At 54.0% G+C, this 115,343-nt stretch carries 102 protein-coding genes, 7 tRNA genes and 3 pseudogenes; 41 read left to right on the top strand and 71 right to left on the bottom strand.

Features of this window, described 5'->3' with window-relative positions; translation table 11 throughout:
- Positions 1–333: 333 nt before the first annotated feature.
- The 3 genes from fepC to fepD are packed head-to-tail and all read right to left on the bottom strand — an operon-like array spanning position 334 to position 3,121.
- Complete coding sequence (gene fepC, locus QVF11_RS22000) at positions 334–1,128, bottom strand: iron-enterobactin ABC transporter ATP-binding protein (RefSeq protein ID WP_112214585.1); 795 nt, start codon at positions 1,126–1,128, stop codon at positions 334–336.
- Positions 1,125–2,117 (bottom strand): iron-enterobactin ABC transporter permease, encoded by a 993-nt coding sequence (gene fepG, locus QVF11_RS22005; protein WP_287859219.1) that lies wholly within the window; start codon positions 2,115–2,117, stop codon positions 1,125–1,127. Before fepG ends, fepC begins: the two co-directional genes overlap by 4 nt.
- Positions 2,114–3,121, bottom strand: a complete 1,008-nt coding sequence (fepD, locus tag QVF11_RS22010; RefSeq protein ID WP_112214584.1) for a Fe(3+)-siderophore ABC transporter permease — start codon at positions 3,119–3,121, stop codon at positions 2,114–2,116. Before fepD ends, fepG begins: the two co-directional genes overlap by 4 nt.
- A gap of 112 nt (positions 3,122–3,233) precedes the next feature.
- Between fepD and entS the strand changes: the two genes are divergently transcribed.
- A complete protein-coding gene (gene entS / locus QVF11_RS22015) occupies positions 3,234–4,475 on the top strand; it encodes an enterobactin transporter EntS (protein WP_112214583.1) in 1,242 nt (413 codons plus the stop codon).
- A 188-nt stretch (positions 4,476–4,663) separates the two neighbouring features.
- Here the strand turns inward: entS and QVF11_RS22020 are convergent.
- Both QVF11_RS22020 and fepB read right to left on the bottom strand, forming a co-directional pair.
- Positions 4,664–4,792: pseudogene (locus QVF11_RS22020) on the bottom strand (hypothetical protein); the annotation flags it as partial.
- 181 nt (positions 4,793–4,973) lie between these two features.
- Positions 4,974–5,933: a Fe2+-enterobactin ABC transporter substrate-binding protein gene (gene fepB, locus QVF11_RS22025; protein WP_112214582.1), complete on the bottom strand. Its 960-nt coding sequence runs from the start codon at positions 5,931–5,933 to the stop codon at positions 4,974–4,976.
- A 377-nt stretch (positions 5,934–6,310) separates the two neighbouring features.
- Here fepB and entC point away from each other — a divergent pair, with 377 nt between their 5' ends.
- The 7 genes from entC (at position 6,311) to QVF11_RS22060 (ending at position 13,850) form a co-directional block, all read left to right on the top strand.
- Positions 6,311–7,486, top strand: a complete 1,176-nt coding sequence (entC, locus tag QVF11_RS22030; RefSeq protein WP_112214581.1) for an isochorismate synthase EntC — start codon at positions 6,311–6,313, stop codon at positions 7,484–7,486.
- A 9-nt stretch (positions 7,487–7,495) separates the two neighbouring features.
- Complete coding sequence (entE, locus tag QVF11_RS22035) at positions 7,496–9,103, top strand: (2,3-dihydroxybenzoyl)adenylate synthase EntE (protein WP_287859414.1); 1,608 nt, start codon at positions 7,496–7,498, stop codon at positions 9,101–9,103.
- A 13-nt stretch (positions 9,104–9,116) separates the two neighbouring features.
- The gene (gene entB / locus QVF11_RS22040; protein WP_112214579.1) at positions 9,117–9,968 is read left to right on the top strand and encodes an enterobactin biosynthesis bifunctional isochorismatase/aryl carrier protein EntB; all 852 of its coding nucleotides are present in this window, start codon (positions 9,117–9,119) and stop codon (positions 9,966–9,968) included.
- Entirely contained in the window at positions 9,968–10,723 is a 756-nt protein-coding gene (entA, locus tag QVF11_RS22045) for a 2,3-dihydro-2,3-dihydroxybenzoate dehydrogenase EntA (protein ID WP_112214578.1), read from the top strand. The genes entB and entA overlap by 1 nt, the downstream gene beginning before the upstream one ends.
- Positions 10,724–11,137, top strand: coding sequence for a proofreading thioesterase EntH (entH, locus tag QVF11_RS22050; protein WP_112214577.1), 414 nt, complete (start codon positions 10,724–10,726; stop codon positions 11,135–11,137).
- A 354-nt stretch (positions 11,138–11,491) separates the two neighbouring features.
- Positions 11,492–13,597, top strand: coding sequence for a pyruvate/proton symporter CstA (gene cstA, locus QVF11_RS22055; RefSeq protein WP_142512252.1), 2,106 nt, complete (start codon positions 11,492–11,494; stop codon positions 13,595–13,597).
- A 55-nt stretch (positions 13,598–13,652) separates the two neighbouring features.
- On the top strand, positions 13,653–13,850 hold the full coding sequence (locus QVF11_RS22060) for a YbdD/YjiX family protein (protein WP_004130340.1): 198 nt from the start codon (positions 13,653–13,655) through the stop codon (positions 13,848–13,850).
- A 33-nt stretch (positions 13,851–13,883) separates the two neighbouring features.
- Here the strand turns inward: QVF11_RS22060 and QVF11_RS22065 are convergent, their stop codons facing one another.
- The gene (locus tag QVF11_RS22065) at positions 13,884–15,221 is read right to left on the bottom strand and encodes an MFS transporter (protein WP_112214575.1); all 1,338 of its coding nucleotides are present in this window, start codon (positions 15,219–15,221) and stop codon (positions 13,884–13,886) included.
- 354 nt (positions 15,222–15,575) lie between these two features.
- On the opposite strand from QVF11_RS22065, the gene QVF11_RS22070 reads away from it, so the two are divergent.
- From QVF11_RS22070 to QVF11_RS22085, 4 genes are read left to right on the top strand one after another with little or no spacing between them, the layout of a single operon-like run.
- The gene (locus QVF11_RS22070; RefSeq protein WP_287859223.1) at positions 15,576–16,655 is read left to right on the top strand and encodes an ADP-ribosylglycohydrolase family protein; all 1,080 of its coding nucleotides are present in this window, start codon (positions 15,576–15,578) and stop codon (positions 16,653–16,655) included.
- Between the two features lie 6 nt (positions 16,656–16,661).
- Complete coding sequence (locus tag QVF11_RS22075; RefSeq protein ID WP_287859225.1) at positions 16,662–17,684, top strand: SIS domain-containing protein; 1,023 nt, start codon at positions 16,662–16,664, stop codon at positions 17,682–17,684.
- On the top strand, positions 17,681–18,607 hold the full coding sequence (locus tag QVF11_RS22080) for a carbohydrate kinase family protein (protein ID WP_235891883.1): 927 nt from the start codon (positions 17,681–17,683) through the stop codon (positions 18,605–18,607). The genes QVF11_RS22075 and QVF11_RS22080 overlap by 4 nt, the downstream gene beginning before the upstream one ends.
- 3 nt (positions 18,608–18,610) lie before the next feature.
- Entirely contained in the window at positions 18,611–19,744 is a 1,134-nt protein-coding gene (locus tag QVF11_RS22085) for an esterase-like activity of phytase family protein (RefSeq protein WP_287859229.1), read from the top strand.
- Positions 19,745–19,794: 50 nt separating this feature from the next.
- Here QVF11_RS22085 and QVF11_RS22090 read toward each other — a convergent pair whose 3' ends face one another.
- Entirely contained in the window at positions 19,795–20,559 is a 765-nt protein-coding gene (locus QVF11_RS22090) for a GntR family transcriptional regulator (RefSeq protein ID WP_142512058.1), read from the bottom strand.
- Between the two features lie 302 nt (positions 20,560–20,861).
- On the opposite strand from QVF11_RS22090, the gene QVF11_RS22095 reads away from it, so the two are divergent.
- From QVF11_RS22095 to QVF11_RS22110, 4 genes are read left to right on the top strand one after another with little or no spacing between them, the layout of a single operon-like run.
- Positions 20,862–21,029 carry a XapX domain-containing protein gene (locus QVF11_RS22095; protein ID WP_023302183.1) on the top strand — a complete coding sequence of 56 codons (168 nt, stop codon included), beginning with the start codon at positions 20,862–20,864 and terminating at the stop codon, positions 21,027–21,029.
- A gap of 25 nt (positions 21,030–21,054) precedes the next feature.
- The gene (gene add / locus QVF11_RS22100; RefSeq protein WP_287859232.1) at positions 21,055–22,182 is read left to right on the top strand and encodes an adenosine deaminase; all 1,128 of its coding nucleotides are present in this window, start codon (positions 21,055–21,057) and stop codon (positions 22,180–22,182) included.
- An 18-nt stretch (positions 22,183–22,200) separates the two neighbouring features.
- Positions 22,201–22,926, top strand: a complete 726-nt coding sequence (locus tag QVF11_RS22105; RefSeq protein ID WP_227015954.1) for an oligogalacturonate-specific porin KdgM family protein — start codon at positions 22,201–22,203, stop codon at positions 22,924–22,926.
- 34 nt (positions 22,927–22,960) lie between these two features.
- On the top strand, positions 22,961–23,836 hold the full coding sequence (locus tag QVF11_RS22110; RefSeq protein WP_287859235.1) for a DUF2608 domain-containing protein: 876 nt from the start codon (positions 22,961–22,963) through the stop codon (positions 23,834–23,836).
- A gap of 65 nt (positions 23,837–23,901) precedes the next feature.
- On the opposite strand, the gene QVF11_RS22115 is transcribed toward QVF11_RS22110, so the two are convergent.
- The 3 genes from QVF11_RS22115 to QVF11_RS22125 form a co-directional block, all read right to left on the bottom strand.
- Positions 23,902–24,306 carry a helix-turn-helix domain-containing protein gene (locus QVF11_RS22115; RefSeq protein WP_112214569.1) on the bottom strand — a complete coding sequence of 135 codons (405 nt, stop codon included), beginning with the start codon at positions 24,304–24,306 and terminating at the stop codon, positions 23,902–23,904.
- The gene (locus QVF11_RS22120; protein WP_112214568.1) at positions 24,287–24,580 is read right to left on the bottom strand and encodes a type II toxin-antitoxin system RelE family toxin; all 294 of its coding nucleotides are present in this window, start codon (positions 24,578–24,580) and stop codon (positions 24,287–24,289) included. Before QVF11_RS22120 ends, QVF11_RS22115 begins: the two co-directional genes overlap by 20 nt.
- A gap of 186 nt (positions 24,581–24,766) precedes the next feature.
- Positions 24,767–25,855, bottom strand: a complete 1,089-nt coding sequence (locus QVF11_RS22125; protein ID WP_287859237.1) for an oxidoreductase — start codon at positions 25,853–25,855, stop codon at positions 24,767–24,769.
- A 160-nt stretch (positions 25,856–26,015) separates the two neighbouring features.
- Here QVF11_RS22125 and QVF11_RS22130 point away from each other — a divergent pair, with 160 nt between their 5' ends.
- From QVF11_RS22130 to QVF11_RS22145, 4 genes are all read left to right on the top strand, one after another.
- Positions 26,016–27,518: a sugar ABC transporter ATP-binding protein gene (locus QVF11_RS22130; RefSeq protein WP_287859239.1), complete on the top strand. Its 1,503-nt coding sequence runs from the start codon at positions 26,016–26,018 to the stop codon at positions 27,516–27,518.
- Entirely contained in the window at positions 27,515–28,513 is a 999-nt protein-coding gene (locus QVF11_RS22135) for an ABC transporter permease (RefSeq protein WP_287859242.1), read from the top strand. The genes QVF11_RS22130 and QVF11_RS22135 overlap by 4 nt, the downstream gene beginning before the upstream one ends.
- Before the next feature lie 20 nt (positions 28,514–28,533).
- Complete coding sequence (locus QVF11_RS22140; protein WP_112214564.1) at positions 28,534–29,598, top strand: sugar ABC transporter substrate-binding protein; 1,065 nt, start codon at positions 28,534–28,536, stop codon at positions 29,596–29,598.
- Positions 29,599–29,679: 81 nt separating this feature from the next.
- Positions 29,680–30,921, top strand: coding sequence for an LVIVD repeat-containing protein (locus QVF11_RS22145; RefSeq protein WP_112214563.1), 1,242 nt, complete (start codon positions 29,680–29,682; stop codon positions 30,919–30,921).
- Positions 30,922–31,059: 138 nt separating this feature from the next.
- Here QVF11_RS22145 and mtnK read toward each other — a convergent pair whose 3' ends face one another.
- Positions 31,060–32,259 (bottom strand): S-methyl-5-thioribose kinase, encoded by a 1,200-nt coding sequence (gene mtnK, locus QVF11_RS22150; protein ID WP_142512052.1) that lies wholly within the window; start codon positions 32,257–32,259, stop codon positions 31,060–31,062.
- Between the two features lie 102 nt (positions 32,260–32,361).
- Between mtnK and mtnA the strand changes: the two genes are divergently transcribed.
- Positions 32,362–33,390 carry an S-methyl-5-thioribose-1-phosphate isomerase gene (mtnA, locus tag QVF11_RS22155; protein ID WP_287859245.1) on the top strand — a complete coding sequence of 343 codons (1,029 nt, stop codon included), beginning with the start codon at positions 32,362–32,364 and terminating at the stop codon, positions 33,388–33,390.
- Positions 33,391–33,527: 137 nt separating this feature from the next.
- Here the strand turns inward: mtnA and QVF11_RS22160 are convergent, their stop codons facing one another.
- The 4 genes from QVF11_RS22160 to QVF11_RS22175 all read right to left on the bottom strand — a co-directional run bounded on the left by QVF11_RS22160 (position 33,528) and on the right by QVF11_RS22175 (position 38,334).
- The gene (locus tag QVF11_RS22160) at positions 33,528–34,796 is read right to left on the bottom strand and encodes a histidine-type phosphatase (protein ID WP_287859247.1); all 1,269 of its coding nucleotides are present in this window, start codon (positions 34,794–34,796) and stop codon (positions 33,528–33,530) included.
- 25 nt (positions 34,797–34,821) lie between these two features.
- Positions 34,822–36,180 (bottom strand): MFS transporter, encoded by a 1,359-nt coding sequence (locus QVF11_RS22165; protein WP_287859249.1) that lies wholly within the window; start codon positions 36,178–36,180, stop codon positions 34,822–34,824.
- Positions 36,181–36,412: 232 nt separating this feature from the next.
- On the bottom strand, positions 36,413–37,222 hold the full coding sequence (locus QVF11_RS22170; protein WP_287859251.1) for an inositol monophosphatase family protein: 810 nt from the start codon (positions 37,220–37,222) through the stop codon (positions 36,413–36,415).
- 122 nt (positions 37,223–37,344) lie between these two features.
- Positions 37,345–38,334, bottom strand: coding sequence for a LacI family DNA-binding transcriptional regulator (locus QVF11_RS22175; RefSeq protein ID WP_142514790.1), 990 nt, complete (start codon positions 38,332–38,334; stop codon positions 37,345–37,347).
- A 360-nt stretch (positions 38,335–38,694) separates the two neighbouring features.
- On the opposite strand from QVF11_RS22175, the gene QVF11_RS22180 reads away from it, so the two are divergent.
- From QVF11_RS22180 to QVF11_RS22205, 6 genes are read left to right on the top strand one after another with little or no spacing between them, the layout of a single operon-like run.
- Positions 38,695–40,029, top strand: a complete 1,335-nt coding sequence (locus tag QVF11_RS22180) for an extracellular solute-binding protein (RefSeq protein ID WP_167492805.1) — start codon at positions 38,695–38,697, stop codon at positions 40,027–40,029.
- 5 nt (positions 40,030–40,034) lie between these two features.
- Positions 40,035–40,952 carry a carbohydrate ABC transporter permease gene (locus tag QVF11_RS22185; protein ID WP_142514788.1) on the top strand — a complete coding sequence of 306 codons (918 nt, stop codon included), beginning with the start codon at positions 40,035–40,037 and terminating at the stop codon, positions 40,950–40,952.
- Complete coding sequence (locus QVF11_RS22190) at positions 40,952–41,800, top strand: carbohydrate ABC transporter permease (protein WP_142514787.1); 849 nt, start codon at positions 40,952–40,954, stop codon at positions 41,798–41,800. The genes QVF11_RS22185 and QVF11_RS22190 overlap by 1 nt, the downstream gene beginning before the upstream one ends.
- Before the next feature lie 19 nt (positions 41,801–41,819).
- Complete coding sequence (locus QVF11_RS22195; protein ID WP_142512045.1) at positions 41,820–42,899, top strand: ABC transporter ATP-binding protein; 1,080 nt, start codon at positions 41,820–41,822, stop codon at positions 42,897–42,899.
- Entirely contained in the window at positions 42,899–44,434 is a 1,536-nt protein-coding gene (locus QVF11_RS22200; RefSeq protein WP_287859256.1) for a sulfatase, read from the top strand. The genes QVF11_RS22195 and QVF11_RS22200 overlap by 1 nt, the downstream gene beginning before the upstream one ends.
- Before the next feature lie 55 nt (positions 44,435–44,489).
- Positions 44,490–45,944 carry a sulfatase family protein gene (locus tag QVF11_RS22205; protein WP_287859258.1) on the top strand — a complete coding sequence of 485 codons (1,455 nt, stop codon included), beginning with the start codon at positions 44,490–44,492 and terminating at the stop codon, positions 45,942–45,944.
- A 33-nt stretch (positions 45,945–45,977) separates the two neighbouring features.
- Here QVF11_RS22205 and codA read toward each other — a convergent pair whose 3' ends face one another.
- From codA to codB, 3 genes are read right to left on the bottom strand one after another with little or no spacing between them, the layout of a single operon-like run.
- A complete protein-coding gene (gene codA / locus QVF11_RS22210) occupies positions 45,978–47,216 on the bottom strand; it encodes a cytosine deaminase (RefSeq protein ID WP_287859260.1) in 1,239 nt (412 codons plus the stop codon).
- A complete protein-coding gene (locus QVF11_RS22215; protein WP_142514784.1) occupies positions 47,213–48,448 on the bottom strand; it encodes a PucR family transcriptional regulator in 1,236 nt (411 codons plus the stop codon). The genes codA and QVF11_RS22215 overlap by 4 nt, the downstream gene beginning before the upstream one ends.
- Before the next feature lie 2 nt (positions 48,449–48,450).
- Complete coding sequence (codB, locus tag QVF11_RS22220; protein ID WP_142514783.1) at positions 48,451–49,713, bottom strand: cytosine permease; 1,263 nt, start codon at positions 49,711–49,713, stop codon at positions 48,451–48,453.
- A gap of 643 nt (positions 49,714–50,356) precedes the next feature.
- Between codB and QVF11_RS22225 the strand changes: the two genes are divergently transcribed.
- From QVF11_RS22225 to QVF11_RS22235, 3 genes are read left to right on the top strand one after another with little or no spacing between them, the layout of a single operon-like run.
- The gene (locus tag QVF11_RS22225) at positions 50,357–50,968 is read left to right on the top strand and encodes a methylthioribulose 1-phosphate dehydratase (protein ID WP_004859435.1); all 612 of its coding nucleotides are present in this window, start codon (positions 50,357–50,359) and stop codon (positions 50,966–50,968) included.
- A 25-nt stretch (positions 50,969–50,993) separates the two neighbouring features.
- Positions 50,994–52,490 (top strand): FGGY-family carbohydrate kinase, encoded by a 1,497-nt coding sequence (locus QVF11_RS22230; protein WP_287859265.1) that lies wholly within the window; start codon positions 50,994–50,996, stop codon positions 52,488–52,490.
- On the top strand, positions 52,487–53,515 hold the full coding sequence (locus QVF11_RS22235) for a 2-hydroxyacid dehydrogenase (protein WP_142512038.1): 1,029 nt from the start codon (positions 52,487–52,489) through the stop codon (positions 53,513–53,515). The genes QVF11_RS22230 and QVF11_RS22235 overlap by 4 nt, the downstream gene beginning before the upstream one ends.
- Before the next feature lie 40 nt (positions 53,516–53,555).
- Here the strand turns inward: QVF11_RS22235 and QVF11_RS22240 are convergent, their stop codons facing one another.
- The 5 genes and pseudogenes from QVF11_RS22240 to QVF11_RS22260 all read right to left on the bottom strand — a co-directional run bounded on the left by QVF11_RS22240 (position 53,556) and on the right by QVF11_RS22260 (position 59,024).
- On the bottom strand, positions 53,556–54,497 hold the full coding sequence (locus tag QVF11_RS22240) for a carbohydrate kinase family protein (protein ID WP_287859268.1): 942 nt from the start codon (positions 54,495–54,497) through the stop codon (positions 53,556–53,558).
- 11 nt (positions 54,498–54,508) lie between these two features.
- Complete coding sequence (locus tag QVF11_RS22245) at positions 54,509–55,510, bottom strand: ABC transporter permease (protein WP_112214543.1); 1,002 nt, start codon at positions 55,508–55,510, stop codon at positions 54,509–54,511.
- Positions 55,510–56,496 carry an ABC transporter permease gene (locus QVF11_RS22250; RefSeq protein WP_287859271.1) on the bottom strand — a complete coding sequence of 329 codons (987 nt, stop codon included), beginning with the start codon at positions 56,494–56,496 and terminating at the stop codon, positions 55,510–55,512. The genes QVF11_RS22245 and QVF11_RS22250 overlap by 1 nt, the downstream gene beginning before the upstream one ends.
- Positions 56,493–57,999, bottom strand: a pseudogene (locus tag QVF11_RS22255) (sugar ABC transporter ATP-binding protein). Before QVF11_RS22255 ends, QVF11_RS22250 begins: the two are co-directional and overlap by 4 nt.
- 44 nt (positions 58,000–58,043) lie before the next feature.
- Positions 58,044–59,024, bottom strand: a complete 981-nt coding sequence (locus QVF11_RS22260; protein ID WP_110273311.1) for a sugar ABC transporter substrate-binding protein — start codon at positions 59,022–59,024, stop codon at positions 58,044–58,046.
- Positions 59,025–59,437: 413 nt separating this feature from the next.
- On the opposite strand from QVF11_RS22260, the gene QVF11_RS22265 reads away from it, so the two are divergent.
- A complete protein-coding gene (locus QVF11_RS22265; RefSeq protein WP_287859273.1) occupies positions 59,438–61,747 on the top strand; it encodes a molybdopterin-dependent oxidoreductase in 2,310 nt (769 codons plus the stop codon).
- 108 nt (positions 61,748–61,855) lie between these two features.
- Here the strand turns inward: QVF11_RS22265 and QVF11_RS22270 are convergent, their stop codons facing one another.
- Together QVF11_RS22270 and mtnC are read right to left on the bottom strand one after the other, a co-directional pair.
- Entirely contained in the window at positions 61,856–62,398 is a 543-nt protein-coding gene (locus QVF11_RS22270) for a 1,2-dihydroxy-3-keto-5-methylthiopentene dioxygenase (RefSeq protein ID WP_139538640.1), read from the bottom strand.
- Complete coding sequence (mtnC, locus tag QVF11_RS22275; RefSeq protein ID WP_287859276.1) at positions 62,395–63,084, bottom strand: acireductone synthase; 690 nt, start codon at positions 63,082–63,084, stop codon at positions 62,395–62,397. Before mtnC ends, QVF11_RS22270 begins: the two co-directional genes overlap by 4 nt.
- A 188-nt stretch (positions 63,085–63,272) precedes the next feature.
- Here mtnC and QVF11_RS22280 point away from each other — a divergent pair, with 188 nt between their 5' ends.
- Positions 63,273–64,418 carry a pyridoxal phosphate-dependent aminotransferase gene (locus tag QVF11_RS22280; protein ID WP_287859418.1) on the top strand — a complete coding sequence of 382 codons (1,146 nt, stop codon included), beginning with the start codon at positions 63,273–63,275 and terminating at the stop codon, positions 64,416–64,418.
- Here the strand turns inward: QVF11_RS22280 and QVF11_RS22285 are convergent, their stop codons facing one another.
- The 4 genes from QVF11_RS22285 to dsbG form a co-directional block, all read right to left on the bottom strand.
- Positions 64,419–65,048 carry an IbrB-like domain-containing protein gene (locus tag QVF11_RS22285; RefSeq protein WP_287859278.1) on the bottom strand — a complete coding sequence of 210 codons (630 nt, stop codon included), beginning with the start codon at positions 65,046–65,048 and terminating at the stop codon, positions 64,419–64,421. It lies immediately after the preceding gene.
- Positions 65,033–66,256, bottom strand: a complete 1,224-nt coding sequence (locus QVF11_RS22290; RefSeq protein ID WP_112214590.1) for a phosphoadenosine phosphosulfate reductase — start codon at positions 66,254–66,256, stop codon at positions 65,033–65,035. Before QVF11_RS22290 ends, QVF11_RS22285 begins: the two co-directional genes overlap by 16 nt.
- A gap of 103 nt (positions 66,257–66,359) precedes the next feature.
- Positions 66,360–67,271 (bottom strand): DNA-binding transcriptional repressor CitR, encoded by a 912-nt coding sequence (gene citR, locus QVF11_RS22295; protein ID WP_287859281.1) that lies wholly within the window; start codon positions 67,269–67,271, stop codon positions 66,360–66,362.
- Positions 67,272–67,473: 202 nt separating this feature from the next.
- Positions 67,474–68,220, bottom strand: coding sequence for a thiol:disulfide interchange protein DsbG (gene dsbG / locus QVF11_RS22300; RefSeq protein WP_287859283.1), 747 nt, complete (start codon positions 68,218–68,220; stop codon positions 67,474–67,476).
- Between the two features lie 406 nt (positions 68,221–68,626).
- Between dsbG and ahpC the strand changes: the two genes are divergently transcribed.
- Together ahpC and ahpF are read left to right on the top strand one after the other, a co-directional pair.
- Positions 68,627–69,190 (top strand): alkyl hydroperoxide reductase subunit C, encoded by a 564-nt coding sequence (gene ahpC / locus QVF11_RS22305; RefSeq protein ID WP_052284784.1) that lies wholly within the window; start codon positions 68,627–68,629, stop codon positions 69,188–69,190.
- 241 nt (positions 69,191–69,431) lie between these two features.
- Positions 69,432–70,997 (top strand): alkyl hydroperoxide reductase subunit F, encoded by a 1,566-nt coding sequence (gene ahpF / locus QVF11_RS22310; RefSeq protein WP_287859288.1) that lies wholly within the window; start codon positions 69,432–69,434, stop codon positions 70,995–70,997.
- A gap of 81 nt (positions 70,998–71,078) precedes the next feature.
- On the opposite strand, the gene uspG is transcribed toward ahpF, so the two are convergent.
- From uspG to dcuC, 4 genes are all read right to left on the bottom strand, one after another.
- Positions 71,079–71,507, bottom strand: a complete 429-nt coding sequence (gene uspG / locus QVF11_RS22315) for a universal stress protein UspG (RefSeq protein ID WP_112214531.1) — start codon at positions 71,505–71,507, stop codon at positions 71,079–71,081.
- A gap of 198 nt (positions 71,508–71,705) precedes the next feature.
- Positions 71,706–72,116, bottom strand: coding sequence for a nucleoside diphosphate kinase regulator (gene rnk, locus QVF11_RS22320; RefSeq protein ID WP_110273321.1), 411 nt, complete (start codon positions 72,114–72,116; stop codon positions 71,706–71,708).
- Positions 72,117–72,301: 185 nt separating this feature from the next.
- Positions 72,302–73,099 (bottom strand): ribonuclease I, encoded by a 798-nt coding sequence (gene rna, locus QVF11_RS22325; protein ID WP_287859290.1) that lies wholly within the window; start codon positions 73,097–73,099, stop codon positions 72,302–72,304.
- 92 nt (positions 73,100–73,191) lie between these two features.
- The gene (gene dcuC / locus QVF11_RS22330; RefSeq protein ID WP_287859292.1) at positions 73,192–74,565 is read right to left on the bottom strand and encodes an anaerobic C4-dicarboxylate transporter DcuC; all 1,374 of its coding nucleotides are present in this window, start codon (positions 74,563–74,565) and stop codon (positions 73,192–73,194) included.
- A gap of 289 nt (positions 74,566–74,854) precedes the next feature.
- Here dcuC and pagP point away from each other — a divergent pair, with 289 nt between their 5' ends.
- Together pagP and cspE are read left to right on the top strand one after the other, a co-directional pair.
- Positions 74,855–75,430, top strand: coding sequence for a lipid IV(A) palmitoyltransferase PagP (pagP, locus tag QVF11_RS22335; RefSeq protein ID WP_167492804.1), 576 nt, complete (start codon positions 74,855–74,857; stop codon positions 75,428–75,430).
- Between the two features lie 199 nt (positions 75,431–75,629).
- Positions 75,630–75,839 (top strand): transcription antiterminator/RNA stability regulator CspE, encoded by a 210-nt coding sequence (gene cspE, locus QVF11_RS22340; protein WP_004100146.1) that lies wholly within the window; start codon positions 75,630–75,632, stop codon positions 75,837–75,839.
- 57 nt (positions 75,840–75,896) lie between these two features.
- Here the strand turns inward: cspE and crcB are convergent, their stop codons facing one another.
- Positions 75,897–76,280, bottom strand: coding sequence for a fluoride efflux transporter CrcB (gene crcB, locus QVF11_RS22345; RefSeq protein WP_182236949.1), 384 nt, complete (start codon positions 76,278–76,280; stop codon positions 75,897–75,899).
- A 90-nt stretch (positions 76,281–76,370) separates the two neighbouring features.
- On the opposite strand from crcB, the gene QVF11_RS22350 reads away from it, so the two are divergent.
- The gene (locus tag QVF11_RS22350) at positions 76,371–77,159 is read left to right on the top strand and encodes a deaminated glutathione amidase (RefSeq protein ID WP_287859296.1); all 789 of its coding nucleotides are present in this window, start codon (positions 76,371–76,373) and stop codon (positions 77,157–77,159) included.
- Between the two features lie 127 nt (positions 77,160–77,286).
- Positions 77,287–77,493, top strand: coding sequence for a twin-arginine translocase subunit TatE (gene tatE / locus QVF11_RS22355; RefSeq protein ID WP_110273326.1), 207 nt, complete (start codon positions 77,287–77,289; stop codon positions 77,491–77,493).
- 243 nt (positions 77,494–77,736) lie between these two features.
- Here tatE and lipA read toward each other — a convergent pair whose 3' ends face one another.
- The 15 genes from lipA to leuS form a co-directional block, all read right to left on the bottom strand.
- On the bottom strand, positions 77,737–78,702 hold the full coding sequence (gene lipA, locus QVF11_RS22360; protein WP_142512026.1) for a lipoyl synthase: 966 nt from the start codon (positions 78,700–78,702) through the stop codon (positions 77,737–77,739).
- Positions 78,703–78,889: 187 nt separating this feature from the next.
- On the bottom strand, positions 78,890–79,843 hold the full coding sequence (locus tag QVF11_RS22365; RefSeq protein WP_287859299.1) for a YbeF family transcriptional regulator: 954 nt from the start codon (positions 79,841–79,843) through the stop codon (positions 78,890–78,892).
- Positions 79,844–79,981: 138 nt separating this feature from the next.
- Positions 79,982–80,626 carry a lipoyl(octanoyl) transferase LipB gene (lipB, locus tag QVF11_RS22370; RefSeq protein WP_287859301.1) on the bottom strand — a complete coding sequence of 215 codons (645 nt, stop codon included), beginning with the start codon at positions 80,624–80,626 and terminating at the stop codon, positions 79,982–79,984.
- Positions 80,627–80,725: 99 nt separating this feature from the next.
- Entirely contained in the window at positions 80,726–80,989 is a 264-nt protein-coding gene (gene ybeD, locus QVF11_RS22375; protein ID WP_095281214.1) for a DUF493 family protein YbeD, read from the bottom strand.
- Between the two features lie 106 nt (positions 80,990–81,095).
- The gene (gene dacA / locus QVF11_RS22380) at positions 81,096–82,295 is read right to left on the bottom strand and encodes a D-alanyl-D-alanine carboxypeptidase DacA (RefSeq protein ID WP_110273330.1); all 1,200 of its coding nucleotides are present in this window, start codon (positions 82,293–82,295) and stop codon (positions 81,096–81,098) included.
- Positions 82,296–82,438: 143 nt separating this feature from the next.
- Complete coding sequence (rlpA, locus tag QVF11_RS22385) at positions 82,439–83,536, bottom strand: endolytic peptidoglycan transglycosylase RlpA (RefSeq protein WP_287859307.1); 1,098 nt, start codon at positions 83,534–83,536, stop codon at positions 82,439–82,441.
- 10 nt (positions 83,537–83,546) lie between these two features.
- Positions 83,547–84,659: a peptidoglycan glycosyltransferase MrdB gene (mrdB, locus tag QVF11_RS22390; RefSeq protein ID WP_110273332.1), complete on the bottom strand. Its 1,113-nt coding sequence runs from the start codon at positions 84,657–84,659 to the stop codon at positions 83,547–83,549.
- The gene (gene mrdA / locus QVF11_RS22395; RefSeq protein WP_110273333.1) at positions 84,659–86,560 is read right to left on the bottom strand and encodes a peptidoglycan DD-transpeptidase MrdA; all 1,902 of its coding nucleotides are present in this window, start codon (positions 86,558–86,560) and stop codon (positions 84,659–84,661) included. The genes mrdB and mrdA overlap by 1 nt, the downstream gene beginning before the upstream one ends.
- A 27-nt stretch (positions 86,561–86,587) precedes the next feature.
- The gene (gene rlmH / locus QVF11_RS22400; protein ID WP_004100160.1) at positions 86,588–87,055 is read right to left on the bottom strand and encodes a 23S rRNA (pseudouridine(1915)-N(3))-methyltransferase RlmH; all 468 of its coding nucleotides are present in this window, start codon (positions 87,053–87,055) and stop codon (positions 86,588–86,590) included.
- 3 nt (positions 87,056–87,058) lie between these two features.
- Positions 87,059–87,376, bottom strand: a complete 318-nt coding sequence (rsfS, locus tag QVF11_RS22405) for a ribosome silencing factor (RefSeq protein ID WP_004100162.1) — start codon at positions 87,374–87,376, stop codon at positions 87,059–87,061.
- Between the two features lie 223 nt (positions 87,377–87,599).
- Positions 87,600–88,229, bottom strand: a complete 630-nt coding sequence (locus QVF11_RS22410) for an adenosylcobalamin/alpha-ribazole phosphatase (RefSeq protein WP_287859311.1) — start codon at positions 88,227–88,229, stop codon at positions 87,600–87,602.
- A gap of 74 nt (positions 88,230–88,303) precedes the next feature.
- Complete coding sequence (gene nadD, locus QVF11_RS22415) at positions 88,304–88,954, bottom strand: nicotinate-nucleotide adenylyltransferase (protein ID WP_167492803.1); 651 nt, start codon at positions 88,952–88,954, stop codon at positions 88,304–88,306.
- A complete protein-coding gene (gene holA, locus QVF11_RS22420) occupies positions 88,947–89,978 on the bottom strand; it encodes a DNA polymerase III subunit delta (protein ID WP_112214521.1) in 1,032 nt (343 codons plus the stop codon). Before holA ends, nadD begins: the two co-directional genes overlap by 8 nt.
- On the bottom strand, positions 89,978–90,568 hold the full coding sequence (lptE, locus tag QVF11_RS22425; RefSeq protein WP_110273337.1) for an LPS assembly lipoprotein LptE: 591 nt from the start codon (positions 90,566–90,568) through the stop codon (positions 89,978–89,980). The genes holA and lptE overlap by 1 nt, the downstream gene beginning before the upstream one ends.
- 14 nt (positions 90,569–90,582) lie before the next feature.
- Positions 90,583–93,165, bottom strand: coding sequence for a leucine--tRNA ligase (leuS, locus tag QVF11_RS22430; RefSeq protein WP_287859314.1), 2,583 nt, complete (start codon positions 93,163–93,165; stop codon positions 90,583–90,585).
- A 226-nt stretch (positions 93,166–93,391) separates the two neighbouring features.
- Between leuS and QVF11_RS22435 the strand changes: the two genes are divergently transcribed.
- Positions 93,392–93,874 (top strand): zinc ribbon-containing protein, encoded by a 483-nt coding sequence (locus QVF11_RS22435; RefSeq protein ID WP_014228404.1) that lies wholly within the window; start codon positions 93,392–93,394, stop codon positions 93,872–93,874.
- A gap of 70 nt (positions 93,875–93,944) precedes the next feature.
- On the opposite strand, the pseudogene QVF11_RS28735 reads toward QVF11_RS22435, so the two are convergent.
- From QVF11_RS28735 to QVF11_RS22465, 5 genes and pseudogenes are all read right to left on the bottom strand, one after another.
- A pseudogene (locus tag QVF11_RS28735) lies at positions 93,945–95,150 on the bottom strand (two-partner secretion domain-containing protein); the annotation flags it as partial.
- Positions 95,151–95,626: 476 nt separating this feature from the next.
- Positions 95,627–96,352, bottom strand: a complete 726-nt coding sequence (locus QVF11_RS22450; protein WP_110273342.1) for an amino acid ABC transporter ATP-binding protein — start codon at positions 96,350–96,352, stop codon at positions 95,627–95,629.
- The gene (gene gltK, locus QVF11_RS22455) at positions 96,352–97,026 is read right to left on the bottom strand and encodes a glutamate/aspartate ABC transporter permease GltK (protein WP_112214518.1); all 675 of its coding nucleotides are present in this window, start codon (positions 97,024–97,026) and stop codon (positions 96,352–96,354) included. The genes QVF11_RS22450 and gltK overlap by 1 nt, the downstream gene beginning before the upstream one ends.
- Entirely contained in the window at positions 97,026–97,766 is a 741-nt protein-coding gene (locus QVF11_RS22460; protein ID WP_110273344.1) for an amino acid ABC transporter permease, read from the bottom strand. Before QVF11_RS22460 ends, gltK begins: the two co-directional genes overlap by 1 nt.
- A 163-nt stretch (positions 97,767–97,929) precedes the next feature.
- A complete protein-coding gene (locus QVF11_RS22465; protein WP_110273345.1) occupies positions 97,930–98,841 on the bottom strand; it encodes an amino acid ABC transporter substrate-binding protein in 912 nt (303 codons plus the stop codon).
- 419 nt (positions 98,842–99,260) lie between these two features.
- Here QVF11_RS22465 and QVF11_RS22470 point away from each other — a divergent pair, with 419 nt between their 5' ends.
- Positions 99,261–101,198, top strand: a complete 1,938-nt coding sequence (locus QVF11_RS22470) for a rhomboid family intramembrane serine protease (RefSeq protein ID WP_287859322.1) — start codon at positions 99,261–99,263, stop codon at positions 101,196–101,198.
- A 39-nt stretch (positions 101,199–101,237) separates the two neighbouring features.
- On the opposite strand, the gene lnt is transcribed toward QVF11_RS22470, so the two are convergent.
- The 5 genes from lnt to miaB form a co-directional block, all read right to left on the bottom strand.
- Positions 101,238–102,776 carry an apolipoprotein N-acyltransferase gene (lnt, locus tag QVF11_RS22475; RefSeq protein WP_287859324.1) on the bottom strand — a complete coding sequence of 513 codons (1,539 nt, stop codon included), beginning with the start codon at positions 102,774–102,776 and terminating at the stop codon, positions 101,238–101,240.
- A 22-nt stretch (positions 102,777–102,798) separates the two neighbouring features.
- The gene (gene corC / locus QVF11_RS22480) at positions 102,799–103,677 is read right to left on the bottom strand and encodes a CNNM family magnesium/cobalt transport protein CorC (protein WP_112214514.1); all 879 of its coding nucleotides are present in this window, start codon (positions 103,675–103,677) and stop codon (positions 102,799–102,801) included.
- Positions 103,678–103,775: 98 nt separating this feature from the next.
- The gene (gene ybeY / locus QVF11_RS22485) at positions 103,776–104,243 is read right to left on the bottom strand and encodes an rRNA maturation RNase YbeY (RefSeq protein WP_112214513.1); all 468 of its coding nucleotides are present in this window, start codon (positions 104,241–104,243) and stop codon (positions 103,776–103,778) included.
- Positions 104,240–105,286 carry a PhoH family protein gene (locus QVF11_RS22490; RefSeq protein WP_185930753.1) on the bottom strand — a complete coding sequence of 349 codons (1,047 nt, stop codon included), beginning with the start codon at positions 105,284–105,286 and terminating at the stop codon, positions 104,240–104,242. Before QVF11_RS22490 ends, ybeY begins: the two co-directional genes overlap by 4 nt.
- Positions 105,287–105,441: 155 nt before the next feature.
- Entirely contained in the window at positions 105,442–106,866 is a 1,425-nt protein-coding gene (gene miaB, locus QVF11_RS22495; protein WP_287859327.1) for a tRNA (N6-isopentenyl adenosine(37)-C2)-methylthiotransferase MiaB, read from the bottom strand.
- A gap of 208 nt (positions 106,867–107,074) precedes the next feature.
- On the opposite strand from miaB, the gene ubiF reads away from it, so the two are divergent.
- Positions 107,075–108,250: a 3-demethoxyubiquinol 3-hydroxylase gene (ubiF, locus tag QVF11_RS22500; RefSeq protein ID WP_287859329.1), complete on the top strand. Its 1,176-nt coding sequence runs from the start codon at positions 107,075–107,077 to the stop codon at positions 108,248–108,250.
- A 103-nt stretch (positions 108,251–108,353) separates the two neighbouring features.
- Here ubiF and QVF11_RS22505 read toward each other — a convergent pair.
- The 12 genes from QVF11_RS22505 to nagB all read right to left on the bottom strand — a co-directional run bounded on the left by QVF11_RS22505 (position 108,354) and on the right by nagB (position 115,277).
- A tRNA-Gln gene (locus QVF11_RS22505) sits at positions 108,354–108,428 on the bottom strand.
- Positions 108,429–108,463: 35 nt separating this feature from the next.
- Positions 108,464–108,538, bottom strand: a tRNA-Gln gene (locus tag QVF11_RS22510).
- A 44-nt stretch (positions 108,539–108,582) separates the two neighbouring features.
- Positions 108,583–108,659, bottom strand: a tRNA-Met gene (locus QVF11_RS22515).
- Positions 108,660–108,681: 22 nt separating this feature from the next.
- Positions 108,682–108,756: transfer RNA gene (locus tag QVF11_RS22520), tRNA-Gln, on the bottom strand.
- A gap of 36 nt (positions 108,757–108,792) precedes the next feature.
- Positions 108,793–108,867: transfer RNA gene (locus tag QVF11_RS22525), tRNA-Gln, on the bottom strand.
- Positions 108,868–108,902: 35 nt separating this feature from the next.
- Positions 108,903–108,987 (bottom strand) — tRNA-Leu (locus tag QVF11_RS22530).
- Positions 108,988–108,993: 6 nt separating this feature from the next.
- Positions 108,994–109,070, bottom strand: a tRNA-Met gene (locus QVF11_RS22535).
- Positions 109,071–109,300: 230 nt separating this feature from the next.
- Positions 109,301–110,962, bottom strand: a complete 1,662-nt coding sequence (asnB, locus tag QVF11_RS22540) for an asparagine synthase B (RefSeq protein ID WP_287859331.1) — start codon at positions 110,960–110,962, stop codon at positions 109,301–109,303.
- A gap of 278 nt (positions 110,963–111,240) precedes the next feature.
- Entirely contained in the window at positions 111,241–111,993 is a 753-nt protein-coding gene (locus QVF11_RS22545) for an HAD-IIA family hydrolase (RefSeq protein ID WP_110273356.1), read from the bottom strand.
- 45 nt (positions 111,994–112,038) lie between these two features.
- A complete protein-coding gene (gene nagC, locus QVF11_RS22550) occupies positions 112,039–113,259 on the bottom strand; it encodes a DNA-binding transcriptional regulator NagC (protein ID WP_110273357.1) in 1,221 nt (406 codons plus the stop codon).
- Positions 113,260–113,267: 8 nt separating this feature from the next.
- Entirely contained in the window at positions 113,268–114,416 is a 1,149-nt protein-coding gene (nagA, locus tag QVF11_RS22555) for an N-acetylglucosamine-6-phosphate deacetylase (RefSeq protein WP_112214507.1), read from the bottom strand.
- A gap of 60 nt (positions 114,417–114,476) precedes the next feature.
- Positions 114,477–115,277 (bottom strand): glucosamine-6-phosphate deaminase, encoded by an 801-nt coding sequence (gene nagB / locus QVF11_RS22560; protein ID WP_110273359.1) that lies wholly within the window; start codon positions 115,275–115,277, stop codon positions 114,477–114,479.
- Between the last annotated feature and the right edge of the window lie 66 nt (positions 115,278–115,343).

Below are 115,343 nucleotides of genomic sequence, written 5' to 3' on the forward strand. Positions count from 1 at the left end.
AAGCGCCACCGGGGAAGCAAACCGCAGAGGATTTCAGACCTGGCACATTTCCCGGGGGTGACGCTAGACGCACCTGTCCGGGCTACCCGACCTGCAGACGGCTGTGAACCCGTAGCCCGGTCAGCGAAGCGCCACCGGGGAAGCAAACCGCAGAGGATTTCAGACCTGGCACATTTCCCGGAGGCGGCGCTTGACGCGCCTGTCCGGGCTACCCGACCCGCAGACGGCTGTGAACCCGTAGCCCGGTCAGCGAAGCGCCACCGGGGAAGCAAGCCGCAGAGGATTTCAGACCTGGCATATTTCCCGGCTAAGCACAGCGCGAGCCGGGAATATCTACTTTCGACCGAGCGGTACCACCAGCGGCGTATGCGCCACCGGATCTTCAATGATCGTACAGCGCAGGCCGTAAATCCTCTCGATAAGCTCCGCGCTGACAATCTCTTTCGGCGCGCCCTCGGCGACGATTTTGCCATCGCGCAGGGCAATCAAATGGGTGGCATAGCGGCAGGCCTGGTTCAGGTCATGCAGCACCGCCGCCAGCGTATATCCCTTCTCCCGATTCAGCTCGCTCAGCAGCTCCAGCAGATCGATCTGATGGCTGATATCGAGCCAGGTGGTCGGTTCATCCAACAGCATAATTGCCGTTTCCTGCGCCAGCACCATGGCGATCCACGCCCGCTGACGCTGGCCGCCGGAGAGCGTATCGACGCTTTGCAGCGCCAGGTCGGTGATCCCGGTGGCTTTCATCGCCTTGCTGACCGCCTCTTCATCCTCTTTGCGCCAACGAGTAAACATCGGTTGGTGCGGATAGCGCCCGCGAGCCACCAGCTCCTGAACGGTGATATCGCCAGGCGTAGTGGCATTCTGCGCCAGCAGGCCGATCCGTTTAGCCACCTCTTTGCTGGCATAATGCTGGATCTGCTCGCCGTCGAGCCAGACGTGGCCGCTGGTGGGCGTCATCAGGCGACTCAGGGTGCGCAGCAGCGTCGATTTACCACAGCCGTTAGGGCCAATAATGGCGGTAAAGTGGCCGTCGGGAATAGTCACGTTCAGCGATTCGGCGATGGTCTTTTTGCCGTACGCCAGGGTCAACTGGTCGCCGCGCAAACGGGAGGTTACAGCGGTCATTTTTTGCGGGACTCCTGAATTAATAACCCAATGAGGTAGATGCCGCCGAGGCTGACGGTCATCACACCCACTGGTAACTGATAAGGCATAAACAGGCGCTGAGCACAGTAGTCAGAGAGTGCCAGCACCAGCGCGCCGCACAACGCGGACTGAGTCAGGCCCCAGCGAGCGGTACCACTAAGGCGGCGCGCGATATGCGGGGCCACCAGGGCGATAAACGAAATCGGCCCGGCAAGCGCGGTAGCGGCGGCGGTGAGCACCACCCCGACCAGCATCATCAGCAGGCGCGAACGCTCAACCCGCACGCCCAGCGCGCAGGCGGTATCGTCGCCCATCTCCAGTAGCCGCATGCGTCGCGCCAGCAGCGCGGCAAAAACCAGCATCAGCAGAATCAGCGGCGCAGAGGGCCAGGTTTTGCCCCAGGTCAGGCCGTTAAGGGAACCGGCGTACCATAATCCGGCAGAGAGTGCGGTTTCCAGCGAGGCGCGCAGCAGTAGCCAGGTGTTAAACGCCACCAGCATGGCGCGGATGCCGATGCCGATAATAATCAGGCGAAAGGTCTCAATGCCGTTGCGCCAGGCCAGCAGCCAGACCACCAGCGCGGTGAGGATACCGCCAGCCATTGCCGCCATGGCGATAGCCGCCAGGTTCTGGCCGAACATCACCATCGCCACCAGCACGCCGCTCCAGGCGCCGGTGTTAAAGCCCATGACGTCCGGGCTGCCCAGCGGGTTGCGGGTGAGAGACTGGAAAATCGCCCCGCTGACGCCGAGCGCGGCGCCGATCAGCAGCGCCATCAGCACGCGCGGCAGACGCCATTCGGTCACCACCATGGTGACGTTGCGCGGCGCATCGCCAATCAGCGCGGAGATAACTTGCTCAACGCTTAACGGTACCAGACCGGTGCCGAGCCCCCACAGGGAGACCAGCACGCTGGCGATCACCAGAAGCAGGCAGCTAAAAATAAGGCGGCGAGAAGGGGCAATCACATCCCACCTCCGCGCGGCTGTCGGCGCACCAGCCAGATCAGAACCGGCGCGCCGATAAAGGCGCTGACCACCGATACACGAAGCTCGCCGGGAACCAGCAGGCGGCCAAGCACATCGGCAAACAAGAGCAGGGCTGGGGTGGCCAGTAGGGTGACCGGCAGCGACCAGCGATGATCGGCTCCCACCAGCCAGCGGGCCATATGCGGCATCATCAGGCCGATAAAGGCAATTGGCCCAACCACCGCCGTGGCGCTACCGCACAGGACGGTAATCGCCAGCAGACCAATCAGTTGAGTGCGTGCGACCCGGCTGCCTAGGGCGGTTGCCGTATCGTTGCCGAGGCTCAGGCTATTTAATGCCCGGCTGAGCAGCAGCGTGACCAGCCCGGCGATAATGACCGGAATCAGGACGATTTTCAGGGTTTGCAGCGTGCGCACGTCCAGTGAACCCGCTTGCCAGAAGCGCAGCTGATCGTAGACGTCGGGGTTAAGCAAGGCAATACCGCTGGAGAGTCCTTCGAGTACCGCCGCCAGGGCGACTCCCGCGAGCGTCAGGCGGACCGGGCTAAGCTGACCGCCGCCCTGGCTGCCGGTAAAGGCCACCAGCAGTGATGCGCCGAACGCGCCGCAAAAGGCCATCAGCAACTGCTCCTGCGGTGATGAAATGCCAAATAGCGCCGCGCCCAGCACGATGGCGAAACTAGCCCCGGAGTTAACGCCGAGGATCCCCGGATCGGCAAGCGGATTACGGGTGAGCGTTTGCATCAGTGCCCCGGCCAGACCCAGCGCGGCACCCGCCAACAGTCCAGCGAGGGTTCGCGGCAGTCGGGCATCAAGGACAATGGTGCAATCGGCGCTCTGGCAGGTGCCGGTGAAGGCATCGACAACGACGCTAAACGGCAGGGGTTTGGCACCAATCAGCAGGCTGAGCGCAATAGCAATGATTAAAACGATTAAAAGACCCGGTACGGCAAAGGCGCGCACCGCAGTCGTGGAAGACGACATGGCTTACATCCCTGACATGATAATGATAGTAATTATCGTTATCGATTCTATCCAGTTATGTTAGCATGTGCACCCATAAAAATGGTATGGAAAATAATAACAAGGCGCTGTCATGAACCGACAATCCTGGCTGCTGAATCTCAGCTTGCTGAAAACTCATCCGGCCTTTCGCGCCGTCTTTATCGCCCGCTTTATCTCAATTCTGTCGCTTGGCCTGCTGGGCGTGGCGATCCCGGTACAAATCCAGATGATGACCCACTCGACCTGGCAGGTTGGGCTGTCGGTGACCTTAACCGGCGGTTCGATGTTTGTCGGTCTGATGATCGGCGGCGTGCTGGCCGACCGCTATGAGCGCAAACGCCTGATTCTGCTGGCGCGCGGTACCTGCGGGATTGGCTTCGTCGGCCTGTGCCTGAATGCCATGCTGCCGGAGCCGTCGCTAATTGCTATCTATCTGCTGGGAATCTGGGACGGCCTGTTTGCCTCCATTGGCGTGACTGCGCTGCTGGCGGCGACTCCGGCGCTGGTCGGGCGGGAAAACCTGATGCAGGCGGGGGCGATCACCATGCTGACGGTGCGCCTGGGCTCGGTGATTTCTCCGATGATCGGTGGCCTGCTGCTGGCCACCGGTGGGGTCGCCTGGAACTACGGTCTGGCGGCGGCTGGGACCTTTATTACCACTCTGACGCTGCTGCGTTTACCGCAGTTAGCGCCGCCTCCGCAGCCGCGTGAACATCCGCTTAAATCGTTGAAGGCGGGAGTGACGTTTCTCTTTAATAGCCCGCTTATCGGCGGCATTGCGTTGCTCGGCGGTTTGCTGACGATGGCCAGCGCGGTGCGCGTACTCTATCCGGCGTTGGCCGGAAGCTGGCAGATGTCGGCATCGCAAATTGGTCTGCTGTATGCCGCGATCCCTCTGGGCGCAGCGCTGGGGGCGCTGACCAGTGGACAGCTGGCGCAAACGGCGAAACCCGGCGTGCTGATGCTGGTAACTACCGTCGGCTCGTTTGTAGCGATTGCGCTGTTCAGCCTGATGCCCATGTGGGAGCTGGGGGCGCTGTGCCTGGCGCTGTTTGGCTGGCTGAGCGCAATTAGCTCGCTGCTGCAATATACGCTGATTCAGACGCAAACCCCGGAAAACATGCTCGGGCGCATCAACGGCTTGTGGACCGCGCAAAACGTGACCGGCGATGCGATAGGCGCGGCGCTGCTCGGCGGCTTGGGCGCGATCCTGACGCCGGTGGCTTCGGCGAGCGCCAGCGGCTGGGCGCTGGTGATTGTTGGTGTGGTGCTGGTAGGACTGTTGCGCGAACTGCGCCGTTTTCAGCGACCGGAAGTGGTCAGCGAAAGTTAAATACGCTGGGTTTTCCCCGGAGGCGGCGCGTTGCGCCTGTCCGGGCTGCCTGACCGGCAGACGGCGGTGAACCCGTAGCCGGTCAGCGCAGCGCCACCGGGAAAAATAACGGAGAGGCGAGAATAGCGATAATAAAAAGCCCCGAATGGCTCCGGGGCTTTTTATCAATCGTCGGTGAGGGTTAACGCTTAGTATGCGCCGAGGTCGGTCCAGACCGCGCCCTGACCGCAGTTCGTGTCCGGCTGGTCGCCCGTAGACCACCATTTCACCTGGTAGTTATGGCCTTTCCAGCTCACGGTTTCGAAAGAGCCCCAGCTGTAGCTCAGGTCGTCTTGTATCTTCATTGGACGATTTTTCGCTGGAAAAACGAACGTGGGAGCATCAGTTCAATAGCCGCTTTTGGCGCATGGTTTACTGACGGTTCTGTCTATTCGTTGTCTTGGTCCTAACAACACAAAAAACGATGATATTTCGGCGGCATGCGCCGGGACGATGATGTTAACCAAAGAGCGTTGATAACCGTTGCAGCACCAGCAGGGCGCTGTAGTAATCAAGGCGGAAGGTTTCGGTCCCCAGCGGATAAACGCGTTTGCCTTCAACCGCAGGCAGATGCGACAGCAGAGGGTTGGCGTAAATGGCATCGGCGTCTTTTTGATCTCCGGCGAACAGGAACAGGCTCTTGCCGTTAAGCCCGGCGGCTAAATTCTCCCCACCCAACTGCACAATATCATGGCGTTTTCCCTGGCTCTGGCTGGCGTGTAGCCCGGCGGGCAGGTCGGCGAGGGTAAAGCCCAGCTGTTCGAGCATCTGTCCCTGTGCGGATTCTTTGGTCCAGATATTGGCGCTATGAGCCGCTGCGGTGTAGACCAGCGCGGTGACCGGCTGCGGCGGCAGCTTCATTTTTTCTTTTAGCGCCGCCAGCTGTTTATCGAATTCAGCAATTCGTTCCGCCGCCTGTTTTTCATGGCCGGTGATATTGCCTAACTGGGTCAGCAGCGCCTGCCAGCTTTTATCATCGTAGTTAATGATGAGCGTCGGGGCGATGGTTGAAAGCTGATCGTAGAGCGTCATCGCCGAATCGCCGCCGGTGGCGCTAATCAGTATCAGGTCCGGCATTTGGGCAGCGACGGCCTCAGCGCTCGGTTCGCCAATATAAAGTCGCGCCAGCTTGCGCGCTTTCGCTACATCACTCCACTGGCGCAAAAACCCCTGGCCATCGGCGACACGGTTATTCGGCGTGGTGGCCCCGCTGGCGACCACCGGCGCGTCAATCGCCAGCAGCGAGCCGGTCAGCGTTACGCTGGTGGAGACAATGCGCAGCGGCTGGCTTTCCAGCGTATGCGTTCCGCGGCTGTCGGTAATCTGTCGCGGCCAGTCTGCCGCCAGCGCTGAGCTAATTCCTAAAAGCGCCAGACCGCTGGCGAGGAGAGTACGGCGGCAAAAAGTGGAGAAATTCACGTATTCGCATCCTGATTAAGTTGTGATAAATGCTTCTCATTTTCAGCTTTGCGCCGCATGGATGCAAGTCTATACCCTAATAATTCGAGTTGCAGGACAAAGCACTTGTGCTTTGAACAGCGCTTGCGCTGGCCCCGCAGGGGCGAGGCCGTAGGCCGAGTAACGCGGCAAGTGAACGAATCCCGATGAGCTTACTGTAGTAAGTGATTCGGGTGAGCGAACGCAGCCAACACACCTGCAACTTGAAGTATGACGGGTATAAGTAGCACAACATGCTACCTGTACGGTTGACATGTAGAGCAATACCTTTTAGGTTAGCCAACCAAAATATAAATGATAATTATTCGTAATATCTTTATCGTTTTTTGGAGGATGATATGGAAACGTCTTTGGCTGAGGATGTTCGGGAGAAAAAAATGACCCTGCCGCCGGAAAGCTTCTTCTTTATGTCGCCGTACCGCAGTTTCAGAACATCTGGCTGCTTTAGTCGTTTTTCGCACCCTGCCGCCGATGGCGATAATCTGGACGGGGAATTCCAGCGCAAAATGGCGGCCGCGTTTAAAGCCGCTCGGGCTGCCGGGATCGCGAAGCCGGTGATGGTTGGCGCTATCCCGTTCGACACCAATGAGCCGTCCGAGCTGTTTATCCCCGAGCGCTGGGAAGCGTTTTCCCGCACTGAAAAACAGCACTCCGCGCGTTATGCATCAAACCAAACGCCGATGGATGTTGTTCAGCGCCAGGAGATCCCCGAGCAGGATACCTTTATGGCGATGGTTGAGCGCGCTGCGGCTCTGACCGCAACGCCGGAAGTGGACAAAGTTGTCCTGTCGCGCCTGATTGATATCACCACTCGCGAACGGGTTGATAGCGGTGCGCTGCTTGAACGGCTGATCGCCCAGAACCCGGCCAGCTTTAATTTCCACGTGCCGTTATCAGACGGCGGCGTGCTGTTGGGCGCCAGCCCGGAACTGCTGCTGCGTAAAGAAGGGGCGCATTTTAGCTCGGTGCCGCTGGCCGGCTCGGCCCGCCGTCAGCCAGATGATGTGCTGGATCGCGAAGCGGGGCATAAGCTGCTGGCGTCGGCAAAAGACCGCCATGAGCACGACCTGGTCACCCAGGCGATGAAAGCCGTATTAACGCCGCGCAGCAGCGAGCTTTCCCTGCCGGACTCCCCGCAACTGATTACGACGCCGACCCTGTGGCATCTGGCAACGCAGATCCAGGGCACCGCGCTGGCAACAGAAAATGCCATGTCGCTGGCCTGTCTGCTGCATCCGACCCCGGCGCTGAGCGGCTTCCCGCATCAGGTGGCGAAACGCCTGATTAACGAACTGGAGCCATTTGACCGCCAGCTGTTCGGCGGCATTGTCGGCTGGTGTGATGACGAAGGCAACGGCGAGTGGGTGGTGACAATCCGCTGCGCGCGCTTGCATCAGCGCACCCTGCGGCTATTTGCCGGCGCAGGTATCGTTCCGGCCTCTTCGCCGCTGGGCGAGTGGCGCGAAACCGGCGTCAAACTGACTACCATGCTGAACGTATTCGGCTTGCAATAAGGGACTATGATGATCGAGTTTAACCGCTGGCCGGAAGATTTCGCGGCCCGCTATCGGCAAAAAGGTTACTGGCAGGATCTGCCGCTCACCAATCTGATTACCCGCCATGCGGAAAATGATGCCGCCGCTATTATCGATGGCGACAAAATCTATAGCTACCGTGAATTCAACCGCCGGGTGGATAACCTCGGTTCTTCGCTGCAACGTCAGGGCCTGAAGCGCGGCGAAACGGCGCTGGTACAGCTAGGTAACGTTGCCGAGTTTTACATTACGCTGTTTGCGCTACTGCGTATCGGCGTTGCGCCGGTCAACGCGCTTTTCAGCCATCAGCGCAGCGAGCTGAACGCCTACGCCACGCAGATTGAACCCGCTTTGTTGATTGCCGATCGTGAACACGCGCTGTTTGCTGATGATGCTTTTCTTAACGCTTTTATTGAGCAGCATCCGTCGGTACGCGTGGCGCTGCTGCTGAACGATAACGGCGAGCAGAGCCTGACGGCGGCCATCGAACAGCCGGCCGATAATTTCGTGGCGAATCCGACGCCTGCCGATGAAGTGGCGTTTTTCCAGCTTTCCGGCGGCAGCACCGGCACGCCGAAGCTGATCCCGCGCACGCATAACGATTATGACTACAGCATTCGCCGCAGCAATGAGCTGTGCGGCGTGAGCGCCGAAACGCGCTATCTGAACGCGCTTCCCGCTGCTCACAATTACGCGATGAGTTCGCCGGGTTCATTAGGCGTGTTCCTCGCCGGTGGCGTAGTGGTGCTGGCGCATGATCCGAGCGCGACGCTGTGCTTCCCGCTGATCGAAAAACATCAGATTAACCTGACCTCGCTGGTGCCGCCTGCGGTGAGCCTGTGGCTACAGGAGATCCATGATTCCGGCAGCAATACCCAATTGCAATCGTTGCGGTTGTTGCAGGTTGGCGGAGCGCGCCTGTCCGCGACGCTGGCCGCCCGTATTCCGGCGGAAATTGGTTGCCAGCTTCAGCAGGTCTTCGGCATGGCTGAAGGGTTGGTGAACTACACCCGCCTCAACGACAGCCCGGAGCGCATTATCAACACCCAGGGCTGCCCGATGTGCCCGGATGATGAAGTGTGGGTGGCCGATGCCGATGGCAATCCGCTGCCGCGCGGTGAAGTGGGGCGTCTGATGACCCGTGGTCCCTATACCTTCCGCGGCTACTACAAAAGCCCGCAGCACAATGCCGAAGCGTTTGATGCCGACGGTTTCTACTGCTCGGGCGATCTGATTTCGATCGACGAGGACGGTTACATCACCGTGCAGGGTCGGGAAAAAGATCAGATCAACCGCGGCGGTGAAAAGATCGCGGCGGAAGAGATCGAAAACCTGCTGCTGCGCCATCCTGCGGTGATCCACGTTGCGCTGGTCAGCATGGAAGACAGCCTGCTGGGCGAAAAAAGCTGTGCATATCTGGTGGTCAAAGAGCCTCTGCGCGCGGTGGCGGTTCGCCGCTTCCTGCGTGAACAAGGGGTCGCAGAATTTAAACTTCCGGACCGCGTGGAGTGCGTTGACGCGCTGCCGCTGACGCCGGTGGGCAAAGTCGATAAAAAACAATTACGTCAGTGGCTGGCTGAACGCAAGCTGGGCTGAAGGAGAAGACAGAATGGCAATTCCTAAATTACAGGCTTACGCGCTGCCGGAAGCCAGCGATATCCCGGCGAACAAAGTGAGCTGGGCATTTGAGCCGTCCCGTGCCGCGCTGTTAATCCACGATATGCAGGAATATTTCCTCAATTTCTGGGGCGAAAACAGCGCGATGATGGAGAAGGTCGTGGCCAACATTGCTGCCCTGCGCGATTTCTGCAAACAGAATAATATCCCGGTGTTTTACACCGCACAGCCGAAAGAGCAGAGCGATGAAGACCGCGCGCTGCTGAACGATATGTGGGGTCCGGGCCTTACCCGCTCTCCGGAACAGCAGCAGGTGATCGCCGCGCTGGCGCCGGACGACAACGACACCGTGCTGGTGAAGTGGCGCTACAGCGCGTTCCATCGTTCGCCGCTGGAAGAGATGCTGAAAGAAGCCGGTCGCGATCAGCTGATCATTACCGGTGTTTACGCTCATATCGGCTGTATGACGACGGCGACCGATGCGTTTATGCGCGATATAAAGCCGTTCTTCGTCGCCGATGCGCTGGCTGATTTTAGTCGTGAAGAGCACCTGATGGCGCTGAAATACGTCGCGGGTCGCTCCGGTCGGGTGGTGATGACCGAAGAGCTGCTGCCGCTACCGGCGTCGAAAGCCGCGCTGCGCGCGCTGGTGTTGCCGCTGCTGGATGAATCCGACGAGCCAATGGATGATGAAAATCTGATCGACTACGGTCTGGATTCGGTGCGCATGATGGCGCTCGCCGCCCGCTGGCGTAAAGTGCACGGCGATATCGATTTCGTTGTACTGGCGAAAAATCCGACTATTGATGCCTGGTGGACGCTGCTTTCCCGCGAGGTGAAATAATGTCTGGATTAGATTTTCACGGCCAGACCGTGTGGGTAACCGGCGCGGGCAAAGGTATCGGTTATGCGACCGCGCTGGCGTTTGTTGAAGCCGGGGCGATGGTAACCGGTTTTGATCTGGCGTTTGACGGCGAAAACTACCCCTTTGCTACCGAGACGCTGAACGTTGCCGACGCGCAGCAGGTGGCGCAGGTCTGCGGCCGCCTGCTGGATAACATCGAGCGACTGGATGTGCTGGTCAACGCTGCCGGAATTTTGCGCATGGGGGCGACCGATACGCTGAGTCTGGAAGACTGGCAGCAGACCTTTGCCGTCAACGTCGGCGGGGCGTTTAACCTGTTTCAGCAGACGATGGCGCAGTTCCGCCGCCAGAAGGGCGGAGCGATTGTCACCGTGGCTTCCGACGCCGCACATACCCCGCGTATCGGCATGAGCGCTTACGGCGCTTCGAAAGCGGCGCTGAAGAGCCTGGCATTGACCGTCGGTCTGGAGCTAGCGGGCAGCGGCGTGCGCTGTAATCTGGTCTCTCCTGGCTCGACCGATACCGATATGCAGCGGACGCTGTGGGTCAGCGACGATGCTGAACAGCAGCGTATTCGCGGCTTTGGCGAGCAGTTTAAGCTGGGCATTCCGCTAGGGAAAATTGCCCGCCCGCAGGAAATTGCCAACACGATTCTGTTCCTCGCTTCCGCCCACGCCAGCCATATCACGCTACAGGATATCGTGGTGGACGGCGGCTCGACGCTGGGGGCATAAATGGCCTGGAAACGTCAGCTGACGCTGGATGAGCTTAATGCGACCAGCGCGAATACGATGGTGGCGCATCTGGGTATCGTCTATACCCGAATTGAGGAGGGCGTGCTGGAGGCCGAAATGCCGGTCGACGGCCGTACTCATCAGCCTTTTGGCTTGTTACACGGAGGCGCATCCGCGGCGCTGGCGGAAACCCTCGGCTCCATGGCCGGGTGGCTGATGACCGAAGAGGGCCAGTGCGTGGTGGGGACCGAGCTCAATGCCACCCATCACCGGGCGGTTTCCAGCGGCAAAGTGCGCGGCGAGTGCCGTCCGCTGCACCTCGGACGCCAGGGCCAGAGCTGGGAGATTGCCGTATTTGACGAGCGGGGCCGGCGCTGCTGTACCTGTCGGCTTGGGACATCAGTCCTCGGCTGAGGGAACGCCTGTTCCCGGCTTGCGGCGTGAACGCCTTCGCCGGGCTACGGGTTCACTATCGTCTGCATTTTTCCCGGTGGCGCTGCGCTGACCGGGCTACGAGTTTACAATTGCCTGCAGTCGGGTAGCCCGGACAGGCGCGTTGAGCGCCGCCTCCGGGAATCACCATGATGCAGACGCAGATTATCCTTCTCCGTTTTCATTCATTTTCCTGCCAGAAGTGATCTCGCTAGCAATGTGAGACAAATCCTTGCCGTCAGACGACATCTGCATCGTTTCTAAGTTGTTAAAATCTATATTGTGTTCTAGAAACAAATTGTAACATCCTGATTACCCTACCTGTGGAACACAATGATGAATAATTCAGGGAAATACCTCATCTGGACACTGCTCTCCGTTATCGGAGCCTTTGCCCTTGGTTATATCGCGCTAAACCGGGGTGAACAGATTAACGCGCTATGGATTGTCGTCGCGGCAGTCTGCGTGTATCTGATCGCCTATCGTTTCTATGGCCTGTATATCGCAAAAAACGTGCTGGGAGTTGACCCGACGCGGATGACGCCGGCGGTGCGTCACAACGACGGTCTCGACTATGTCCCGACTGATAAGAAAGTGCTTTTCGGCCACCATTTTGCGGCAATTGCCGGGGCAGGGCCGCTGGTTGGTCCGGTGCTGGCAGCGCAAATGGGCTACCTGCCGGGGATGATCTGGATCCTCGCGGGCGTGGTGCTGGCCGGGGCGGTACAGGACTTTATGGTGCTGTTCGTCTCTACCCGCCGCGACGGACGTTCGCTCGGTGAGTTGGTCAAAGAGGAGATGGGCCCCACCGCCGGGGTACTGGCGCTGGTGGCCTGTTTTATGATCATGGTGATTATCCTCGCGGTACTGGCGATGATCGTGGTGAAAGCGTTGACCCACAGCCCGTGGGGCACCTACACCGTGGCCTTCACCATTCCGCTGGCGATTTTCATGGGGATCTATATTCGCTATTTGCGCCCCGGACGCATTGGCGAAGTGTCGGTCATTGGCCTGGTGATGCTGGTATTTGCCATCATTTCCGGCGGCTGGGTAGCGGAAAGCCCGACCTGGGCGCCGTGGTTTGACTATACCGGCGTGCAGCTCACGTGGATCCTGGTGGGCTACGGTTTTATCGCCGCCGTTCTGCCGGTGTGGCTGCTGCTGGCTCCGCGCGATTACCTCTCTACCTTCCTCAAAATCGGCACTATCGTTGGTCTGGCAATCGGTATCCTGATTATGCGTCCGACGCTGACCATGCCGGCGCTGACCAAGTTTATTGATGGTACCGGTCCGGTCTGGAGCGGCAGTATGTTCCCGTTCCTGTTTATCACTATCGCCTGCGGCGCGGTCTCCGGCTTCCATGCCCTGATCGCCTCCGGTACCACGCCGAAAATGCTGGCTAATGAAGGTCAGGCCTGCTTTATCGGCTACGGCGGCATGCTCATGGAGTCCTTCGTGGCGATTATGGCGCTGGTGGCTGCCTGTATTATCGACCCGGGCGTCTACTTCGCCATGAATAGCCCGATGGCAGTACTGGCTCCGGCGGGCGTCACCGATGTGGTGGCGTCAGCGGCGCAGGTGGTGAGCAGTTGGGGCTTTACCATCACGCCTGATACCCTCAGCCAGATTGCTAAAGAAGTGGGCGAGCAGTCGATTATCTCCCGTGCGGGCGGAGCACCGACGCTAGCGGTGGGGATGGCCTACATCCTGCACGGCTCGCTGGGCGGTCTAATGGATGTCTCGTTCTGGTATCACTTCGCGATTTTGTTTGAGGCGCTGTTTATTCTGACCGCGGTGGATGCGGGAACGCGTGCAGCGCGCTTTATGCTTCAGGATCTGCTGGGAGTGATAAGCCCGGGGCTGAAGAAAACCAGTTCGCTTCCGGCTAACCTGCTGGCGACCGGGCTATGCGTACTGGCGTGGGGTTACTTCCTGCATCAGGGCGTGGTCGACCCGCTCGGCGGCATCAACACCCTGTGGCCGCTGTTTGGTATCGCCAATCAGATGCTGGCAGGGATGGCGCTGATGCTCTGTGCGGTGGTACTGTTTAAGATGAAACGCCAGCGCTATGCGTGGGTGGCGCTGCTGCCGACCTCCTGGCTGCTGATTTGTACCCTGACGGCGGGCTGGCAGAAGTCGTTCAGTACCGATACCAAAGTCGGTTTCCTGGCGATTGCCAATAAGTTCCAGGCGATGATTGACAGCGGCAACATCCCGCCGCAGTACACCGAATCTCAGCTGGCGCAGCTGGTGTTTAATAATCGTCTGGATGCCGGTCTGACCATCTTCTTTATGGTAGTGGTGGTGGTGCTGGCGCTGTTCTCAATTAAAACCGCGCTGGCGGCGCTGAAAGAGGACAAACCGACGGCGAAAGAGACTCCTTACCAGGCGATGCCTGCTGATGCAGACAACCTGGTGACTCAGGCCAAACGCGCCCACTAAGGCATAACGATATCGCCCTCCTTTGTGTAAAGGGGGGCGATGATGAGAGTTGAAAATGTTTGATACCCTTTCGAAAGCAGGAAAATATTTAGGTCAGGCGGCGAAAATGATGATCGGCGTGCCGGATTACGACAATTACGTCGAACACATTCGCGCCACGCATCCCGAGCAGACGCCGATGACCTACGAAGAGTTTTTCCGTGAACGCCAGGACGCGCGCTACGGCGGCAAAGGTGGGGCGAAGTGCTGCTAAATGAGAGGTCTCCGAAGACTGGAGACCTTCCTTTCAGGCCATCTCACCCTGCGCCAGCTTCTGTTTTATTCCTTCATAGTACTTATCGTTAATCACGTATTTTTTCATAAACAGACCGACAATCAGGTTAAATACGGAGGGGATCAGCGTCATCATCAGGGTGATACCCAGCAACGATGACGGCGACTGTTCGACATCTGCCTGATAACCGAAGAAGCTCAGCGAAAAGCCGATAAATCCGCCCGCTAACCCCATTCCCAGTTTCTGGAAGAACAGGATCCCGCCAAATGCCAGTCCGGAAACGCGGGTGCCGGTTTTCACTTCGCCATAATCCACCGCCTCTGCGATAGAAGCCCAGTACACCGGAAGCTGCATATCACCCAATAGCGTAATGATGAAGAAGAAAACAAATGCCAGATAAATGTTCTGCTCGCCAACGACGAAGTACATGGCAACCCCAGCGACGAAGGTCAGCAACTGGGTGTAACGGAACATTTTGATTTTGTCGTAATAGCGGGTAATGGTCCCGGCCAGCAGCATCGCCGTAACGGACGCCACGACCCCGGTGGTCAGGAATGGTGAAATCAGCTCATTGCCGCCGTGCAGATAGTACTTGGCGTAATAAGCCGCAACCGAGTTACGCACGATGCCGCCAAACATGATTAACGCTATCGATACACCGAGGATCAACCACTGGTCATTCTTCATCAGATTCTTGAACTGAGTCGGAAAATGGATGTGCTCGGTTTTATGCGTAATGCGCTCTTTTACGCTGAAGAAACAGCAAATACACAACAGCGTCGACACAATCCCCATGGAGCCCATCGCCAGCTGGTAGCCGCTGGCCAGGTTGTTTTTGCCAAAGTACAGCGCCGCCATGGGAACGATGATGGTGACTAAAAACATGGCGATTTTGGTCATCACAAAGCGATAGCTGTTGGCGCTCAGACGTTCTTTAGGATCGTCGGTGATGACGCCGATGAGTGAAACGTAAGGGATTGAGATAAACGTATAGGTTAGCGTCAGCGCGATGTAGGAGCCCCAGGCCCAGATCAGCTTGCCGGTGTAGTCAAAATCTGGCGTGGTGAACATCATCCAGATGGTTATCCCGAAGGGGATAGAGAAAAAAAGCAGATACGGACGGTATCTTCCCCAGCGACTCTCTGTTTTGTCGGTCATCATGCCAATCAACGGGTCGATCACCGCATCGATAAAGCGTACGCCAATCAGCAGAATTCCCAAATCGCCAGGAGTCAAGCCGTAAACGTCCGTATAGAAATAGGTAATAATCATCGCCATCGACATCATGACGATAGCGATAGCCATATCGCCAGCACCAAAGCCGATCTTTTCCCCGATTGATAGTTTCATAGTCTCACATGTCCTGATACGAGAGTGTTTGAGGCGTCGCCGCAGTTCATTAAAAGTAATATCATTAAATTGGTATCTACCACAATAAAAATAAGCGCATTTTGAGGTGTTAGCTTGTTATTTTATTAACTAATTGATTTTATTTTAATAATTTATGTTTATTTTGATGGTTGTCACAAATTAACATAATTTAAATTCTTATTTATGCTCACTGGTGATTTTATTGGTAACTACCAATTTGTGATTTTTAGCATGATATTGATGAATGAGAGCCTGATTCTGCTAGCGCAAAATCAGTAACCGGTCAGTTAGCCGGATTGGGCTCTTACCTCTATGACTATTAAGGATATTTAAATGGCTTCAGTTGGATGTGATTCGGTGGTCTATAACAAGATTTTGGGAGCGCTGGCGTGTGCAGGCATGGGAGATGCGCTTGGGGCGTCAACGGAACTGTATAGTATTGATGAGATTAAACAGAAGTGGGGCGGCTGGTTAGACAAGTTTGTTGAGCCGCCGGAAGACACCTTTGCCGGTTCATTAAAAGGCGTTGCTGGTTTAATCACCGATGATTCAAGCCAGATGTATGTTTTTGCGGAAGCCCTGATTACCGCGGGGTACGGGCAATTTACCAACGAAAACTGGAAAACAGCTTTGCTGCGCTGGGCAGATATGATGCCTTACGCCATGTATAAAGGGCCGACGACGGAACAGGTCGTTAAAGCGCTGCGCGAGGGTTACCCGACCAACACCATCGGTCGCATTGGTACCTCCACCCGTCAGGCGCCGAACGTGGGGACCACTAACGGCGCGGGAATGCGCGTGGCTCCCGCTGGATTGATCTATCCGGGTCAGCTCGCTAAAGCTTGTAACCTGGCGCTGCTGACCTGCTTACCCTCCCATGATACGAATATCGCTATTGCCAGCGCCTGTGCGATTGCCGCAGCGACATCTCAGGCCATGGTGGTTGATACCACGCTGGATGAGATTATCGACGCCAGTCTTGAAGGCGCACGCTACGGAGAATCATTAGCGAAAAAACATGCACGCTGCGTTGCAGGACCGTCTATTGAAATGCGCACCCGGCTGGCGGTAAAAATCGCCCGCGAGTCGGATTCACTGGAAAAATGCCTGTATGAGATTGAAGGCTATATCGGTAACTCCGTGGCGGCACATGAGTCTATTCCGGCGGCGATTGGCCTGCTGGCCTTCTGCGAGGGGCGTCCGTGGGAGACCATTGTCGCAGCAAGTAATGTCGGTAACGACACCGACAGTATTGCTACGATGGCCGGAGCGATTGCGGGGGCCTGGAAGGGATTCGATGCGTTGCCAAAAGAGCAATATGCGTTTTTCAACTCCGTAAATAGTCATGACTTCAATTTACCGGAGATAGCCACTGGCCTGACAAAGCTGGCCATGGAATCACTGAAAGGTTAATGGCTAATGAGAGCGGATGGGGAAGATAAGGTCATCATGCCATTGTCCTGCACCCGGCAAGAAATTGCCGGGATCTCTGGTCTGCTATCCACGATGCAGCTTCAGCCCAATAGCCTGTCGGTGCTGGCGGATATTGATTTTGCCTCGCTGGAACGGTTGTACCTGGTGGGATCCGGTGATTCGTACGCCATTGCGTTGATGGTTGAGGAGTATCTGAATCGTTGTGGGGCGATTCAGTGCCGCGCCGTACAGTCATTGGCGTTTTTGGGCTTACCGGCGGAGCACTTCAGTGCCACTTCGCTGGTGGTTGTCATCAGCGCCAGCGGCAGGCCTTCTCCGGTTCTTGATGCGCTTGCCCATGCGCTCACGACGGAAGCCAGCGTTGTCGGGATGACCAATTCGCCGGGTAGCCCGTTTGCTAACTTATCGTCGCGCATGCTGTTTACTCAGGCGTCTAAAAAGGGTATGCCGACCCAAAGTAGCTCAGCAACGCTGTTTTTATTAATGCAGCTGGTAGAACGGATGATTCAGGCGAAAACGACTGTATCAGAGATGAAGGGTGTGGATATCTCTTGTTTGTTCCAGGATTGGGAAAACGCGCAATGGCAGGCGTGGCTGGCGGAACATGCTAAGGCATTTTTCTCCCGTCGGGTGATTTTTCTGGGCAACGGGATAACCTGGGGAATGGCGTATCTGGCGTCGAACCTGATGGCCTGCGGGCCGCAAATTGAGGCCAGTTTTTTCCCTATTGAAGAGTATTGCCACGCGTTAAGGCTTAATCAGGCTAATCAACGACACCTTGTGTTGATGTTTCCTGAAAAAAATGAAGACCAGATATTGTGCGCATCTATTCAGCGCCGTTTAACCCGCCAGGGGGCATTGTCATATTGTTTTGCGCCTCCTGAGAATTTTAGAGTACACGATTATTTACAGCGAAATATGCTGCTGCTTTTCCAACTCTCTTTGAAACTGGCGGAGCGTTACGTCGCTATGGGTGGTGAACGCGTAACATTCGAGGATGTAAAATGATTAAAAAATATGATGTCGTTGCGGTCGGAAGTGGCAACATTGATCTGGTCTTTCGGGTGCCCAGATTGCCTGGTAATGATGATAAAGTCGTTGGCAAAAAAATATCCGAAAATGTGGGCGGTACCGTAGCGAATAGCGCCTGTATGATGTCAACGCTGGGCTTGAAGGTCGTCTCGTTATCCAGTGCGGGCGACGATCGTTATGGTCAACTGATTGTTGATGATTTCAATCGCCACGGTGTTGATACCCGCTATATCAAGATCAATCCCGGCCAGGATCCTAATATGGCGATTATTATTCTCGATGAGAGTGGGGAAAAATCGTTAATTTATGCGCCGGGAGATAATTGTGAGTGGGATCAGCAGACGGCTTTTACCGCGATTGCTGAAAGTAAAATTATGTACACTATGCCTGGCGACCTTGAAAAATATACGGTTCAGGCGCAGTACGCACGTTCGCAGAATACCCTGGTCGCCGTCGACATTGAGCCGCATATTGCCAGTGATAAAGAACAGCTGGCAAAAATACTAAGCCTTGCCGATATTGCTATTTTTAATCAGGACGGTTTCACTTCCAGTAGTCATTGCGATCCTGAATTTCCGGTACTTCATGCACTACGGCGGAAATATTCGTTGTCTGCACTGGTGGTAACCTGCGGTGCCGATGGCGTTATCGCGGTTAGCGAGCAGGAAGAGGCGCACCATTCTGGTTTTAAGATCCCGGTTATTGATACCACCGGCGCTGGCGACACCTTTAACGCATCCTTTATTTATACTTACGCTAATCATTATAGCCTCGCTTCGGCGATTGAGTTCGCCAGCGCCGCGGCTGCATTAAATATTATGCAAATTGGCGCCAGGGGGCATTTAGCCAGCATTGAAGAAATCACCCATTTTATTTCATCCGCAAAGGGAAGGGAGTAGATTGTGAATATTAAAAGTATTTTATTATCCGGTGCTGCACTTTCAATCGTATTGAGTTTTTCAACAAATTCCGTTGCCAGCGAATCTGGGCTTAAATATATTGGCGAATATACAATACCCACCTCATTTGCCTGGAAGAATGTGCCTTTTGGCGGACTGTCAGCCATTCGCTGGCATGAAGGTGAGCAGCGTTTTTATGCTATTTCTGATAGTCGAAATACCCCGACTGAAGGTAAACCGCGTTTCTATAAATTGAAAATAGATGTCTCTTCTTCTGGCATTAAAGATGTCATCGTTGAACAGCAGTACGATCTGCTGGATGCTGATGGCGAAGCGTTTAAAAAGGGATTTGTTGATGCTGAAGGTCTGGTCATTACGCCGGAAAATCAGCTGCTTTGGTCATCTGAGGCCGGAAGTCCGTTACGAAAAAGTACGCTAACCGGCAAGTTCGTTGAAGATCTGAGCGCCATTTTCCCCGAGGGCTATTCGGTTGATAGTAAAAAAGAGGATCCCGAAGGGTTTCGCAGCGGCATTTCCTGGGAAGGACTTTCGTTTACGCCGGATAGCCAATATTTGTATGTAGCCGCTGAAGGGGCATTAAAACAAGATGGGCCGCTGGCTTCGCCGATGAACTCTAGCCCAGCGCGGATCCTGAAGTTCCGCTATAACGGCGATGATAAGAAACCCCAGCTGGAAAAATCTTTCCTCTACAACGTTGACCCTGTTTCACATATTTCAAAGTTTGCTATCAACGATAACGGCGTGTCGGAAGTGCTAGCGCTGAATGAAAATAAACTACTGGTGGTTGAGCGTTCCGGGCGCAATGCCTCAGAAGGATTTAACGATTGGGATTTCACCGTCAAGGTGTGGCTGGCTGACACTGCAACAAGCACGGATATCAAAGAGATTAAATCGCTGGCGCAGGTTGAGAAGCGGAGCATCATTCAACCCGTGGTGAAAAAGTTGCTCATCGATTTCTCTGATGTGACGAATGCACCGGACTGTATCGAAGGTGTCACCTTCGGTCCGCTGATTGATGGTAAAAAGACATTGATATTTGTCTCGGATAATAATTTTCAGCCGTATCAAAATACGAAATTCTATCTATTCCAGGATGTGAATGATGTACTGAAGTAGCCGAATCATTTCCCCCCGAGCAGAGAATGCCATGCTCAGGGGAGAAAGGTTTATTTGTGGTTGAAGCTGTCTTTAGTGATTTTAATTTCGTAGGAGTAACGGCTGGCAGGGTAGATCATTTCGACGTACTCCATCGGTTTTCTGTTAACGGAAAGCGTGACTCTGGTGCAGGTCAGAACGACATCATGAACGGAGAGTTCGAGCAGTGAAGCCTCAGCGGAAGAGGGTTGGCGAGCACTAATCGTTTCATAAGCTTCAAGCAGTTCAAGTCCCATTTTTTGTGCCAGTAGCTTATACAGGGAACCAAATTCAAGCAGCTCTTCTTCGGTAAAGGCATTATTTTCATCGATAGGAAGATAGGTAGTTTGAATGCCCATTGGGGTCGTGTTGTCGAAACGAACTCTCTTTATTCGCAAAACGCGGGTGTGGACGGAAAGCTGTAATGCATTACGAATAGGTTCATTGACGGAAACGAAGCCAAATTCAAGGATCTGCTGCTTTGGTGTTCCTTTACGCGCGAGGATATCATCGGTGAACCCATGAAGCTGGCGCTGGGAACGGCGGCTAAGCTCAGGAAGAACAAAGGTTCCGCGGCCATGTTCACTATGTAGATAGCCTTTCTGCCGTAAGTGTTCGATAGCTTTACGCACGGTGGTACGGCTGGTTTGATAACGTTCGGCTAGCTCGCGTTCTGTGGGAATGGTTTCATTTTCTGGCCATTCATAGTTATCGATTTTTTCTTTAATGATAGTGAACAGATCCAGATATTTTAATGACTGTGAATCATTGCTCGAAGGGGAAGACAGGCCTGACATGTTTTTTTCGTTCCGTGGTTGGTACCAATGATGTTCTAACTGTAGTGGTTTTTAGATTTTGATGCAATTGAAGCCGATTCTGAAGAGATGATTGATATTAATTGTTTGTATTTAAAGAGCTTTTTCTTTTGCCTGTGAATGTGAGCTGTATCACGACTTGTTCTTTTGCTATAGTGGTATCTACCAATTTTTCATTGTATACTTTTTACCATGAACAATCCTGGTAGAGATGACTAACCAAATATATAGAGGCTCTTTTCTTACAAAGGAAGTTGGTTTTTTATTTTACATAGGGATTTAGTATGTCTGAGGTGTTTATTGCGCTTTTGGTAGGTATTGTCACCGGGCTTATCTTTAGCATTTTTAAACTTCCAATACCTGCGCCACCGGTGCTGCCGGGAATTATTGGTATTGTTGGCGTCTATCTTGGCAGTAAGGGTTATCACGTTATTATGCAAATTATTAGCTAATGGAATATCATTAAGGATAATAATAGTGTTATCAATACCAAAGGTCATTTTGCATGAACATTTGGAAGGATCGGTGACGGCAAATTTAGCTGTGCACTTATCACGAAAAAATGGGATTGCAATTTCAGATGAATATATTAGACGTTGTGCGGTTCCTGGCGATTATGATTATGCGTGGGATAAATCAGACTTTGCACACTTTATAAAAATTTATGATTTTATTTCATCATTGATTAAAACGCCGGAAGATTATTATCTGGTGACGGCGGATTTTATCTCACGCAATGCGCAAGCAGGCATGATCTATTGCGAACTGCTTATTTCTCCGGACCATATGATGAGGGTCGGCGATGGCAACGGTGAGAGCAATTATCTTGCCTGTTTGTATGAGGTGACTCGGGCAATAAAAGACGCTGAGGAACAATATGGTACGGTCACCCGTCTGCATGTTGTTCTTATCAGGCATGATGTAATAGAGCGAGCGGCTGCGGTTGTGGAACTTTTTATGAGCCATCCTGACCCTTATATTGTTGGTGTTAATGTTGCCGGCCATGAAGGTATGCATCATTTTAGTGACTATGTTCCTTCTCTCAACATGCTCTATCAGCAAGGTCTGCGTGGCTCTTTGCATGCCGGAGAGATCTGTGGTGCTGAAAGTGTAAAAGAGGCTTTGGTCGCCGGCGCTTCACGTATAGGTCACGGTATTCGCGCCATTGAGTGTCCGGAGCTTATCGCGGAACTCGTCGAGCAAGAGGTATTACTTGAAGTCTCATTAACCAGTAACCATTTGCTGATTAATGACATCCAGCAGGGGAATAGTACTCATCCAATAAGAGCGCTTTATGATAGCGGCGTGAGGCTAAATCTTAATACGGACGATGCTGGTATTTGTTCAACGGATATATTAAAGGAGTATCAATTTGCCATGAATGCATTTGGTTTTCAGCGTGCAGAACTGATTGATATTTCGATGATGGCTATTGAAGCCTCATTTGTTGCAAAGGATATTCAGAAAACGCTTTTAGAAAAAATATGCACATCAGCTATCAATGATGATATTGATTTTTTTGCTATCGCACAGAAGTCCGCTCATTCTCCAGCGCTTCGCGCGAGATTTGCTAAAAGATACGAACAACTTACATCAACCAGATAATTATGATAGGGGTAGATCATGAAAAGGATAATTCCAGTTGCATCCATTATATTGACCGGCCTGGCGGCGCACAGCGTTTATGCTGAACAACCGCACGGCTTTATCGATTATCGTCACGAATATTTAGATAAGAAAAGAACCCATGCTGACCGCGTTGAGTTCGGGACCTTCTTTAGTAACGGTATTGGGTTAATGGGTGAGCTGCGCTATAACACTCAGGAAGGGAATAAGGATAAATGGGACCCTTCACAGTTTAATAACAACGGTTCTGGGCTTTCTATTGTGTATCGGTTTAAGCCGCTGGATGATAAAAATTTCTGGCTGGAGCCGATGTTCTGGTTAGATTCTACCGAATACTGGACCACCTACGAATATGGTTTATCCGCTGGATATAACTTCAGCAAAGAATGGCGTGTTTCCGGTCGTTTCCGTTATGACATGGATAAAGCTACCAGTAAATCAAAAGGCTATGGTAACGATGACCGCAATAACCGGCGTTACGACCTGTGGGTTGATTATCGCCCGGATAATAGCAATTTCCAGTATCAGCTGAATCTTGTTTATTATAACAACGGTTATATCACCTGGGATAATGGTAACGAAAACTATACCGCCTCATTTAAAGTTGGTTACAAATTTGGTTCATGGGTACCTTACGTCAGTATTGCCGATTATCGTGGCACCGATAAAACCACCGACGAACGTCAAGGCCGTTATCGTATGGGTTTAACTTATACTTTCTAAATTCAAAGTTAATATAATTAAATAAGGGCCTGTTATGATTAAAGTCTACCGGTACGCTATTGCTTTATCCTTATTAAGCTATGTTCCTCTCTCTCTGGCGGAGGTGACAACAGTTGAATTAGATTCGTATGAAACCGTCGGGAATATTATTAAAGAGAAAGACTCTCGCTATCAGCCAGAAAATGTCTTACTGGTCTTTGATATCGATAATACGGTCCTGACAGGCCAGCTCGAAGTAGGTAGCGATATCTGGTATCAATGGCAAACCAATAAACTACCGTTGAAACCCAGCCCTGAGCAGAAGGTTTCCTGTTTGTATGAGGACTCTATTGCGCTGCTTTATAACATCGGTACCATGACGTTGACCGATCCCGGGTTAGCAGCGCAGATGAAATCCTGGCAGGAGAAGCATAGCGTTTTCGCGCTGACTTCTCGCGCGCCTGATACCCGTTATGCTACCGAGCGTGAACTGAAAAAGAATGGCGTAAACTTTAGCGTTTCACCGCTTAAGTCGCTAACTGAAACCGACGCACCTCTTTATGAAGGGAGACTTAAACGGTCTTATATTTATGGCAACGGTATTATGCTGTCATCAGGACAGGATAAAGGTGTGATTCTGGATTTCTTACTGAATAAAACGCAGCGTAAATTTAATTCTATAGTATTTGTTGATGATGGTATCGCCAATATCAATGCAATGAAGAATATGCTGGCGAGCGATAAATATAAAAACGTTGATTCCGTTTTGGTTCATTACACCAAAGTAGAATCAGATCTGATTAAGAAGCAGGGTGCAGTATTAACCGCTGAACAGGCGCAGCGGATGAGCAATGAATGGACTAAGCTTTCCAGTACTTTGCAATCGATTTTCCCGGACAGAGTGCAGAGCTGTAGTTCAGACAAGAAATAGCGTTTTCGGCATGAGTAAAGATTAACGGCTCAGGTCATAGCCGTTAATCTTACTTTCCACAGAAGTTACCCCTCTTTCGGCAAGTACAGGCTGATTTGCTCCTGTGTACAGCCGTAAATTGTCGCCAGCTTTTCGCGAGTGCGCTTTTGCGGGCGGGAGTCGATAGCTTCCAGCTGGGAAACCGCAGACTGACTAATGCCGAGCTTATCGGCTACTTCCTGCTGCGACAGGCCGCGCAGAATGCGCCAGGCAGCCTGCAGGCTGACTTTCTCTTTATCCATGATGTCGCAGACGTCACCTGGTAGCATCACGTCATCATAGATATCGTGTTCTACAGGAATATCTTCAAGATCCGCTGCCGTTTCATCATCCAGTTCGGCTAGCTGCAAGCACATATGGAAGTATTCGTCGTAGGGGATCACGGCGTACTGCGCTTTCCCTTCATCATCCTTAATTATCTGAACAGCCATAGGGCGTATTCTCCTCGTGCAAATAGGTCGTTGAGGTTCTGCGCTTTATGGACACGATAAACAGGTCTCTAAGCGTCATCCCCTGACGTGTGAAGATGATCCGATAATCCCCCACCCGAAGGCGGTAATGATTCTCTGGCTTAACCAACTTTCTGACATCGGGCCGCGGAGCTGAACGGTCGCCTAAATCAGCTAACCTGCTTTTGATTCGCTCCTGATAGCGATAATCGATGTTTGCCAGTTCCTTTTTTGCAACTTTTGACCAGATGATCATGCTATGTACCTCCACTGTACACCTTGATTGAATATAAGGAAATAATAAGATTATTAGATAAATTCTGAATTTCTTATGAGGGTACGATAGCGCAGAGTCATCATCTTACGAAGACAGAAACATCGGCTTTGCGAGGCGACTCGAAAGCGCCTCCGCCGGGCGGCAGAGGCGAATTAAACGGGGGAATTAACCGACGAAGCGTTCGACTTTTTCGAACGCCGCGCGTAGGGTTTCGGCGTTCAGCTCAACCGGCAGGAAATGGATGGACTCCACCGGGCGCAGGGTATGAGCGATGATTTTATCCAGCTCCTGGCGATTGTTGATATCGACTTCCAGCGCTGCCAGAGTGGTCGGCAGGTTAAAGCGCTGATACGCCTGCACTAACTGTGCCAGCACATCGTCCTGACCAAGCAGGGCGCTCTGTACCAGAATGCCGTAGGCGACTTTGGTCCCGTGAAGATACTTCTCGGTCTGCGGCAGCACCGTCAGTCCGTTATGCACCGCATGGGCGGCGGCGACGCGGGTATAGCGCTCGCCTAATCCGCCGACCATACCGCCACCAGCGATAATCGCATCGACTACATCGCGGAAAGCCTGAGTCAACTCGCCGCGCTGCTGGTCGGCCAGCGCGGTTTCGCTGCTTTCCAGCAGCACATCGCGGATCGCCAGCGCGCCGTTGATGCCGAGGCGCACGGTGAGCGGCAGCGTCTCCGGCTGCGGGGCCAGCACCACCGCTTCATACCACTTCGCCAGCGTATCGCCGATACCCGCCAGCAGATATTCCGCCGGTGCGTCGAGGATAATTTGTGGCTCCACCAGCACGAGGAAGTTGGCATCGTCGAAGATTTCAAACTGCAGCGCCTGACCGGCATCGTTGTACCACACCGACAGCGGCGTCCACGCTGCGCAGGTGGCGGCGATGGTGGGGATCGCCACCACCGGCAGGCCGAGGCGGCGGGCCAGCGCTTTAGCGGTATCCAGCAGCGCGCCGCCGCCGACGCCAATCACCACCGACCGATCGTCGCCAGACTCGCGGGCCAGTTCGCTGACGTCGCTTTCGCTGCAATGACCTTTAAATAAGATTCTTTTGGCTCCAGGAGCGTTAAACGCTTCCGGCAGGAATGCCTGCGCGCCAGCGATAGCCCGCTCGCCGTAAACCCACACCGCGCGCGAAAGCTGTTCTTCGCTGTAAAAATCATGCAGTCGGGCCAGGCTGCCTGGATGGGAGTAGTAGTTGGCGGGGCCGGGGACCACGCGGATATCGCTGTGACTCATAAATGCTGTCCTTGTTCTGTTTTGCTAACCCGATGTTATGTCTGGACATCCGGATGGCTAATATTATTTCGTTTTATCTTATGCCTTTTATGCATTTGTCAGTCAAGAGCGGCTATGAAAAATTCGTTAAATCAGAAGATTAATCGACAGGGTACAGGGGATGAGCGGCAATCGCCTTGAGATGCAAAATATTAGCCTGGCCTTTTCCGGCTTGCGGGCACTGAGCAATGTCTCTTTCATCCTGAACGGTGGTTCGGTACATGCGCTGACCGGGGCCAACGGTGCGGGTAAATCGACGCTCATGGCGGTGTTGTGCGGTACGCACGCGCATTACGAAGGCGAAGTGGTGATCAACAGTCAGTCGGTGAGTATTCGCTCGCCGCGCGATGCCAAACAACTGGGCATTCATCTGGTGCAGCAGGAGGTCGACGTTGCGCTGGTACCGGGCCTGAGCATTGCGGAAAACATTATGCTCGACAGGCTGGCGGAACCGGGGATCGCCTTTCGCTGGGGACGGCTGCGCCAACTGGCGCGCGAAGCGCTGGCCCAGCTAGACGTTAGCCTCGACGTGCGGCGTTCAATCGATAGCTGCACGCTGGCGGAAAAACAGCAAATCCTGCTGGCCCGCGCCCTGTCGCACCATTGCCGCTTTCTTATCCTTGACGAACCCACCGCGCCGCTGGACCAGAACGAAAGCGAACGCCTGTTTGCGGTGGTCCGCCGCCTGCAGCAACAGGGGATTGGCGTGGTGTTTATCTCACACCGAATTCATGAATTAAAAGCGATTTGCGACACCCTGACAGTATTACGCGATGGTCGCCTGATTGAGAGCGGGCCGATGGCTGAACTGAGCGGCGAGCAGATCGTCGAGAAGATGCTCGGCCATGAGCTGAGCGATATCTTCCCGCCGAAGCGTCCGCCGCACGGCGATGAGGTGCTGCTACAGGTTGAAGGGCTGCACGACGAAGGATTGCTGCAGGATATCTCCCTGCGCCTGCGCAAGGGGGAAATTCTTGGTATTGCCGGGCTGGCCGGGGCCGGGAAAACGGAACTGTGCAAGGCGCTGTTTGGCGCCAGTAAAAGTCGCCTGACGCATGGAGAACTGAACAGCCAGCCCTGGCGACCACGCGATCCGGCAGATTCAGTCGCCCGCGGTCTGGCGCTGGTGCCAGAAGAGCGGCGCAAAGAGGGGATTTTTATCGAGGAGCCGGTGGCGATGAATCTGGCGGCCAGCGCCGATAACAGCTTTTCCCGCTGGAGCCTGTTTGGCCATCGTCAGGCCTGGCGCTGGGCAGAAGAAGTCATTGCGCGGGTGGGTATTCGCACTTCCGGACCGGCGCAGACCCTGCGCCGTCTCTCCGGCGGCAACCAGCAGAAGGTGGCGATTGGCAAATGGCTGCGCGGTAACGCCAACGTGCTGATTTTCGATGAGCCGACCAAAGGCGTCGATGTGAAAGCCAAAACGGATCTATTTAATCTGATTGACGGCCTGGCGCGGGAAGGCAAAGGGGTGATTTACGCCTCAGGCGAATTCTCTGAGCTGGTTGGCTTGTGCGATCGCATCTGCGTGCTGTGGGACGGGCGCATCGTGGCGGAAATTCCGGGCGCAGAGGCCCGGGAAGAGAACATTCTTTATTACTCCACCGGAGGAGCAGCAGCGTGAGTAAGGCCCTGACAGTTAACGCGACGGTATCGGGCCGTCAGCGATTTTTTGATTTTCTCTACAAATGGGGCATGTTGCTGACCGTTGTTCTGCTGATTGCCGTTTTTGGCCTCGCGTCGGACAACTTCCTCGACCCGTTTAACATCATCAACATCCTGCGCTCCATTGCTATCGTGACGGTAATCGCCATCGGTGTGTCGATATCGCTGACTATTGGCGGCTTTGATTTGTCGGTGGGATCAACCGCCTCGCTGGCCAACGCGTTGGTGATTTCGCTGTTCGTCTGGCACGGCTTTGGGACTACCGAGGCGATCCTTATCACCCTGGCGCTCTGTACTTTAGTTGGGCTGTTTAACGCTTTTCTGATCGTTATCCTGCGTATTCCCGACATGCTGGCGACGCTTGCCAGCCTGTTCGTAATTCAGGGCGTGGCGATGACCTACAGCTACGGCGGATCAATCACCGAAAATATGGTGCTGCCGAGCGGCGATATGGCGGAAGGTGCGATTCCGGCGGCGTTTGGTTTGCTGGGGCAGGTGCCGACGATTGTCATCATTATGCTGGTGGTGACCGTTGTTGCTCAGCTGGCACTCTCGTTGACCACTCACGGACGGCGGATGTACGCCATCGGCGGCAACCCGGAAGCGGCGCGCCTGTCTGGCCTGCGGATCACTCGCTACAAAGTGGCGGCCTACGTCATTGCCTCTCTGCTGGCAGGGCTGGGCGGCATTCTTCTGGCTTCGCGCATCGGTTCATCACAGGTGAATGCGGGCAGCGGCTATCTGATGGATGCGGTCGCGGCGGCATGGATAGGCTTTTCGCTGGCCGGTTCCGGCAAACCGAACGCGCTCGGTACGCTGGTGGGGGCGGTGATTCTGGGCGTGCTTTCCAACGGCCTGGTGATGCTCTCGGTGCCGTATTACGCAATGGACATTATTAAAGGGCTGGTGCTGGCTGGCGCGCTGGCACTGACTTATTTTCAACGCCGCACCTAATACTTTACAGGGTAAACACTATGAAAAAGATAACGCTGTCACTCATCGCACTGGGGTTGTTCAACTCTGCGGCGGCCTTTGCTGAAACCCCGACGCCGGTCCCGGCGGCGATTGCCGAACATAGCGGCCCGATTCGCATCGCGGTGATCCGTAATTTAGGCTCTGACGATAACACGACCCAGTTTGTCTCCGGGGCAATTCAGGAAGGCAAAAAGCTCGGTTTTAAAATCAGCACCTTCCTCAGCAACGGCGATGACGCTAAGTTTCAGGACTTCGTTAACCAGGCGATTAGTCAGAAATATGACGGCATTATTCTTTCCCAGGGACGCGACCCTTACGCCACCGCGCTGGTAAAAAAAGCCGTGGACGCGGGGATTAAAGTCTCGGTCTTCGATACCGCAGTCAACGGCGAAATTCCGGGCGTGACCGTCACTCAGCAGGATGATGCCTCGCTGACCGAACTCTCCTTTGGCCAACTGGTGAAAGACTTCAACGGCAAAGCCAATATCGTCAAGCTGTGGGTCGCGGGCTTCCCGCCGATGGAGCGCCGTCAGGCCGCTTACCAGACATTGCTTAAGCAAAACCCCGGCATCAAGGAGCTGGAGTCGATTGGCGCCGTCTCTTCTGACGTGCAGGGCGATACCGCCAACAAAGTCGGCGCGATCTTAGCCAAATACCCGAAAGGCAAAATTGATGCTATCTGGGGCACCTGGGATGCCTTCAGCCAGGGCGCTTATAAAGCGCTGAAAGAGAATGGCCGCACCGAGATTAAACTCTACAGCATCGATATCTCTAACCAGGATCTGCAGCTGATGCGCGAATCCGGCAGCCCGTGGAAGGTGAGCGTGGCGGTGGATCCGAAGCTTATCGGCGCGACCAACGTGCGCCTGATCGCCAATAAGATTGCTGGTGAAGCGACTCCGGCCACCTACGACTTTAAAGCCGCAGCGATCCCGCAGGCGCTGCTGGCGGCGCAGCCGGGGGCGGTGAACGTCGCTTCGTTGGGTAAAATTATTCCGGGCTGGGGCCAGACCGAAGACTTTATCGCCCCGTGGTTCGCCACTCTGGAAGCTAAGGCAAAATAATGCCCGGTGGCGCTGCGCTTACCGGGCCTACGGACTGTAGGCCGGGTAAGGCTCAGCCGCCACCCGGCCACAGGAGCTAACGTGACTGCATTACCCACACCCGAATACAGCCGCAATATGCGGCTGATTGGGCATAGCGATCAGGGGGGACGCCCGGACGGCGTTCAGTTGATGGTGCACCGTGGCTTTGCCTATATCGGCCATATGGTGTCGCAAGGCTTTTCGGTGGTCGACGTGCGCGATCCGAAAAATCCGCGAACGGTCAATTACATTGCCGCGCCGCCCGGTACCTGGAACGTCCATTTGCAGGCCCATGACGATCTGCTGCTGGTGATCAACGCCCGGGATCTGTTTGCGGATACCCGTTTTGCAGACGAAAAGGTTTACTACACCCGCTCGGTGGGCGAAACGGTCAGCGATGTGCAGGACAAGGGCTGGAGCGCCGGGCTACGAATTTTTGATATTTCGACGCCGGATCAACCGCGCGAAATCAGCTTCCTGTCGCTCAATGGGATCGGCATTCACCGGATCTGGTACGTCGGTGGACGCTGGGCCTACGTTTCCGCGCTGATCGACGGTTTTAGCGATTATATTTTCCTGACCATCGATCTGGCCGATCCGCGTAAACCTGAAGTCGCCGGGCGCTGGTGGCTGCCGGGGATGAATCAGGCAGCGGGGGAAACCCCGCAGTGGCCGGAAGGTAAGCGCTACGCCCTGCATCACGCGATTATCGCCGGGGACATCGCCTACGGTAGCTGGCGCGACGGCGGCCTGACGCTGCTGGATGTCAAAGACCGTGCTCAGCCGAAGTTGATTAGCCATCGCAACTGGAGTCCGCCGTTTGGCGGCGGTACTCACACCGCGCTGCCGCTACCGGACCGCGATCTGCTGGTGGTGCTTGATGAAGCGGTGCTGGATAACCAGCAGGATGGCGAGAAGCTGATCTGGCTGTTTGATATTCGTGACCCGACAAACCCGGTGAGTATCTCGACTTTCCCGCAGCCGGATGAGACCGACTATGTGGCGAAAGGAGCACACTTTGGCCCGCATAATCTGCATGAAAACCGTCCCGGTAGCTTTGTCAGCTCAACGCTGATTTTTGCCACGTACCAGAATGCGGGCGTTCGCGCTTACGATATATCCAACCCTTATCGACCGGTGGAAACCGGAGCGCTGGTGCCTGCCGCTCCGGCAAAAATGATGGATACCCGCCCTGGCCGTCCGCGGGTGATTCAGTCCTGCGACGTGTTTGTTGATGCGCAGGGCATTATCTACAGCACCGACTATAACGGCGGGCTGTCGGTAATTGAGTATCTGGGGTAGGAATATTTCCCGGAGGCGGCGCATTGCGCCTGTCCGGGCTACGGGTCTGTGCGGTTTGCGGGTTTTGTAGCCCGGACAGATGCGTAGCATCGCCTCCGGGGGAGTGGGGGAATCCCCGGAGGCGGCGCTTGATACTCATTAACCGTACTGACGAATTCGCGCAATCAGCTCTTCGACGCTGTCGATACGATCGGCAATCACAATCAGCGCTTTACCCAGCGTGATGGCGTGGCGCAGGCATTCATGGCGCATGGCTTCGTCCTGAATAGTGTCGATATCCGCCACGTGCGACAGCCCGACGCTGCGGCGAATCAGCTCGGTACCGCAGAAGCCAATGGCATCGGCCCACGCTTTTTTCAGGAACGTGGAGGCGTAGCCGGGGTAAGCCAGCGCCGCATCGCGGGTTTTCTCCGCCGCCAGCGCCTGGAAGCGCTCGGCGAAGGTATTCCAGAACTGTTGAATATCGCTCAGACGCTGTTCGCGGGCGGCGGCGGCATCGCGAATACCTAAATGCCCTGGTAGGCCGCAGTAGTTGAGCAGCAGGTTGCCGATGGCGGTGCCGATATCAAAACCAATCGGGCCGAAATAACCGAACTCGGCGTCGATAGCTTTAAAGCTGCCTTCGGCGACGAATATCGAGCCGCTATGGATATCGCCGTGCAGCAGCGCTTCAGCATGGGAGAAAAAGCGGTGTTTCAGCGCGGCAACCGCCAGCTTCAGATGCGCATCGTCGCGCAGGGCGGCGACATCGGCTTCCAGCGCTGCGGGGTAATTATTGCGTTCGTGAACCTGATACGGATCGTTAAAGAACAGGTCCTCGGTGATTTCGCACATCTCGGGGTTGATAAACTGCGCCACCTGGGCTTTTTTCTCATGCGGATGCAGATAAAAGTCGCTGGTATGAAACAGCGCCTGGGCCAGATATTCGCCCAGCTGGCTGGCGGCCTGCGGGTAGTAAACGTTGTTAATCAGCTCGCCGCGCCAGATGCGATGATCGGAGAGATCTTCCATCACCATCACCGCCAGCTCGGGATCGAAATGCAGAATTTGTACCGTGTGCTGCGGGCAGTGCTGATAGTGAGCGACCAGAGTTTGCGCCTCAAGACGGGCGCGGTCGAGCGTCAGCGGCCAGGACTCCCCGACGCAGCGCACGTAGGGCAATGCCTGTTTGACGATAACCCGGCTGACGCCCTGGGTATCATAAATTTTAAACACCAGGTTGAGGTTGCCGTCGCCCACTTCCTGTGCGGACACCAGTTCTGACGGGTTATCGAGACCGCCAAATTGTTGTGCGTAAGCCACCGCATCGTTGGCGGTGAAAGTATGGTATTGCGACATTGCCTCGATCCTCAAAATTCTGATTAAGCCGTTCAGACGTCTATACTTCTGGATTCCATCCTGACACAATGTGATACAACAACGCAACAGGGATTTAACTAAATGCAGACACTACAGACCACCAGCCTGCGGGTAAGCGAAAATCAGCTCTTTATTCTTGACCAGCAGGCTCTACCGCAGGAGAAACGCTGGCTGGCGGCGGATAACGTGGCGCTGCTGGTGGACCATATTCTCGCGCTACGGGTACGCGGCGCACCGCTGATTGGCCTTTCTGCCAGCCTGCTGCTGGCGCTGTTGGGGAAGCGCGGCCTGACCCGCGATGAACTTTCTCAGGCGCTGGAGACGCTGCGCGCGGCGCGCCCGACGGCGGTGAATCTGATGAACAATCTCGATCGCATGAAGCTGGCGCTGGCGGAAGAGAACTATCCCCAGGCGCTGGAAGCGGAAGCGCTGCGCCTGATCGAAGAAGATAAGCAGCTTTGCGCCCATATTGCCGAAGCGGGCAGCGCGCTGGTCACGCCGGGCAGCCGCCTGTTAACCCACTGTAATACCGGCGGTCTGGCGACGGCGGGAGTCGGCACTGCACTGGGGGTGATTGCGCTGGCGCACGAACAGGGGAAAGTGGCGAACGTGTGGGTGGATGAAACGCGTCCTCTGCTACAGGGTGGACGCCTCACCACCTGGGAGCTGGGGGAGCTGGGCGTACCGTATCGGTTGATTACCGATTCGATGGCCGCCAGCCTGATGGCGCAGGGGCAGGTCGATGCGGTTTGGGTCGGCGCTGACCGTATTGCGGCTAACGGCGACGTGGCGAACAAAATCGGCACCTATTCGCTGGCGGTGCTGGCGAAATATCACCAGATCCCGTTTTACGTGGCTGCGCCGCAGACCACCCTTGACCGTCATTGCCCGAACGGCGCAGCGATCCCGATTGAGCAGCGGGCGGCGGCGGAAGTGACCGGCGTGGCCGGAAGTTTTGGCGCGGTGCAGTGGGCGCCGAAAGAAGCTGCGGTCTACAACCCAGCGTTTGACGTGACGCCCGCCGCGCTGATTAGCGGCTGGGTGCTGGATACTGGCGTGGTGACCCCGGCGCAGGTTGCAGCCGGGGCGTTTGCGCCAGAAAGCGCGTAAGTTAAAACGCGAAGCTACCTCCATAGCTTCGCGTCCGTTATGGATAAAGCGCACCTCTCTCAATTGCCTACGAAACGGTTGTCGGTCAGGTAAGGCGCTAGCCGCCACCTGACAAGCGTGCGGGCACGATAATTAAATCATGGCAGCACCATCTCGACTGCCGGAGCGGACTGCCGGTCGATATGCTGGCCCAGCGCCGTCAGCGCTGCCTGATAAGGGCACAGCGTCCCGACATCAGTCGTCTGGCAACCCGTCTGACGCCACTCCTGGCGCAGCATTGGGTGCTGGCTATCCGGCGTTTGCAGACGGCGTAAATCGTCCAGACTTTGCGCCTGGAAGTAGACGCGCAGGTAGCGTTGACCGCTGTGGGTATCGCGCCAGCGTTCCAGCACCAGGCTGCTGCCCGGCGGGATATTGCCCCGACTGTATCCCGGTAGCTGCCAGCTAAAATCCATCAGCGTACGTACCATGGCGATATTGGTATCGTGGGCCACCAGCAACAGCCAGCGCACGTTCGGCGTTGCGTCTTTTTTTACTCCTTCAAGCATGGCGTTGAGCAGAATCGACCCGCGTTTTTGCGCGGTATAAAAAACGTCGTTGCTCAGGTCGTAGTTCTCCGTGAGCAGCGGCAGCAGGGCGGTTATCTGGCTGGAGCGGGTGATATTGCCCCACGCCAGCTGGCTAACCGGTAGATTTTCGCTCCAGCCCAGGCGCAGCGTCTCGACCATATTCGCCATCACGCTCAGCCCGCTAATTGACGTTTTGCCGCTTTTGCTCTGCTCGACCTGCCATGGCTGCTCGAACACCGGGCAGGGCTTATCGGGAACGCAGACCGCGTTTTTCAGTCGCTGAATCGCCGGAGCCAGCGTCTGCTGACGCTGTGCCAGATCTCCGGCTTTCGCTTTGACCTCCGCCAGCTGGCGAGCGGGGTCGGTTTGCGTGGCGGCAAACTTATCGGTCTGAAACAGCGGGTCGGCGTCGGTGCTGACGTGATGAATCTCTACGCCGCAGCCGGGAAATGCACCGTCAACCAGCGCTTGTGCGGTGGCTCGCGTGCGCTGCAAGGGGCTGGCGCGAACGTAAATCTCCCCGCTCGCCGGGCAGCCCGTCGCCAGCAGGCCGAGCTGGCGATAGTGTGCGCCTTCTTCGCGTCCTTTATTCGCCACCGCGGCATAGCCATGGCCGGTCAATTCGCCGTCGTGAGTGGTCCACTGGGTCCACGGGCGCTGGGTTGCCGCTTCGATGGCCTCCCGGTTGCCTGGCGTTGGTGGGCGAATACCATGGCGGCTGAGTTCAACCACTTTTTCCAGTTGATATTGCGCAGCAGCGTGGCCCGGGGCCGCCAGCAGCGGCAGGGCGCAGGCAAGTAGCAGGCGTAGCAAAACCTGATGTCGTACAGGCATCATAAGATCTTCCTTATGGGTTAAAGGGTTATGAAGAGAATGAAGTCTGACGTTCTATCGCGTGTCGCCTGGCGACAATCGCGGCGGTGGTAAAACAGAATAGCGCCGACATCAGGCCGGTGCCCACCCAAAACAGCGACAGCGTACTGAAGTCGTACAGCGTTTTACCGTTTTCGATAATTGCCGTTTTGTCGATGATTATCCCGGTCAAAAATTCGCCGAGGCCGGCCCCCGCGTAGCTGGCGATGCCGATGGTGCCGAGCGCTGCGCCTGCGGCTTTGCGCGATGAGATATCGACGGCAATTAATCCGCCGAGGAAGCAGGTCAATGCGCCAATGGTCGCGCCGAAGATAATCATCGCCAGAATATCGCTGTAGTAGCCGTGCGGCGACCAGAGCATTAGCGCGAAGCCTGCGGTGTTGAGCAGACTGATAAACCCGGCCATCACGCTGCGGTTACGCGGGAAGAAGCGGTCGGAGAGCATCCCGGCGATAATGGTCCCGGCAATACCCGCGATGGCGTTGACCCCAATAATCCCGGAAGCTTCCAGCGTTGAGTAGGCTTTATCCTGCTCAAGGAAGAAGATCCCCCACGAGTTCACTGCATAGCGGTCGATATACATAAACGCCGAGGCCAGCGCCAGCGTCCACAAGGCCGGATTGCGCAGCGCCAGCAGTTGGTTTTTAAACACCGAGCCGCGCGCCTCGGTCTCCTCCTGCGGTTCATCGCGAATCACGTTGATCGACGGAAAGCCGCTGCTTTGCGGGGAGTCGCGCATAAACAGCAGGAGCAGCACCACCCCAGCGGCGCCGAGCGCGGCGGTCGAGAGATAGCCCATCTGCCAGCCGAACCCGGCAATCACTGCCGCGATCACCATATAGGTCATCGCTTCGCCGATGTTATGCGCCGTTGACCAGATGGCGTAAAAGGTGCCCCTCTCTTTGCAGCCGTACCAGCGCGCCAGCGACACCGCGCAGGGGCCGACGCCCATTGACTGCGCCCAACCGTTGATCCCCCAGAAGATGGCCAGCAGCATGGCGTTGGTGGTCATCCCCATCATCAGGTTCATCCCGGCGCTCAGCAGCAGCCCGAGGCTCATATAGCGCACGACGTTGGCATGATCGGCGATAAAACCGTTCACCAGCTTGCCGATGGCGTAGCTAAAAAACAGCGTTGAGCCGATCATGCCAAGCTCGGTCGGAGTTATGCCAAGCTCAACCAGCGCGCTCTTGGCGACGGTAAACGACAGCCGGCAAACATAGAACGTGACATACGCCAGGGTCATGGCAATAAAGGTTTGCCAGCGCACAAAACGGAAACGTTTCTCATCAAATTGCACGCCTGCTTTGGGCGGTAAGGCCCGAAAAAACGCAATAATTCCAGACATTGTGTTATCTCCGAAGGTCGGAGGCCTGACTGATTGATGTGGTTCGTCCGTGAGGTTTAACCCGTCATACTTCAAGTTGCATATGCGTTGGCTGCGTTCGTTCACCCCAGTCACTTACCAGAGTAAGCTCCAGGGGATTCGCTCACTTGCCGCCTTTCTGCAACTCGAATTATTTAGGGTTCATTTTCGTTGTGTAGAGTACATAATCAGATAAAGCCTGACCCCATACGGGTTAAGGTAATGGGTGGCAAAGCATGTTTTTTAATTGTGGGTAGAGCGTTTTACTGGCCAGCAGCAGCGGGTTGCCATTGCGAATGCCATCCGCTGCCAGGTAGTCGTTGGTGAGGCCGCCTGCTTCGCGCATCAGCACCAGCCCCGGCAGGCCATCCCACGGATTCATATGCGGTTCGTAGTAGCCGATTAAACGTCCTGCCGCCGCCCACGCGCTCATTAATGCCCCGGAGCCGTTGCGGATAAACATGCCGCCGTCGCTGAGCAGCGCATCGAGGAAAGGCAGGAAGAGAGCAGGCGTCACGCGATGCGACGTGCCGACGCCCATGACTCCCTCTTTGACCGTGGCTGCCGGATGCGGCGTGATAGGCGCGTCATTGAGCCACGCGCCCTGGCCTTTCAGAGCGTGGAACAGCTCGCGATGGTTGGGGTCATACACCACGCCGATAACCGGTTCGCCGTCGGCGACGATAGCCAGCGAAAGACACCAGGTGTGCAGGCCGTTAAGAAAACAGCTGGTGCCGTCGATAGGGTCGACCACCCACAGCACGCGGGCGTCTGGCATCTGCGTTCCGCTCTCCTCGCCAAGAAAACCATCCTGTGGGAACGCGCCGATAATGCGTTGCTTAACAAACTCTTCGACCCGCTTATCGGCGATGCTGACCACATCCTGTAGGTCATCGCCTTTGTGATCCACCGCCAGCCGGTCGCGCTGTTGATAGTATTCGAAAGCCAGTTCCGCACCGGCCTTAGCCAGCTCGCAGGCCAGGCGATAGCGGGCTTGCAGAGCATCTGATTCCAGGGGGTTCATGCTTATCCTCCATTTTTGCACACGTGTGCATTTTGCGTGTAAAAAATAGCCCCGAAGGGCGAAATGAGTGTGGAGGGATCTTAAAGATTATTCTGTGATCGCATCTGCATAAAATGAAATTTTCATTTTGCGCTTTGACGAATGATTAATTTCACTGGTACTTCGCGGTGGCGCGAGGGCAGGCTGAATTTGGCGATCCTCGTGACCAGGAGATCCACCGCGTGATGGGCGAGCAGGGCGGTATTCTGCTGCACGGTGGTGAGCTGGTAGGGTTGCCAGTCGGCCTGGGGGATATCATCGAAGCCAACAATCGCCGGCAGGGGCGCGGAAGGGTTATCTGCCCGTAGGCCATCCAGCGCGCCGAGCGCCAGCATATCGGTGGCGCAAAATAGTGCCTGCAGCCGTGGATGCGCAGCGAGCAGCTGCCTGGCGGCGGCAAAGCCTGCCTGATAACCGCTGCTGTCGCAGAAATGCGCGGCAACGTCCATGCCTTGAGTATGGGCAACAAACGCTTCGTAGCGCTGGCGGGTGCTGAAGTTATCCAGACTTTCGCCGATAAACCCCACCTGTTGCCACTGGCGCTGGGTAAATAAATCGGCAACCAGTTTTGCTCCCTGGGCGTTATCGCTGCAAACGCGGTCGCAGCCGGTTAAGTCGGCGTGACGGTTGATAAGCGTCACCGGGATTTTTCGCTCCAGGTACTCTTCCGCCAACGACAGCGGCGGCGCCCCTGAGGTGATAATGACTCCTGCGACGTGATAGCTCAGCAGCTGTTTAAGCGACGGGGCAAGCTGCTGCGGATCGTCGGCGTTCATCAGCAGCGGCATAAAGCCGTTGAGCGCCAGCTGGTGAACCAGCGGCGACAGCAGCTTGCTGCGAAACGGGTTATCAAATCCGGCCGTGACGATGCCGATAAAATTGCTGCTGCCGGTAATCATCGTGCGGGCGATGATATTGACCTGATAGCCGAGCGTTTCCGCAGCGGCGAGAACTTTCTGCCGGGTTTTATCCGCCACCGACGCGCCGGGCGTAAAGGTGCGGGAAACCGCCGAACGAGAGACGCCTGCGAGTCGGGCAACGTCCTCAGCCTTAATCCATTTTTTTTCGCTCATAGTGTCAGGGTACGGGTTGTTCTCTGGGAGCCATGGTCGGCAACGAAAAGTAGTAAGAAGGTACCACATAAATCCCTGAGCGCGCAGAGGGTTGATGCGCTTTCCCTGTCAGCTTTTGATATATATTATTCCTAATCATTTATTTCACTAAGCATTGTAATAATATGGATATATGTGTGGCTAAAATAAAAATTCTTTATAAAACAAAAAATTAAACTCTCTTTTTTTAGCATATTCATGTGACGCATAAGTTATGCTATCTGCGTTATGGACAGCAATTATTTCCGCAAGCTAATTTCATCTGTATTACCAGGGCTGAATACAAATATTGTTCGATTTATAACTTGCGGAGTCAAACCTGTGGCAAGAAACCATTTTTTGCGTATTTCCGGCGCGGCGATATTAACTATGCTGGCGTTGCCTTCTTTATCTACGGCCTATGCGGCCAATGTTAAAATCGTTATCAACCAGTCGCCATGGCTCGATGGCTTTAAAAAAACAGTCGAAAAATATAATCATGACACCGGAAATAACGTCAGTATTGATGCGGTACCCTATGGCGGATTACTCGATAAAATTCGCAGTTCGGTGCGGGCGAAGGAAGGTGTCTATGATATCACTATGATAGATATCAACTGGTTAGGAGAGTTCTACGGTGGCGGTTTTCTGACGCCGATTAAAAGCATTGAAGCTGATTATCGCCTGCCTCAGCAGGTGCTGACATTTGGCGATGCGCTTTACTGGGACAATGCGCGCAAGGTTTTCAATAAACAATCTGGCGATCTCTATACCTTCCCGGTTACCGCGAATCCGCAGCTGTTTTATTATCGCAAAGATATTTACCAGAAGGCCGGGTTGACCCCGCCGAAAACCTGGGAAGAGTTAACTGAGAATACAAAAAAACTGCATCAGCCGCCGCGACAATATGGTTTTTTGATTCGTGGTGGTCCGCAGGATATCGTTTTTGATATTTCACCCTTTCTGCTCTCTGCCGGTGGTGGGATATTTAAGGATCCGCGTGAAGGTGATTTTAATATTATCCTCAATAGCCCGGAAACGTTGCGTGGGCTTAAATACTATATTGCCATAGCAAAAGCCGGTTACAGCAATCCAGGTGCGTTAACCCAGGGAGAATTAATTCAGCTTTTCGCCACCGGGAAAGCCGCGCAGGCGAATATTGTGGCGGCGGCCCGGGGCCCGCTGAGCAATCCGGATAGCTCCATCGTTACGGATAAGTATGGCGTCACGGTTATTCCTCACCCCGCGGGAGCGAAGGGGGTTTATGCCGCAGGACACTGGGTTGGCGGTATTCCACAGAATATTCCGGCGGCAAACAAGCAGGCAGCGCTGGATTTCTTCAAATGGTATGAAGAACAGGCCAACCAGGTATATCTGTATGAATCTGGTGGTGTGCCGGTACGTTCCGATCTGGTGGGCGTTGCAAAAGACCCGCTCAACTTCTTACCTGCGCTGACGGAAGCGACCGCCGAGGCGCAGATTATTAGCCCGGTTAAAGAGTCCGCCCAGATCAACGCGCTGCTGGGGCTCCAGCTTTACAAAGCGCTGAGTGGTGAACAGTCGGCGGAGAAGGCGCTGAATACCGCCGCACATCAGGTGTATCAGCTGCTGTCGGCGGCGGGTTATCAAACGCAGCTTCCGCCGGATCTGCCGGATGACGCTGCGAGCAAAGGATAACCGCCATGTCTGGACAACCTCTCTCCGTGTTCCGGCCCTTATCCTCTTCACGCCATCAGCACCGTGACTGGTGGCCGTGGCTAGCATTGACGCCGCTGATTGTCATTATTGCCGCGCTGATGGTTACCCCGGTGATCCATCTTTTCAGCCTGATCACCCAGGAGGTGAGCTGGCAGGATGGACGCGCCGTCACCCGGTTTGTCGGACTGGACAATATTCGCGCTTTTCTTGCCAACCCCTACTACTGGCCGGGGCTGGTCAATACGCTGGCGTTTTCCGTTATTGCCGTGACGCTGCAAGTTGTTATCGGTTTCGCGCTGGCGCTGGCGGTCAACGATATGAAGAAAGAACCGCGTTTACTGACTACCATCCTGCTGCTGCCAATTGTGATTTCTCCCATCGTAATCGGTGCGATGTGGCGACTGATCCTCAACAACGATTCTGGCGTGCTTAACGTGGTGCTGAGTCAACTGGATATCACGCCGCCTGACTGGCTGGGAACGCCATCGCTGGCGTTTCTATCGGTGATCGTGGTCGATGTCTGGCACTGGACACCGTTTTCCTTCCTGCTGCTGCTTGCGGGCCTGAAGGCGCTGCCCCGCGAGGTGCTGGAGGCTGCTCAACTGGATGGTTGCAGCCGCTGGCAGCGCCTGCGTTTCGTCATTTTACCCATGATGTGGCCAGCGTTATTGATAACCCTGATGTTACGCATCATCTTCTCGTTCAAGGTCTTTGATGAAATCTATCTGCTGACCAAAGGTGGGCCAGGTACCGCCACCGAGATGGTCAGCTACTCTATTTATCGCGCCTTTTTTATCGAGGACCGCGAGGGACTGGGGGCAGTGATGTCCCTGTTTACCTTCTTCATTATTGCTCTGCTGCTGGTGGTATTGATGAGCCTACGTAAGCGGAGGATAAGCTGATGCTGCTATCGCTACGCGGACGCGCCCGGCTGTTTACGGCTGGTCGTGGCGCCGCAATCACGTTGTACGCCGTGCTGGTGCTGTTTCCTTTTATCTGGTTATTGAGCACCGCCTTTAAAAAGCAAATCGATATTCTGCTCGCCCGTTTTGTGTTTACGCCGACGCTGAATACTTTGCGTGAGCTGTTATTCGACCCCGGCTCGATGTTTAGCGCTTATTTTGTCAACAGCGTGGTGATTACGTTGACCACGACCGCGATTATCGTCGCCGTGACGCTGTTTTCCGCCTACGCGCTGACCACCGTACGTAAGTTGCCTCCCGCGTTAGGGGCGGTTCTGCTTGGTTGGTGCTTGCTGTTCAACCTGTTGCCGGTGGTGACCTTCGTGGGTTCCTGGTTCAATCTTTTTCGCCAGTTGGGCCTCTACGACACGCGAATTGCCATCATTATCGCCAGCGTGGCCGCCTGGCTACCTATGGCGCTCTGGCTGGGCGTGACGTTTGCCCGTGAGATCCCTAAAGAGCTGCTGGATGCCGCCAGCGTTGACGGCTGCAGCCACTGGCAACGTTTTCGCTACGTTTTCGTGCCGCTGATTAAATCCGGTATGACCGCAACGACGATTCTGGTGCTGCTGTTTGTGTGGAATGACTTTCCGATAGCGTTAATTCTCAGTTCGGAGCAGGCGCGAACCCTGCCCGTATACATCACTGCCTTTTCGCAAAATGAACAGATTCGCTATGCGGAAATGGCCTCTTCATCCCTGCTGGTTTCGATTCCGGTACTGCTGCTGCTCGTGGTGGGCCAGCGCTTTATCGTCAAAGGATTATTGTCCGGCGCGGTGAAGGCATGACATTAAAAAGGAAAATCCAATGAGCGCGGTTGCAATCGAAAGCGTCGATAAGAAATACGGCAACGTTACGGTTTTGCAGAATATCGATCTGCATATTGAAAAGCGGGAGTTTATTGTCCTCGTCGGCCCTTCCGGCTGCGGCAAATCCACACTATTACGGATGATTGCCGGGCTGGAGGAGGTTGAGAATGGGCGAATTTTGCTCCAGGGGAGCGATATCAATGAGATACCCGCCAGCGAGCGCGATATTGCCATGGTTTTCCAGAGCTATGCGCTTTATCCGCATATGAGCGTGGCGGAGAACATGGGCTTCTCGCTGAAGATCAAAGGGGTGAAAAAGCAGGAAATTACCGGGCGGGTTAACGCTACTGCCGAAGCGTTACAGCTTACGCCGCTGCTGGCGCGTCACCCGCGCGAGCTCTCCGGCGGTCAGCGCCAGCGGGTGGCAATAGGCCGGGCGATGGTGCGCAATCCCGAGGTCTTTTTATTCGATGAGCCGCTGTCGAACCTCGATGCCAAGCTGCGGGTGGATATGCGCCTTGAGATCAAAAAACTCCACCAACAGCTGGACGCCACGATGATCTACGTGACCCACGATCAGATAGAAGCGATGACCCTTGCCGATCGGATCGCCATTATGAATCAGGGGCGTATTGAACAAGTGGCGACCCCGCTGGAGCTGTACGACCGGCCGCGTAACCTGTTTGTCGCCTCGTTTATTGGCTCGCCGGAGATCAACCGCGTAGCCGGTCGCATTTCTGACGATGGCGAACGTTTTGTCAGCGATTCCGGTTTGCTTCTGCCGCTGGCGGATAACCTGGCGCATCTTGCCGGAAGGGCGCTGATTTACGCCGTTCGTCCGGAACACTTTGTCCTCAATTCTGCTGATGGCCTGCCCGCTGAGGTTGACGTCACCGAGCCCACCGGCGTGGAGACCCTGGTCAACGCCCGTCTGGGCGGCGAAACCCTGACCTGTACCTTCCGCCAGCGGCTTGAACTCCAGCCGGGCGACAGCATCCGTCTGCTGCCGGATGTTCGCCACATTCACCTGTTTGATGCCGAAAGCGGCGAAAGAATTCCCCTGACTAAGGAGCAATAATGCGTACCGTCTTCCTGCTGTTTGATTCACTGAACCGGTTGGCTCTGTCGCCTTACGGCGGCCAGCATGTGCCAACTCCGAACTTTGACCGTCTGGCGCAGCGCTCAGTAGCGTTCGATCGCCACTATGTCGGCAGCATGCCTTGTATGCCCGCCAGACGCGATATGCAGACCGGTCGCCTGAGTTTTTTGCACCGTAGTTGGGGGCCGCTGGAGCCCTTTGATAACTCTTTCCCTGAGCTGTTGTATCAGCAGGGGGTCTACAGCCATCTGATCACCGATCATAACCACTATTTCGAAGATGGCGGGGCGACCTATCATAACCGTTATGACTCGTTTGAGTTTATTCGCGGCCAGGAGGGCGACCCGTGGAAGGCGATGGTGCAGCCGCACTGGGAGCGCCTGCGGGAAAAATACCATCCCTCGCAGTTTTCAAACGGACGGCGGGATTTAAAAGCACGCAATATCATCAACCGGGAGTATATCCGCGAAGAGAAAGACTTCCCCTCGGTGCAATGCTTTGCCCGTGGCCTGGAGTTTCTGGATACCAACCGCCATGCCGACAACTGGTTCCTACAAATTGAAACCTTCGATCCGCATGAGCCATTTACCGCCCCGGAGCGTTTTTATAATGTGATTAACACCGACTGGACCGGGCCGGTTCTTGACTGGCCGCGCTATGGTCGCGTCGATGAATTACCGGAAGAGGGCGAGGAACTTCGCGCCAATTACTATCGGCTGATTGCGCTGTGCGACTCGCTGCTTGGCGACGTGCTGGACTATTTTGATAAGCACGACCTGTGGAAGGACACCGCACTGGTGCTCTCCACCGACCACGGTTTCCTGTTGGGCGAGCATGACTTTTGGGCGAAAAACCGCATGAATATGTACGAGGAGGTGGCGCATATTCCGCTGTTTATTCACCATCCTGAGTACGCGCACTTTGCCGGGCAGCGCAGGCAGGCTCTGACCCAGACGCCGGACCTTGCCGCCACCTTCCTTGATATTCACGGCGCGAAAAGGCCGGCGGAGATGCAAGGACACTCGCTGCTGCCGGTTGTGGCGCAGGATCGGGCGCTACGGGAGGGCATTCTCTTTGGCTATTTCGGCGGGGCGGTCAACGTGACCGATGGCCGCTATACCTACCACCGCTACCCGGAAAACCTCAGCGAGCAGGAGATTTACCAGTATACGTTGATGCCAACGCATATCACCTCGCGTTTTAGCACCGAAGAGCTGGCGGATACCACGCTGGCTGCGCCTTTCCCCTTCACCAAAGGCGTTCCACTACTGAAAGTGCCGGTTATCGATACCTCGCCGATGTATAACAACTACGGCCCGGGGTCGCTCCTGGAAAAAGAGACTCGCCTGTACGACCTGGCTGAGGACCCGGGGCAGCTCGCCCCGCTGTACGACCCGGTTGTTGAGCAGCAGCTTAGCGAGTTAATGGTCGATTTAATGGCGAAAAATGATGCGCCGCCGGAAGCCTTTGAGCGGCTGGGGTTAACGCCCCAGGACGTCTCTTCTGAGGTTTAACCCACGGTGTGACGGCCCGCTGACATGCGGGCCATAAACAGTAAGCGATGCTCCCATGAACCAACCGAATATTTTATGGATATGTACCGATCAGCAGCGTTGGGATACGCTTTCCTGTCTTGGGACGCCCGGCGCGCAGACGCCGCACATTGATAACCTTGCCGCTGCCGGAGTGCTGTTTGAACGCGCCTATGTGCAAAGCCCAATCTGTACCCCCAGCCGGGCATCGTTTCTGACCGGAATGTACCCGATTGCGCATCAAATACAGCGCAACGGTAACCGCCGCTTTCCTGAGCACCTGCATCTGTTGCCTCGTTCATTTCAGCAGGCGGGATATCGCACCGGGCTGATTGGTAAGTTGCATCTTTCCGCCAGTCAGCACGGCGTAGAGCAGCGCCCCGACGATGGCTACGATGAGTTTTACTGGAGCCAACATCCGCACCCGGACTGGTCGGAGGGCCACGATTATCAGACGTGGTTGGAAGAGAAAGGCGTCGATCCGCAGGCACTATACGCCCACGCGCAGGGCGCGATTTATCCAGGAGTTGAGGCGGAATTTCACCAGACCACCTGGGCGACAGAGCGGGCGCGAGAATTTATCTCCCGCCATCAGCAGTCGCCGTGGTTCCTCAGCATTAACCTCTACGATCCGCATCCGCCGTTTGACCCGCCGCAGGCATATTTGCAGCGTATTGATGCGGATGCCATTCGCCCACCGCTGTTTGCCGAAAGCGATCTGGCCCATCAGGCGCGCTTTACGCGGGTCGACCAGCAGACCAAAAAGGCTGTCAATCCGAATGCGGCGGTAGAGGGTGAAAGCCTGCAAGGCAGCCATGACACGCCGCCGGAATCCTGGGATGCGAAGGCCATTCGCGCGGCCTATTTCGCTATGATTGCTCAGATAGACGATTTGGTCGGTAGCCTGACCTCGCTGCTTGATGAGAGCGGGCAGCGGCAGAATACGCTGGTTATCTTTATGAGCGATCACGGAGAGATGCTGGGCGATCACGGCCTGCTCTACAAAGGTTGCCGCTTTTATGAAGGGCTGGTGCACGTGCCACTTATCGTTTCGTGGCCGCAGCGTTTCGCGCCGCAGAGGCGCTCGAATGCCTTAGTCGAGCTGGTAGATATTCCAGCGACGCTGCTGGAGAGTGCTGGGCTACCGATATCCGCACAGAACCAGGGACTATCACTGTACGCTTTGCTCAATGGCGACAGCGCGCTACATCAGCATAAGCCCTATGTGCTGAGCGAATATTTTGACGCGCTTGGCTTTCCCGGCAGCATCGGTTCGCGCGGCAGTATGTATTTTGATGGCCGCTATAAGCTGAATGTTTATCACGATGCTGAAGAGGGGGAGCTGTTTGATTTAGATAACGATCCGCATGAATTTCATGACCACTGGCACGACCCGCAGTTTAAGCCGCTCAAGGCGCAGCTTATCCAGCAGCATTTTTCCGCCATGATGAAGGTGAGCGGCGCAGGGCCGGAGCGCATCAGTGATTTTTAGCCCGGCAGGTTAACCCGCCGGGTGTTTAACACATCAGCTTGAATAGCAAATCTGTTCCGGCTGGCGCTGCAAAATAATGTTGCCGTGACGGATGGAGGTCAGCACTTTGGCCTGGCGGCGCACGGCGTCATAGTCGTTTTCCGCATCAAGGATCAGCAGGTTCGCCGGACGTCCTTCGGCAATACCGTAGTTATCGCCCAGGCACAGCGCCCGGGCGCTGTTATCGGTAATGAGATCGAGGCAGCGCTGCAAATCTTCATACCCCAGCATATGGCAGATGTGCAGCCCGGCGTCGAGGATGCGCATGATATTGCCGTTGCCCAGTGGATACCACGGGTCCTGAATGGAATCCTGAGCAAAGCAGACGTTGATCCCGGCGCGGTCCAGCTCCGCCACCCGCGTCACGCCACGCCGTTTCGGCCAGCTGTCAAAGCGACCTTGCAGATGAATGCTTTCGGTCGGGCAGGAGATAAAGCTGATTCCCGAGGCTTTTAGCAGGCGGAACAGCTTCGAACAGTAGGCGTTATCGTAAGAGCCCATCGCGCAGGTATGGCTGGCGGTGACCTGCGCGCCCATGCCGCGAACCCGGGCTTCTTCCGCCAGCACTTCCAGAAAACGCGACTGCGGGTCATCGATTTCATCGCAGTGCACGTCCACCAGGCAGCCATGGCGCTGGGCCAGATCCATCAAAAACATGACTGAGCTAACGCCCTTGTCGCGGGTATTTTCGTAGTGCGGAATGCCGCCTACCACGTCGGCACCCATCTCGATGGCGCGGGTCATCAGCTCGCGCCCGCCGGGGAAGGATTCGATGCCCTCCTGCGGGAAGGCGACGATTTGCAGGTCGATAAGATGGGCCGCCTCCTTTTTTACCCTCAGCATGGCTTCCAGCGCGGTCAGGGAGGGGTCGGTGACATCAATATGGGTACGCACGTGCTGTACGCCGTTATCGCGCAGCATACCGATCGTTTTCAGCGCGCGCTGGCGCGTATCTTCAACCGTGACGCTCTCTTTACGCTGGCTCCAGCGGGCGATGCCCTCAAACAGCGTGCCGCTCATATTCCACTCCGGTTCGCCCGCCGTCAGGGTGGCGTCGAGATGGATATGCGGTTCGACAAACGGCGGGATCACCAGCTTTTGCTGCGCGTCGATATCGTTGGCGTCAACCGCCTGTGCGGCTGCCTGCGCGGTGATGCTTTTAATCAAACCGTCCTGGAGATCCAGGGTATAGAGCGCTTCTTTATGGCGCAGGCGCGCGTTGATAATTTTCATGGTTGTTCCCGTAAATGGTTTTGCGACATACGCCAGATAGCTAAAGCGACCGAGGCGTTGAGATGAAATTGCGGATGGCTGACCGGATAGCCTGTCAGCTTTTCAATTCGTTGGATGCGCTGATGCAGCGTGTTGCGGTGAATCCCCAACCGCTCGGCTGCCCTGACCACGTTGCCGCTCTCCTGAAGCAGCGTTTCCAGCGTCTCCATTAATAGCCACGGACTTTTGCGGTCGGGTTCGATCAGGCAGCCGAGAGTGTCATGCATAAAGTCGGTTAGCAGCCCAGGGTCGCTGACGGCGGAAAGCAGCTTGATAAAGCCCAGTTGCTGATAATCGCTGATGCGTTGGGCCGGACGCAGGTTATCGCTGAGATCCAGCGCCTGGCGCGCCTGCGACAGCGCGCGCTGATATCCCTGTAGCTGCTGCACCGGTGCGGACAGTCCGCACAGCAGTGACAGCCCATCGTTACCTTCTGCCTGCGTCAGCAGCCACTGTTCTAACCACTTTTTCTGTTGATAAAACTCGCCTTCTTCGTCCGGGATCAGGAACAGAAACATATTGCTGCGCTCGACCAGCGGAAAAGGGTTGCCCTGCTGATTGAGCTGCTGCTGCAAGCGCTGGCGCACGGTGCGGCGGGCCTGCTGGAGCCAGGCTTCGGCCTGCTCGGGCGGAAACTGGCGAAACAGGCGCGCTATCCCCTCAAGGCGCAGCGCCGCTACCCGCAGCGGTCGGGTAAAATCCAGTTGCTGGTGGAGCGCGCGCTGATGCAGGATTTGCAGGTCGGGATAATCACCGGTTAGCAGCTGCAGCAGAATATCGCGCTGTGATTGCAGAGCATTCTCGCTGCGTACCAGCGCGGTGCCGATGCGCTCGGTCACAATCACCATCTTCAGCAGATAGGGCTGCTCGATCAGCGGAATGCCCAGCTCGTCGGCCAGCGCGATCAGCCGCGGTGGGATCGTGTGGATATAAGCGTCGCCGGTCAGGATCACCATTCCGGCGATCCCGCGCTGCTTGCCTTCCATCAGTAAATGAATCAGGTTGTTTTCATCGCGGGGATGGTTGATCCCGGTGATAAACACCAGTTCCCCGCCCATGATCCACTCGGCGATATTTTCATTTTCCGCCACGTAGTACCAGCGAACCGCCAGCTGGAGGCCCTGTTTACCCGCGCGCAGGCGCATGGCTGAGAGCCCGTCCAGCGCGAGGATTTCATTGACCATCAGGCTCATGGTTACTGTTCCGCAACTGAGTCAGCGGCGGGCTGGCGTTTGCTCAGGCGGATCAGAGCGATGTAGACCAGCGCGGAGACGGAAATCCCCACCAGCGGCGCGATCCACGGCGACAGGTAAGCCACCACCGCGCCGACGGCGTAGGCACTGAGCCCCAGCCAGTTAAAGCGCGGCAAGCGGGCGGTTTGCAGCAGCGGATAGCGCCCGCCGCGATAGAACCAATAGTCGGCAAGAATGACGCCGCCGATGGGCGGGATGATACTACCGAGCAGCACCAGGAACGGGATCAGCATTTCGTACATCCCGCCAATGGCCAGCAGAATGCCGACGCCAGCGGCGACCACGGTCAGGGTACGGCGGCGTTCGCTGCGCAGCAGATGGCAGGCGGCAGCCGAGACGTTATAGATAGTCGGCCCCTGAATCGTCAGCAGGTTGAGGCACAGCATCACCACCGCGGCGACGGACAGCCCCTGCAAAATCAGCACTTCTACAATGTCGGCCTGCTGGTAGACGATGGCGCACCACGCCCCGGCAACAATCATCAGCCCGTTACCGACGAGGAAGCTGCTCATGCTGGCGATGATAGCGGTGCGGCTGGAGTTAGCCAGACGGGTCCAGTTCGTCGCCTGGGTCGCGCCGCTGGCGAAGGTGCCGAACACCATGGTGATCGCCGCCGACCAGGTCATGGTTTCGCCCGGTTCGATTTTGGTCATCGCCTGCCAGCCGCCAGCGTGATGGGCGGCAAGATACATAGAAACTACCAGCAGAATAAACATCAGCGGCACCGACACGCGCGATAGCGCATCCAGTCCCTTGTAGCCCACCAGGGCGGTGACGCAGAACAGGATCCCGAACAGGATCATCAGCGGAATGGTCATCGCCTCGGGCAGGGCGAGGATTTTGACCAGCGAGATAGCGACCGTCGCGGTACCCCAGGCGTACCAGCCCAGTTCGGCGAAACCGAGAATAAAATCGGCGAGCTTGCTGCCAATTTCCCCGAAGCAAAAACGCCCCATAAGCACGGTATTCAGCCCGCTGCGCGCGGCAATCCAGCCGAGCGATGCGGCGTATAGCGCCAGCAGAAAGTTACCGATAACCGCAATCCATAGCAGGTTCACAATCGAAAAAGAGACGCCAAGCTTGCCGCCTGCGAACATCGTGCCGGTAAAAAAGGTGAAGCTGAACAGGACCATGGAGATCGAAAATACGCCTTTGCGCCCTGAGGCAGGCGCTTCGACGAGCGGAAAATCATTGCTGTTTGACATTGTGGAACCTCTGAGTGGCTATCCGAATGGCGATGCCAGAGGGGTAGCAAGAGATATGCCAACAAAATCGGGGCAGGGGTAACACGGATGTATGGGCACTATGCACATAAAAAGGCGTTATTTAGTCGATGTTTGCCATAAATGTGTGCACGGTGACATGTTTCGCACCGCCGTGGGGCAGTGGGATTGAGCTATTGAGCGCATTCCTGTCGGGTGGCGGCTGGCGCCTTACCCGACCTACAAATGATGCCAATTTTGCGTCGTTTTCTGGTGGAACGATCCCCTATTTTTTGGGCAGCTTGCAGTTGGTAATGTTGGCATCATGAAGACATTCAATTTCTTTATTGTTAAAAAAGTAATTTCATATGCAATTCTATTATAACCATTACTAATGTAAGTCTTTTCTGTAATATTGTTCACTTGAGCGGGCGGTGTTAGTATCGAGTAAATAGCCATTTAGACGGCTAAAGAACCTTTCTCCAGGCTATTTTATTGGCCATTTTGGACCTGGGCAGTGCTCACACTCCTCACGTACTACGTGTACGTTCCGGGTGTTCCGCGCTGTCCGTGTCCAAACTGCCTGCAACAATAACGCCTGACCGTAAAGGTTCTCAAATCAACATCGCTAAACTAAGGAACTGCTATGTGGCAAGAAAGACTCGCGCAACTGGTCACCACCTGTCATTGGATCGGCGCGAAAGGCTGGGCTCCGGCCACCGGCGGCAATATGTCAGTGCGTCAGGACGAGACCTGGTGCTGGCTCAGCGAGTCGGGACGCGATAAAGGCAGCCTGACGACGGAAGATTTCCTCCAGGTTGAGATCGCTAGCAATAAAGCGCCTTCTGGGCGTAAACCTTCCGCCGAAACCGGCCTGCATACGCTGGTGTATCGCCTGTTCCCGGAGGCCAACGTTGTACTGCACGTGCATACCGTCAACGCTACCGTGCTGTCGCGCATTGAAAAAAGCGGCACCCTGGCGCTGCAGGGCTATGAGATGCAGAAAACCCTGACCGGTCAGCATAGCCACCTTGATACCGTACCGGTGGCGATTTTCGATAACGACCAGGATATCGATGCTCTGGCGGCGCGCATTGAAGACTATGCGCAGACCAACCCGCTGCGCTACGGCTTCCTGCTGCGCGGCCACGGCCTGACCTGCTGGGGCAAAGACATTAACGAGGCCCGTCGTCAGCTGGAAGGACTGGAATTTCTGTTCGAGTGCGAGCTGATGCGTCGCCGCTACGAGCGCGACTAAATTTCTCTCCACTAACGGGTCAGGCATGGATTTTTATCTCGGAATCGATATCGGTACCTCGCGGGTCAAAGCGGTGCTGTTTGATGAACATTTTCAGGCGTGCGCCAGCGCGGCGCAAAATACCGGCCCGCGCCTGTTGGCCAACGGTCACGCTGAGCAGGATATGGCCCAGTTGTGGCAGTCGGTGGTGGATATTCTGCGCGAGATTGCTCAGCATCCGGCGCTGCAAAAAGGGCGTTTATGCGCAATTGGCCTTGCCGGGCAGGGCGAAGGCGTTTGGCTTAGCGACGCCGAGGGCGAACCGGTTGGGCCGGGTATCCTGTGGAGCGATACCCGCAGCCGCGAGCTGATGAGTGAACTGCTCAACCGCCCCGGTTTTGACCGCCGTTTCTTTGACGATACCGGCACCCATCTGCAACCCTGCAACACCAGCATGCAGCTATGCTGGCTCAAACATCATCAGCCCGAACGGCTGGCGGCAGCCCGCTATCTGTTTTTCGCTAAGGACTGGATCCGCTTTCGCCTCACTGGCGTTGCAGCGCTGGATCTTACTGATGCCAGCACCTCTTTGCTTAACCAGCAGAGCGGAACATTATCCGGGGTTGTACTCAATGAGATGGGGCTGACGGATTTAGCCCATCTGTTCCCGCCGCTGCTGGCGCCGGATGCTCAGGCAGGTACGCTACGGGAAGAGGTCGCGGCGCTGACCGGGCTTCCCGTTGCTACGCCAGTGGCGGCTGGCGCGCTCGATGTGTGCAGCGCGGCGCTTGGCTGCGGCGCGGTGAACGACGGAGACATCTATACCATTCTCGGCACCACCTGCTGCACCGGCATCGTCTGCCATGGTCGTCAAACGGTCAACGAGGGGACGCGCTACGTCACCCACACCGAGGCGGGCAGCTTTATTAACCTTTTTCCGATGCAGGCCGGAACGCCAAACATCGACTGGCTCCAGCAGCAGATTTCGCTGAACCCCGATTTACAGCAGCTGGAACAGAGCATCGCCAGCGTTGAGCCGGGCAGCGGCGGCGTCTTCTGGCAGCCCTATCTCAACGGCGAACGCGCGCCGTTCTTTAGCCCCGAAGCGCGGGCCGGGTATTTTGGTATTAGCCAGCACACCACCCGCGCGCAGCTACAGCGAGCAGTATTTGAAGGACTGGCTTACGCCATCGTCGACTCGCTTCAGGGTTATCCGCAGGGCGGTGAGCTGTACCTGACCGGCGGCGGGGCGGCGTCAGCGACCTGGCTGCAAATTATTGCCGACTGCACCGGCAGAACGGTGGTTTCCAGTACTTTCAACGAGCTTAGCGCGCGCGGAGCGGCGATTCTGGCGGCGCGCAGCGTCGATGCGCTGAACCGCTACCCCGCGCTTGAGCAGACTCGTTATCAACCTAATCCGCAGGCGCATACCCGTTACGCTGCGCTCTATCCGGTTTATCGCCTGCTGCGTGAGCAGATGCTCCCGGTCTGGCAGGCTCGCCACGAGGCGCTTCAACGTATTTCTCAGGAACAACGCATATGAAAATTGTTTTTACCGCCGAACACGCCGGCGATCTCAGCGCATTTCAGCAACTGGGTGAACTGCGAGTGGAAGGTTGGGCGCTGGGTAAACCGAAGCTGAGCGCAGGCCAGCTGATTGAGCTGGCCCACGACGCTGACGTACTGGTGACCAGCTACGATGATGTGACGGAAGAGGTGATTGCCGCTTGTCCGCGTCTGCAGGTCATCGCCTGCACCCGCGCCAATCCGGTGAATATTGATACCAAAGCCGCGCAGGCGCGCGATATCCGCGTACTCTATACGCCGGGCCGCAATGCGGACGCAGCAGCAGAGCTGACGCTGGGGCTGATGTTAAGCCTGGCGCGGCATATTCCGCAATCGCACGCGGCGCTGAAACGTGGTGAATTCACTAACGCCGAGAACGCCGCCCAGGCCACCCAGAGCGGGCTGCGCCGCGATGTGGTGTGGGACGTCAGCCCGGAAAGTCCTTATGAAGTGTTTAAAGGCAGCGAGCTGCGCAATAAAACCCTGGGGCTGATCGGCTATGGCAATATTGGCCGCCGCGTGGCGCGTATTGCCCGCGCCTTTGGCATGGCGGTGCTGGTGGTGGATCCGTTTGTCGCCGCCGAGGATATCAACGAGCCGGGGCTACAGAAAACAACGCTTGAGGGGCTGTTCCGTGAGGCGGATATTGTCAGCCTGCATCTGAGCAGTGGTCCGCACAGCGATGGTCTGGTGAACGCACAGTTATTGAAGAGCATGAAGCCGGGGGCGCTGCTGATTAATACCTCGCGTGCTGCGGTGGTGGATGAAGAGGCGTTAATTAACGCACTACGCCACGGTCCATTGGGCGGCGCGGCGCTGGATGTTTATCATCGCGAGCCGCTGTGGCGCGATCATCCGTTTGTCACCGAGTTTGATAACGTGATTATCACCCCGCATATCGCCGGGGCGACGAGAGAAAGCATCGCTAAACATACGGCGATGATTGCTGCCGACCTTCAGCGCTATGTTGCCGGGGAGCCGCTGCTCTATCAGTGGCGTTAAGCTTTTTAGCCGCCGCGAGATGCGGCGGCGACGCTTTTTGTCAGCGACGGTTATCCGCCATAAATGCCTGAGTATGCTCCCAGTCGACCACGCCCGCATCCGAGCCCATGCCGGTCGCCACCAGCGCGGCCACCGCAGAAGCCACCTCACACGCCTCTTTGACGCTTAACCCACGGGCCAGCGCGGCAATAAAGCCGCCGCAGTAGCTGTCGCCGCAGCCGGTGGTGTCGACAGCATCGACCCGGTACGGCGCGATATGCTCGACTGCGCCGTCGCGGGTCAGCAGCCAGGAGCCGTTTTCACCATCTTTCAGAATGCAGGTCCCGACGCCAAGTTCGAAGAAAAAGCGGGCGATGTCTTCTGGCCGCGTTTGCCCGCAAAGGTATGCTGCTTCTTCAAGTGAAGGCATAAAGTAGTCCACCGACGGCAGCAGCGGGCGCAGTAGATCCAGTGTGTGCTCATTGGGCGCGATTAAATCAAAGCTGGTGGTGACGCCGCGAGCCTTAGCCGCTTGCAGCAAAAGGGCGCTTTGCCCCTGGTCCATCGCCGCCAGCAGGCCGGTGCCGCCGTGGTGCAGGAAGCGGCAGTTGAGAACCGTGTCAAATTGTTCCTCGCTGACGAAAAGCGCATCGGATGCGCCCCGGCAGTGCAGCGCCGGGCGCTCGCCGTTGGGGCGGATGGGTAGAATGGTTGCCGACGTTTCCTTCTGAGCCGTGCGCTGGATCTGCGAGCAGTCAATGCCCAGCCGGGCATAGCTGGCGAGAATAAAATCAGCTTTTTCATCTTCGCCCAGACAGGCCACCGCTGCGGTACGAATCCCCAGCTTGGCTGCGTTAATGTTGGCCCCGGCAGCGGTTCCTGCGGGATTAAGGCGAATCTGTTCAATAAAGGCCACCCCGCCGCGCGGCGGGATGTCGATAACCGGGCGACCGGCGATATCAAGAATAGTCAGGCCGACAAAGGTGGCGTCAAAGGTTGCCATGAGAGCTCCGCTTAACGATGGGTTTGACGCAGGCGCGCCTGCCAGAAGGAGAGGGCCAGCGCGACGACCAGAATCACGCCAACCAGCGCATCTTTCACCAGGTAGTTAAGCCCCATCAGGTTCAGGCCGTTATCAATAATCGCGAGGAACAGCACCCCACCGAGGGTTCCGGCGATGCTGACCCGGCCCAACCGGTTGAAGGCGGTACCGATAAATACCGCAGCGATAGCGTCCATCAGATAGGCCTGACCGGCCAGCGGCGTAAACTGGCGCAGGTTAGCGGAAAGGATAACGCCGCCGACGGCGCACAGGGCGGAGGCCGCCACCAGCACCCACAACATGGTGCGACGGTCGCGAATTCCGGCGATACGCGCCGCTTCGCCGTTCTGACCGATAGCGCGAACGTATTTGCCGAACAGCGTACGTTCGGTAATCAGCCAGGCCGCCAGCCACAGCACCAGAACAATGACCACTGGCGTTGGAATTCCGGCGATATTGCCGACCGCCAGATCGTGATATTCCGGTGCCATCCGGCGATAAGAGATAGAGCCGCCGCCGTCGGTATAGATGCGCTCGGCGCTGCTGGCGATAAACCAGGTGCCGAGGGTGGCAAGGAACGGACGAATCTGGCAAATAAGGATCAGGAAGGCGTTCAGCAGGCCGATTATCACCCCGCCGAGCAGCGCGCAGCCGACCGCAGCCTGCCACGGCAGGTGCCAGGTTTTCAGCGCTACCAGCGCAAAGGCGGCGCCGAAATCAAGCGCTACGCCGACGGAGAGGTCAATCGCTCCGGCGCTGACGATAAGGGTCATCGCCATCGCCACAATCAGCAGGATGGCGCTGCCCTGCAGCAGGTTCGCCCAGTTATCGAAGGTCAAAAAAACCGGATTTGCCCAGCCGAACAGGGCAATCGCCAGCAGAGTAATCACGCCGAATCCTGCCCGCGACAGCCACGCCAGCGGACTGCTGCCGGTTTGCCCCGTTGATGGGGTCTTGAGCGTCAACTGGCTCATCAGTTGCCTCCTTTATGTCTGACCGCCGAAGCCGCCAGCACCACGAGGATCAGGCCGCCTTTAATCGCGCCCATCCAGAAAATGTTCACCCCCAGCAGGCCGAGCCCGTTAGAGAGCGCGTTGACCAGCACCGCCCCGAGCAGCGCGCCCCAGATGGTGACTACGCGACGCCGCGAGAACGCCGCGCCGATAAAGGTGGCGAGGACGGTTTCCAGCAACAACGGCGTTGCCGTACCGCTGGAGCTGCCGGAACCCTGGCTGAGCAGCGGCATAATCGCCAGACCGGCGGCGATCCCCGCCAGCAGCCAGACGATGATAGTCAAACGGCGCACGTTGAGTCCGCTCATCTGCGCCATATCGCGGTTGCCGCCGACCGCCTGTAAATGCTGGCCAAAGCGGGAGTTATGGAGCAGAAACTGAAACAGCGCAAAGACCGCCAGCAGATAGATAAGCGGCCAGGGAATACCGAACAGGTCGTTATCGCGAAAGGCCACCATCAGCGGATCGTTTACCGCGATGCGCCGCTGCCCGGTCAGCAGGTCGGTCAGCCCGGTGAAGGCGACGGAGGTTGACAGGGTTGCCAGCAGCGGCGGCAGGCCCGCCGCCAGCACCAGGGTGGCGTTGACCGCGCCGCAGGCCAGGCTGACGGCAATCAGCAGTAAAAACAGCAGCAAATATGAGGTATTCCACTCCGCCATGCCGAGGCTCAGCAGCGCCACGCCGAGCACCGCGATAGCGGGCAGGGACAGGTCGATGCCGCCGGAGACCACATCATCGCCGCCGACGGCAATCACGCAGACAAGGCCGAAGCAGAGGATCGCCAGCGGCACGCTCTGCACCAGCATCATGCTGATATTTTGCCAGCTTAAAAAAAACGGCGACTGGAGGCTGAGCCAGACCAGCAGCGCGAAAAAAAGAATCAGGGGAAATTTTTCGATTAGCGTCGTTATGCCCGCAAGGGGGCGGCGCTGGATAGCTGCACTCATACCTGTTGTTCCTGTCCACCGTTGATCGTCACCAGTAGCGCGTCCAGCGTCAGCCCCTGGGTCGGAAGATTGGCCACCAGCTCGCCGCGCCACATCACCAGAATGCGGTCGCAAAGGCCCAGCAGTTCCGGCGCGTCGCTGGAAGAGACCAGCACGCCGCGACCGCGATCCGCCAGTTCGCGGGTGCGCTGATAAATATCGCTGCGTGCGCCGATATCGACCCCGAGCGTGGGTTCATCAAGAATAAATAGCCGCGCGTCTGTACCCAGCCAGCGGGCGAGAATCGCCTTTTGCTGGTTGCCGCCGCTCATAAAGCGCACCGGCAGCTCCGGGCGACCGGGGCGGATGGAGAGCTGTTCAATCCAGCTGCGCGCTTTTTCCAGTGCTCGCCCTCGGTGTTCCCAGCCGAAGGTGGCGGTATCCGGCAGCGAGGCAAGGTTAATATTGTCGGCGGTAGAGAAGGGGAGAATCAGCCCCTGATGGCGACGGTCGCGCGGGACCAGCGCCAGCCCGGCGCGGGTGGCCTGATAGGGCGTGCGCAGTCGCTTCGGCTTCGCCGTCGATGCTAATCGTGCCGCTGCGGGCGCGGCGCAGCCCGTAAAGTAGATCGACCAGTACGTCGCGCCCTGCGCCAAGCAGACCCGCCACGCCGACGATCTCGCCGGGCTGAATATCAAAGCTAATATCGTTTAATTGCGTGCCGTCGCTGAGATGGCGAACCGACAGCACCGGTGCGGCGGTATCGACTTCCTGAGCGCTGCTCTGACGCGGGGTATAGAGCTGTTCGATATCGCGTCCGACCATCATTTTGATTAGCGCATCGGTATTTTGCAGAAGTTCACGGTCGGGGTAGCCGACAACCTCGCCGTTACGCAGCACCGTACCGCAATCGCAAAGGGCGGCGATTTCGTTGAGATAGTGGGAAATATAAAGAATCGCGATCCCTTGCTCGCGAAGGCGCAAGATGGCTGAGGAGACCAGGCTGGCTTCCTGCGCTTCCAGCGGCGCGGTGGGTTCGTCAAATACCACCAGCTTTGCCGCACCATCGATCAGCGCTCGGGCGATTTGTACCAGCTTGCGTTCGGCGAGGCTGAGATCGCGGATCAGGCGGCGCGGATTGATTTCCAGCTGCCAGCTGTCGCGGAAAAATGCCTCGGTCGCGGCATTCATCCGCCGCCGGTCCAGCGCGCCCCAGCGGGTGCGGTACTCCTGGCCGAGGAACACCGATTCCGCGACGGTAAAGTGCGGGATCAGGTTGAGCTCCTGGTGAATGACGCGAATGCCCAGCGCTTCGATAGCCGCCGGATTGCCGAGCGGCAGAGGCGCGCCGTCGAGCGTGGCGTTGCCGCTATCGGCCTGATAGACGCCCGCAAGGATTTTAATTAGCGTCGATTTTCCCGCGCCGTTCTCGCCGATCAGGCCGTGAATTTCGCCAGGGTTCAGAAGCAGCGTGACCGCATTTAATGCAGTCACGTTGGCGAAGCTTTTGCTGATCTGGTTCATCGCCAGACCAGCGGCGGGATTAGCCCCGCCGGAGGATTGAGTGATCACTGCAGTTCGCCATATCCCAGCTGTTTGTAGACCGCTTTCGCTTCCTGCGGGCCTTTCACCGGGACGACAGGGATAAAGGTTTGTACCGGCAATTTCTGCTTGTCGAAGTAGCGGGCGACGTTATCGGCGGAAGTCTGGCCGATCAGATGCGGCTGCTGAGCGACGTTGGCAACGAACGGGCTGCCCGGCTCGGCCATGATTTCCAGCGTTTCCGGGCCGGCATCGATGGCGGTGACTTTGACGTCTTTATCGCGACCGGTCTCTTCCAGCGCCTGGACAATACCGATAGCGGGCTGATCCCAGCAGGCAACATGGATGGCGTCGAGCTTACCTTTTGGATATTGGCTCAGCAGTTCGAGGGTTTTCTTACGCGCATCTTCCGGAGAGTTGGCAAACTGTTCCGCCAGCTCTGGTTGAATAATATGAATATCCGGGTAATCCTTAAGGACATATTTCCACTGGTCATAACGAATGCCGCAAATACGCAGGGAGCTGGAGAAGGCGTTAAATACTGCAACGTTGCCTTTGCCACCTAGCTCATCGGCCATATAACGACCAATGGTCGAGCCTAATGTGTAGTTATCGGAGGTGGTGTTATTGACGGAGTATTTTGAAACGTGGTCAACGGTAAATACCGGAATACCCGCATCGCGCAGCGCTTTGAATTTAGGCTCAACGGCGCTATCGCCCAGAATGCTAATTACCGCATCGACTTTACGCGACAGTAAAATATCGTGGTTATTGGCATGAACCTGGTTGTCACGGCCACCGTCGACGCCGATTACTTTACCACCGAGTTTCTCTACCTCTTCGGTCGCACCTTTATAGGCTTCACGATCCCAGAAGTGCTGGGTACCGACAACGGCGACGCCGATAGTTTTCCCCTGAAGCGATAAGGCATCGGCCGCCAGGGCGTTAACGGAGGCGAGCGAGAGCAGGCCCAGCGCGATGGGCAATAATTTCATTTTCTGCGACATTCTTATTATGGTCCTGTGATGGAGGTGGCTGCGAAGCAGTAGCATGACAATAACAACTACACAACCTCAAATACAAAATATGTCTAAGTTATATCAACAATGTTATATCGCAGATTTGCCTGAGGAAAACGTAAATTTGTCATCTGTAACCTGAAAATATTTCATGATGCGATTTTATCCATTTTTATTTTGTGGGTTTAATTTGCTTGCAAGTCTTATTTGTTCAAATAAATACTGTTGTTTAATTAAAATTATTCTGTCGCTGTAATATATCGCATTCCGGAATAACTCATAGCTATTCTACGTAGGGAATCCTTTCTCTATAGCAGATTGTATGGTGATATGTATTTTATTCCCAAGATTCGCGCGCTTTATTATGGCGACCTTTATTGGGTGAGAAGAAAACAAGCAATATGAGAAAACAACATAATCTGACCGTGATGCACTGGGGAACCTGGCAAGTACAGGCTCGCGACGGCAAGATTGATGCGGTGACGCCAGTGCCCTGGGATAAAAATCCTTCCCGTATCGGTCAGTCGCTCCCCGATGCGGTCACCAGCAAGACGCGAATTCGGCGTCCGGCGGTGCGTGCGGGTTACTTGCAAAATGGCCCGGCTTCGCGAGAGGGGCGCGGCAAAGAGCCGTTTGTGGAAGTGAGCTGGGAGGTGGCGCTCGACCTGCTGGCCCGCGAGCTGAAGTCGGTCAAAGCGCGCTGCGGCAATGAAGCCATTTTCGGCGGCTCCTACGGCTGGGCCAGCGCCGGGCGTTTTCACCATGCCCAAAGCCAGCTGCACCGTTTCCTCAAGTCCTTCGGCGGCTATACCGCCAGCACCAACACCTACAGCAGCGCGGCGGGTGAGCGCATTCTGCCGCATATCCTCGGGCCGCTAAGCCCGCTGCACCGTCAGCACACCCATTTCTCCGAGCTGGCGCGGGAGTGTCAGCTGTTTGTGGCGATTGGCGGCTTGCCGCTGCGTAATTCGCAGGTCAACGGCGGCGGCGCCAACGACCATATGCTGAAATACTGGCTGGAGAAGATGCAGGAGCAGGGAACGCGCTTCGTCAATATCAGTCCGGTGCGTAATGACCTGAGCGCCGTGGAGAGCGCCGAGTGGCTTGCCGTTCGTCCGGGGACCGATACCGCGCTGCTGCTGGCGCTCTGTTACGTTCTGATTGACGAATCCCTGTACGACAGCGGCTTTGTCGCCAGCCATACGGTGGGATTTGCCGCTTATCGCGCCTACCTGATGGGGGAGAGTGACGGCGTTGCGAAAACGCCGGAGTGGGCGGCGGCGATAACCGGCATTGACGCTCCGCAGATTGTTGCGCTGGCGCGTGAGATGGCCAGCAAGCACACGATGGTGAATATTTCCTGGTCGATTCAGCGGGCGCGCCAGGGCGAGCAGGCTTACTGGGCAACGGTAGCGCTCACCGCGCTGCTGGGACAAATTGGTACGCCGGGCGGCGGCCTGGGGTTTGGCTATGCCTGTACTAATCTGGCGGGAGCGGCACGTAAAGCGTTTTCCGGCCCGCGGCTTCCTGCCGGAAAAAATGCGGTGAACAGCGTGATCCCGGTAGCGCGGCTCTCGGATATGCTGCTGCATCCGGGCGAAGCCTATGAGTTTGACGGCCAGCATCTGCATTACCCTGATATTCGCCTGGTTTACTGGGCGGGCGGCAATGCGTTTCATCATCACCAGGATATCAACCGTCTGTGTGAAGCCTGGCGGCGGCCGGAAACCGTCGTGGTACATGAACAGTACTGGACCGCGCAGGCCAAATTCTCCGATATCGTTCTGCCGGTCACCACCTCGCTTGAGCGGGAAGATATCGGCAGCGGCGGCCACGACGGCTTTATGATTGCCATGAGTGCGCAGATCCCGCCGGTGGGCGAAGCGCGCGATGATTACGCCATCTTCTGCGACCTTGCTGAAAGGCTGGGCTGCGGTGAGCGTTTTAGCGAAGGGCGCGATGCCGGGCAGTGGCTGCGGAAAATCTATGAAGAGTCGCGACCACGCGCCCGGGAAGAGGGAATTGAGCTGCCGTCGTTCGAGGCGTTCTGGCAGCAAGGGGTGCTGGAATATAGCGCGCCTGAAAAACCGCAGATATTTCTGGCGGATTTTCGCGCCGATCCGCAGCGCTATCCGCTCTCGACGCCGTCCGGGAAAATTGAACTCTTTTCAGAAACCATCGCCGGATTTGGCTATCGTGAATGCCCAGGTCATCCGTGGTGGGATGAACAGGAGGCGGCCTGGCAACGGCAGGAAGCCGCTCGCTGGCCGCTGCATCTGCTCTCCAGCCAGCCACGTACCCGGTTACATAGTCAGTACGATCACGGTAGCGTAAGCCGGGCGACAAAAATTCAGGGGCGCGAGCCGCTGTGGATGCATCCGCTGGATGCGCAGGCGAGGGATATTAGCGAAGGCAGCGTGGTGAAGGTTTATAACACCCGTGGGGCGATTCTGGCCGGGGTGCATCTTAGCGAGCAGATTTTGCCAGGCGTGGTGCAGATGTCGACCGGCGCCTGGTACGATCCGCTGGATCCAAATGAAAAGGGTTCGCTGGATAAGCACGGTAATCCTAACGTGTTAACTGAAGATCGCGGAAGCTCGCGGCTGGGGCAGGGCTGTAGCGCCCAAAGCTGCTGGGTGGAAATTGAACCGTGGCGCGAGGCGCTGCCGCCGGTGACCGCTTTCGATCCGCCAAGGTTTATTCGGGCTTAGGCGCCGGGAATTGCCGGGCGGCGCCTTGCCCGGCCTACGGGGTGGGGAGCCCGGACAAAGCGCCTCAGGCGCTGCCTCCGGGAAACAGCACGAATATAAATTCTGGCGTTATGCCAGCCGCGGGTAGGCGCTGGCGATATCGTCACCGGTAAACTGGGCGATCCAGCCTTCCGGGTTATCGAAAATGCGGATCGCGGTGAAGTTCGGCTCTGACCCCATGTCAAACCAGTGCGGCGTGTGCGCAGGGACGGAAATCAAATCGTTCTTTTCGCACAAGACCTGAAACACCTCGTCGCCAATATGCAGGCAGAACAGACCGGCACCTTCGACGAAGAAGCGCACTTCGTCTTCTCCATGAGTATGTTCATTGAGGAATTTTTCCCGCAACGCATCTTTCTGCGGGTTATCCGCGCGCAGGCTGATAACGTCCCAGCTCTGGTAACCCTTCTCTGCTACCAGCTTATCAATCGCATGTTGATAAGCGGCAATGACCGTTTCTGATGTTGGCGCAGCGCCTAAATCACGGTCGGCCTGCCAGCGCTCAAAACGTACGCCTTTAGCGTTGAGCTGCTGCTGGATCTCTTCGGCGTTGGTGCTGTGCCAGAGCGGGGTTTGCGGGTCTTTCACGGAAAAAATGGTTAATGCGCTCATGCTGGGATCTGCTTCGGATGAATATCGTCAAAACGCTGAACTTGCGGATGATGGCTGGCCGGGTCACGGTCACCACGCACCAGTTGTACGGTACGGAAACCGGCCTCTTCTGCGGCATCCAGCTCCTGATGGATATCGGACAGGAACAGAATCGCGGCGGGAGGGTGCCCCAGTTGCTCAGCAATATTGCGGTAGGACTGCACTTCACGCTTAGCGCCTACCAGGGTATCGAAATAGCCGTTGAACAAATGAGTAATATCACCTTCATCGCTGTAGCCAAATAACAATTTCTGCGCGGCAACGGAGCCTGAGGAATATACATAGAGATCAATACCCTGAGACTTCCATTTTTCCAGTGCCGGAAGAACGTCCGGATAAAGATGCCCGGTGAAGTCGCCATTTACATACCCTTCGCGCCAGATAATGCCCTGTAGCGCCTTGAGGGCAGTGGACTTGCGGTCTTCATCCATAAAGGCGAACAGCGTACCAATAAGCTGCTCGGTGCTGGCTCCTGGCTGGGCTATCTCTTCGCGCAGGTTATCAAGGATGGTCTTTACCGGTTCAACAAACTGCTGAGCGGTAACAAAACCGGTCAGCCGTTCGCGGGCGTAGGGAAACAGGACGTTATGGACGAAGCGAATGTCGCTGGTGGTGCCTTCAATATCGGTCACGATAGCGCGGATCATGAGTTCTCCAGAGTGAGCGGTGGGTCGTGCTGACGGTGGCGTTGTGTTGATAGCTGCATTTCAATCATAAGCGAAATAACATTATCATTTAGACGTCTAAGCGTCTTGATTGCCAAATATTAGCATCGTGTTATAGTGGCTTCAACAACAGCATCACAGACGGTACAAAAAGAATGAGCAATAAGCCACTGATTCCTGAGAGTAAACTCCCTTCACTGGGCACCACTATTTTTACCCAAATGAGCGCCCTGGCCCAACAGCATCAGGCGATTAACCTGTCGCAGGGGTTTCCGGATTTTGACGGCCCGCGCTACCTGCAGGAGCGGCTGGCGTATCATGTTGCGCAGGGGGCCAACCAGTATGCTCCGATGATCGGCGTGGCGGCGCTGCGCGAAGCTATTGTCGACAAAACCGAAGAGTTGTACGGTTACCGCCCCGATGCCAATAGCGACGTAACCGTGACCGCCGGGGCGACAGAAGCGCTGTATGCGGCGATTACCGCGCTGGTGCGCACCGGTGACGAAGTTATCTGTTTTGACCCAAGCTACGATAGCTATGCCCCGGCGATTGAGCTATCGGGCGGCGTACTTAAGCGTATTGCTCTCCAGCCCCCGCATTTTCGCGTTGACTGGCAGCAGTTCGCCGAAACGCTTAGCGACAAAACCCGGCTGGTGATCCTCAATACCCCGCACAATCCGTCAGCGACGGTGTGGCAGCGCGAAGATTTCGCCGCTCTGTGGCAGGCGATTGCCGATCGTGAAATCTATGTGATTAGCGATGAAGTTTATGAACATATCTGCTTTGCCGCCGAAGGACATGCCAGCGTGCTGGCGCATCCACAACTGCGCGAACGGGCGGTGGCGGTGTCTTCATTTGGCAAAACCTTTCACATGACCGGCTGGAAGGTGGGTTACTGTGTGGCGCCTGCCGCCATTAGCGCCGAGCTGCGTAAAGTGCATCAGTATCTGACGTTTGCTGTCAATACGCCTGCTCAACTGGCGATTGCCGATATGCTGCGCAGCGAACCGGAGCACTATCGTCAGCTGCCCGAGTTTTACCGCGAGCGCCGGGATCTGTTTATTGATGCGCTGCGTACCAGCCGTCTTGAAATTCTGCCTTGTGAAGGGACTTATTTCCTGCTGGCGGACTACAGCGCAATCTCGGATCTGGATGATGTGAGTTTTTGCCGCTGGCTAACCACAGAAATTGGCGTGGCGGCGATCCCGTTATCGGTATTCTGCGCTAACCCGTTCCCGCATAAGCTGATTCGCCTGTGCTTCGCGAAACAGCCAGCAACGCTGCTGGCTGCGGCAGAACGACTGTGTCGTTTGTAGCTATTTAACGGTCCATGCCTGAGAGAATTGACGGTCGCCGAACATTTCCACCAGACCGTTAATTTGCTTCAGGCGTAGTACTTCGTCTGAATCCATTCCTAACTCTTTGCCTATTTTATCGTCAGACCAGCCGAGATACGCCAGCTCCTGGACAATCTCCGACATGGCATGAATCTGATGACGCCCGCGCGCCCGATTGTGGCGAATGGTCGCGGCCATCAGAGTATCACGCTTCGCGGTACTGCTTTCCAGGCAGGTGACGGGGAGGTAGCCTTTCAGTCGTTTTCTCAGCGCCGCTTTGCCGTTGGCTAGCTCGTGGCGATGAAAACCATCAACAATCGAATAGTGTTCCTGTCCCTGTTTCAGCACCACGATGGGTTGAGTGAAACCGTCCGTTTCCAGTGATGTGAATAATAAGCGCTTTTCCGGTGGCGCAAGATTATTTGGGTTGTAATCATTAGGCGAAACGGTTTCCTGTTTTACCCACAGCACACAGTCAACGGGCTGCGTTTTGAACGGGCTATATTCATGCAGAATCTGGCGAAAGGCATTAAGCGCATTAATCTTCTCCTCCTCGCCTTTCAGTGATTGCAGATAGAGTTCAATATCCTGGATCAGTTGTCGTTGCATAGTATTCCCCATTGCTGGCGCTTTTTATTCATACGCTCACGATAGCGTTTATATTGATTAGCTTTAGTCGGGCTAAAAGAGAGCTGGCGGCACCAGTAATCATTGTTCAATAGCACCTTGCAGATGCGCCGCCATGAAGGGATGTCTTTGGAGCCGATATCCGCCGCCTGGGTGTCGGGAATATCGATCATTCCCTGTTTCTGGTACCAGTGGAGATAAACGGCAATTTTATTGCGATAGTGCTCTGCTGTTTTCTCCGGCATGCTGTCGAGTAAAAACAGGGCGTAGCTTTTCCATGTATGGTGTTCTGGTTTATCCAGCTTGCGATGGCCGTAGAACTGATTATCGTGACCAGCATAGATTCCGCCGCAGTGAACGCCGCTAACGCGCTGGCACATAGCAGCCCAGCGTTCTGGTTCCAGGACATGATAAAGCCAAAGACCCTGGCGCTGTTCCGGGCCGAAGGGTTCGCAGATCCGCATATAGCGTAATGGGACGCCCGCCTGGTACATCAGGTTATAGAGCGGGTTGTAGGCAAGGCCGCTTTTGCCAAACCAGGTCCAGATATCGGCAGTTTTCCAGTCGTAGATGGGGTAGATATACCATGCATGACCGCCCGGTGCGGAGGTGGTCCAGGGTTTATCGTCGGCAAAGCGCAGTTTGCGTTGAGAAGAGATAGTGATAAATCGATTCAGGGATTCATCGGCGCGGATACCGACCATAACCGCGGCGGGGCGGTTTTGTGAGAACCAATCGGCGAACTCACGGACGAAGGCTTCAAAGCTCATTCCGGGTTGATAAAACGGGAAATAGCCTGGATCGGTTATGGCATCCGCTGGCGGTTGACGCACCCAGGGAGCGCCGGGTTCCCAGCATTGCCATTCAGGATTGTATTGGGTAAGAGAGTTTTGGGTGGTTAAAGGGAGGGCTACCCAAAAAAACTGTTCTATAACGTCGTGATACTCTTCGCGCATCTTTTCACAGTGGTCAATGGTACAGGAAAATTGCGCTTCCCAATCAATAAATAGAACGCAAATCTTTTTACCCGTTTGACGAGCATGCTGCGCGGTGAGGTGCAGCATGGTTGTGGAGTCTTTTCCGCCGGAAAAGGAGACGCAAATGCGAGAGAAGTTTTCCATTACCCACTTTATTCGCTGCTGACTGGCTTGCAGAACGGATTCTGGTAATGGAAGTTTTATAAAAGACACAGCCATTATTCCTTTGATATCAAAGATACTGTGTAGTTACATTATATTTCTTTCTTAATCAAGATATTAGTTTTTATTCACATGATTGATGAATTATCATTAATCATGCAAAAATATTATTTTTCTCACAATCATTGATGAATTTCATGAAGTTAGGATCGTCAAGGTTAACGCGATTGTAGAGCATGTAAATCATGATTGTTGGGATTTTGAAAGGCGCATCGATAATTTTAAGATTATTATTAAAACTTATATGTTCCAGAATACAGGTTGGTACAAAACCAATTAAATTAGTTTGTTGAATAACATTAAGAATCGCGATATAGGAGTCGCTACTGAAAGAAATTTTTCTATCAGCCAGAAGGCCTGCGGCTTGGCTCTGAAAGGATTTAGCCCCCAGGTCATTAGAAAGATAATACGTAAAGCTTTCCTGGAGTATGGCTTTAGTCGTTGTTAGCGACTCTACTCGCGGATGATTCTCATTGCAAACAAGCGAAATATCGAGTTCCTGAATAGGTTTGCATACCGTGGCCCGGGATGACAGCGACGAGGTACTGAATATCAGATCGGCTTTACGGTAGGATAGCAAGCTTTCGACGGATTCCCCCGATGCCAGAAGATCGTGGTGTTCAACATGAATATTTGAATCATCTAATAACATATGAATCAGATTTGTTGTTTTTGGGGTAATAAAAAGTTGCGGCGCATATACAACAAGACGTTTTCTTAACTCGGAACGATTGGTGATATTGATGGTTTGTTCGAGCTGATTAAGATTTTTTTCCAGATGATGATGCAGGTTAACGCCTACCGTCGTGGGCGTTATCCCTTTACCAGAGCGGACAAACAGCGGGTCATTAAGTTGATTTCGCAGGCGCTGTAGTGACTGACTGACCGCTGAAGGGGTAATAAAGAGCGTTTCCGCTGCTTTACTGATACTTAAATTCTGGTAAATGCATTCGAAAATAACCAATAGATTAAGGTCAAATTTTTTGAGATCGTAAAGATTAGCCATTATCAACGTCCTGTTAAGTTGGCAAGAGTAAAAAAAGGATTATTATGTACCTGCATGATATTCACTGTGTGATTATTCATTTTTTTATTATTTAAAACTAAGTATTGCATTAAGTTTATCTAAATATATACCACGGAAACGCATTCCGCCAGATCCTTTTGTGTACTGGCAAACCAGGGAGAATGCGTTAGTTTAAGAACGCTTACTTTGCACCCATCATAATCTGTAGTTTTTCTTTATCTGGAAGCCCGATCGCTTGCTGAAGTGTATTTTCTTTATTCATATAGTAAATAGCCGGAGTCACGTTAGCACCGAGTTCATCCATTAATTGCTGGTTGAAATTAAGTACCTTCATTTGTTCTGGCTGAATGGACGTTGGCACATCCAGCCGCATTTTACCGCCGGATTGCTCATAGTCATGCCAGGTCTTCGCCGGATCTTTGCTGGCAAGAATCGCTGCCGCCGCGGCTGGGCTTTCAGGTTTGATGACACCGACTAAGAGGGTGCGCAACTGAACTTTTCCTTCGTCTACCCACGGACGAGCCTGTTGCCAGAATTGTTTGCAGTAGGGACAAAACGGGTCAGCAAAGACGTACAGGACAATGGGAGCCTCTTTTTTGCCGTCAAGAAGCCAGCTGGCTCCCTCCAGCTTTTTCCACATCACCTGGCCTGCAGGTGTATAAAGCTCTTTCTGAAATAACTGTTCGCTGAGGTTGGTACCCTTCTCATCATACATATAGCCTGAAATAGCGTGTTTGCCATCAGGCGTCAGATAGATGGCGACGCCCATATCCTGATATTTTCCTAACCAACCTTTTACTCCGCCAGGCGCTTCAAAGGACTTAATGATGGTAATACCCTGTTTTTCAATTGCTTTTACGGGGGCGGGAAGATCCTCGGCATAGCTGCATAAGGGTAAAAGGCTGAGGAAAAACAGACGTTTTAACATGATCATTCCTTGTTAAATCAATGGGTAGAGTAAGTATAGTGGTAAAACCTATTGCAGCCATAGGTAGGACCTGGAGCTGGGTAGATTGCCCTTTAAGCCAGCGGGTGATGTAATCCCTATGCTGTTACATTAAGGTGTAGAGCGCAACACATAGCCAGTCAGCCTGGCGCTGAATCTACCTGCGGGTATTTCAGGTAACGGGGCCGCCTGATTGGGCGGCCTTTTTACTTTTCAGCAACATATGATGTGAAAAGCGGCGTAAGGCTGCGATCGCGTTGATAGGTTCACAAAGTTGTCTTGTTCCGGTTGTTAGATAACGCTTATTGATTTGATAATGCAAACGCATTGGTCGAGTCAGGAAAAATTCGTTAACTTAGACCTCAACGAAAACACGGAGGAAGTATAGATGTCCTTAATTAATACCAAAATCAAACCTTTTAAAAACCAGGCGTTCAAAAACGGTGAATTCATCGAAGTTACCGAGAAAGATACCGAAGGCCGCTGGAGCGTCTTTTTCTTCTACCCGGCTGACTTCACCTTCGTATGCCCGACTGAATTAGGCGACGTTGCGGACCATTACGAAGAGCTGCAGAAGCTGGGTGTCGATGTGTACTCCGTTTCTACTGACACTCATTTTACTCACAAAGCATGGCACGGTAGCTCTGATACCATCGCGAAAATCAAATACGCGATGATCGGTGACCCGACTGGCGCCCTGACCCGTAACTTCGAGAATATGCGTGAAGATGAAGGTCTGGCAGATCGTGCAACCTTCGTTGTCGACCCGCAGGGTATTATCCAGGCAATCGAAGTTACCGCTGAAGGTATCGGCCGTGATGCGTCTGACCTGCTGCGTAAAATCAAAGCTGCTCAGTACGTAGCTTCTCACCCAGGTGAAGTTTGCCCGGCTAAGTGGAAAGAAGGTGAAGCGACTTTAGCTCCTTCTTTAGATCTGGTCGGTAAGATCTAAAATTCGCAGCGTCTTTCGCGCTACAGGTGTGTTGGCTTCGCTTAATCACCCCGGTCACTTACTTATGTAAGCTCCCGGGGATTCATAAGCTTGCTGCCTTCCTGTCACGCGAAATACTGGCGAATTAATCCTCAAGCGGGTGCGCCGCGCCCGTTTTATTCCAACACCATGATGCAAACGTATTCAGACTGCCTGAACGAGGCCGCTTGCATGATGATGTTTTAAGCCCAGGAGATTAAAAATGCTCGACACCAACATGAAAACCCAGCTCAAGGCTTATCTTGAGAAACTGACTAAACCTGTTGAGCTGATTGCCACGCTGGATGACGGCGCTAAATCGGCAGAAATCAGGGAACTGCTGGCTGAAATTGCTGAACTGTCAGACAAAGTCACCTTTAAAGAAGAAAATAGCCTGTCGGTGCGCAAACCTTCTTTCCTGATTACGAATCCGGGTTCACAGCAGGGGCCGCGCTTTGCCGGTTCTCCGCTGGGACATGAATTCACCTCTTTAGTTTTAGCATTGTTGTGGGTGGGCGGTCATCCTTCAAAAGAAGCGCAGACTTTGCTGGAGCAGATACGCGATATCGACGGTGATTTTGAGTTTGAAACCTATTATTCACTGACCTGCCATAACTGCCCGGATGTTGTTCAGGCGCTGAACCTGATGGCGGTACTGAACCCGCGCATCAAGCATACGGCAATTGATGGCGGCACGTTCCAGAACGAAATCACCGATCGCAACGTGATGGGCGTTCCGGCAGTATTTATGAACGGTCAGGAATTTGGCCAGGGTCGTATGACGCTGAGCGAGATCGTTGCCAAAGTCGATACCGGCGCGGAAAAACGCGCGGCGGAAGAGCTGAACAAACGTGAAGCTTATGATGTGCTAATTGTTGGCTCCGGCCCTTCAGGTGCGGCGGCGGCGGTGTACTCCGCACGTAAAGGTATTCGTACTGGCCTGATGGGGGAACGTTTTGGCGGCCAGGTGCTGGATACCGTAGATATCGAAAACTATATCTCAGTGCCGAAAACCGAAGGCCAGAAACTGGCTGGCGCTTTGAAAGCGCACGTCAATGAATATGATGTCGATGTTATTGACTCTCAGAGCGCATCTAAACTGATTCCGGCTACCGTTGAAGGGGGTCTGCATCAGATTGAGACCGCCTCTGGCGCGGTGCTGAAAGCGCGTAGCGTTATTATTGCGACCGGTGCGAAATGGCGTAACATGAACGTACCAGGCGAAGATCAGTATCGCACTAAAGGCGTAACCTATTGCCCACACTGCGATGGCCCGCTGTTTAAAGGTAAGCGCGTTGCGGTTATCGGCGGCGGTAACTCAGGCGTTGAAGCGGCGATTGATCTCGCCGGAGTAGTTGAACATGTGACTCTGCTTGAGTTTGCGCCGGAAATGAAGGCGGATCAGGTATTACAGGATAAGGTTCGCAGCCTGAAGAATGTCGATATTATTCTGAATGCGCAAACCACGGAAGTGGTGGGTGACGGTAGTAAGGTAACCGGTTTGCAGTATCGTGACCGTGTTAGCGGCGATGAGCATCACGTGGCGCTGTCCGGAATTTTCGTGCAAATCGGTCTGCTGCCGAATACCAACTGGCTGGAAGGCGCAGTTGAACGTAACCGCATGGGTGAAATCATCATTGATGCGAAATGTGAAACCAACGTGAAGGGCGTCTTTGCCGCCGGTGACTGCACCACCGTACCGTACAAACAGATTATTATCGCCACGGGCGAAGGTGCGAAAGCGTCTCTGAGCGCGTTCGATTACCTGATTCGCACTACGATTGCATAATTCATAATAAAGTAAGACCAAACCTGCAAAGTAAAGAGGCTACCCTGGGGTAGCCTCTTTTTTATCTCAATCACGCTCAGCTTACCGAACAACCATTACCGGGATATGGGCGTGGCGAATCACACTTGAGGCATTGGAACCCAGCAGATGAGTGCTGATTGAAGGGTTGCGTGAACCAATGACCACCACATCGGCTTTAATTTCATTTGCCAGTTCATTGACCATATCACGCACGGTGCCGAAACGGACATGCGTCTTGATTCGCGACGGGTCAATGCTGAAATGCCCGGCCATCGTTTGTAAACGGGTTTCTGCTTCATGCTGTAAATGTTCTTCAAAGCGACGCAGGTCTGCTGTGAAGCGACTCATTGTGAAGCTTGATGAACCGGGAAGTACGTGAAGGAGATGGATAACCCCGTCCTGCTGGGCTAAAAACTCCGCATGGCGGACGGCTTTATCGCTCAGCTCCATCTCAAAAACATCAACAGGCATAATGATCGTCTTGTACATATGCTTCCTCCTTGTTCGTTGGTTTCTATATCAACATATTATAGGAGAATATTGTGCCATTCAGGTCGCAAAACTGTCAGATCGGGTTGAGGAGGGCGTAAAAATTTGTCAAAAGCAGCACGGGCAGTGAAATATGCAGAAAGAGGATGCGAATACATCCTCTGAATAAAGCGCGAAACGCCTCAGGCAGTAGGGAGATTAACGGTGATAATCGCCTGCGGCTTCCGGTTGATACAGCAGCTCCAGTACTTCAAGGTGCGTTGAGGTACCGCCGGGTAATTCCCAGTGAATGGTACCGCCAACCTTCAGGCCCAGTAGGGCTGCACCGACCGGGGCCATGACCGATAGCTGCGTAGCGCTATCCGTGACCTGAGAGGGGAAAACCAGCGTGCGTACGCGTTCTTCACCCGTAGTTAAATCGCGGAATCTGACCTGGCTATTCATGCTGACGACATCATGCGGCATGGCTTCCGGGGCGAGCATCTGTGCCCGGTCCAGTTCGTCGTTCAATGCATCCGCCACCGGAGAGTTGGCGAAAGCCGGTTGTTCCAGCAGTCGATCGATGCGTTCTGCATCGAGTTCATTAATGATGATTGCGGGTCTGGTCATCGCATACTCCATGTTATCCAGGAACCTATCCGTAAAAGAAAACCCTCGCCGAAAATGGCAAGGGTTAATGTCCTCTCATCATACTGAGACTTGTCGACGGTTTGAAGTGATTAAACGCACATTCATCAATGATCAATAGCTGAGTCATATGAAATTTAAGATAACGGCATCATAGTCTGCTTCCCTTAGCTACCCACTTTATCTAATACAAATTGCTTACCGCAATTACCTGGATGGGGCTGAGGCAAAAATGAATCTGCGGAAAGTGGGGCATTTATGGCTGCGGCTTTGATCGAGATTTGCATCTCGGTTAGATAGGCAGGGTTGCCGCTGCAAGTTAATTTAAACGCTTTAACATTCTGTTTTCCAAAGGCTTGCGCGACTGCGGCATCGAAACCCTCACGGCTCACGGTTTGCCCATAGTGTTGTGCGAGGAATACCCCCAGAGCACTCTGTTTGACTTCACCGTTCAGACGAACCATAGCGCCGAAGTAGTTATCAGGATCAAAACCGAAGCAAATGCCGTGTTTGGCATATTCATAGCGCTCAAGGCACGAATTGCCACCGGAACCTGGCATCACGCCGTTGAGCTTATTCGCCATCTCTAGCGACAGACCGGTTTCCGCTGCCTGGCATTTTCTTCCGGCTTTGGCTTCTGGCATGTTAGGGAGTGGACGTGTCGCGCAGCCATAACGCATCCAGCGACGTTCGTCTACGCCGCGTGCGGCGATGGATTTTGGCAAGCTGGGCCATAACCCGTGTACGGTCAGGAAATCGGCTTTATTTGCGCTTTCTTGCTGTAAACGACACTCATCCGGCTCGCTACGGTTTTTGTCATGCATACTTTGACAGAATCCCGTTTGCCAGGAGAGGGCCAGCACGTAGCGGTCGAAATCGCCGTATTGCGTTGCTATTAGCGGGTCTGCACTGGCCTGAGTAGAAATAAGCAAAAGAGCAATGGCGACGAAATCCTTCCTGAACATTTTTATTCCTGATGACTGACGGTCATTAATAACATTGAGTTATTAAAGCATAAAAAAGGCGCCAACAGGCGCCTTTTCGCGTGGTTTCACGGCTAGTGAATAGCACTGCCCGGGACCAAAATTTCGGTAGCGACTATAACGACCAACAGCCCAACCAGAACGGGAACTGAGGTGCGTTTAACCACCTCAAAAGGTGATATTTTTGCCATCCCGGCAACCGCGACCACCACACCGGAGACGGGTGAAATAGTTCGTCCAAGGTTAGATGCCTGCAGCATCGGGATGGAGAGATAAGCGGGATTGATACCGGAAGAGTGTGCCAGCTTAGGGATCATCTCAACGAAGGCATAGAATGGTGCGTTGCCGGAACCGGTAGTCATCGCCGCTAGCATTGTCAGAATAACCAATACCAGCATCAGGATAATGCTGGCTGAACCAAATGAGGTGGCGATAGAAATCAGGCCATTGATAAAACCAATGGTGCTCAGCCCTTGGGCAAAGACGCCTGCTGCAACCAGCAGCATGACTACGCCAGCAAAAGCATCCGCCATACCTCGGTAAGCGGCTTCCAGACCATTAAACACGTTTTTGGTATTAAAGCCGCGAAAGAACTCCAGTACTGCAGCCAACAGCATGCAGAGAACGAGGATCGTGATGATGTGTAGTTCCGGACCCCATTTACCGTCGAAAATCAGTACGCCAATGATCGGTGTAAACGGCAGGATGGCGTAAAAAGCAGGGGCGGTGGTGGTTATCTCGTTCACATCCAGCATTTCGTGCGAGGCATTTTCTTTTTTATCGAGATAGCGCTGCCAGAAAAAGTGGGCGATGGCCATGCTGATGATGGCCACAATGGAAATAGGCAGGGTGGTTTTAAAGGCAAAATCAATCAATGGCATTTCGGCGGCTTTGGCGGCCAGCACCACGTCGCCAGAAGTAGGGGAGAGAATGATCGCTGCCGGAGAGGCGCAAATAGCGGCCGCTGCACCGCGGCTAATACCGACGTTGACCATCACTGGGAACAGGGTTGCCATCAACAGCACACCGAGACCGGTCGCTGAAGAGACTGCCAGCGACATCAGACAGGCCACGAAATAGGCGGCGATCATTAACAGGTATGGAGAGTTAATATAGCGCAGCGGCTTTGAGGCCAATTTCACTACCATGTCGTTGGCGCCAATATGCGTCATGTAGGTCGCGAAACCACAGAGCATCATGATCATCATGCCGAGGTCGCCGCCGCGGCTCATGAGCAGAATCTTGACGTATTCGATAATATCTGTGGCGGAGTAACCAGTGCTCTTTGCATCACCAGGTAGAATCTTATGCCCCATTAGTGCGCTGGCGATGAGTAATACTAAACCACCGACGAACAACACGCCGGTGGCAGAATAGCCTTTAATGATATAGCGGGCGACGCCCACAATGACCACAATCCCGATGAGGATCTCTACTAGCGTAAGCATCTTTTACCCCTAAACCATTAACCCAAAGAATCTGCTGATAAATAAAGCGAAGAAAAAATTAAGTGAGCGAATGTGCCTAAAAAACGGGCTGAACTCGCTGATGCAAATCAATAAATCGGTGAGAATACCCTAATTGCCGTACAATGGGGACGTGGCCAAAACGTCAGTCGTGATGATTTTCAGATTTTTGTACCGGACAAATCAAGAGTTTGCCTAATTCCGTTAAGGTATTATTAAGTTTATCTTTGCTATCTTAACCCGCTTTAAAAATGATACTGGTAATAGAGAAGTGTTAATGCTGAGTCGATTTACATGGTTTTTTCTTGGATGCTTGGGACTGCTGCTGTCATCCACTACTGCTAACGCATCGTTTAGCTCAACGCTGCGCGATGGCTATAACACGCTAAGTGATAACATTGCACAGACCTGGAATGAGCCTGAGCACTACGATCTTTTCATACCGGCGGTGACCTGGCATGCTCGTTTCGCCTACGATAAAGAAAAAACGGATAAGTATAACGAACGTCCCTGGGGGGCGGGCTTCGGCATTTCGCGTTGGGATGATAAAGGAAACTGGAATGGTATTTACCTCATGGCCTTCAAAGACTCCTATAACAAATGGGAGCCCATTGGCGGCTACGGTTGGGAAAAAACCTGGCGTCCGTTGGCTGACGATAACTTCCATCTTGGTTTAGGCTATACCCTTGGCGTAACGGCGCGTGATAACTGGAACTATATCCCTATTCCAGTTGTGCTGCCTCTGGCCTCCATTGGTTACGGCCCTGCAACATTCCAAATGACCTATATTCCAGGTACCTATAACAACGGTAACGTTTACTTTGCGTGGGCGCGCATCCAGTTTTAACCAGCACGGCATTGCATTACAACAAAAGTGATAAGCGGACTATGTTCTGAAAAAACAATGACTAAAGTTATATGTCTACAAAAAGATAGAGACTTTTATCACTTTTTAGCAAAGTTGCGCTGGACAAAAGGTACCACAATTGGTGTACTGATGCCCGACACAGTATTAGTGTCGATTTTTTCATATAAAGGTAATTTTGATGTCTAAGATTAAAGGTAACGTTAAGTGGTTTAATGAGTCCAAAGGATTCGGTTTCATTACTCCGGAAGATGGCAGCAAAGATGTATTCGTACATTTCTCTGCAATCCAGTCCAACGGTTTCAAAACTCTGGCTGAAGGTCAGCGTGTAGAGTTCGAAATCACTAACGGTGCCAAAGGCCCTTCTGCTGCAAACGTAATGCCTATCTAAGCAACGCGTCAGTAGAATATAAAAACCCGCTCTTAGCGGGTTTTTTTTTGTCTGTAGTTAGCGGCTTGCTGCCTGAGAAAATAGCCAGAATGCCGCTGCCGTCATGGCAAACGAGCCTAATAAGTTGACGACGATATTCAGCAATGCCCAGCTAAAGCGCCCCTGCTGCAGAAGAAACACCACTTCGGCGGAAAATGTGGAGAAGGTTGTCAGTCCGCCGCAAAAGCCGGTGGTGATAAGCAGTTTCCACATCGGATCGATACCCGTCAGGCGATTAAACCAGGCCAGACCGGCTCCGATAATAAACGCGCCTAGCAGGTTAGCAGTAAGAGTACCAATGGGGAGAGCGTGGTGCATGGGATTAAGCTTCATACCCAGCCACCAGCGTAAAACGCTGCCAGTGCCGCCGCCAAGAAATACAGCCAAAAGGAGTTGCAACACGGTCATTCCCTGTTTATTGATTGATACTAAACTTTGAGTGTAGCGCGCGAAATACCTTGCTGGCTATGAATACCTGATGGGAGAGAAAAGATGCTTGTTGCTGCCGGACAATTTGCCGTAACGCCGGACTGGACGACCAATGCGCAGATTTGCGTTGTGCTGATGCGTCAGGCTGTCGGAAGAGGGGCTTCATTGTTGGTATTACCAGAAGCGCTACTTGCTCGAGATGACAACGATGCGGATTTATCGGTTAAATCAGCCCAACTTCTGGATGGAGGCTTTTTACAGTTACTGCTGGCGGAAAGTAAAAACAACGTGCTGACGACGGTGCTGACTTTGCACGTGCCTTCAGGCGAGGGGCGGGCAACTAACACGCTGGTGGCTTTACGTCAGGGTAAGATTATTGCGCAATACCAGAAGCTACACCTGTATGATGCTTTCAATATTCAGGAATCCCGGTTGGTCGATGCCGGACAGCAAATTCCGCCGCTTATTGAGGTTGATGGGATGCGCGTCGGGCTGATGACTTGCTACGATTTGCGTTTTCCTGAACTGGCGCTGTCGCTAGCGCTCAGCGGGGCGCAACTCTTAGTATTACCCACTGCGTGGGTGAAAGGGCCGCTGAAGGAACATCATTGGGCGACTTTGCTGGCGGCGCGGGCGCTGGATACTACCTGTTATATTATCGCGGCAGGTGAGTGCGGAACCCGCAATATTGGACAGAGTCGTATTGTTGATCCTCTGGGAACGACGCTCGCTGGGGCTGGAGAGCAGCCGCAGTTGATTTTTGCTGAGCTTTCAGCTGATTATCTTCAGCTGGTTCGGGAACGCTTGCCGGTGTTGCAGAATCGTCGCTTTGCGCCACCGCAATTATTATGACGTTTTTTTAAACAAGGCTTGATTCACCTTGTTACAGATTGCTATTGTGTCCGCGCGTCAAATAGCCGTTAATTGTATGCGTGTATGATGGCGTATTCGCAGCTTGTATTAGAGAAGAAGGTTAGCTATGGGTGAGATTAGTATTACCAAACTGCTGGTAGTCGCAGCGCTGATTATTTTAGTGTTTGGTACCAAAAAATTACGCACGCTGGGTGGAGACCTGGGCTCGGCCATCAAAGGCTTTAAAAAGGCCATGAACGATGACGATGATAGTGCGAAGAAAACCAGTGCAGAGGAAGAGATCCCGGCACAGAAACTCTCTCATAAAGAGTAATTCACTTCGTGCTTCCCGGTGGAGGGGAGCACGCTGCCGACAGGTGTGAACTTGGACGGCAAAGAGGCCGCAGCGTTAGTCGCTGCGGCCTCTTTTTGTTATATATACGTTATTTCGCCTAAAAAGATGCAACCAACTGTTACTGCGCTGGGCTAATTCATTTCAATGGGGAATTTCGGGAATAGCAGAACAGAAAAGTAAACTGCTGCGCTACCAGGTTTCACGCAGCAGTCGAGGTACGGATTACTTCACTTCCATACCTTTGGCTTGCAGGTCAGCATGATAGGACGAGCGAACGAACGGCCCGCAGGCGGCGTGGGTAAAGCCCATTGCCATGGCTTCGCCTTTCATCTCTTCGAACTCATCAGGGCTAACATAACGCTGTACCGGCAGGTGATGACGGCTTGGCTGCAAATATTGACCTAAAGTTAGCATCGTGACGCCATGACGACGTAGATCGCGCATCACTTCAACGATTTCGGCGTTCGTTTCACCTAAACCAACCATCAAACCCGATTTAGTCGGGATCTCCGGATGTGCTTCTTTAAAACGCTCCAGCAGCTTCAGAGACCAGTTGTAATCGGCTCCCGGACGAACCTGGCGATACAGGCGCGGCACGTTTTCCAGGTTATGGTTAAACACATCCGGTGGTGTCGCCTGGAGGATTTCCAAAGCACGATCCATACGACCGCGGAAGTCCGGAACCAGGGTTTCAATTTTGATGGTCGGATTTTTCTCGCGAATAGCGCTGATGCAGTCGGCAAAATGCTGAGCGCCGCCATCGCGCAGATCGTCACGGTCAACGGAGGTCACCACAACGTAACGCAGGGCCATATCGGCAATAGTTTGCGCCAGCTTTTGCGGTTCATTGGCGTCAGGAGTGACCGGGCGCCCGTGCGCCACGTCGCAGAACGGACAACGACGGGTACAGATGGCACCCAGAATCATAAAAGTCGCCGTTCCGTGGTTAAAACATTCCGCGAGGTTCGGGCAAGAGGCTTCTTCACACACGGAGTGCAGGCCGTTCTTACGCATCGCTGCCTTGATCCCCTGGATACGGGACGAGTCAGCCGGAAGTTTGATTTTCATCCATTCCGGTTTTCTGAGCAGAGCTTCACGCTCAGTTGCCACGTTTTTCACCGGGATAAGGGCCATTTTATCGGCATCGCGGTATTTAACACCGCGTTCCATCACAATGGGTTTACTCATAGCGTGCGTGTTCCAGTTGCGAGTCACGAAGGAAAGCGAATCAATTCAAGAAAATGTTGTATTTATCAACTATTTTTGAATTAAGCGCAGGCAGTATACCATTGATGCGGGGCAGAAAGCAGCCTGGTAACACGGCAAATTGTAAAATAGTTGTTGTTTTATGCTTTTCCCTCACGTGCTTTATCACCTAAAAGGCCTGGCGAATGGTCTCTACAATCTCTTTCAATAAGGGTTCTTGCGCGCTGAGTTTATTGTAATGTAGTGAAACATCAATTTTTTCCGCCTGTAAAGGTGGGAAATCAAGAATTTTTAACGGCCATATGCGCTCTACCAGGGAGAACATCCCGGAAGTAATCAGCCCCAGCATCTCGCTTTCACTGACCAGTGCGGCCTGAGTTAACAAATTGTAGCTACTGAAGCCGCAGCGACGCTCGCCCAGGTGTTCATGCAGGCGACGCAGAAGTGTCGCATAGCGATGGTGCTCAGGTTGCAGCAGCGCGAATTCATATTGGCGAAGGTTTTCTGAAGTTGCCGGCATTTTTAACGCTGGATGACCTGCCCGACAGTATATGTGTACACTATCCTGAAATAACACATGATGCGTAATCGACAGCCCGGCGTGCGCGAAGCTGTCGATCAACAGATCGACCTGACGCTGATTCAGCTGGCTGACGGCGTCGTTGATGGCGATATTATGCAGCAATACCTGAGGAAAGACGGCTCTCAGTTTTTTGGTAATCACCGGCATTATCAATGCCCCAATAGCCGGAGAGGTCGCGATGGTTATCACTCGCTCCTGGTGCGTATCACCAGTTAAATCCAGCGCGTTGAGAAAAGCCTCCATTCCCTGGCTAATATGCTGATGGAGATGCGTCGCATAGGCGGTAGGCGTTACGCCCTGGCCTTTGCGAATAAACAGCGGATCGGGGAAGAGTGCACGCAGTTTGTTGATTGATTGACTGATCGCCGAGGGGGTGATGTTGAGCACCTTTGCCGCATTAACGATGCCTTTATGCACATAAACGGCTTCAAAAATGGTCAGTAAGTTCAGGTCTATGTTACGTAAAATGCGAAACACCTGCCGCCCGTGGCGATCATCTTGCGGGTCAGTGGGTTCTGCTGGAGCGTTATTTTCTTCCACTCTATATTTCCGATAATGGTGAATAGCATCATTATAACGACCAGACTCATTCTGGTTCGTGATAATACGCAGCAAATATAAAGACTTAATTTGTTGTGAGAGGGAAAGGTGACGTCCCGCGACCACGGGACGTAATAATTACCGGACTGAAATGTATTCGTACGGTGGATTATTGAGCAGCGCCAACAGATTCGCGGCCAATTGCGGAGCAACGATTTCTGGACGAGCATTCGGCTGCCACTGACGCATTTGGGTCATTTCCATACCAGCATAACCACATGGGTTAATTCGCATGAATGGTGACAGATCCATGGCGATATTCAGCGCCAGACCGTGGAATGAGCAACCTTTACGGATACGCAGACCCAGAGAGCAGATTTTTTGCTCGCCGACATAGACGCCGGGAGCGTCGGCGCGGGGGTGCGACTCAATGCCAGATTCTGCTAGCGTATTCACGACGGTTTGCTCTAAAAGGGTGACCAGCTCACGTACGCCCAGCTTACGGCGTTTAAGGTTCAGCATGACGTACATCACCTGCTGCCCGGGACCATGATAGGTAACCTGCCCGCCACGGTCACTCTGAATCACTGGGATATCGCCAGGAACAAGAACATGTTCGGCTTTTCCAGCCTGGCCCTGAGTGAACACAGGATGATGTTCGACCAACCAGATTTCATCCAGGGTGGAGTCGTCGCGAGTGTCGGTGAACTCATGCATTGCCTGCGAGACAGGTTCGTAAGGTTGCAGGCCGAGTTGGCGGATGAGGATTTTATTGTGCTGCAAAACAACGTCTCCGCAGAGAAAGAATAACTTGAGTGGGGAGTATATCACAGCGAGAAAGAGAGGATTACCCGGCACAAAAGGCCGGGTCAAGGAATCGGTTTACAGCACCATTCGCACGATTTCAATATTGCCCAACTCTTCGTACAGGGTTTCTACCTGCTCGATATGTGTGGCGGTAATCGTGATGGAGACCGAGTGGTAGTTGCCTTTGCTGCTGGGTTTTACCGTCGGAGAGTAATCACCTGGTGCATGGCGCTGTACCACTTCAACCACCTGGTCAACCAGCTCCGGCAACGCCTGTCCCATTACTTTGTAAGTGAAAGGGGTAGGGAATTCAAGCAGTTCGTTAAGTTTGGTTTTCATGTCAGCTCCGGTGTTACAACAAAAAATAATAACTCCCACGACGAGTGGGAGTTATCAGGATACCTAGTATATGGGGACGCAAATCACACTTTCAAGTGCTCGATTTTTAACCAAACCAGTGATGGAACATTAACTTAATGTAATCAATGATTTTGCCGAAGAAATTGCCTTCCGGAATTTCCTGCAGTACGACCAGCGGGCGCTGATCGATAGTTTTACCGTCCAACTGGAAATTAATGGTGCCAACAACCTGGTTTTTCTGCAGCGGCGCGTGCAGTTCGGCATTGTTCAGGACATAGCTGGCTTTCAGGTCTTTCATACGACCGCGAGGGATAGTCAGATAAACGTCTTTGTCCACACCGAGGGAAGCGCGATCGTTATCACCAAACCAGGCGGGTTCAGAGGCGAACTCTTTCCCGGCTTTAATCGGGTTAACGGTTTCAAAGAAGCGGAAGCCCCAGGTCAGCAGTTTTTTGCTCTCGGACTCGCGGCCTTTATAGGTACGTCCACCCATCACGGCGGAGATCAGGCGCATCTGGCCTTCGGTTGCCGAAGCCACGAGATTATAGCCCGCTTTGTCTGTGTGGCCCGTTTTAATGCCGTCGACGCTCAGACTTTTATCCCATAGCAGGCCGTTACGGTTGAGTTGGCGAATCCCGTTAAAGGTGAACTCTTTTTCTTTGTAGATGGTATATTCGTTCGGCACATCGCGGATCAGCGCCTGACCAATCAGCGCCATATCACGCGCCGAGCTGAACTGACCATCGGCATCCAGGCCATGAACGGTCTGGAAATGGGTGTTCTTCAGACCCAAAGCGTTAACGTAGTTGTTCATCAGGCCGACGAAGGCATCCTGGCTCCCAGCGACATAGTCGGCCATAGCTACACAGGCGTCATTACCTGATTGCAGGTTAATACCGCGGATCAGCTGGGAAACCGGTACCTGCATACCAGGCTTAAGGAACATCAGTGAGGAGCCTTTAAAGACTGGGTTACCGGTCGCCCACGCATCGTTACCAACGGTGACCAGATCGGATTCTTTAAACTTGCCCGCTTTCATCGCCTGACCAATAACATAGCTGGTCATCATCTTGGTCAGACTCGCCGGGTCGCGACGGGAATCAGCGTTATTTTCAGCCAATACCTTGCCTGAGTTGTAATCGATAAGAACCCAGGATTCGGCGTCAATCTGTGGGGCGCCAGGGATCATAGTTTTGATATTCAGGTCATCGGCGCGGGCAGCTGAGGATAGCGCTGCCACGGAGAGCGCCGTAACAAGTAAACGAGCGGTGAAAGAGGTCTTCATGGTCTGAACAACGGCATCCGTGATGGAGTTAAAAAAAGTGCCTTACTATAGCAAATGCACTGCGGGCCAGCATCCGACATTGCGCATGACTTTGTTAATGACTTTGTCATGCGTGATAAGCGGAGGACAACAGCCCGACGCGTTTAGTTGGCGCGAGTAATAAATGATTGCAGCTGAGCTTCGCTTTGCAGGCGTTGTTGAACCGTGCTGGCTTGCTCTTTGCTGCTGAATGGGCCCAATTGAATACGCCATACCGCGCCGTTTTGCATCACGCGGCCGGGTACGGAGAATTGCTGGCTCAGGCGCTGCTGATACTGCTGCGCACGGGCCTGATCGCTGACGGCACCCACCTGTACGACGAAGTCGCCGCTGGTGGTGGCAGCCGCTGGTGTTACCGCAGCAGTCGCCGCTACGGCAGGCGCTACGCCGCCCTGGACCGAACCTGGAGCAGTAACCGGCGCGGTTTGCACAACTGGCTCACTGCTTTCCAGCACCCCACTGTTCAGCGGCGTTGGCGCGCCAAGGAACCCGCCGCTGTTTACCGGCGCACCGGTGCTATCTTCTGGCTTTAACGTTGAGTTGCTGATGGCATGAACATCAGTTTGCGCGGGTTGACCGATGGCCTCGCCGTTATCACCATCAAGATTCGGACGTGCGGGCAGGGCGTAGGTCTGTTTAGCAACGGTCGTACAGGCCATGCCGGGACCGGAAAGAGAGCCATCTGGGGTGACAACGATCGGATCAATACGCACTTTGGTATTGTTCGAGGTATTCAGGCGATCGGCTGAGGCACGTGAAAGCGAGATGACGCGATCGTTGCCGTAAGGCCCGCGATCGTTGATGCGTACCACGATCATTCGCCCGTTGGCGAGGTTTGTTATCCGCGCGTAGCTTGGGATAGGTAACGTCGGATGCGCGGCGGTGAGCTGCGTCGGATCGAAGGCTTCCCCTGAGGCGGTCAGGTTGCTGTTCGGCTCTGCATCGTAAATCGCGGCAAAACCGGCCTGGGTAAAGTTAGAGGGATCCTGCACGATTTTATAACTTTTGCCATCGCGTTCGTAGTCTTGATTCGCCGTTGCGTTAGGCGTTTCATACTGTGGATCGGCACCGCTGATTTCCACCGTTGGTCCATTACAAACGGCCGGCTGTGGAGTGCTGACCGTTTTCTGTTGAACGTCATCACTCTGACATGCCGCCAGCAGCCCTGCTGCTATGCAGATCCCCAGCCATTGCTTACGCATCGCGAACCCCTTAAACGCTTTTCGACAACATTTTTCTATGAGTATGGATCGACATGACGATACCAAACCCGGCCATCAATACGATTAGGGCAGAGCCCCCGTAGCTGACCAGCGGCAAAGGTACCCCCACCACTGGTAAAATACCACTTACCATACCAATATTTACGAAGACATAAACGAATAAAATCAACATTAAACCCCCAGCCATAACCCGACCAAAGGTGGTTTGCGCCTGGGAGGCGATCCATAGTCCCCGCATGATAAGCAAAATATACAGCGCCAGCAGGATCAGTACGCCAATCAGCCCCAACTCCTCTGCCAAAACGGCAAAGATAAAGTCGGTATGGCGCTCCGGTAAGAATTCCAGCTGCGACTGGGTGCCGTGCAGCCAACCTTTTCCGCGTAGTCCACCGGATCCGATAGCGATTTTTGATTGAATAATGTGGTAGCCCGCGCCGAGCGGATCGGTTTCCGGGTCGAGCAGCATCATCACGCGCTGGCGCTGATAATCATGCATCAGGAAGAACCACAAGATGGGGATAAAGGCGGCGACCAGCACCACCGCAATGCCGATCAGACGCCAGCTCAGCCCAGACAAGAACAGGACGAACAGGCCGGATAACGCCACCAGAATCGAAGTTCCGAGGTCAGGCTGCGCGGCAACCAGCAGCGTGGGCAGGAAAATCAGCACCAGCGCAATGGCGGTATTCTTTAGCGATGGTGGACAAACATCGCGGTTGATAAAGCGCGCCACCATCAGCGGTACGGCAATCTTCGCGATTTCCGAGGGCTGAAAACGGACGATACCGAGATCCAGCCAGCGCTGCGCCCCTTTGGAAATTGCGCCAAAGGCATCCACCGCCACCAGCAGGATAATACAGACGATGTAGAGGTAGGGTGCCCAGCCCTCATACACACGCGGCGGGATCTGCGCCATGACGATCATGATAACGACGCCCATGGCGATCTGGCCGATTTTGCGCTCCATCATGCCCATGTCCTGACCGCTAGCGCTCCAGATAACCAGCGCGCTATAGGTCAGGAGCGCCAGCAGGATAAGCAGCATGGTGGGATCGAGATGGATTTTATCCCATAGCGATTTTTTGTTTGGATTATCCGTCATTATTGATCCTCCCCAGCCGTGACTGCCGGATTTTCACTCGGCAGATTGGTGTTGTTATCGCCCAGCATTATATGATCGAGAATCTGGCGCATAATGGTACCGACTGCAGGCCCTGCTCCGCCGTTCTCGAGAATGATTGCAACGGCAACCTGGGGGTTGTTATAAGGGGCAAATGCCGTCATGAGTTTGTGGTCACGCAGGCGTTCTGCGATTCGGTGCGCGTTATAGGTTTCATTGGCTTTCAGGCCAAAGACCTGGGCGGTGCCCGATTTCGCCGCAATTTTATACGGTGCGCTGGCGAAATATTTATGTGCAGTACCGTTTCCACGGTTGGCTACACCATACATTCCGTCTTTGGCGATTTCCCAAAAACCAGAGTGAATATCGCCGACCGGCGGTTCGTGCGGCTGTACCCATGGTACTGGTTTACCATCTTCAACCGTGCTTTGCAGCAGGTGCGGCACTTTGACGACACCGTCGTTAATCAGGATCATCAGCGCTTTGTTCATCTGAATAGGCGTTGCGGTCCAATAGCCCTGACCGATGCCGACCGGAATAGTATCGCCCTGATACCACGGCTTCTTGAAGCGTTTGAGCTTCCACTCACGGGTAGGCATGTTGCCGGAGCGTTCTTCAGAGAGATCAACGCCAGTATAGTGACCGTACCCGAATTTGCTCATCCATTCGGACAGGCGATCGATACCCATATCGTAAGCAACCTGATAGAAATAGGTATCAGCGGACTCTTCCAGCGCTTTGGTGACGTTCAGATGCCCGTGGCCCCACTTCTTCCAGTCGCGATAGCGTTTATCTGAACCTGGCAGTTGCCACCAGCCGGGGTCAAACAGGCTGGTATTACGGGTGATCACGCCCGCGCTGAGCGCTGAGACTGCGACGTAAGGTTTAACCGTCGAGGCAGGAGGATATACCCCTTGAGTCGCGCGGTTGACCAGCGGCGTATTCGGATCGTTGAGAAGCCCGGAATAGTCTTTGCTGGAGATGCCATCGACGAACAGGTTGGGGTCGTAGCTTGGCGTTGAAACCAGCGCGAGAATCGCGCCGGTACGCGGGTCGGTCACCACGACGGCGGCGCGGCTACCGGCGAGCAGCGTTTCAATATACTGCTGTAGTTTCAGGTCGAGCGTTAAATAGATATCGCGCCCGGCCTGCGGTGGGACTTCCTTAAGCTGACGAATCACGCGACCACGGTTGTTAACCTCGACCTCTTCATAGCCGGTTTCCCCGTGCAGCACATCTTCGTAGTAGCGCTCAATACCGAGTTTACCGATGTCATGCGTCGAGGCATAGTTAGCCAGCTTCCCTTCTTTATCCAGGCGATCGACGTCTTTATCGTTAATTTTAGAGACGTAGCCGATAACGTGGGTAAGGGCGGAGTTATAGGGATAGTAACGGCGTTTATAGCCTTTGACTTCCACGCCGGGGAAGCGGTACTGGTTAACCGCGAAACGAGCCACCTGGACTTCGGTAAGGTTCACTTTCACCGGAATAGAGGTAAAGCGATGCGAGCGCGAGCGCTCTTTTTTAAAGTTCGCCACATCGTCATCGGTCAGATCGATGACGTCACGCAGCGCATCCAGCGTCTGCTGTACGTTATCGACCTTCTCCGGCATCATTTCCAGCTGGTAAATTGTGCGGTTAAGCGCCAGCGGCGTACCGTTGCGATCGTAGATAATGCCGCGACTTGGCGGAATAGGGACCAGCTTGATGCGGTTTTCGTTCGAGCGTGTTTGATAGTCTGTGTAACGCACAATTTGCACGTTATAGAGGTTGGCGATCAGTACGCCGGTAAGCAGCAAAATCCCCAAAAAAGCGACCAGCGCCCGGCGCACAAACAGCGAGGATTCAGCCGTATAGTCGCGGAAAGAATTCTGTAATTTCATTCGCTGCTTAGTCTACCCTGGTCATCATTACTCACGGTGGTAAGGGTGGTTGGTGGTAATGCTCCACGCCCGATAAAGACTCTCGGCCACCAGTACGCGAACCAGCGGGTGAGGTAATGTGAGCGTTGAGAGCGACCAACTTTGTTCCGCTGCCGCTTTACAAGCGGGCGAAAGGCCTTCCGGACCGCCGATGAGCAGGCTGACGTCGCGGCCATCCTGTTTCCAGCGCTCCAGTTCGCGCGCCAACTGTGGCGTATCCCACGGTTTCCCCGGGATATCCAGGGTCACGATGCGGTTTTTTCCTGCGGCCGCCAGCATCATTTCCCCTTCTTTTTCAAGGATGCGCTTGATGTCAGCATTTTTACCGCGTTTACCGGCGGGGATCTCCACCAGTTCGAACGGCATATCTTTTGGAAAACGGCGCAGGTACTCGCTAAAGCCGGTCTGAACCCAGTCCGGCATTTTTGTGCCAACGGCCACCAGGTGCAGCTTCACGCATTAACTCCAGAGTTTTTCCAGCTCGTACAAACGACGGCTCTCTTCCTGCATGACGTGAACCATAACGTCGCCAAGATCCACAACAATCCAATCGGCAGCGGCTTCACCTTCAACGCCCAGCGGCAGCATACCGGCGGCGCGAGATTCTTGCACAACGTGATCGGCGATGGACATAACATGGCGCGTGGAGGTGCCTGTGCAGATAACCATGCAATCTGTAATGCTGGATTTGCCATGAACGTCAATGGCTACGATGTCCTGACCTTTCAGGTCATCAATTTTGTCGATAACAAAATCCTGGAGTGCTTTACCCTGCAAGAGTTCCCCCTGGGTGAGTGTGAAGTGTGATAATAATAAACAGCCTGACAGTATACCCGAACTGGTGACAAAGTCGGGATAAATGTCGATAGACAGGCGGTGAAGGCGGCTATCATCCCATCCATCGCCGATGATTGCATCGCCATTTTTGTAAAACAATTTCTGCAAAGTTCAAATGGCGGGTGCAGCCTGGCTGCGGAGAATAACAGCCTGCTTTGGCCTGTCAATGGTCTGCGCGCAATTCTTCTTCCGCTTGCCAAACGGCCTGGCTATTTAGCACCCGAAGCGTGGTGAAATCTGGTTGGATATCGACCATGCTCCATGCGCCATGTTCGATGGGGAAGTGCCACATTGAGGCCGCTGGCATGTTGAGCAATTGGGCAATCAACAGGCTAAGAACGCCCTGATGACCGACGATTAACAGATGCTCAAGCTGTTGATACTGAGGGAGAGTGGCGGTAAAGCCGGAAACCCGCTGGGCAAACGCTTGAAAGCCTTCACCGTTGGTGGGGGCCGCGTGCTGCCAGTCGGTGCACCAGGCGGCGTAGTTTTCCGCATCTTCATGCTGTAAATCCCGATGATGGCGCATTTCCCAGTCGCCAAAGAACATTTCATTGAGTTCGGGAAAATAGTGTTGGGAAATTTCTCGTTCGCCAATCAGCAGGCTGGCCGTGCGTTGGGTTCGTTCGAGTTCACTACAAAATACGCGCTGGAAGGGGACAGCATGAAGGAGCTTTCCCAGGGCGTGCGCTTGCCTGACGCCACGTTCGGTTAATGAAGTTGGAGCATGCCCGCTGTACAGACCCGCGACGTTGGCCTCGGTTTCACCGTGACGAACTAACCATAATTTCATGATTAACCTCGCTAATGAGGAAAGAGACGAAGCACAACGATACTCTGTTTATCAGCGGCATCGCCAGCGCCGGGTCAACAATAAAGCTTTTGCTGGCGGATATAGTCCAGTACTGCTGCTGGCAGCATATCGGCGCAGGACTCACCCGTCTCAAGACGCTGGCGGATTATCGTCGCAGAGATATCAAACCATGGCGTCTCGGCCAGATAGATAACGCCTGCCGGGCTGCTGTGCAGGTGCTCAACATCGTGGGTCAGATGTTTGTCCAGCCACAGCTGATCTTGTTCGCAATCCATTGCCAGCGGATAGCCAGGACGTCGGCAAACGATCAAATGAACGTTATCAAGAATGCTTTCATAGTCGTGCCAGGTGGTAAAGGTGAGAAGCGAATCCTGGCCAATAACAAAGGCCAGCGGTCGTTTCGGCCCTTGCTCCTGGCGCCACTCCCGCAATGTTTGCGCCGAATATGACGGTGTATCACGTTTAAGTTCACGATCGTCAAGGATGAACAAAGGCTTATCGGCGATGGCAAGCTCCAGCATGTGCCTACGCTGGTCGCTGGTGGCCTCGGGCTGCGGGCGGTGCGGTGGCACATTATTGGGTACAATAATGACTTTATTCAGACCGATTTGGTTAGCCAGAATTTCCACCGGTTTAAGGTGACCATAGTGCACCGGATCGAAGGTGCCGCCGTACATAGCCTGCAACTGAGTCATATCAACCATCAATAAAAACGTCTGCCAGTGCTTTATGGCAGAGCAACAAAGAGAGACTTTCCAGCTCGGGCCAGACGGAGTGTCCGTAATCCTGCTTGAAGGTGAGTTCTGCACGGGTCAATAACGTGACGGCCTGACGTAACTGGTCGGCGCTGAGACGAGCCAGAGCATCGCTGACCAGCTGACGGCGGTTTTGCCATACCCGATGCTTATCGAATAACGAACGCAGCGGCGTATGAACAGACTGTCGTTTCAGGTTCACCAGCAGCAGCAGCTCACGCTGGAGTGTTCGCAGTAGAATTGCCGGTTCACTGCCTTCCAGACGCAGTTGTTGCAGCACGTGCAGGACGCGCTTACTTTTGCCTGCCAGTAACGCATCAACCCAGTGATAAGGGGTGAAATGAGCGGCATCATTCACCGCCTGTTCAACGCGTGGTAGCGTCAGTTTGCCGTCAGGCCACAGTAATGACAGACGTTCGAGGGCCTGCGCGAGTGCCAGCAGATTGCCTTCATAGCAGTAGCACAACAGTTGGCTGGCTGCGTCATCAAGCTGCAGATTATTTTGTTTTGCGCGTGAGGCGAGCCAGCGCGGTAGCTGGGCATATTCCGGCGTCTGGCAGCTCACTTGTACCGCACGATTGGCAAGGGTTGTCACCCACGCGGCATTTTCCTGAGCTTTTGTTAGCTTATTGCCACGAACAATCAGCAATAAGTCGTCGTGAAGCATGCCGACAAGCGTCGCCAGCTGTTCATTGATGGCGGCATTAGGGCCGTTTTCCGGCAGTATCAGCAGCAGCGTTTGACGACTGGCAAACAGGCTCATCGCCTGGCTCAGAGAGAACAGGGCAGACCAGTCGGTGCTGGCATCAATAGTGGCGGCGTGGTGTTCGATAAAGCCCTGGGCAGCAGCGGCTTCGCGTATTGCGTCCTGACTTTCCTGCAACAGCAGTGGGTCGTTGCCAAGCAGCAGATAGGCCGCGCGCAGTCCTTCAGTGAGCTGCGCGCGGAGCTGTTCCGGGTACAACCGAATCATCAGTTACCCAGCGTAGTGGAGACGCGGTTGCCGGAGGTTGAAGATGCTGGGGTCGTGGCGACTGGCTTCTCATCCTCTTTTGTGGCTTCGACGTCCGCGACATGAACGCTTGGCAGCTTACGGATCAGTTGTTCCGCGGCTTTATCGTACATTTCCTGGATGATCATGTCCTGCTCAGCATCTTTCGCTAATGCCGCCTGCGGGTTATCGAAGAACGAGCGATAGACTTTGGTCGTGATCGGATAGATATCATGGCCCGGGATCAGCACGCTAGCATTCACCGTCATCACCATTTGATATTCTGCGGTACGGCCATCCTGGAAAATAGATGCTGTATCTTTCTGAATCGACGACGATTCCAGGCGCAGGGAAGGAATATCCTTACGCAGGGTGCTGGCATCGACCAGTTCGATACCGTTCAGACGCAGCTGATTACGGACCGCACGGCTTAATGGACCATTCGGATCGCCCGACTGGAAGATCATGGTTTTCATTGCGGTCGGAACCTGCGTAGTACTACGCAGGTGCCAGCCACAACCGGCGGTGATTAACACCGCCAGAGATAACAACAATGTTGCCAGATATCGCACGCTTCCTCCCGCGCTTAGCCAACGACCAGATTGAGCAGTTTACCCGGAACGTAAATGACTTTACGTACGGTCACACCGTCAAGATATTTCGCGACCAGATGTTCCTGACCAGCACGTTCACGAACCAGCTCTTCGGTTGCATCCACCGCAACGGTAATTTTACCACGAACTTTACCATTTACCTGGACGACGACCAGGGTGGTGTTTTCAACCATTGCGCCTTCGTCAGCGACCGGCCACGGTGTGTTGTCAATGTCGCCTTCGCCGCCCAGCTCCTGCCACAGAGTAAAGCTGGCATGAGGGGTGAACGGGTTGAGCATACGCACGACCGCCAGCAGAGCCTCACGCATCAGCGCGCGATCCTGTTCGCTTTCCTGCGGCGCTTTCGCCAGCTTGTTCATCAGCTCCATAATCGCCGCAATGGCGGTGTTGAAGGTCTGACGACGGCCGATATCATCGGTTACTTTGGCAATCGTTTTATGCACGTCGCGGCGCAGCGCTTTCTGATCTTCACTCAGGCTGGCAACATCCAGCGCGGCAACAGCACCCTGGGTGGTGTGTTCGTAAACCAGTTTCCAGACGCGCTTCAGGAAGCGGTTAGCACCTTCTACGCCAGACTCCTGCCACTCGAGGGTCATGTCTGCCGGAGAGGCGAACATCATAAACAGGCGCACGGTATCCGCGCCGTAACGCTCAACCATTTCCTGCGGGTCGATGCCGTTGTTTTTTGACTTAGACATCTTGCTCATGCCGGTATACACCAGCTCGCGGCCCTGCGGGTCGAAGGCTTTAACGATACGGCCTTTCTCGTCACGTTCCACGGTTGCGTCTTTCGGGGAAACCCAGTTGCGCTCACCGTTTTCGCCGACGTAGTAGAAGGCATCCGCCAGCACCATCCCCTGACACAGCAGTTGTTTAGCCGGTTCGTCGGAGTTAACCATGCCCGCATCGCGCATCAGCTTGTGGAAGAAGCGGAAGTAGAGCAGGTGCATGATGGCGTGTTCGATACCGCCAATATAAATATCAACCGGCAGCCAGTAGTTCGCCGCTTTAGGGTCCAGCATTCCCTCGTCATACTGCGGGCAGGTATAGCGCGCATAGTACCAGGAAGACTCCATAAAGGTGTCGAAAGTATCGGTTTCACGCAGCGCCGGCTGACCGTTGACGGTGGTTTTCGCCCACTCGGGGTCGGCCTTGATTGGGCTGGTGATCCCATCCATCACCACATCTTCCGGCAGGATAACCGGCAGCTGATCTTCCGGCGTTGGCATTACGGTGCCATCTTCCAGTGTGACCATTGGGATCGGCGCGCCCCAGTAGCGCTGACGGGATACGCCCCAGTCACGCAGGCGGTAGTTGATCTTACGCTTGCCAACGCCGAGAGAAGCCAGTTTGTCAGCGATAGCGTTGAAGCCCGCTGCGTGATCAAGACCACTGAACTCACCAGAGTTAAACAGCGCGCCTTTGTCAGTCATCGCCTGAGCGGACAGATCAGGTTCAGACCCGTCAGCCGCCAGAATAACCGGCTTAATGTTCAGACCATATTTGCTGGCGAACTCGTAGTCGCGCTGATCGTGGCCCGGAACGGCCATCACTGCGCCAGTACCGTATTCCATCAGCACAAAGTTTGCCGCCCATACCGGGATGGCTTCGCCGGTCAGCGGGTGAATTGCCTTAAAGCCGGTATCAATGCCTTTTTTCTCCATGGTCGCCATATCCGCTTCGGCAACTTTGGTATTGCGGCATTCGTCAATAAAGGCAGCCAGCTCTGGATTGTTGGCAGCAGCCAGCTGCGCCAGCGGGTGGCCCGCTGCAACGGCCAGGTAGGTGCAACCCATAAAGGTGTCAGGACGGGTGGTATAGACCGTCAGCTTGTCAGCATACTCGTTCACGTCGAAGGAGATTTCGACGCCTTCAGAGCGACCAATCCAGTTGCGCTGCATGGTCTTCACGGTGTCCGGCCAGTGATCCAGGTTATCCAGATCGTTCAGCAGCTCGTCAGCGTAGGCGGTGATTTTGATAAACCACTGCGGGATCTCTTTACGCTCAACTTTGGTATCGCAGCGCCAGCAGCAGCCATCGATAACCTGTTCGTTGGCGAGAACGGTTTGATCGTTCGGACACCAGTTAACGGCTGAGGTCTTTTTATAGACCAGACCTTTTTTATACAGTTCGGTGAAGAACTTCTGTTCCCAGCGGTAGTATTCCGGGGTGCAGGTCGCGACTTCACGACTCCAGTCATAGCCGAATCCCAGCTTTTTCAACTGGTTTTTCATGTAGGCGATGTTGTCGTAGGTCCATGGGGCCGGAGCGGTGTTGTTTTTTACCGCCGCACCTTCAGCAGGCAGACCAAATGCATCCCAGCCGATAGGCTGAAGTACGTTTTTGCCCAGCATACGCTGGTAACGAGCAATCACGTCACCGATGGTGTAGTTGCGCACGTGGCCCATGTGTAGTCGACCAGAAGGATAAGGAAGCATCGACAGGCAGTAATACTTCTCTTTGCTCTCGTCTTCAGTTACTTCAAATGTACGATTATCGTCCCAGTGAAGCTGGACTTTCGATTCTATCTCTTCCGGGCGGTATTGCTCTTGCATGGCAGCCAGTGGTCCTGTGTTCAATACAGCTACAAAGCGTAGCCAATGGATGTGTTATTTCAGATCGGCATAGCATAGCCCAAACGCCAACGTCAAAACAGCCTTTCGCACACTTCCATAGATGAAAGCGGCGGAGAAAATTTCACGACTATGTGGGCTGACTGGCAAAGAACCTGGAAAATAACGTCTATTATTATAAGAAGTTAACCACACCGGAGGCGAAATGATGAACAAGGTTGCTCAATTCTACCGAGAGCTGGTGTCGACGCTTAGCGAGCGGTTACGCAATGGAGAACGCGATATTGATGCGCTGGTGGAGCAGGCTAGGGTTAAAATCAGCCAGTCCGGCGAGTTAACGCAGAGCGAAATCGAGAATGTTATTCGCGCTGTCAGACGTGACCTGGAGGAGTTCGCGCTCAGCTATGAAGAGAGTCAGGATGAACTCACCGATAGCGTCTTTATGCGCGTGATTAAAGAAAGCCTGTGGCAGGAGTTAGCGGATATTACGGATAAAACCCAGCTTGAGTGGCGCGAGGTGTTTCAGGATCTCAGCCATCACGGCGTTTATCACAGTGGTGAAGTGGTGGGACTGGGAAATTTGGTGTGTGAGAAGTGCCATTATCATCTGCCGGTCTATACCCCAGATGTACTGCCACGCTGCCCAAAATGCGGGCACGATCAGTTTCAGCGTCGGCCATTCGAACCTTAAAAACGCTGGCGTAAAACGACCCGGGTTGACTAAAAGACACGGTAATACACCGTGTCTTTCAATAATCGACTTATTTGGTATTAATTTCAGTCGCTTTAAAGTTCTGATTGCCGCCCATATTAGAAGCGTATTTATGCGAGGAGTTTAGAATCCGCTTGTTAGCTGTTAAGGTACCGTTATTGGTGCAGGTTGTTAAATTGAGGAAACCGCACTTATAAGATTTCGCATTGACAACCTGTTTAGCGCTCAGCGTCAGTGTATTTCCCGCTTTGATGGTTCCTTCGTTAGTGAGTTTACCGTTGTTTTGGGTGTTGATAGTCAGATCGCCTTTGGTCTCAAGCGTTCCTGTATTAACCATGTCCAGGTAGGTATTGAGAGATAATGTGTCACCCTTGATATGCCCGCTGTTGCTGGTCACAGTATTATTTATGTTCATGGTTGCGCCATGACCCTGAATACCACCGTTATCGATATTACCCAAAGCAGTGACCGTGAGCTGATTACTTGAATTTAACGAGGAGTTATAGGTGGTGTTCAGATTTCCGTCGGTGGTAACAGACAGGAGATTGGTTGCGTGGATGGTGCCTGCGTTAGACAGGTTGCCCGCAGCGGTAACAGACATTTGCGGCGTGTTGCTAATGATGCCGCCGTTATTCAAATTGCCAAGGCTATTAATGATAGCAATATTTTTAGTGCCAATAGTACCCGTATTTTTCATTTCGCCTGCGGAAACCATCTGGGTCACGTAACCCTTACCAGTAATGGAGTTTTCATTAATTAATGATCCATGGCTGGTCATTGCAAGAGTGCTGTTTGTAACAATTACCTTTATTACGCACGCCGAAACCAAGGTTATTACCGATCATGCTAATACTATTAGCTTTTATACCACCAAGATTGCTGATGTCGATACTGTATTCGGGAATTACGGTTGGAGTATCATTGCTGATTTGTCAGCAGAAGTCATTGCTCCGGTACTGTTATCAAATGTAAAATTTCCTGCTCCCACCATGGCGTTGGTAGCATTAACTTTTCCGTTAATTTCGATAGCATCGGCGAGCAACACGGCATAGCTATTTGTTGCATCCATTCCGTTCTGGCCAATGGTCAATTTACCGTCAGTGACCGTATAGCTTGCGATTGCGCTTGTATCACTCAGCACCACTTTACCGGTAGTAAGAATTGCCTTGTTGGTATTAATGAAGCTGCAGCCTGAACATGTGATGCCGTTGGGGTTAGCAACGATAATATCGGCCTTTTGGCCGGCTACTCTTATCCTGTGCCACCTGGTTGGTATCGCTGTCAGATATATTTGCAAGTAAAGGTGCAGTAAGAATAATATAAAGTAAAAAGGCAGTGGCTAGTCTTTTTTTTATTATTCACGAAGCAATGTCCATTTTTTCCTTGTTAAGAGTATTTAGCGTTTAATGGGTATCGCTAACGGAGTTTGGTACCCAATCTTAAAAAATTTATTTGTTAAAATTACTATCATTATCACTAAGAAGTGGCTGTCAGCGCTCAGTATTCTCGTAAAAATTACCGCTATGTTATCTATGCCAAATTAGCTAATCCACGATATGAATAATGAATTTATATTGAATTGAGAATTTCAATTCATTAATTATTTTTTATGAGGTTTAATGTATTTATGTCAATTATTTGAGAATGAGTAAGAGTTTGCCACAGTTATGGAGAGGGAGGTAAGCGAGGTGTAGAAAGAATGGCGTGTACGTTGACGTACACGCCTGAAATTTAGTGCAGAATTTTTGCGAGGAAATCTTTAGCTCGTTCGGATTGAGGATTAGCGAAGAAGGCTTCTTTATCAGCATCTTCGACAATTTTCCCTTCATCCATAAAGATCACCCTGTTGGCCACTTTACGGGCAAATCCCATCTCGTGAGTCACCACCATCATGGTCATTCCTTCATTAGCCAGTTCAACCATGACGTCCAGTACTTCGTTAATCATCTCCGGGTCAAGCGCAGAGGTGGGTTCGTCAAACAGCATCGCAATAGGGTCCATACATAGCGCCCGGGCAATCGCCACACGCTGCTGCTGGCCGCCGGAAAGCTGGGCTGGAAATTTATCTGCATGGGCTGAGAGACCCACACGTTCCAGTAATTTTAACCCTTTGGCGCGGGAAGCGGCTTTATCACGATTAAGTACCTTGACCTGAGCCAGCGTCAGATTTTCGATAATTGACAGATGTGGGAATAGTTCAAAGTGCTGGAACACCATCCCAACGCGCGAGCGAAGTTTGGCCAGATTGGTTTTTTTATCATTAACCGTGGTGCCGTCAACGATGATTTCACCTTGTTGAATGGGTTCCAGACCGTTGACGGTTTTAATCAGCGTTGATTTGCCTGAACCCGATGGCCCGCAAACGACCACAACTTCACCTTTTTTCACTTCCGTGGAGCAATCGGTCAGCACCTGAAAGTGACCATACCATTTTGAAACGTTTTTCAGGGTAATCATTACACAGTCCTTTTCTTCAACCAGCTGACCAACAGCGATGCGCTGAGACTAATAACAAAATATACGGCCCCTGCGAACAGGACCATTTCAACCTGGGTTCCGTCGCGTTCGCCGATAGTGGAGGCGGTGCGGAAGAAGTCTGCCAGACTCAGGACATAGACCAGTGAGGTATCCTGAAACAGGACGATACCTTGGGTAAGGAGCAGAGGTACCATGGCGCGAAACGCTTGCGGCAGAATAATCAGCTTCATGGATTGCCAGTGGGTCATCCCCAGCGCTAGCGCAGCGCTAGACTGGCCGCGTGAGATACTCTGAATACCGGCACGAATAATTTCCGAATAGTACGCCGCTTCAAACATGGAGAATGCAATCATCGCTGATATCAGGCGAATGTCGGTTTTCGGCGACAGGCCCAGCACGTTCTGTAGGAAGCCCGGAACAATCAGATAAAACCACAGCAGGACCATCACCAGCGGGATAGAGCGAAAAACGTTAACATAGGTTTTAGCAAACCACGCCAGCGGGAGGAAGCTCGACAGGCGCATAACGGCCAGAATTGTTCCCCAGACAATCCCGATAACAATCGCGATAACGGTGATTTTTAGCGTGATAACCAGACCAGCCAAAAGGTATGGCATGGAGGGAATAATGGAACTCCAGTCAAAATCGTACATTATTTGCCCCCCAAATTGCCCGGCAGGCGAACTTTACGTTCAACCACATACATTACCAGCATAATAATTGCGTTAATGAAAACGTAGGCGAGGGTGATCGCGGTAAACGATTCCCAGGCATGTGCCGAGTAATCCAGCAGCTTACCCGCTTGTGCGGCCATATCGGCGAGTCCGATGGTGGAAGCGATGGCCGAGTTTTTCACCAGGTTCATCATTTCAGAAGTCATTGGTGGAACGATAACGCGGTAGGCGTTAGGCAGTAGAACATAGCGGTAGGTTTGTGGTAGCGTCAGCCCCATTGCCAGTCCGGCGTTTTTCTGTCCACGCGGCAGCGACTGAATGCCGGAGCGGACCTGTTCACAGACGCGTGCGGCGGTGAATAATCCAAGACACAACATGGAAGAGACAAAGAACTGAATATTCGGATCCAGCTCGGATTTAAACCACATGCCAAGGTTTTCCGGCAGCAGTTCTGGTACCACCAGATACCAGGTGAAGAATTGCACAATAAGTGGGACGTTACGGAAGAGTTCAACGTAACAGGTACCGATACTTGATAACAGGCGATTGGGAACGGTGCGTAAAATACCGAATAGTGAACCGACGAAGAAGGCGATAATCCAGGCCGTTACCGACAGTGCGACGGTGACCTGAAAACCGCTCCAAAGCCAGCCTAAATAGGTGGTGTTGCCGAACGGGGCCTGTTGCAGGAATATGCCCCAGTTCCAGTCTATTGACATAAATGACTCCTGGAAAAAAAAGGGTAGCAGCGCTACCCTCGAAGATTGTTGCTCAGCTTGTTGCGGTATTCACGGCGGCTGGGGAACGACCAGCCACCGTATAGTCTGTCCGTGCTGTAGTAACAATCGGGAGGGCAGGATTTCCCGCCCCTTGTTTTTTTAATTAGTTAAGAGCTTTGTCGTTTGGTGATTTGAATAGCGCTTTCATCTCTTCAGAGAGTTCGAAATTCATATTCAGGTTCTTCGGCGGAATTGGGTTTTTGAACCATTTGTCGAACCATTTTGCCGCTTCGCCAGAGGTCTGGGCTTGGGCGACGGTTTCGTCTACCAGCGTTTTGAACTGCGGATCGTCTTTACGCAGCATACAGCCGTAGGCTTCCTGAGACTGAGCGGTGCCTACAATCTCCCAGTTATCCGGTTTCTTCGCTTTTGCTCGCTCACCGGCCAGCAGCGCGTCATCCATCATAAAGGCCACTGCACGGCCGCTTTCCAGGGTGCGGAAAGAGTCGCCATGGTCTTTCGCACTGATGATGCGCATATTCATTTTTTTCTCATCGTTCAACTTATGCAGCAGAATTTCTGAGGTCGTTCCCGACGTCACAACAACGGCTTTATCCTTCAGGTCCGCGAAGTCTTTAATCGCACCACCTTTTTTCACCAGCAGGCGCGTACCGACAACAAAGATCGTGTCGGAGAAGGCCGCTTGTTTTTGCCGTTCGAGGTTGTTAGTCGTGGAGCCGCATTCAAAATCAAAAGTACCGTTTTGCAGCAGCGGGATACGGTTTTGCGAGGTGACAGGAATCAGTTTTACCTGCAGGTCAGGTTTGTTCAGCTTCTTCTTGATAGCATCAACAATGGCATTGGAGTAGTCCTGAGAATAGCCGACGACTTGCTGCTTGTTGTCATAGTAAGAAAACGGAACGGAGGATTCACGGTGGCCAACGACGATCACGCCGTTCTTGGCAATTTTATCCAGAGTACTCTGTCCGGTGGCAGGCGCAGCATCTTCTGCCTGCGCCGCGCTGGCGGTCAGACCTATGGCCAGCATTGCTGCGGCGAGTTTACGTAATTGCATATCCGACTCCTTATCCTCAGCGTCATTGACGCTATTGATACCCATTGTGAGTGTGTGTGCTTTTTATCGCTGCCATCTTTGTGTGCAGCATTTGTATGTGTTTGTTAGCATTTAGTTTGGCTTAATGTAAAGATTTTGCTCTTATATTGTTGATTTTTGCGAAGCATACCGCACCAATAAGAGGCATAAATCCTTTGCTGCACCGTTTAGGTGCTGCTCTTGCTCCCTGTCGGTGCAAGCGTCTGGCCAGTAGACGAATGCAATTCATCTCTAAGATTTATTTTGCAATTCACGTGCCAGAATCTGGTGAAGAAAGCTGAATTGAGTGAGATATCACTCTGTTCACGTCGGCATAAGTTGATTTCTAAGTTAAAATATCGGTCTTGTTAGCGTTCATATTTTCAGGGAAGAAAATCGTTATGGCTGCACAACATTTCAACTCGCCTTCTTTCGTCGTCGTTAAGATCCCTTATGTAACATTTTTCCTTATTGCCCTGAACGTGGTTTGGTTTGGCTATTTTTCTCGATCATCTGTGGATGGTGATATTAATCACGCGACGCTGATTCACTTAGGAGCAAACGTTGCGGCGCTAACGTTAACCGGAGAATCCTGGCGGCTGGTTGTCAGCCTTTTTCTCCATGGCTCTTTTTCTCATCTGTTCTTGAATATGCTTGCTCTGGCGGTTATTGGCGCTGTTGCTGAAAGATTGCTGGGCAGGTGGCGTCTGTTGGTTGTGTATTTGCTATCCGGCTCTTTCGGTTCTCTCGTGAGCGCCTGCTATGCACTGAGCGACCGGGGGACTGCTGGTGAGACTGTCATCCATTTTTTGTCTTTGGCGCCGCAGGTGATTATCAGCATCGGTGCGTCCGGTGCCATTATGGGGCTGGCTGGTGCATCAATAGTCGCGCTGGTTTTTGCGGAGCCAGGCACGCGCAGTGAAAACGATCGGCGAAGATTGTATTCTGTGCTGGGCATGGTCGCGCTAACGCTTTTGTATGGTACTCAGCAGGAGGTTGATAATGCCAGCCACGTCGGCGGACTGTGCGCCGGAGCAGCCATCGGTTTTGCGATAGTCCTGATTCAGGTGGGCTCGCGAAAAAAGTTGCTTCTGGATGCATTACTCTTTTGCGGCTGCTGCGCGCTGTTGCTGGGTGGGACGTGGCTTGCGCAGCGGCAGATTGATGAATCGGACCTGGAGGTCAGGGCGAGCCTGCGTGATGAGTTTTATCCCCTGTCCGTTGAGAAAGAGCGGCAGCTGAGAAGAAAGGTGCTGGCTGATGAACGTGAAAAGCATATGACCAGGCTGCCAGAGCCGGTAAGCAATGAGGAGGCCCGCGGCACGACACTGGCTGAGATACCTGACATTAACGACATCGTGCTGAGTAAGGATGGAAAGACGCTGTACGCGGCGGTTGAGGATAACAACACCATCTCGGTTTACAGCCTGGAACAGCATAAGATTCTGAGAACGTTTACCGGCACGGTAAGGGCTGCAAATTACAAAGGGCGCTGTAGTGATTGTGGCGATCGGGGGGTCAGGGCGCTGGAGCTTAGTCCGGATGAAACGCGGCTCTATGCGACAGGGTTTGAACCGGATTCATTGTCGGTGATTCGGGTGGCGACGGGGGAAGTTATTCAGACTATCGCAACGGGGCGTAGCCCGGACGCGATGGTGATTTCTCGCGACGGTAAGCGTGCCTGGGTAATGAACCGGACCAGCAACACTATTTCAGCTATTGACCTTACGTCATATCAGCCGGTCGGCGATATTCCGCTGGGAACATATGACGGAGCAGGTAGGAGTGGCGGCTATAACATAAGGCCAATTGCGCTCTCGCTGGACGAAAAAACACTACTGGTCCCCGATATGGGGAGAAGCGATATCGTGCGTATTGACACCAGTACCCACCAGAAGGTGGACTATCCGGCGGGGGATACCCAGGGGACGACGAGCGTTGTCGGTTTTCGCCCGGAAACGGGTGAGGTTATTTTTGCCGACAGCCAGGGAATTTCACGGATTGGCCTGACATCACAGCAACCGAAGCTACTGGCTCAATGGTGCAACCGGAGTATCTATTCTGTTGAAGCGATAAGCCCAGATGGTCGATATATTGCATTAACGACCTATGGGCTGGAAGGATATATCGTTCTGCTCAGCGTGGATGCGAGCCAGGTTGTGGGGGTTTACCCTGCCAGCCGCGCAAGGCAAGTTCGGTTTTCAGCCGATGGCAAGCAGATATATGTGTTGGGGGCAAAAGCGCTGACGGTGCTGGATCGCGATAAGTCGCTTGCTCCGAGGGTGCTCGTTCGTCATCCGCAGTATGGTGACGTAGCCTGTCTTCCTGATGTTGACTAATGGGATAGGGGGAAGAGCGTTCGATTCCCCCCATTTTGCTTACTGCTTGCGAGTTCGCAGGCTCATCAGTAGTGCACCAAAACCAAACAGGACGGTCAGCGTCCACAGCGGCCAGTTCCCCGTACGGGCGTACGGTGTCAGACCAGACGTCGGGGTCACTTTGGTGGTCAATACGGCACGAGTAAACTGCGGGATCATCTCTTGAATTTCACCGCGTGGGCCGATGACGGCGGTAATGCCATTATTTGTGCTGCGTAGCAGCGGACGGGCCAGTTCCAGCGCGCGCATCCGCGCCATCTGGAAGTGCTGCCACGGACCGATAGATTTCCCGAACCACGCATCGTTAGAGATAGTCAGCAGGAAGTCAGTATCCGGGCGGAAGTTATCGCGCACCTGCTCGCCAAGAATAATCTCGTAGCAGATGGCTGCCGTCAGACGCATATTATGCGCGACAAGCTGGGGCTGCACGTAAGGCCCGCGACTGAAAGAGGACATCGGCAGGTCAAAGAACGGCGCCAGCGGGCGAAGAATCGATTCCAGTGGCACAAACTCGCCAAACGGTACCAGGTGGTTTTTGTTGTAGCGATTTTTCGAGTCGTAGCTGTACGGATTATCTTTGCCCAGCGTGATGATGGTGTTGTAGGTATCGTAGCGGTTCTTTGTGTTCAGTCGCGCATCGACAATGCCGGTGATAAGCGAGCTATTTTTCGACCGCATCAGGTCGTCCATCATGCTGAGAAAACGCTGCTGGTTAATTTCGAGGTCCGGAATTGCGGACTCCGGCCAGATAATCAGCTGTGATTTACCCATGTGCGGCTGGGTGAGATCCAGATAAGTTTTCAGCGTATTGAGCAACTGATTCTGGTCCCATTTCATTGCCTGAGGGATGTCGCCCTGAACCAGCGAAACCTCGGTTGCTCGCTCCGGTAGTAGCTGATACCACTGAATGTAACGCAGAGGGAAGGGGAGAGCGAACAGCACGACGGCGGCGATCAGCGGTTTCCAGCTACGCTGCATAAGTGCCAGCACCAGCAGCCCGCTGACAACCATCAGCAGGAAGTTTATCGCCTCAACGCCCATAACAGGGGCCAGGCCTTTCAGGGGCCCGTCAATCTGGCTATAGCCAAACTGTAGCCACGGGAAGCCGGTCAGGACCCAGCCGCGCAGGAATTCGGTAATTTGCCACACCACTGGCGCGGCAATAGCCAGGCGTATCCAGTTGGTTTTCGGCCACAGGCGCGAAAGAATACCGGCGAATAACCCGGTATAAAGGGACAGATAAGCCGCCAGCAGAACAACCAGGAAAACGTTGACCGGCCCCGGCATCCCGCCGAACTGCGCGATGCTGACGTAGACCCAGTTAATCCCGGAACCAAACAGGCCTAGCCCCCAGAAATAACCAATAGCGGCGCTTTGCACCGGTCGACGATTAAGGGTTAAACCTTGCAAACCGATTAGCGAAATAATCGCTGCTGGCCAGAAATCATAAGGTGAAAAAGCCAGCGTTCCGCTGGCTCCGAATAACAACGCCAGCAGCAGGCGTACGCGCTGGCGTTCAATAAGAGAGGCAAATACCATTTAGGTTAATCGTCCCGTTGGATTAGTCTTCCAGCTTCGGCTGAGGCGCGTCATCAGGAAGTTTTACATGTACCTGAATAATACGTCTGCTGTCAGCCATTGCGACCTTGAATTGGTAACCATCAATTTCGATAGACTCGCCGCGGGCTGGCAGATGACCAAATGCTTGCATCACCAGGCCGCCGATGGTGTCGACCTCTTCGTCGCTGAAGTGGGTTCCGTAGGCTTCGTTGAAGTCTTCGATTGAGGCGAGTGCGCGTACCGTCCATGTGTGGCGGCTCAGTTGACGAAAATCGATATCTTCTTCTTCATCGTATTCGTCTTCGATCTCACCGACGATCAGTTCAAGGATGTCTTCAATGGTCACCAGACCCGAGACGCCACCAAACTCATCGATAACGATAGCCATATGATAACGCTGGGAGCGGAACTCTTTCAGCATGCGGTCAACCCGCTTGCTTTCAGGCACGACAACCGCCGGGCGCAACACTTTTTCCATGCTGAAGGCTTCCGCGTCGCTGCGCATAAACGGCAGCAGATCTTTGGCCATCAGAATCCCTTCAATGTGATCTTTATCTTCGCTGATCACCGGGAAACGCGAGTGGGCGGATTCGATTATCACATCGAGGCATTCGTCCAACGTCTGGTTACGTTTCAGGGTAATCATCTGCGAGCGAGGGATCATGATGTCGCGGACGCGTTGGTCGGCGATATCCATTACCCCTTCGAGCATATCGCGCGTGTCTTCGTCGATAAGATCGTTTTGCCCGGAATCACGGATCAGCGCCAGTAGTTCGTCACGATTTTTGGGTTCACCGTGAAAGAGCTGGCTGAGTAACAGGGAGAAGAATCCCTTTTTGCTGTTTACTGTGTCGCTACTGTGTGAATTGTCGTCGCTCATGGCGTCGTATGGGTTCTCATGTTGGTTAAATAGTCGCTCGTCACGCGTATACTCAGCGTCCGGCATAGCGGCCAGTCGCCGGCAAAGCCGGCGGCAGGTTATTCCTTCTCGGCAATGTACGGATCCTCATAGCCCAGAGCAAGCATTATCTCTGTTTCGAGGGATTCCATCTCTTCCGCTTCTTCGTCAACGATATGGTCGTAGCCTAAAAGATGCAGGCTACCGTGGACAACCATATGCGCCCAGTGCGCTTCCAGCGGTTTGCCTTGCTCTTTTGCTTCCTGTTCAACCACCTGACGGCAGATGACCAGATCGCCAAGCAGCGGCATTTCGATACCCGGCGGGGCTTCAAACGGAAAAGACAGCACGTTAGTTGGCTTATCCTTCCCGCGATAGGTCATGTTCAGCTCATGGCTTTCCGCTTCATCAACCAGGCGAATCGTGACTTCTGACTCTTCCTGGAACTGCGGGATAACGGTATCGACCCAGCGCTGAAACTGGGTCTCGTCCGGCATTCCGCTGTTATTTTCGCAAGCCAACTGTAAATCGAGAATGACCTGACTCATTTATGCTCCTGTTCCTGGGCTTCGCGTTTACGCTCGGCGGCCAGTTCTGCTTTACGTTTTTGGTCCGCTTCTTCCCATGCTTCATAGGCGTTAACAATGCGGGCGACAACCGGGTGGCGCACCACATCCTCGCTATGGAAGAAGTTGAAGCTAATCTCATCGACTTCTGCCAGCACTTCAATCGCGTGGCGTAGGCCGGATTTGGTGCTGCGCGGCAGGTCAATCTGAGTGACGTCACCGGTAATCACCGCTTTGGAGTTAAAACCGATACGGGTCAGGAACATTTTCATCTGCTCGATGGTGGTGTTCTGGCTCTCATCCAGGATGATAAAGGCATCGTTCAGCGTACGACCGCGCATATAGGCCAGCGGCGCGACTTCAATCACGTTGCGCTCAATCAGCTTCTCGACTTTCTCAAAACCAAGCATCTCGAACAGCGCGTCGTACAGCGGGCGCAGATACGGGTCGACTTTTTGACTCAAATCGCCAGGCAGGAAGCCCAGCTTTTCCCCGGCTTCAACGGCCGGGCGAGTCAGCAGAATACGACGAACATCCTGACGCTCCAGCGCGTCGACCGCAGCAGCAACTGCAAGGTAGGTTTTACCGGTCCCGGCAGGACCAACGCCGAAGGTAATATCGTGGTCGAGAATATTGGCGATGTACTGCGCCTGATTCGGCGTACGCGGCTTGATGACGCCACGCTTGGTTTTGATATTGATGGCCTTGCCGAAGTCCGGCACGCTTTCGGCGCTTTGCTCCAGCACGCGGGCTTCTTTGATTGCCAGATGAATCTGTTCCGGTTCAATATCCTGAAGTTCGCCGCGCATCGGTGCAGTATCGACATACAGGCTGCGCAGGATATCCGCCGCAGCGGTGACGCAAATCGGGCGACCGGTTATTTTAAAGTGGTTGTCACGACGATTAATCTCGATGCCGAGACGGCGTTCCAGCTGTTTAATGTTGTCATCAAACGGGCCGCAAAGGCTCAGCAGACGGGCATTATCAGCGGGCTCAAGGGTGATTTCGCGAGTGTCTGTGTTCAAACTGTTCCTCTTATGCATAGGTAGCCGGAAGGTAAACGTTCGCCGGCCTGTCAGGAAATTATTCACGTCATCGGAATATGGCGCAAGCATCGCTGTAGATATTGGGTTCAGGAGAGGAAATACAAGGCCTGCCGGAGTCGGCAGGCCTGAACGGATTATGGCTGGTAGATACCGACGCCAAGATCGTTTTCTTTACGGGTACGAGCAATCACCGATTCCGGCGTTTCTGCGATGCGCAGGCCCATTTCGTCTTCAGTACGCACCACTTTACCGCGCAGAGAGTTTGTCCAGACGTCGGTGATTTCGACATCGACAAACTTGCCAATCATCTCAGGTAAACCTTCAAAGTTGACCACACGGTTATTCTCGGTACGGCCCGACAGCTCCATAACGCTTTTACGTGAAGTGCCCTCCACCAGAATACGCTGCACGGTGCCGAGCATACGACGGCTCCATGCCGTTGCCTGCTGGTTGATTCGTTCTTGCAGAATATACAGGCGCTGCTTCTTATCTTCTTCCGGTACGTCATCGACCATATCGGCTGCCGGGGTGCCCGGGCGCGCGGAGAAGATAAAGCTGTAGCTCATATCGAAATTCACATCCGCAATCAGCTTCATGGTCTGCTCGAAATCCTGGGTGGTTTCACCTGGGAAGCCGACGATGAAGTCGGAGCTAATCTGAATATCAGGACGTGCCGCGCGCAGTTTGCGGATAATCGCCTTGTATTCCAGAGCCGTATGAGTGCGCCCCATAAGATTCAGCACGCGGTCAGAACCGCTCTGCACTGGCAGATGCAGGAAGCTCACCAGCTCCGGTGTGTCGCGATAAACCTCAATAATGTCATCGGTGAATTCGATCGGGTGGCTGGTGGTAAAGCGGATCCGATCGATGCCGTCTATCGCCGCAACCAGACGCAGCAGATCGGCGAAGCTGCCAGGGGTGCCATCGTAATTTTCACCGCGCCAGGCGTTCACGTTCTGCCCGAGCAGGTTAACTTCACGCACGCCCTGAGCCGCGAGCTGTGCGATTTCAAACAGAATATCGTCGCTCGGGCGGCTGACTTCTTCACCGCGAGTGTAAGGCACCACGCAATAGGTGCAATATTTGTTGCAGCCTTCCATGATAGAAACAAAAGCGCTGGGGCCTTCGGCGCGCGGTTCCGGTAGGCGATCGAACTTTTCGATTTCCGGGAAGCTGATATCGACGACCGGGCTACGGTTGCCACGTACAGAGTTGATCATCTCCGGCAGGCGGTGCAGGGTTTGCGGCCCAAAAATAATATCGACGTAGTGGGCGCGCTGGCGAATATGATCGCCCTCCTGAGAGGCTACGCAGCCGCCGACGCCGATGATCAAGTTGGGATTCTTCTCTTTCAGCAGCTTCCAGCGTCCTAGCTGATGGAAAACTTTTTCCTGAGCCTTCTCACGGATTGAGCAGGTATTGAGCAGCAGCACATCCGCTTCTTCTGCCACTTCGGTGAGTTGATACCCGTGTGTGGCATCCAGCAGATCGGCCATCTTTGATGAATCGTATTCGTTCATCTGACAGCCCCAGGTTTTAATATGGAGTTTTTTTGTCATCGACTTGCTCATGCTTAAGTAGGTATACCCAATGTCATTTTCTTCACCGGACGTTGCTCTGCAATGTGAAGCGTGACGGGTATGAAGCCAGGATTGCAGGGCGCGTATTGTAATGCTTTGACCGCGCCGTGACCAGTACGACCGTAATCACCACAAGGCGAATAAAAATCCGGTAAACTTAAGGGATTCGGGTTTAAGGATAATAGCCATGACAATTCATGCAACAGATGTCGTTATCGTCGGCGGCGGAATGGTGGGCGGCGCCCTGGCGCTTGGGCTGGCACAGCAAGGTTTTACGGTGACGGTCATTGAAAAGAATGCACCACCTGCTTTTGATGCGTCTTCGCCGCCTGATGTGCGAATTTCGGCCATCAGCGCGTCATCGGTCGGGCTGCTGAAAAGCCTGGGCGTCTGGGATGCTGTGCGGGCAATGCGCGCCCATGCTTATCGTCAACTGGAGACCTGGGAGTGGGAAAGTGCCCATGTTGCCTTTAATGCGACAGAACTGGAGCTGCCTGAGCTGGGCTACATGGTGGAAAATAACGTCCTCCAGCTTGCTTTATGGCAGGCGCTGGAAGCCCATGCGCAAGTCTCTCTTCATGTGGGTGCGTCATTGAAGGAAATGCGCCACGCAGAAGCACATGCTTCACTAACGTTGACCGATGATAATCAGTACGACGCACGGCTAGTGATTGGTGCGGACGGCGCTAACTCGCAGGTAAGACAACTGGCGGGAATCGGCGTGCAGGCGTGGCAGTATCAGCAATCCTGTATGTTGATAAGCGTGCAGTGCGTGGACGATCCCGGTGATAGTACCTGGCAGCAGTTCACTCCAACGGGACCGCGCGCATTTTTACCGCTGTTCGACCATTGGGCTTCACTCGTGTGGTACGACGCGCCCGCGCGGATCCGCCAACTGCAGGGAATGAATATGGTTCAGCTGCAGCAAGAAATTGCCCGCCATTTTCCGTCCCGTCTGGGGGAGGTTACACCGCTAAGCGCGGGGGCATTCCCGCTGACCCGTCGCCACGCGCTGCAATACGTTAAGCCGGGATTGGCGTTGGTGGGCGACGCCGCGCACACCATTCATCCACTGGCGGGGCAGGGGGTGAATTTAGGCTATCGTGATGTTGATGCGCTGCTGGATATTCTTTCCCGTGCGCGCGAGCATGGTGAAGAGTGGGCCAGTTTGCCTGTACTCAAGCGCTACCAGGCCCGGCGCAGAGCAGATAACCTGATTATGCAAACGGGGATGGATCTGTTTTATGCCGGGTTCAGCAACGACCTGGCACCAGTCCGTATGCTGCGAAATATCGGCCTGATGGCTGCCGGGCGAGCTGGTGTCCTGAAGCGACAGGCACTGAAGTACGCGTTGGGATTATAAACAAGACGTTCCCGGCTTGTGCTGAGCCGGGCGACGAAATGATGTGTGTGATGTAAACGTCAGAAAGCAAAAAGCCCGCCGAAGCGAGCTTTTTGCTATTAAGTGGCTGGGGTACGAGGATTCGAACCTCGGAATGCTGGTATCAGAAACCAGAGCCTTACCGCTTGGCGATACCCCAACGGGTGCGCCCACAATGTGAGCGACTTTTTAAATTGGCTGGGGTACGAGGATTCGAACCTCGGAATGCTGGTATCAGAAACCAGAGCCTTACCGCTTGGCGATACCCCAACAATTTTTTTGGATTTATCGAACTAAATCAATAAGTCCTTGTATGGTGGCTACGACGGGATTCGAACCTGTGACCCCATCATTATGAGTGATGTGCTCTAACCAGCTGAGCTACGTAGCCAAAATCTTATCATATTCTTCGATGGCTGGGGTACCTGGATTCGAACCAGGGAATGCCGGTATCAAAAACCGGTGCCTTACCGCTTGGCGATACCCCAATACCGTCGCGGTGAACCGCAAACATCGAAGAAATATGGCTGGGGTACCTGGATTCGAACCAGGGAATGCCGGTATCAAAAACCGGTGCCTTACCGCTTGGCGATACCCCAACAAAAAACTTTTACTTGCAACGCGAAAGAGTAAATGGTGCGGGAGGCGAGACTTGAACTCGCACACCTTGCGGCGCCAGAACCTAAATCTGGTGCGTCTACCAATTTCGCCACTCCCGCAAAATATGGTGGCTACGACGGGATTTGAACCTGTGACCCCATCATTATGAGTGATGTGCTCTAACCAGCTGAGCTACGTAGCCATCTTTTTTTTTGCGTTACCTTATCGGCGTTGCGGGGCGCATTATGCGTATTGAGCCTTAAAGCGTCAACCCCTTTTTCATCGAAAATGGGCTGAAAACGACTGTTTGGTTAGGTTGCGAACAGCGTGGTGTAATAATCGGCAATTATTGGTTATTTATCGTTTTTAATGATTTGCATAAGGCATAAAAAAACGGACCCCGTAGGATCCGTTTTAGATATTGATGGTTATTTAGTAAGCCGACTGGTGCACGCCGACTGCGCGTCCTGATGGATCGTTCATCGTTTTGAACGACTCATCCCATTCAATGGCTTTCGCTGAGGAACAGGCAACGGACGGGCCACCGGGTACACATTCCGCAGCGCTGGGTACCGGGAATAATTCTTCAAAGATCTCACGATACAGATACGCTTCTTTTGACGATGGCGTGTTGTACGGGAAACGGAAGCTGGCCGTTTCCAGTTGCTGATCGGAAATCTGTTCTGCCGCGACTTCTTTGAGCGTATCGATCCAGCTGTAACCTACACCGTCAGAAAACTGCTCTTTCTGGCGCCACGCGACGCTTGCCGGCAGATAAGACTCGAAGCATTCACGCAGAACATGTTTTTCCATTTTACCGTTGCCGCACATTTTATCCTGCGGGTTGATGCGCATTGCCACATCGAGGAATTTCTTATCCAGGAACGGCACGCGTGCTTCAACGCCCCAGGCAGACATCGCTTTGTTGGCGCGGGCGCAGTCAAACATATGCAGCGCTTGCAGCTTACGCACGGTCTCTTCATGCAACTCTTTGGCGTTTGGCGCTTTATGGAAATAAAGGTAGCCGCCAAATACTTCATCAGAACCTTCGCCAGACAGTACCATTTTGATGCCCATCGCTTTGATTTTACGCGACATCAAATACATTGGCGTTGAAGCGCGAATCGTCGTCACATCGTAGGTTTCGATGTGATAGATAACATCACGAATCGCGTCTAAACCTTCCTGTACGGTAAAGTGAATCTCGTGGTGCACGGTACCCAGATGGTTAGCGACTTCCTGCGCAGCCTTCAGGTCAGGAGCGCCTTCCAGGCCTACAGCGAAGGAGTGAAGCTGTGGCCACCAGGCTTCTGATTTCTCCTGATCTTCAACGCGGCGCGCGGCATATTTTTTGGTGATAGCGGAAATAACCGATGAATCCAGGCCGCCGGACAGCAGTACTCCGTAGGGAACATCGGACATCAGGTGGCTTTTCACCGACTCTTCCAGCGCCTGACGCAGTTCGTTTTTGTCAGTGACGTTGTCTTTGACCGCATCATAGTCGAACCAGTCACGCTGATAATACTGGCGGATTTCGCCATCTTTGCTCCACAGGTAGCTACCCGCCGGGAACTCTTTAATCGTGCGGCAGACCGGAACAAGGGCTTTCATTTCTGAAGCGACGTAGAAGTTGCCGTGCTCGTCATGACCCATATACAGCGGGATGATCCCGATATGGTCGCGGCCAATCAGATATGCGTCTTGTTCGCTGTCATACAGGGCGAATGCAAACATCCCCTGCAGGTCGTCCAGGAACTCCGGACCTTTCTCCTGATACAGTGCCAGGATGACTTCGCAGTCGGAACCGGTCTGGAAAGCATAGCGATCGCCGTATTCAGCGCGCAGCGCCTGGTGGTTGTAGATTTCACCGTTGACGGCGAGAGCATGGGTTTTTTGCGCGTTATACAGCGGCTGCGCACCAGCGTTAACGTCAACGATAGACAGACGCTCATGCGCCAGAATGGCTTTATCGCATGCGTAAACACCGGACCAGTCCGGACCGCGGTGGCGCATCAGGCGGGAAAGTTCCAGTGCCTTTTTACGCAGTTCGACTGCGTCAGTTTTAATATCCAGTACGCCAAAAATTGAACACATAGCCTTCTCCGTTACCCTGTCTTGTTTGAAGTGGTGCAGGCTGCATCTTATTGCGAAGCCTCAGTGCATGCTTAAGAAAATGCCGCAAAGGAGCGGGGCGCGCAAGGGGTTTACGGTCGAGAAAAGAAATAATGCAACTACTGTTGCTGAATAATGAAAAAAGAGTATGTTTTGAGCAGTTTTATTGATGGATATTTAGTAATAGTGCATTTTTATTAGAGGAAGGTGTTTTTTTGTCGCTTGAAAATGAAGAACCACGCCCGGGGACGTGGTTTTGATCAGAAAATATCAATTTCTGCGACGGAAGGGTAAATCCATGACGGTCTGAATGGCATGCTGTCGATATCGTCGAGCGTGGCGATCCCAGAAAGCACCAGAATGGTCTCCAGGCCAGCCTGAAAGCCTGCCAGAATATCCGTGCGCAAGTTATCGCCGACGATGACTGTCTGCTCAGAGTGCGCCTGCATTTTGTTTAGCGCTGAACGGATAATCCACGGGCTGGGTTTGCCGACATAGAACGGCTGACGTCCTGAGATTTTCTCGATGCCGGCGCACAGCGCACCGCAGGCAGGGTAATAGCCGCGACCGTGAGTATCCGGGTTGGTGGCGATAAAGCGCGCGCCGTTAGCGACGAAAAAAGCGGCCTTATGCATCATCTCCCAGTTAAAGGAACGGGTTTCACCGACGATAACGAAGTCAGGGTTAACGTCAGTGATGGTAAAACCGGCTTTATACAGCTCGTGAATCAGCGCGCCTTCACCCACGACATAGGCTTTCTTGCCTTCCTGGCGACGCAGAAAATCCGCCGTAGCCATTGCTGAGGTATAAAAGGCGGTATCCGGTACATCAATTCCCGCAGTCGCAAAACGGTTCGCCAGATCCTGACCGGTCTGTGAAGGGTAGTTGGTCAGCATCACCAGCGGCATCTCTTTTTCGAGAATGCGTTTGATAAATTCAGCGGCACCTGGCACAGCCACATTGTCGTGCATCAGCACGCCGTCAATATCACAAATTACGTTTTGAATGGTCATGGACAGTCCGACATCGTTGGAGAAAGGCGAAACTATAAAGCGGCTTTAACTTTCCAGCAAATGCTGGAGCAGGATCCCATTGAGCATCGCGCGCTTGACCAGAGCAAAAGCGCCGATCGCTGAGCGATGATCGAGAGTGGATCGCACCACCGGCAGATTTTTACGAAATGCCTTTAGCGCCTGATTATTGATGCAGCTTTCAATCGCTGGCAGCAGGACTTTTTCCGCTTCGACAATTTCACCGGCAATGACGACTTTTTGCGGATTAAACAGGTTAATTGCAATGGCGATGGTTTTACCCAGATGGCGGCCGACATGTTCAATAACCTCACAGGCCAGCGCATCACCTTTATTCGCCGCTTTACAGATAGTTTTAATGGTGCAGTCATCTATTGAAATTTTGCTCTGATAGCCCTGTTCCAGTAAATGACGAACGCGATGCTCGATGGCGGCATTGGCAGCAATGGTTTCCAGACAGCCAAAGTTACCGCAGTGGCAGCGCTCGCCCAGCGGATCGACCTGGATATGTCCAATTTCACCAACGTTGCCATTGCGGCCGATAAAGGTACGGCCATTGGAAATAATTCCCGCCCCGGTCCCGCGGTGTACACGCACTAAAATGGAGTCCTCGCAGTCATGACTTGCACCAAAATAGTGCTCTGCCAGCGCGAGACTACGGATATCGTGGCCAACGAAGCAGGTTAGTTTAAAACGTGCTTCCAGCGCCTCAACTAACCCCCAGTTTTCAACCTGAATGTGGGGCATATAGCGAATAACGCCACTTTCAGGGTCAACCAGGCCCGGTAGAATGACCGAGATAGCAATCAGCTCACGGATTTTACGCTGGCAGCTTTCCATAAAGGAGGCGATGATGTTGAGCAGCGCATGCTCCAGAGTTTCCTGGGTTCTTTCCGGAAGTGGGTAATGCTCTTCTTCAAGGGTTTTGCTGCTTAAATCATACAGCGTCAGGGTGGCGTCATAGCGGCCAAGGCGCACGCCAATTGCGTGGAAATTGCGGGTTTCGGCAATAATCGAGATCGCGCGGCGGCCCCCGGTGGAGGCCTGCTGATCGACTTCTTTGATCAGGCCGCGTTCAATCAGTTGACGCGTAATTTTGGTTACGCTGGCAGGGGCAAGCTGGCTTTGTTCCGCAATCTGAATACGCGAGATTGGGCCGTGCTGATCAATCAACCGATAGACGGCCGCGCTGTTCAGCTGTTTTACGAGATCGACGTTACCAATTTGAGCTTGTCCGCCTGCTGTCATACTTTTACTTACTCAGTGACGACCTCGTTACCATTAACGATGGTCTTGGTGATTTTATAATCGCGGGTGAATGCGGTCAGGTTAGCGACCATCCCCGGAGCAATGCTGCCTAATTGTTTGTCCACGCCAATCGCGCGAGCAGGATAGAGGGTTGCCATACGCAACACTTCGTCCAGCGCTATGCCGCAATGTTCGACGAGGTTACGTACCCCTTCAATCATGGTCAGCGAAGAACCGCTAAGGGTGCCGTTTTCATCCACGCACAATCCATTCCGGTAGTATATTGTTTTACCAGCAAAAATGAACTGTTCAATATTGGCACCTGCCGGTGCTGTCGCGTCGGTCACGAGGCACAGTTTGTCGCCTTTCAGGCGTTTAGCGAGACGGACGTTGGCGTAATCGACATGTAGACCATCCACAATAATGCCGCAGTAAATATCCGGTTCGTCGAAAATCGCGCCCGCCAGACCCGGCTCGCGGCCGGTAATATAAGGCATTGCGTTAAACAGATGGGTGGCGAAAGTAATGCCAGAACGGAAGCCGATTTTCGCTTCTTTCAGCGTGGCGTTGGAATGGCCCGCGGAAACGATAATACCTGCAGCGACCAGCTTGCGGATCACTTCCGGCTCAACGCGCTCTGGGGCGAGTGTGAGTTTGGTAATCACATCCGCGTTTTCGCACAGAAAGTCGACCAGCGCGGCATCCGGTTTACGCACGTAGTCCGGATTATGGGTGCCTTTCTTAACAATGTTCAGCCACGGGCCTTCGAGATGTAAACCCAGAGCCTGATTCGGATGCTTTTGCAGATATTCGCGCATTACGCGAACGCCCTGTTTCATCAGGTCATCGCTGGCGGTAATGAGCGTGGGTAAGTAGCTGGTGCAGCCGGAGCGCTGGTTAGCCTCCTGCATAATTTCCAGCGTTTTAACGGTGACGGCATCGGGTGTGTCGTTAAACTGCACGCCGCCGCAGCCGTTCAGCTGTACGTCGATAAAACCGGGAGCAAGAATGGCGCCATCAACCGAGCGTTGTTCAATCCCGGTGGGTAAATCAGTCAGCGGACAGATACGTTCGATAAGGCCATTGGCGATAACGATCGCATGGTCATCCAGAATTTCATGACCGGTATAAATCCGGCCTTGGGTTAATGCATACATTACGACCCCCGGTTGTCAAAAATGGTTGTCCCGCGGGAGCGGCCGCAGGACGAGACTACATTACAGACCTTTGATGTTTTCAGCTTCTAATTCATTGAAATATTTCAAAGTCTTAACTTTCAGTTCCATCGTAGACGGCTCGTCGCAGACCACAACCGCTTTCGGGTGTAGTTGCAGACAGGTAATGGTCCACATATGGTTAACGTTGCCTTCAACCGCTGCCTGCAGCGCCAGCGCTTTCTGCCCCCCCAACACCAGAATCATCACTTCTTCTGCATCAAGCAGAGTACCTACGCCAACGGTTAGCGCGTATTTAGGCACCTGGTCTACGTCACCGTCAAAGAAGCGGGAGTTTGCTATACGGGTATCATGAGTCAGGGTTTTAATGCGGGTACGGGAAGCCAGCGAAGAGGCCGGTTCATTAAACGCGATGTGCCCATCGTTGCCTACGCCGCCCATGAACAGGTTGATTTTGCCGTAAGAACGAATTTTTTCTTCATAACGACGGCATTCAGCATCGATATCAGGTGCATTACCATTCAGCAAATTAATGTTTTCTGCCAGAATATCAACGTGATCAAAGAAGTTGCGGTGCATAAAGCTATGATAGCTTTCTGGATGCTCTTTCGGCAGACCAACATACTCATCCATGTTAAAAGTGACGACATGCTTAAAGCTGACCTGGCCTGCTTTGTGCATCTCAACCAGCGCTTTGTAAGCCGTCAGCGGGGTGCCGCCGGTTGGCAGACCCAGTACAAACGGACGATCCGCCGTAGGGTTGAACGCATTGATGCGATTAACGATGTGGCGGGCAGCCCATTTACCGACTTGCTCAGCTGTTACCAGGGGGATCAGTCTCATTGTTCACCTCTATAGTTAAATTAGAACCTGGCGGATTGGCGCCAGCATACTATTAAGAGTATTGCA

Origin of the sequence: Klebsiella sp., assembly GCF_027492335.1 — a bacterium.
Classification (GTDB): Bacteria; Pseudomonadota; Gammaproteobacteria; order Enterobacterales; family Enterobacteriaceae; genus Klebsiella; species Klebsiella huaxiensis.

What these genes read in the sequence shown, in the direction of transcription:
- QVF11_RS22065 (WP_112214575.1), bottom strand. Translation starts at nt 15,221, where the DNA reads ATGAAACTATCAATCGGGGAAAAGATCGGCTTTGGTGCTGGCGATATG.
- QVF11_RS22130 (WP_287859239.1), top strand. Translation starts at nt 26,016, where the DNA reads ATGAGCGGCAATCGCCTTGAGATGCAAAATATTAGCCTGGCCTTTTCC.
- QVF11_RS22435 (WP_014228404.1), top strand. Translation starts at nt 93,392, where the DNA reads ATGAACAAGGTTGCTCAATTCTACCGAGAGCTGGTGTCGACGCTTAGC.
- ahpC (WP_052284784.1), top strand. Translation starts at nt 68,627, where the DNA reads ATGTCCTTAATTAATACCAAAATCAAACCTTTTAAAAACCAGGCGTTC.
- entC (WP_112214581.1), top strand. Translation starts at nt 6,311, where the DNA reads ATGGAAACGTCTTTGGCTGAGGATGTTCGGGAGAAAAAAATGACCCTG.
- entA (WP_112214578.1), top strand. Translation starts at nt 9,968, where the DNA reads ATGTCTGGATTAGATTTTCACGGCCAGACCGTGTGGGTAACCGGCGCG.
- QVF11_RS22285 (WP_287859278.1), bottom strand. Translation starts at nt 65,048, where the DNA reads ATGCAACGACAACTGATCCAGGATATTGAACTCTATCTGCAATCACTG.
- QVF11_RS22225 (WP_004859435.1), top strand. Translation starts at nt 50,357, where the DNA reads ATGTGGCAAGAAAGACTCGCGCAACTGGTCACCACCTGTCATTGGATC.
- QVF11_RS22270 (WP_139538640.1), bottom strand. Translation starts at nt 62,398, where the DNA reads ATGAGCGCATTAACCATTTTTTCCGTGAAAGACCCGCAAACCCCGCTC.
- QVF11_RS22230 (WP_287859265.1), top strand. Translation starts at nt 50,994, where the DNA reads ATGGATTTTTATCTCGGAATCGATATCGGTACCTCGCGGGTCAAAGCG.
- QVF11_RS22080 (WP_235891883.1), top strand. Translation starts at nt 17,681, where the DNA reads ATGATTAAAAAATATGATGTCGTTGCGGTCGGAAGTGGCAACATTGAT.
- QVF11_RS22110 (WP_287859235.1), top strand. Translation starts at nt 22,961, where the DNA reads ATGATTAAAGTCTACCGGTACGCTATTGCTTTATCCTTATTAAGCTAT.
- leuS (WP_287859314.1), bottom strand. Translation starts at nt 93,165, where the DNA reads ATGCAAGAGCAATACCGCCCGGAAGAGATAGAATCGAAAGTCCAGCTT.
- entB (WP_112214579.1), top strand. Translation starts at nt 9,117, where the DNA reads ATGGCAATTCCTAAATTACAGGCTTACGCGCTGCCGGAAGCCAGCGAT.
- QVF11_RS22265 (WP_287859273.1), top strand. Translation starts at nt 59,438, where the DNA reads ATGAGAAAACAACATAATCTGACCGTGATGCACTGGGGAACCTGGCAA.
- mrdA (WP_110273333.1), bottom strand. Translation starts at nt 86,560, where the DNA reads ATGAAATTACAGAATTCTTTCCGCGACTATACGGCTGAATCCTCGCTG.
- cspE (WP_004100146.1), top strand. Translation starts at nt 75,630, where the DNA reads ATGTCTAAGATTAAAGGTAACGTTAAGTGGTTTAATGAGTCCAAAGGA.
- QVF11_RS22245 (WP_112214543.1), bottom strand. Translation starts at nt 55,510, where the DNA reads ATGAGCCAGTTGACGCTCAAGACCCCATCAACGGGGCAAACCGGCAGC.
- mrdB (WP_110273332.1), bottom strand. Translation starts at nt 84,659, where the DNA reads ATGACGGATAATCCAAACAAAAAATCGCTATGGGATAAAATCCATCTC.
- fepC (WP_112214585.1), bottom strand. Translation starts at nt 1,128, where the DNA reads ATGACCGCTGTAACCTCCCGTTTGCGCGGCGACCAGTTGACCCTGGCG.
- corC (WP_112214514.1), bottom strand. Translation starts at nt 103,677, where the DNA reads ATGAGCGACGACAATTCACACAGTAGCGACACAGTAAACAGCAAAAAG.
- QVF11_RS22215 (WP_142514784.1), bottom strand. Translation starts at nt 48,448, where the DNA reads ATGAGCCTGATGGTCAATGAAATCCTCGCGCTGGACGGGCTCTCAGCC.
- lnt (WP_287859324.1), bottom strand. Translation starts at nt 102,776, where the DNA reads ATGGTATTTGCCTCTCTTATTGAACGCCAGCGCGTACGCCTGCTGCTG.
- QVF11_RS22140 (WP_112214564.1), top strand. Translation starts at nt 28,534, where the DNA reads ATGAAAAAGATAACGCTGTCACTCATCGCACTGGGGTTGTTCAACTCT.
- mtnC (WP_287859276.1), bottom strand. Translation starts at nt 63,084, where the DNA reads ATGATCCGCGCTATCGTGACCGATATTGAAGGCACCACCAGCGACATT.
- QVF11_RS22240 (WP_287859268.1), bottom strand. Translation starts at nt 54,497, where the DNA reads ATGGCAACCTTTGACGCCACCTTTGTCGGCCTGACTATTCTTGATATC.
- entE (WP_287859414.1), top strand. Translation starts at nt 7,496, where the DNA reads ATGATCGAGTTTAACCGCTGGCCGGAAGATTTCGCGGCCCGCTATCGG.
- QVF11_RS22105 (WP_227015954.1), top strand. Translation starts at nt 22,201, where the DNA reads ATGAAAAGGATAATTCCAGTTGCATCCATTATATTGACCGGCCTGGCG.
- nagA (WP_112214507.1), bottom strand. Translation starts at nt 114,416, where the DNA reads ATGTATGCATTAACCCAAGGCCGGATTTATACCGGTCATGAAATTCTG.
- QVF11_RS22160 (WP_287859247.1), bottom strand. Translation starts at nt 34,796, where the DNA reads ATGATGCCTGTACGACATCAGGTTTTGCTACGCCTGCTACTTGCCTGC.
- QVF11_RS22470 (WP_287859322.1), top strand. Translation starts at nt 99,261, where the DNA reads ATGGCTGCACAACATTTCAACTCGCCTTCTTTCGTCGTCGTTAAGATC.
- QVF11_RS22200 (WP_287859256.1), top strand. Translation starts at nt 42,899, where the DNA reads ATGCGTACCGTCTTCCTGCTGTTTGATTCACTGAACCGGTTGGCTCTG.
- rna (WP_287859290.1), bottom strand. Translation starts at nt 73,099, where the DNA reads ATGTTCAGGAAGGATTTCGTCGCCATTGCTCTTTTGCTTATTTCTACT.
- holA (WP_112214521.1), bottom strand. Translation starts at nt 89,978, where the DNA reads ATGATTCGGTTGTACCCGGAACAGCTCCGCGCGCAGCTCACTGAAGGA.
- QVF11_RS22545 (WP_110273356.1), bottom strand. Translation starts at nt 111,993, where the DNA reads ATGACCATTCAAAACGTAATTTGTGATATTGACGGCGTGCTGATGCAC.
- QVF11_RS22465 (WP_110273345.1), bottom strand. Translation starts at nt 98,841, where the DNA reads ATGCAATTACGTAAACTCGCCGCAGCAATGCTGGCCATAGGTCTGACC.
- ahpF (WP_287859288.1), top strand. Translation starts at nt 69,432, where the DNA reads ATGCTCGACACCAACATGAAAACCCAGCTCAAGGCTTATCTTGAGAAA.
- QVF11_RS22410 (WP_287859311.1), bottom strand. Translation starts at nt 88,229, where the DNA reads ATGAAATTATGGTTAGTTCGTCACGGTGAAACCGAGGCCAACGTCGCG.
- codA (WP_287859260.1), bottom strand. Translation starts at nt 47,216, where the DNA reads ATGAAAATTATCAACGCGCGCCTGCGCCATAAAGAAGCGCTCTATACC.
- QVF11_RS22205 (WP_287859258.1), top strand. Translation starts at nt 44,490, where the DNA reads ATGAACCAACCGAATATTTTATGGATATGTACCGATCAGCAGCGTTGG.
- nagB (WP_110273359.1), bottom strand. Translation starts at nt 115,277, where the DNA reads ATGAGACTGATCCCCCTGGTAACAGCTGAGCAAGTCGGTAAATGGGCT.
- QVF11_RS22250 (WP_287859271.1), bottom strand. Translation starts at nt 56,496, where the DNA reads ATGAGTGCAGCTATCCAGCGCCGCCCCCTTGCGGGCATAACGACGCTA.
- QVF11_RS22235 (WP_142512038.1), top strand. Translation starts at nt 52,487, where the DNA reads ATGAAAATTGTTTTTACCGCCGAACACGCCGGCGATCTCAGCGCATTT.
- dsbG (WP_287859283.1), bottom strand. Translation starts at nt 68,220, where the DNA reads ATGTTAAAACGTCTGTTTTTCCTCAGCCTTTTACCCTTATGCAGCTAT.
- ubiF (WP_287859329.1), top strand. Translation starts at nt 107,075, where the DNA reads ATGACAATTCATGCAACAGATGTCGTTATCGTCGGCGGCGGAATGGTG.
- codB (WP_142514783.1), bottom strand. Translation starts at nt 49,713, where the DNA reads ATGTCAAACAGCAATGATTTTCCGCTCGTCGAAGCGCCTGCCTCAGGG.
- QVF11_RS22165 (WP_287859249.1), bottom strand. Translation starts at nt 36,180, where the DNA reads ATGTCTGGAATTATTGCGTTTTTTCGGGCCTTACCGCCCAAAGCAGGC.
- entS (WP_112214583.1), top strand. Translation starts at nt 3,234, where the DNA reads ATGAACCGACAATCCTGGCTGCTGAATCTCAGCTTGCTGAAAACTCAT.
- rnk (WP_110273321.1), bottom strand. Translation starts at nt 72,116, where the DNA reads ATGACCAGACCCGCAATCATCATTAATGAACTCGATGCAGAACGCATC.
- QVF11_RS22170 (WP_287859251.1), bottom strand. Translation starts at nt 37,222, where the DNA reads ATGAACCCCCTGGAATCAGATGCTCTGCAAGCCCGCTATCGCCTGGCC.
- QVF11_RS22450 (WP_110273342.1), bottom strand. Translation starts at nt 96,352, where the DNA reads ATGATTACCCTGAAAAACGTTTCAAAATGGTATGGTCACTTTCAGGTG.
- entH (WP_112214577.1), top strand. Translation starts at nt 10,724, where the DNA reads ATGGCCTGGAAACGTCAGCTGACGCTGGATGAGCTTAATGCGACCAGC.
- QVF11_RS22190 (WP_142514787.1), top strand. Translation starts at nt 40,952, where the DNA reads ATGCTGCTATCGCTACGCGGACGCGCCCGGCTGTTTACGGCTGGTCGT.
- asnB (WP_287859331.1), bottom strand. Translation starts at nt 110,962, where the DNA reads ATGTGTTCAATTTTTGGCGTACTGGATATTAAAACTGACGCAGTCGAA.
- cstA (WP_142512252.1), top strand. Translation starts at nt 11,492, where the DNA reads ATGAATAATTCAGGGAAATACCTCATCTGGACACTGCTCTCCGTTATC.
- QVF11_RS22090 (WP_142512058.1), bottom strand. Translation starts at nt 20,559, where the DNA reads ATGTCAGGCCTGTCTTCCCCTTCGAGCAATGATTCACAGTCATTAAAA.
- miaB (WP_287859327.1), bottom strand. Translation starts at nt 106,866, where the DNA reads ATGACAAAAAAACTCCATATTAAAACCTGGGGCTGTCAGATGAACGAA.
- QVF11_RS22070 (WP_287859223.1), top strand. Translation starts at nt 15,576, where the DNA reads ATGGCTTCAGTTGGATGTGATTCGGTGGTCTATAACAAGATTTTGGGA.
- tatE (WP_110273326.1), top strand. Translation starts at nt 77,287, where the DNA reads ATGGGTGAGATTAGTATTACCAAACTGCTGGTAGTCGCAGCGCTGATT.
- mtnK (WP_142512052.1), bottom strand. Translation starts at nt 32,259, where the DNA reads ATGTCGCAATACCATACTTTCACCGCCAACGATGCGGTGGCTTACGCA.
- QVF11_RS22185 (WP_142514788.1), top strand. Translation starts at nt 40,035, where the DNA reads ATGTCTGGACAACCTCTCTCCGTGTTCCGGCCCTTATCCTCTTCACGC.
- QVF11_RS22460 (WP_110273344.1), bottom strand. Translation starts at nt 97,766, where the DNA reads ATGTCAATAGACTGGAACTGGGGCATATTCCTGCAACAGGCCCCGTTC.
- uspG (WP_112214531.1), bottom strand. Translation starts at nt 71,507, where the DNA reads ATGTACAAGACGATCATTATGCCTGTTGATGTTTTTGAGATGGAGCTG.
- QVF11_RS22125 (WP_287859237.1), bottom strand. Translation starts at nt 25,855, where the DNA reads ATGAGTCACAGCGATATCCGCGTGGTCCCCGGCCCCGCCAACTACTAC.
- QVF11_RS22175 (WP_142514790.1), bottom strand. Translation starts at nt 38,334, where the DNA reads ATGAGCGAAAAAAAATGGATTAAGGCTGAGGACGTTGCCCGACTCGCA.
- nagC (WP_110273357.1), bottom strand. Translation starts at nt 113,259, where the DNA reads ATGACAGCAGGCGGACAAGCTCAAATTGGTAACGTCGATCTCGTAAAA.
- QVF11_RS22095 (WP_023302183.1), top strand. Translation starts at nt 20,862, where the DNA reads ATGTCTGAGGTGTTTATTGCGCTTTTGGTAGGTATTGTCACCGGGCTT.
- dcuC (WP_287859292.1), bottom strand. Translation starts at nt 74,565, where the DNA reads ATGCTTACGCTAGTAGAGATCCTCATCGGGATTGTGGTCATTGTGGGC.
- dacA (WP_110273330.1), bottom strand. Translation starts at nt 82,295, where the DNA reads ATGAAGACCTCTTTCACCGCTCGTTTACTTGTTACGGCGCTCTCCGTG.
- lipA (WP_142512026.1), bottom strand. Translation starts at nt 78,702, where the DNA reads ATGAGTAAACCCATTGTGATGGAACGCGGTGTTAAATACCGCGATGCC.
- gltK (WP_112214518.1), bottom strand. Translation starts at nt 97,026, where the DNA reads ATGTACGATTTTGACTGGAGTTCCATTATTCCCTCCATGCCATACCTT.
- QVF11_RS22260 (WP_110273311.1), bottom strand. Translation starts at nt 59,024, where the DNA reads ATGTCGCAGAAAATGAAATTATTGCCCATCGCGCTGGGCCTGCTCTCG.
- QVF11_RS22060 (WP_004130340.1), top strand. Translation starts at nt 13,653, where the DNA reads ATGTTTGATACCCTTTCGAAAGCAGGAAAATATTTAGGTCAGGCGGCG.
- rlpA (WP_287859307.1), bottom strand. Translation starts at nt 83,536, where the DNA reads ATGCGTAAGCAATGGCTGGGGATCTGCATAGCAGCAGGGCTGCTGGCG.
- QVF11_RS22120 (WP_112214568.1), bottom strand. Translation starts at nt 24,580, where the DNA reads ATGATCATCTGGTCAAAAGTTGCAAAAAAGGAACTGGCAAACATCGAT.
- ybeY (WP_112214513.1), bottom strand. Translation starts at nt 104,243, where the DNA reads ATGAGTCAGGTCATTCTCGATTTACAGTTGGCTTGCGAAAATAACAGC.
- fepD (WP_112214584.1), bottom strand. Translation starts at nt 3,121, where the DNA reads ATGTCGTCTTCCACGACTGCGGTGCGCGCCTTTGCCGTACCGGGTCTT.
- ybeD (WP_095281214.1), bottom strand. Translation starts at nt 80,989, where the DNA reads ATGAAAACCAAACTTAACGAACTGCTTGAATTCCCTACCCCTTTCACT.
- mtnA (WP_287859245.1), top strand. Translation starts at nt 32,362, where the DNA reads ATGCAGACACTACAGACCACCAGCCTGCGGGTAAGCGAAAATCAGCTC.
- nadD (WP_167492803.1), bottom strand. Translation starts at nt 88,954, where the DNA reads ATGGTTGATATGACTCAGTTGCAGGCTATGTACGGCGGCACCTTCGAT.
- QVF11_RS22075 (WP_287859225.1), top strand. Translation starts at nt 16,662, where the DNA reads ATGAGAGCGGATGGGGAAGATAAGGTCATCATGCCATTGTCCTGCACC.
- QVF11_RS22115 (WP_112214569.1), bottom strand. Translation starts at nt 24,306, where the DNA reads ATGGCTGTTCAGATAATTAAGGATGATGAAGGGAAAGCGCAGTACGCC.
- citR (WP_287859281.1), bottom strand. Translation starts at nt 67,271, where the DNA reads ATGGCTAATCTTTACGATCTCAAAAAATTTGACCTTAATCTATTGGTT.
- QVF11_RS22195 (WP_142512045.1), top strand. Translation starts at nt 41,820, where the DNA reads ATGAGCGCGGTTGCAATCGAAAGCGTCGATAAGAAATACGGCAACGTT.
- QVF11_RS22350 (WP_287859296.1), top strand. Translation starts at nt 76,371, where the DNA reads ATGCTTGTTGCTGCCGGACAATTTGCCGTAACGCCGGACTGGACGACC.